Annotated in this window: 99 protein-coding genes and 5 tRNA genes (2 of these 104 cut by a window edge); 50 read left to right on the forward strand and 54 right to left on the reverse strand. The window is 68.2% G+C overall.

What is annotated here, in order from left to right; translation table 11 throughout:
* The 5 genes from def to smc form a co-directional block, all read right to left on the reverse strand.
* Positions 1-51, reverse strand: the start of a protein-coding gene (def, locus tag AC3A6G_RS11145) for a peptide deformylase (protein WP_487873627.1). The gene continues 489 nt to the left of window position 1, outside the view; 51 of the gene's 540 nt are visible here — the first part of the coding sequence; its start codon is at positions 49-51; its stop codon lies beyond the left edge, outside the window.
* Between the two features lie 43 nt (positions 52-94).
* The gene (locus AC3A6G_RS11150; RefSeq protein ID WP_487859015.1) at positions 95-556 is read right to left on the reverse strand and encodes a hypothetical protein; all 462 of its coding nucleotides are present in this window, start codon (positions 554-556) and stop codon (positions 95-97) included.
* 101 nt (positions 557-657) lie between these two features.
* On the reverse strand, positions 658-2,751 hold the full coding sequence (ligA, locus tag AC3A6G_RS11155; RefSeq protein ID WP_487863828.1) for an NAD-dependent DNA ligase LigA: 2,094 nt from the start codon (positions 2,749-2,751) through the stop codon (positions 658-660).
* A gap of 17 nt (positions 2,752-2,768) precedes the next feature.
* On the reverse strand, positions 2,769-3,875 hold the full coding sequence (locus AC3A6G_RS11160; RefSeq protein WP_487873628.1) for a cell division protein ZipA C-terminal FtsZ-binding domain-containing protein: 1,107 nt from the start codon (positions 3,873-3,875) through the stop codon (positions 2,769-2,771).
* Positions 3,876-3,887: 12 nt separating this feature from the next.
* Positions 3,888-7,409, reverse strand: a complete 3,522-nt coding sequence (smc, locus tag AC3A6G_RS11165; RefSeq protein WP_487859012.1) for a chromosome segregation protein SMC — start codon at positions 7,407-7,409, stop codon at positions 3,888-3,890.
* A 114-nt stretch (positions 7,410-7,523) separates the two neighbouring features.
* On the opposite strand from smc, the gene AC3A6G_RS11170 reads away from it, so the two are divergent.
* From AC3A6G_RS11170 to AC3A6G_RS11180, 3 genes are read left to right on the forward strand one after another with little or no spacing between them, the layout of a single operon-like run.
* On the forward strand, positions 7,524-8,288 hold the full coding sequence (locus AC3A6G_RS11170; protein WP_487873629.1) for a hypothetical protein: 765 nt from the start codon (positions 7,524-7,526) through the stop codon (positions 8,286-8,288).
* A gap of 52 nt (positions 8,289-8,340) precedes the next feature.
* Entirely contained in the window at positions 8,341-8,664 is a 324-nt protein-coding gene (locus AC3A6G_RS11175; RefSeq protein WP_487873630.1) for a helix-turn-helix domain-containing protein, read from the forward strand.
* Positions 8,661-9,950, forward strand: a complete 1,290-nt coding sequence (locus AC3A6G_RS11180; RefSeq protein WP_487863824.1) for a type II toxin-antitoxin system HipA family toxin — start codon at positions 8,661-8,663, stop codon at positions 9,948-9,950. Before AC3A6G_RS11175 ends, AC3A6G_RS11180 begins: the two co-directional genes overlap by 4 nt.
* 35 nt (positions 9,951-9,985) lie before the next feature.
* Here the strand turns inward: AC3A6G_RS11180 and AC3A6G_RS11185 are convergent, their stop codons facing one another.
* The 6 genes from AC3A6G_RS11185 to AC3A6G_RS11210 form a co-directional block, all read right to left on the reverse strand.
* Positions 9,986-11,521 (reverse strand): malonate--CoA ligase, encoded by a 1,536-nt coding sequence (locus AC3A6G_RS11185; protein WP_487873631.1) that lies wholly within the window; start codon positions 11,519-11,521, stop codon positions 9,986-9,988.
* A 76-nt stretch (positions 11,522-11,597) separates the two neighbouring features.
* Positions 11,598-12,590, reverse strand: coding sequence for a Bug family tripartite tricarboxylate transporter substrate binding protein (locus AC3A6G_RS11190; protein WP_487863823.1), 993 nt, complete (start codon positions 12,588-12,590; stop codon positions 11,598-11,600).
* Positions 12,591-12,669: 79 nt separating this feature from the next.
* The gene (locus tag AC3A6G_RS11195) at positions 12,670-14,145 is read right to left on the reverse strand and encodes a malonyl-CoA decarboxylase (RefSeq protein ID WP_487863822.1); all 1,476 of its coding nucleotides are present in this window, start codon (positions 14,143-14,145) and stop codon (positions 12,670-12,672) included.
* 55 nt (positions 14,146-14,200) lie between these two features.
* A complete protein-coding gene (locus AC3A6G_RS11200; RefSeq protein ID WP_487859005.1) occupies positions 14,201-14,869 on the reverse strand; it encodes a GntR family transcriptional regulator in 669 nt (222 codons plus the stop codon).
* Positions 14,870-15,021: 152 nt separating this feature from the next.
* The gene (gene lgt, locus AC3A6G_RS11205; protein WP_487859004.1) at positions 15,022-15,843 is read right to left on the reverse strand and encodes a prolipoprotein diacylglyceryl transferase; all 822 of its coding nucleotides are present in this window, start codon (positions 15,841-15,843) and stop codon (positions 15,022-15,024) included.
* Between the two features lie 49 nt (positions 15,844-15,892).
* Positions 15,893-16,843 carry a LysR family transcriptional regulator gene (locus AC3A6G_RS11210; RefSeq protein ID WP_487873632.1) on the reverse strand — a complete coding sequence of 317 codons (951 nt, stop codon included), beginning with the start codon at positions 16,841-16,843 and terminating at the stop codon, positions 15,893-15,895.
* 120 nt (positions 16,844-16,963) lie between these two features.
* Here AC3A6G_RS11210 and ilvD point away from each other — a divergent pair, with 120 nt between their 5' ends.
* Entirely contained in the window at positions 16,964-18,658 is a 1,695-nt protein-coding gene (ilvD, locus tag AC3A6G_RS11215; protein WP_487873633.1) for a dihydroxy-acid dehydratase, read from the forward strand.
* A gap of 51 nt (positions 18,659-18,709) precedes the next feature.
* On the opposite strand, the gene AC3A6G_RS11220 is transcribed toward ilvD, so the two are convergent.
* A complete protein-coding gene (locus tag AC3A6G_RS11220; RefSeq protein WP_487863819.1) occupies positions 18,710-18,967 on the reverse strand; it encodes a TIGR04438 family Trp-rich protein in 258 nt (85 codons plus the stop codon).
* Between the two features lie 102 nt (positions 18,968-19,069).
* Here AC3A6G_RS11220 and AC3A6G_RS11225 point away from each other — a divergent pair, with 102 nt between their 5' ends.
* Positions 19,070-19,375: a c-type cytochrome gene (locus AC3A6G_RS11225; protein ID WP_487873634.1), complete on the forward strand. Its 306-nt coding sequence runs from the start codon at positions 19,070-19,072 to the stop codon at positions 19,373-19,375.
* Positions 19,376-19,421: 46 nt separating this feature from the next.
* Here AC3A6G_RS11225 and AC3A6G_RS11230 read toward each other — a convergent pair whose 3' ends face one another.
* Together AC3A6G_RS11230 and acs are read right to left on the reverse strand one after the other, a co-directional pair.
* Positions 19,422-19,922, reverse strand: coding sequence for a LapA family protein (locus tag AC3A6G_RS11230; protein ID WP_487873635.1), 501 nt, complete (start codon positions 19,920-19,922; stop codon positions 19,422-19,424).
* 144 nt (positions 19,923-20,066) lie between these two features.
* Entirely contained in the window at positions 20,067-22,073 is a 2,007-nt protein-coding gene (acs, locus tag AC3A6G_RS11235) for an acetate--CoA ligase (RefSeq protein WP_487873636.1), read from the reverse strand.
* 154 nt (positions 22,074-22,227) lie between these two features.
* Here acs and AC3A6G_RS11240 point away from each other — a divergent pair, with 154 nt between their 5' ends.
* Positions 22,228-22,860 (forward strand): YqhA family protein, encoded by a 633-nt coding sequence (locus tag AC3A6G_RS11240; protein WP_487858997.1) that lies wholly within the window; start codon positions 22,228-22,230, stop codon positions 22,858-22,860.
* 21 nt (positions 22,861-22,881) lie between these two features.
* Here the strand turns inward: AC3A6G_RS11240 and AC3A6G_RS11245 are convergent, their stop codons facing one another.
* On the reverse strand, positions 22,882-23,799 hold the full coding sequence (locus AC3A6G_RS11245; protein WP_487863817.1) for a LysR family transcriptional regulator: 918 nt from the start codon (positions 23,797-23,799) through the stop codon (positions 22,882-22,884).
* A 101-nt stretch (positions 23,800-23,900) separates the two neighbouring features.
* Here AC3A6G_RS11245 and AC3A6G_RS11250 point away from each other — a divergent pair, with 101 nt between their 5' ends.
* On the forward strand, positions 23,901-24,518 hold the full coding sequence (locus AC3A6G_RS11250) for an NAD(P)-dependent oxidoreductase (protein WP_487873637.1): 618 nt from the start codon (positions 23,901-23,903) through the stop codon (positions 24,516-24,518).
* Between the two features lie 53 nt (positions 24,519-24,571).
* Here the strand turns inward: AC3A6G_RS11250 and fumC are convergent, their stop codons facing one another.
* On the reverse strand, positions 24,572-25,969 hold the full coding sequence (fumC, locus tag AC3A6G_RS11255) for a class II fumarate hydratase (RefSeq protein WP_487873638.1): 1,398 nt from the start codon (positions 25,967-25,969) through the stop codon (positions 24,572-24,574).
* Positions 25,970-26,402: 433 nt separating this feature from the next.
* Here fumC and proV point away from each other — a divergent pair, with 433 nt between their 5' ends.
* The 7 genes from proV (at position 26,403) to AC3A6G_RS11290 (ending at position 35,369) form a co-directional block, all read left to right on the forward strand.
* Positions 26,403-27,656, forward strand: coding sequence for a glycine betaine/L-proline ABC transporter ATP-binding protein ProV (gene proV / locus AC3A6G_RS11260; RefSeq protein WP_487858993.1), 1,254 nt, complete (start codon positions 26,403-26,405; stop codon positions 27,654-27,656).
* Positions 27,657-27,684: 28 nt separating this feature from the next.
* Entirely contained in the window at positions 27,685-28,821 is a 1,137-nt protein-coding gene (gene proW / locus AC3A6G_RS11265; RefSeq protein WP_487858992.1) for a glycine betaine/L-proline ABC transporter permease ProW, read from the forward strand.
* A gap of 20 nt (positions 28,822-28,841) precedes the next feature.
* The gene (gene proX / locus AC3A6G_RS11270; RefSeq protein ID WP_487873639.1) at positions 28,842-29,882 is read left to right on the forward strand and encodes a glycine betaine/L-proline ABC transporter substrate-binding protein ProX; all 1,041 of its coding nucleotides are present in this window, start codon (positions 28,842-28,844) and stop codon (positions 29,880-29,882) included.
* A 43-nt stretch (positions 29,883-29,925) separates the two neighbouring features.
* Complete coding sequence (locus tag AC3A6G_RS11275) at positions 29,926-31,479, forward strand: fumarate hydratase (protein ID WP_487873640.1); 1,554 nt, start codon at positions 29,926-29,928, stop codon at positions 31,477-31,479.
* Between the two features lie 2 nt (positions 31,480-31,481).
* A complete protein-coding gene (gene murI / locus AC3A6G_RS11280; protein ID WP_487873641.1) occupies positions 31,482-32,273 on the forward strand; it encodes a glutamate racemase in 792 nt (263 codons plus the stop codon).
* A 10-nt stretch (positions 32,274-32,283) separates the two neighbouring features.
* Positions 32,284-33,075 carry a PA3715 family protein gene (locus AC3A6G_RS11285; protein ID WP_487873642.1) on the forward strand — a complete coding sequence of 264 codons (792 nt, stop codon included), beginning with the start codon at positions 32,284-32,286 and terminating at the stop codon, positions 33,073-33,075.
* A gap of 89 nt (positions 33,076-33,164) precedes the next feature.
* On the forward strand, positions 33,165-35,369 hold the full coding sequence (locus AC3A6G_RS11290) for an Ig-like domain-containing domain (protein ID WP_487873643.1): 2,205 nt from the start codon (positions 33,165-33,167) through the stop codon (positions 35,367-35,369).
* A gap of 3 nt (positions 35,370-35,372) precedes the next feature.
* Here AC3A6G_RS11290 and AC3A6G_RS11295 read toward each other — a convergent pair whose 3' ends face one another.
* The 12 genes from AC3A6G_RS11295 to AC3A6G_RS11350 form a co-directional block, all read right to left on the reverse strand.
* Complete coding sequence (locus AC3A6G_RS11295) at positions 35,373-36,692, reverse strand: MFS transporter (protein ID WP_487873644.1); 1,320 nt, start codon at positions 36,690-36,692, stop codon at positions 35,373-35,375.
* A 227-nt stretch (positions 36,693-36,919) separates the two neighbouring features.
* Positions 36,920-37,552 carry a DUF6806 family protein gene (locus AC3A6G_RS11300; RefSeq protein WP_487863808.1) on the reverse strand — a complete coding sequence of 211 codons (633 nt, stop codon included), beginning with the start codon at positions 37,550-37,552 and terminating at the stop codon, positions 36,920-36,922.
* A 22-nt stretch (positions 37,553-37,574) separates the two neighbouring features.
* Positions 37,575-37,666 (reverse strand) — tRNA-Leu (locus AC3A6G_RS11305).
* A 101-nt stretch (positions 37,667-37,767) separates the two neighbouring features.
* Positions 37,768-37,841 (reverse strand) — tRNA-Cys (locus AC3A6G_RS11310).
* A 61-nt stretch (positions 37,842-37,902) separates the two neighbouring features.
* A tRNA-Gly gene (locus tag AC3A6G_RS11315) sits at positions 37,903-37,978 on the reverse strand.
* Between the two features lie 54 nt (positions 37,979-38,032).
* Positions 38,033-40,471: an endopeptidase La gene (lon, locus tag AC3A6G_RS11320; RefSeq protein ID WP_487858984.1), complete on the reverse strand. Its 2,439-nt coding sequence runs from the start codon at positions 40,469-40,471 to the stop codon at positions 38,033-38,035.
* A 122-nt stretch (positions 40,472-40,593) separates the two neighbouring features.
* Positions 40,594-41,859, reverse strand: coding sequence for an ATP-dependent Clp protease ATP-binding subunit ClpX (gene clpX / locus AC3A6G_RS11325; RefSeq protein ID WP_487858983.1), 1,266 nt, complete (start codon positions 41,857-41,859; stop codon positions 40,594-40,596).
* Positions 41,860-41,971: 112 nt separating this feature from the next.
* Positions 41,972-42,580 carry an ATP-dependent Clp endopeptidase proteolytic subunit ClpP gene (gene clpP / locus AC3A6G_RS11330; protein WP_487858982.1) on the reverse strand — a complete coding sequence of 203 codons (609 nt, stop codon included), beginning with the start codon at positions 42,578-42,580 and terminating at the stop codon, positions 41,972-41,974.
* Between the two features lie 119 nt (positions 42,581-42,699).
* The gene (tig, locus tag AC3A6G_RS11335; RefSeq protein WP_487858981.1) at positions 42,700-44,013 is read right to left on the reverse strand and encodes a trigger factor; all 1,314 of its coding nucleotides are present in this window, start codon (positions 44,011-44,013) and stop codon (positions 42,700-42,702) included.
* 25 nt (positions 44,014-44,038) lie between these two features.
* Positions 44,039-44,125: transfer RNA gene (locus AC3A6G_RS11340), tRNA-Leu, on the reverse strand.
* Between the two features lie 99 nt (positions 44,126-44,224).
* On the reverse strand, positions 44,225-47,386 hold the full coding sequence (locus AC3A6G_RS11345) for an efflux RND transporter permease subunit (protein WP_487873645.1): 3,162 nt from the start codon (positions 47,384-47,386) through the stop codon (positions 44,225-44,227).
* The gene (locus AC3A6G_RS11350; protein WP_487873646.1) at positions 47,383-48,579 is read right to left on the reverse strand and encodes an efflux RND transporter periplasmic adaptor subunit; all 1,197 of its coding nucleotides are present in this window, start codon (positions 48,577-48,579) and stop codon (positions 47,383-47,385) included. The genes AC3A6G_RS11345 and AC3A6G_RS11350 overlap by 4 nt, the downstream gene beginning before the upstream one ends.
* A 109-nt stretch (positions 48,580-48,688) precedes the next feature.
* Between AC3A6G_RS11350 and hpnC the strand changes: the two genes are divergently transcribed.
* Genes hpnC through AC3A6G_RS11375 form a run of 5 tightly spaced genes read left to right on the forward strand, consistent with a single transcriptional unit; the run spans position 48,689 to position 52,375 of the window.
* The gene (gene hpnC / locus AC3A6G_RS11355) at positions 48,689-49,630 is read left to right on the forward strand and encodes a squalene synthase HpnC (protein WP_487873647.1); all 942 of its coding nucleotides are present in this window, start codon (positions 48,689-48,691) and stop codon (positions 49,628-49,630) included.
* Positions 49,627-50,466 carry a presqualene diphosphate synthase HpnD gene (gene hpnD / locus AC3A6G_RS11360; protein ID WP_487858977.1) on the forward strand — a complete coding sequence of 280 codons (840 nt, stop codon included), beginning with the start codon at positions 49,627-49,629 and terminating at the stop codon, positions 50,464-50,466. The genes hpnC and hpnD overlap by 4 nt, the downstream gene beginning before the upstream one ends.
* A 7-nt stretch (positions 50,467-50,473) precedes the next feature.
* The gene (hpnE, locus tag AC3A6G_RS11365; RefSeq protein ID WP_487873648.1) at positions 50,474-51,733 is read left to right on the forward strand and encodes a hydroxysqualene dehydroxylase HpnE; all 1,260 of its coding nucleotides are present in this window, start codon (positions 50,474-50,476) and stop codon (positions 51,731-51,733) included.
* A gap of 4 nt (positions 51,734-51,737) precedes the next feature.
* Positions 51,738-52,040, forward strand: coding sequence for a hypothetical protein (locus AC3A6G_RS11370; RefSeq protein ID WP_487873649.1), 303 nt, complete (start codon positions 51,738-51,740; stop codon positions 52,038-52,040).
* 29 nt (positions 52,041-52,069) lie between these two features.
* Complete coding sequence (locus AC3A6G_RS11375) at positions 52,070-52,375, forward strand: NIPSNAP family protein (RefSeq protein ID WP_487873650.1); 306 nt, start codon at positions 52,070-52,072, stop codon at positions 52,373-52,375.
* On the opposite strand, the gene AC3A6G_RS11380 is transcribed toward AC3A6G_RS11375, so the two are convergent.
* Complete coding sequence (locus AC3A6G_RS11380; protein WP_487873651.1) at positions 52,372-53,103, reverse strand: HAD family hydrolase; 732 nt, start codon at positions 53,101-53,103, stop codon at positions 52,372-52,374. The two genes, AC3A6G_RS11375 and AC3A6G_RS11380, sit on opposite strands and share 4 nt — an antisense overlap.
* A 15-nt stretch (positions 53,104-53,118) precedes the next feature.
* Here AC3A6G_RS11380 and hemH point away from each other — a divergent pair, with 15 nt between their 5' ends.
* Positions 53,119-54,168 (forward strand): ferrochelatase, encoded by a 1,050-nt coding sequence (hemH, locus tag AC3A6G_RS11385; protein ID WP_487873652.1) that lies wholly within the window; start codon positions 53,119-53,121, stop codon positions 54,166-54,168.
* Here the strand turns inward: hemH and AC3A6G_RS11390 are convergent.
* The 8 genes from AC3A6G_RS11390 to AC3A6G_RS11425 all read right to left on the reverse strand — a co-directional run bounded on the left by AC3A6G_RS11390 (position 54,150) and on the right by AC3A6G_RS11425 (position 62,194).
* Positions 54,150-54,656 carry a DUF1993 domain-containing protein gene (locus AC3A6G_RS11390; protein WP_487873653.1) on the reverse strand — a complete coding sequence of 169 codons (507 nt, stop codon included), beginning with the start codon at positions 54,654-54,656 and terminating at the stop codon, positions 54,150-54,152. The two genes, hemH and AC3A6G_RS11390, sit on opposite strands and share 19 nt — an antisense overlap.
* Positions 54,657-54,710: 54 nt before the next feature.
* On the reverse strand, positions 54,711-55,583 hold the full coding sequence (locus AC3A6G_RS11395; RefSeq protein WP_487859345.1) for an alpha/beta fold hydrolase: 873 nt from the start codon (positions 55,581-55,583) through the stop codon (positions 54,711-54,713).
* The gene (locus tag AC3A6G_RS11400; RefSeq protein ID WP_487858970.1) at positions 55,583-56,650 is read right to left on the reverse strand and encodes a branched-chain amino acid ABC transporter permease; all 1,068 of its coding nucleotides are present in this window, start codon (positions 56,648-56,650) and stop codon (positions 55,583-55,585) included. The genes AC3A6G_RS11395 and AC3A6G_RS11400 overlap by 1 nt, the downstream gene beginning before the upstream one ends.
* Before the next feature lie 31 nt (positions 56,651-56,681).
* The gene (locus AC3A6G_RS11405) at positions 56,682-57,662 is read right to left on the reverse strand and encodes a branched-chain amino acid ABC transporter permease (RefSeq protein ID WP_487873654.1); all 981 of its coding nucleotides are present in this window, start codon (positions 57,660-57,662) and stop codon (positions 56,682-56,684) included.
* Positions 57,659-58,387, reverse strand: a complete 729-nt coding sequence (locus tag AC3A6G_RS11410) for an ABC transporter ATP-binding protein (RefSeq protein ID WP_487873655.1) — start codon at positions 58,385-58,387, stop codon at positions 57,659-57,661. Before AC3A6G_RS11410 ends, AC3A6G_RS11405 begins: the two co-directional genes overlap by 4 nt.
* A 136-nt stretch (positions 58,388-58,523) precedes the next feature.
* The gene (locus tag AC3A6G_RS11415; protein WP_487858967.1) at positions 58,524-59,291 is read right to left on the reverse strand and encodes an ABC transporter ATP-binding protein; all 768 of its coding nucleotides are present in this window, start codon (positions 59,289-59,291) and stop codon (positions 58,524-58,526) included.
* A 3-nt stretch (positions 59,292-59,294) separates the two neighbouring features.
* Positions 59,295-60,485 carry a substrate-binding domain-containing protein gene (locus tag AC3A6G_RS11420; protein ID WP_487873656.1) on the reverse strand — a complete coding sequence of 397 codons (1,191 nt, stop codon included), beginning with the start codon at positions 60,483-60,485 and terminating at the stop codon, positions 59,295-59,297.
* Between the two features lie 182 nt (positions 60,486-60,667).
* Complete coding sequence (locus AC3A6G_RS11425; protein ID WP_487873657.1) at positions 60,668-62,194, reverse strand: sigma-54 interaction domain-containing protein; 1,527 nt, start codon at positions 62,192-62,194, stop codon at positions 60,668-60,670.
* An 81-nt stretch (positions 62,195-62,275) separates the two neighbouring features.
* On the opposite strand from AC3A6G_RS11425, the gene AC3A6G_RS11430 reads away from it, so the two are divergent.
* The 11 genes from AC3A6G_RS11430 to AC3A6G_RS11480 all read left to right on the forward strand — a co-directional run bounded on the left by AC3A6G_RS11430 (position 62,276) and on the right by AC3A6G_RS11480 (position 75,704).
* Positions 62,276-62,986, forward strand: a complete 711-nt coding sequence (locus AC3A6G_RS11430) for a CerR family C-terminal domain-containing protein (RefSeq protein ID WP_487858964.1) — start codon at positions 62,276-62,278, stop codon at positions 62,984-62,986.
* Positions 62,983-64,494, forward strand: coding sequence for an efflux transporter outer membrane subunit (locus tag AC3A6G_RS11435; protein WP_487873658.1), 1,512 nt, complete (start codon positions 62,983-62,985; stop codon positions 64,492-64,494). The genes AC3A6G_RS11430 and AC3A6G_RS11435 overlap by 4 nt, the downstream gene beginning before the upstream one ends.
* The gene (locus AC3A6G_RS11440) at positions 64,491-65,675 is read left to right on the forward strand and encodes an efflux RND transporter periplasmic adaptor subunit (protein ID WP_487858962.1); all 1,185 of its coding nucleotides are present in this window, start codon (positions 64,491-64,493) and stop codon (positions 65,673-65,675) included. The genes AC3A6G_RS11435 and AC3A6G_RS11440 overlap by 4 nt, the downstream gene beginning before the upstream one ends.
* Positions 65,672-68,785 carry an efflux RND transporter permease subunit gene (locus tag AC3A6G_RS11445; RefSeq protein WP_487873659.1) on the forward strand — a complete coding sequence of 1,038 codons (3,114 nt, stop codon included), beginning with the start codon at positions 65,672-65,674 and terminating at the stop codon, positions 68,783-68,785. The genes AC3A6G_RS11440 and AC3A6G_RS11445 overlap by 4 nt, the downstream gene beginning before the upstream one ends.
* 407 nt (positions 68,786-69,192) lie before the next feature.
* Positions 69,193-70,971: a nitrite/sulfite reductase gene (locus AC3A6G_RS11450; protein ID WP_487858960.1), complete on the forward strand. Its 1,779-nt coding sequence runs from the start codon at positions 69,193-69,195 to the stop codon at positions 70,969-70,971.
* Positions 70,968-71,372 carry a DUF934 domain-containing protein gene (locus AC3A6G_RS11455; protein WP_487858959.1) on the forward strand — a complete coding sequence of 135 codons (405 nt, stop codon included), beginning with the start codon at positions 70,968-70,970 and terminating at the stop codon, positions 71,370-71,372. The genes AC3A6G_RS11450 and AC3A6G_RS11455 overlap by 4 nt, the downstream gene beginning before the upstream one ends.
* Positions 71,369-71,998, forward strand: a complete 630-nt coding sequence (locus tag AC3A6G_RS11460; RefSeq protein WP_487858958.1) for a phosphoadenosine phosphosulfate reductase domain-containing protein — start codon at positions 71,369-71,371, stop codon at positions 71,996-71,998. Before AC3A6G_RS11455 ends, AC3A6G_RS11460 begins: the two co-directional genes overlap by 4 nt.
* A gap of 15 nt (positions 71,999-72,013) precedes the next feature.
* Positions 72,014-72,955 carry a sulfate adenylyltransferase subunit CysD gene (gene cysD / locus AC3A6G_RS11465; protein ID WP_487873660.1) on the forward strand — a complete coding sequence of 314 codons (942 nt, stop codon included), beginning with the start codon at positions 72,014-72,016 and terminating at the stop codon, positions 72,953-72,955.
* The gene (locus AC3A6G_RS11470) at positions 72,955-74,283 is read left to right on the forward strand and encodes a sulfate adenylyltransferase subunit 1 (protein ID WP_487873661.1); all 1,329 of its coding nucleotides are present in this window, start codon (positions 72,955-72,957) and stop codon (positions 74,281-74,283) included. The genes cysD and AC3A6G_RS11470 overlap by 1 nt, the downstream gene beginning before the upstream one ends.
* A gap of 41 nt (positions 74,284-74,324) precedes the next feature.
* Positions 74,325-74,654, forward strand: a complete 330-nt coding sequence (gene fdxA, locus AC3A6G_RS11475) for a ferredoxin FdxA (RefSeq protein WP_126746444.1) — start codon at positions 74,325-74,327, stop codon at positions 74,652-74,654.
* Positions 74,655-74,684: 30 nt separating this feature from the next.
* Entirely contained in the window at positions 74,685-75,704 is a 1,020-nt protein-coding gene (locus AC3A6G_RS11480; RefSeq protein WP_487858955.1) for an NAD(P)/FAD-dependent oxidoreductase, read from the forward strand.
* 12 nt (positions 75,705-75,716) lie between these two features.
* Here the strand turns inward: AC3A6G_RS11480 and AC3A6G_RS11485 are convergent, their stop codons facing one another.
* Positions 75,717-77,024: an aspartate aminotransferase family protein gene (locus tag AC3A6G_RS11485; RefSeq protein WP_487873662.1), complete on the reverse strand. Its 1,308-nt coding sequence runs from the start codon at positions 77,022-77,024 to the stop codon at positions 75,717-75,719.
* Positions 77,021-77,968: a LysR family transcriptional regulator gene (locus AC3A6G_RS11490; RefSeq protein WP_487873663.1), complete on the reverse strand. Its 948-nt coding sequence runs from the start codon at positions 77,966-77,968 to the stop codon at positions 77,021-77,023. The genes AC3A6G_RS11485 and AC3A6G_RS11490 overlap by 4 nt, the downstream gene beginning before the upstream one ends.
* A gap of 86 nt (positions 77,969-78,054) precedes the next feature.
* Between AC3A6G_RS11490 and AC3A6G_RS11495 the strand changes: the two genes are divergently transcribed.
* The 3 genes from AC3A6G_RS11495 to AC3A6G_RS11505 are packed head-to-tail and all read left to right on the forward strand — an operon-like array spanning position 78,055 to position 81,319.
* A complete protein-coding gene (locus AC3A6G_RS11495; protein ID WP_487858952.1) occupies positions 78,055-79,074 on the forward strand; it encodes a Bug family tripartite tricarboxylate transporter substrate binding protein in 1,020 nt (339 codons plus the stop codon).
* An 8-nt stretch (positions 79,075-79,082) separates the two neighbouring features.
* Complete coding sequence (locus AC3A6G_RS11500) at positions 79,083-80,360, forward strand: Rieske 2Fe-2S domain-containing protein (RefSeq protein ID WP_487873664.1); 1,278 nt, start codon at positions 79,083-79,085, stop codon at positions 80,358-80,360.
* Between the two features lie 14 nt (positions 80,361-80,374).
* On the forward strand, positions 80,375-81,319 hold the full coding sequence (locus tag AC3A6G_RS11505) for a PDR/VanB family oxidoreductase (protein WP_487873768.1): 945 nt from the start codon (positions 80,375-80,377) through the stop codon (positions 81,317-81,319).
* Here the strand turns inward: AC3A6G_RS11505 and AC3A6G_RS11510 are convergent.
* Entirely contained in the window at positions 81,293-83,218 is a 1,926-nt protein-coding gene (locus AC3A6G_RS11510) for an adenylate/guanylate cyclase domain-containing protein (protein WP_487873665.1), read from the reverse strand. The genes AC3A6G_RS11505 and AC3A6G_RS11510 overlap by 27 nt on opposite strands.
* A gap of 358 nt (positions 83,219-83,576) precedes the next feature.
* On the opposite strand from AC3A6G_RS11510, the gene AC3A6G_RS11515 reads away from it, so the two are divergent.
* Positions 83,577-84,947 (forward strand): purine-cytosine permease family protein, encoded by a 1,371-nt coding sequence (locus AC3A6G_RS11515; protein ID WP_487863790.1) that lies wholly within the window; start codon positions 83,577-83,579, stop codon positions 84,945-84,947.
* Here AC3A6G_RS11515 and thiD read toward each other — a convergent pair.
* Positions 84,880-85,761, reverse strand: a complete 882-nt coding sequence (thiD, locus tag AC3A6G_RS11520; protein WP_487873666.1) for a bifunctional hydroxymethylpyrimidine kinase/phosphomethylpyrimidine kinase — start codon at positions 85,759-85,761, stop codon at positions 84,880-84,882. The two genes, AC3A6G_RS11515 and thiD, sit on opposite strands and share 68 nt — an antisense overlap.
* 35 nt (positions 85,762-85,796) lie before the next feature.
* On the opposite strand from thiD, the gene AC3A6G_RS11525 reads away from it, so the two are divergent.
* From AC3A6G_RS11525 to AC3A6G_RS11570, 10 genes are all read left to right on the forward strand, one after another.
* Positions 85,797-86,900 (forward strand): FAD-dependent oxidoreductase, encoded by a 1,104-nt coding sequence (locus AC3A6G_RS11525; RefSeq protein WP_487873667.1) that lies wholly within the window; start codon positions 85,797-85,799, stop codon positions 86,898-86,900.
* 5 nt (positions 86,901-86,905) lie between these two features.
* A complete protein-coding gene (thiS, locus tag AC3A6G_RS11530; RefSeq protein ID WP_487858942.1) occupies positions 86,906-87,109 on the forward strand; it encodes a sulfur carrier protein ThiS in 204 nt (67 codons plus the stop codon).
* Positions 87,110-87,124: 15 nt separating this feature from the next.
* Positions 87,125-87,934 carry a thiazole synthase gene (locus AC3A6G_RS11535; RefSeq protein ID WP_487858941.1) on the forward strand — a complete coding sequence of 270 codons (810 nt, stop codon included), beginning with the start codon at positions 87,125-87,127 and terminating at the stop codon, positions 87,932-87,934.
* A complete protein-coding gene (thiE, locus tag AC3A6G_RS11540) occupies positions 87,931-88,872 on the forward strand; it encodes a thiamine phosphate synthase (protein ID WP_487873668.1) in 942 nt (313 codons plus the stop codon). The genes AC3A6G_RS11535 and thiE overlap by 4 nt, the downstream gene beginning before the upstream one ends.
* Positions 88,869-90,995, forward strand: coding sequence for a TonB-dependent siderophore receptor (locus AC3A6G_RS11545; protein ID WP_487873669.1), 2,127 nt, complete (start codon positions 88,869-88,871; stop codon positions 90,993-90,995). The genes thiE and AC3A6G_RS11545 overlap by 4 nt, the downstream gene beginning before the upstream one ends.
* Before the next feature lie 92 nt (positions 90,996-91,087).
* A tRNA-Asn gene (locus tag AC3A6G_RS11550) sits at positions 91,088-91,163 on the forward strand.
* A 118-nt stretch (positions 91,164-91,281) separates the two neighbouring features.
* A complete protein-coding gene (locus AC3A6G_RS11555) occupies positions 91,282-91,662 on the forward strand; it encodes a hypothetical protein (protein WP_487858938.1) in 381 nt (126 codons plus the stop codon).
* Positions 91,663-91,758: 96 nt separating this feature from the next.
* Positions 91,759-92,184: a DUF6766 family protein gene (locus tag AC3A6G_RS11560; protein ID WP_487873670.1), complete on the forward strand. Its 426-nt coding sequence runs from the start codon at positions 91,759-91,761 to the stop codon at positions 92,182-92,184.
* 101 nt (positions 92,185-92,285) lie between these two features.
* Positions 92,286-92,534 carry a hypothetical protein gene (locus tag AC3A6G_RS11565; protein WP_487873671.1) on the forward strand — a complete coding sequence of 83 codons (249 nt, stop codon included), beginning with the start codon at positions 92,286-92,288 and terminating at the stop codon, positions 92,532-92,534.
* Positions 92,535-92,642: 108 nt separating this feature from the next.
* The gene (locus tag AC3A6G_RS11570; RefSeq protein ID WP_487873672.1) at positions 92,643-92,855 is read left to right on the forward strand and encodes a hypothetical protein; all 213 of its coding nucleotides are present in this window, start codon (positions 92,643-92,645) and stop codon (positions 92,853-92,855) included.
* Positions 92,856-92,865: 10 nt separating this feature from the next.
* Here the strand turns inward: AC3A6G_RS11570 and AC3A6G_RS11575 are convergent, their stop codons facing one another.
* Positions 92,866-93,270 carry a GFA family protein gene (locus AC3A6G_RS11575; RefSeq protein ID WP_487858934.1) on the reverse strand — a complete coding sequence of 135 codons (405 nt, stop codon included), beginning with the start codon at positions 93,268-93,270 and terminating at the stop codon, positions 92,866-92,868.
* Between the two features lie 87 nt (positions 93,271-93,357).
* Here AC3A6G_RS11575 and AC3A6G_RS11580 point away from each other — a divergent pair, with 87 nt between their 5' ends.
* Entirely contained in the window at positions 93,358-94,344 is a 987-nt protein-coding gene (locus tag AC3A6G_RS11580) for a helix-turn-helix transcriptional regulator (protein ID WP_487873673.1), read from the forward strand.
* Here AC3A6G_RS11580 and AC3A6G_RS11585 read toward each other — a convergent pair.
* The 4 genes from AC3A6G_RS11585 to AC3A6G_RS11600 form a co-directional block, all read right to left on the reverse strand.
* Complete coding sequence (locus tag AC3A6G_RS11585; RefSeq protein WP_487873674.1) at positions 94,341-95,813, reverse strand: DegQ family serine endoprotease; 1,473 nt, start codon at positions 95,811-95,813, stop codon at positions 94,341-94,343. The genes AC3A6G_RS11580 and AC3A6G_RS11585 overlap by 4 nt on opposite strands.
* 73 nt (positions 95,814-95,886) lie before the next feature.
* On the reverse strand, positions 95,887-97,236 hold the full coding sequence (locus tag AC3A6G_RS11590) for an ATP-binding protein (RefSeq protein ID WP_487863902.1): 1,350 nt from the start codon (positions 97,234-97,236) through the stop codon (positions 95,887-95,889).
* Between the two features lie 151 nt (positions 97,237-97,387).
* A complete protein-coding gene (locus tag AC3A6G_RS11595) occupies positions 97,388-98,047 on the reverse strand; it encodes a response regulator (RefSeq protein ID WP_487858931.1) in 660 nt (219 codons plus the stop codon).
* Between the two features lie 63 nt (positions 98,048-98,110).
* On the reverse strand, positions 98,111-98,881 hold the full coding sequence (locus AC3A6G_RS11600; protein ID WP_487858930.1) for an IclR family transcriptional regulator domain-containing protein: 771 nt from the start codon (positions 98,879-98,881) through the stop codon (positions 98,111-98,113).
* A 129-nt stretch (positions 98,882-99,010) separates the two neighbouring features.
* Between AC3A6G_RS11600 and pobA the strand changes: the two genes are divergently transcribed.
* Complete coding sequence (pobA, locus tag AC3A6G_RS11605) at positions 99,011-100,192, forward strand: 4-hydroxybenzoate 3-monooxygenase (protein WP_487858929.1); 1,182 nt, start codon at positions 99,011-99,013, stop codon at positions 100,190-100,192.
* Here the strand turns inward: pobA and AC3A6G_RS11610 are convergent.
* Genes AC3A6G_RS11610 through AC3A6G_RS11620 form a run of 3 tightly spaced genes read right to left on the reverse strand, consistent with a single transcriptional unit; the run spans position 100,189 to position 103,962 of the window.
* On the reverse strand, positions 100,189-100,608 hold the full coding sequence (locus AC3A6G_RS11610) for an SRPBCC family protein (protein ID WP_487863778.1): 420 nt from the start codon (positions 100,606-100,608) through the stop codon (positions 100,189-100,191). The genes pobA and AC3A6G_RS11610 overlap by 4 nt on opposite strands.
* 56 nt (positions 100,609-100,664) lie before the next feature.
* Positions 100,665-101,594 carry a helix-turn-helix transcriptional regulator gene (locus tag AC3A6G_RS11615; protein ID WP_487858927.1) on the reverse strand — a complete coding sequence of 310 codons (930 nt, stop codon included), beginning with the start codon at positions 101,592-101,594 and terminating at the stop codon, positions 100,665-100,667.
* 37 nt (positions 101,595-101,631) lie between these two features.
* Positions 101,632-103,962, reverse strand: coding sequence for a xanthine dehydrogenase family protein molybdopterin-binding subunit (locus tag AC3A6G_RS11620; RefSeq protein ID WP_487873675.1), 2,331 nt, complete (start codon positions 103,960-103,962; stop codon positions 101,632-101,634).
* Between the two features lie 216 nt (positions 103,963-104,178).
* Here AC3A6G_RS11620 and aat point away from each other — a divergent pair, with 216 nt between their 5' ends.
* The 3 genes from aat to AC3A6G_RS11635 are packed head-to-tail and all read left to right on the forward strand — an operon-like array spanning position 104,179 to position 106,556.
* On the forward strand, positions 104,179-104,934 hold the full coding sequence (gene aat, locus AC3A6G_RS11625) for a leucyl/phenylalanyl-tRNA--protein transferase (RefSeq protein WP_487873676.1): 756 nt from the start codon (positions 104,179-104,181) through the stop codon (positions 104,932-104,934).
* Positions 104,931-105,692: an arginyltransferase gene (locus tag AC3A6G_RS11630; RefSeq protein WP_487858924.1), complete on the forward strand. Its 762-nt coding sequence runs from the start codon at positions 104,931-104,933 to the stop codon at positions 105,690-105,692. Before aat ends, AC3A6G_RS11630 begins: the two co-directional genes overlap by 4 nt.
* 30 nt (positions 105,693-105,722) lie before the next feature.
* Positions 105,723-106,556 (forward strand): IclR family transcriptional regulator, encoded by an 834-nt coding sequence (locus tag AC3A6G_RS11635; protein WP_487858923.1) that lies wholly within the window; start codon positions 105,723-105,725, stop codon positions 106,554-106,556.
* 43 nt (positions 106,557-106,599) lie between these two features.
* Here AC3A6G_RS11635 and AC3A6G_RS11640 read toward each other — a convergent pair whose 3' ends face one another.
* The 5 genes from AC3A6G_RS11640 to ilvC all read right to left on the reverse strand — a co-directional run.
* Positions 106,600-107,772 carry a serine hydrolase gene (locus AC3A6G_RS11640; RefSeq protein WP_487858922.1) on the reverse strand — a complete coding sequence of 391 codons (1,173 nt, stop codon included), beginning with the start codon at positions 107,770-107,772 and terminating at the stop codon, positions 106,600-106,602.
* A 115-nt stretch (positions 107,773-107,887) separates the two neighbouring features.
* Positions 107,888-109,426 carry a 2-isopropylmalate synthase gene (locus tag AC3A6G_RS11645; RefSeq protein WP_487858921.1) on the reverse strand — a complete coding sequence of 513 codons (1,539 nt, stop codon included), beginning with the start codon at positions 109,424-109,426 and terminating at the stop codon, positions 107,888-107,890.
* A gap of 53 nt (positions 109,427-109,479) precedes the next feature.
* A complete protein-coding gene (gene leuA / locus AC3A6G_RS11650; RefSeq protein WP_487873677.1) occupies positions 109,480-111,177 on the reverse strand; it encodes a 2-isopropylmalate synthase in 1,698 nt (565 codons plus the stop codon).
* A 186-nt stretch (positions 111,178-111,363) separates the two neighbouring features.
* Positions 111,364-112,188: a CDP-diacylglycerol--serine O-phosphatidyltransferase gene (pssA, locus tag AC3A6G_RS11655; protein ID WP_487858919.1), complete on the reverse strand. Its 825-nt coding sequence runs from the start codon at positions 112,186-112,188 to the stop codon at positions 111,364-111,366.
* Positions 112,189-112,323: 135 nt separating this feature from the next.
* Positions 112,324-113,261: the 3' portion of a ketol-acid reductoisomerase gene (ilvC, locus tag AC3A6G_RS11660; RefSeq protein WP_487858918.1), read on the reverse strand. It continues 79 nt past the right edge of the window; the window shows 938 of its 1,017 coding nt (coding positions 80-1,017); the start codon falls outside the window, past its right edge; its stop codon occupies positions 112,324-112,326.

Consider the following 113,261-nt stretch of genomic DNA (forward strand, 5'->3'; position numbering starts at 1 on the left):
GATGCGCAGCAGCCGCGGGTCGCCCATTTTGAGGATGTCGCGAATGGCCATGGCGCGATTATCGTGCCGGCTTTCGCAACGCCCGCGCCGCCGTTCAGGGAGGCGTCTGCTGGCCTGGGGCTTTGCTGTCGGGCGAGGTGTACAGCCGCGAACGGCCGGTGGGCGGCGGCGTACGGTAGGCCGGCACCGGCGACACGCCTGGCCGACCACCGCCGCTGCCCACGACCGGCGGCGGCGGACGACCACCACCACCGCCCCAGCCCGGACGCCCGCCACCCTGGTAGCCCGGACGGACACCAGGGTACCCAGGACGAACGCCGGGGTAGTGCGGACGGTCGTACTGGCGGCGGTCGTAGTAGCGGCGGCCGCCGTCGTAATAGCCGCCGCCCTGGATGTAGACCGGCGCCGGCACCACGACCGGATCGCCGTAGTAGGGCCCATCGGAGTAGTAGCCGCCGCCCGAGTAGTACGGGTCGCCCGGCACCGCCGCGCAGCCACCCAGCAGCGCAATGCCGCCGAGAACGATGGCAATGCCGAAAGCACGATTTCTTTGCATAGTGGCTCCTTAGTCAGCCTTTGGTGTTCAACGCCACCTTGTAGTTCCTGATGACTGCGCAGGTATGAAGTGGCGTAACCGGCGGTAACCCGCCTCGCGGGCTACGCGCCGGCGGCCGGCACGCCGTTGGCGAGGAACCCCAGCATACGCGCCTCGTCGATCACTTCGACGCCGATCTCGCGCGCCTTGTCGAGCTTGCTGCCGGCCTCTTCGCCCGCTACGAGGTAGCTTGTCTTCTTGCTGACCGAACCGGCCACCTTCGCACCTGCCGCTTCCAGCTTGTCCTTCGCTTCGTCACGGCTGAGCGTAGGAAGGGTGCCGGTGATGACGAAGGTCAGGCCCGCAAGCGGCTTCGGGGCGCGCGCGGCGGGCTCGCCCTCTTCCCAGGTCAGGCCGCAGGCGCGAAGCTGCTCGACCACCTCGCGGTTGTGGGGCTGATCGAAGAAGGTGCGCAGGCTCTGCGCAACGACCGGGCCGACGTCGTTGACCTCGAGCAGCTGTTCTTCGCTCGCGTCCATGATCGCATCGAGCTTGCCGAAGTGCTTGGCCAGGTCCTTCGCGGTGCTTTCGCCCACGTGGCGGATGCCCAGCCCGAACAGGAAACGCGGCAGCGTGGTCTTCTTCGATGCTTCGAGCGCAGCGACGAGGTTGGCGGCCGATTTCTCGGCCATGCGGTCGAGGCCCGCGAGCGTGGTGAAGCCGAGCCGGTAGAGGTCGGGCAAGGTGCGGATCAGGTTGGCGTCCACCAACTGCTCGACCAGCTTGTCGCCGAGCCCGTCGACGTCGACGGCGCGGCGCGCCGCGAAGTGCAGGATGGCCTCCTTGCGCTGCGCGGCGCAGAAGAGCCCGCCGGTGCAGCGGTAGTCGACCTCGCCCTCCTCGCGCAGCGCCTCCGATCCGCAGACGGGGCACTGGTGCGGCATGGTGAAGAGCGGCCCGCGCTCGCCCTCGGGCTTGGCGAGGCTCTCGGGCACCACGCCGACCACCTCGGGAATCACGTCGCCGGCGCGGCGCACGATGACCTTGTCGCCCACGCGCACGTCCTTGCGGCGGGCCTCGTCCTCGTTGTGCAACGTGGCATTGGTCACGGTCACGCCGCCGACGAACACCGGCGCGAGCTTGGCCACGGGCGTGAGCTTGCCGGTGCGCCCCACCTGCACCTCGATGCCAAGCACCTCGGTCATCTGCTCCTGCGCCGGGTACTTGTGCGCCACCGCCCAGCGGGGTTCGCGCGAGACGAACCCGAGCTGTCGCTGCAGCGCGATGCTGTCGACCTTGTAGACGACGCCGTCGATGTCGTAGGGCAAGGCATCGCGCTGGCGGCCGATGTTCTCGTGGAAGGCGATGAGTTCGATCGCACCGCGCGCGCGCGCCGTCTGCGCCGCCACCGGGAAGCCCCAGGCGTGGAACTGCTGCAGCCAGTCGAACTGGGTCTCGAATTGGGGCCCGCCCTCGCCGGCCGGCGTGACTTCGCCGAGGCCATAGGCAAAAAAGCTCAGCGGCCGGGCCGCCGCGATGGCCGGATCGAGTTGGCGCACCGCACCGGCCGCGGCATTGCGCGGATTGACGAACACCTTCTCGTTCTTCTGGCCGGCCGCGATCTTCTCGCGCTGGCGCTCGTTGAGCGCCTCGAAGTCGGCGCGCTTCATGTAGACCTCGCCGCGCACCTCGACCACCGGCGGAGCTTCGCCCTGCAGGCGCAGCGGGATCTCGCGCACGGTGCGGATGTTCTGGGTGACCTCTTCGCCGACTTCGCCGTCGCCGCGGGTCGCGGCCTGCACCAGCACGCCGTTTTCGTAGCGCAGGTTCATGGCGAGCCCGTCGAACTTGAGTTCGCAAACGTACTCGACCTGCGGCGCATCTTCCGCCAGGCCCAGTTCGCGGCGCACGCGCGCATCGAACGCGCTCGCGCCGCCGGGGCTGATGTCGGTCTCGGTGCGGATCGAGAGCATCGGCACCTTGTGGCGCACCTTGGCAAAGCCCTCGAGCACGCCACCGCCGACGCGCTGGGTGGGCGAATCGGGCGTGCGCAGATCGGGAAACTCGGCCTCGATGGCCTGCAACCGCTGGAACATGCGGTCGTATTCGGCGTCGGGCAGCTCGGGCGCGTCGAGCACGTAGTAGAGATGGGCGTGGCGGTGGAGCTGCTCGCTCAGTGCGGCGGCTTCGCGTGCCGCTTCGTCGCGCGTCGTCATGGGATGCCTTCCGGGAATCAGCTGAAGAGCCGCCGCGCCAGCGGCGAGCCGGCGGCGAGATCGCGCGACTCCAGCGTGTCGTAGAGCTGCTCGAGGTCGGCGCCGATCACGTCCATGGTTTCTTCGCGCAGCAACTGGCCGTCGCTGTCGGTCACCACGCCGTCCATTTCGCGGGCGAGCGTGGCGGCGGCATCGCGCATGCGCTGGAACGGCTGCTCGGCGCGGTCGACCTGCGGCACGTCCAGGCTCAGGCTGAGCTCGCGGATCGCCGATTGCGCGGGGTCGTCGGCCAGCGCGGCCTGGGTGTCGAACGAAAGCCCGAGGATCGGCGGCAGCCCGGCCTCGCTCGTGGGCAGCACCATGCGGCCCGGGATGATGCCGGCCACGAAGCCCAGCCGCGCCGCGTTCTGCTGCACGTAGCCGGGGCTCCAGGCCGCATGCAGCGCGCGCAGCACGAAGCCGAGTTGCGCGTCGTGCGCGCTGGCGAACTGGTCGAGCTCGCGCGCGCGCGCCACCTCGTCGAGCATCTCGGGGATCTCGAGCGCCCCGTTCACCGCATCGGCAAAGGCCTGCGCCTTGACGACGAATTCGGAGTATTCGATCTCGTTGAGCGCCCCGATACGGTTGGCCAGCTGCACGCCGACCTGGAACGCGCTGTAGCGCTGGCCCGCCACGGGGGGCTCCCATTGGCCCGTGTGCTCGTTCTGGCCCTCGATGGCCACGGGCTTGCTGCCCGCGCGGCGCGTCGGCGGCATGGCGGCAATCGCCGCATCGCCCGAGGCCAGACCTTCGAGCGACACCGAGGCGATCACGTCGATGAGCGGATCGAGCCCGCCGCGGCGCTCGGCCGCGGGCAGCTGGTTGGGCGCCGGCGCGGGCAGGTCCGGATCGAACAGCGGCTCGTGGCGCTCGTGGCTCGGTGCCGCGTGCGGATCGGTGCGGAGCACCGGCTCCATCCCGTCGGCCGAGGATGCGCGCCGTTGTTCCGCGTCGGACGGGTCACCGCCGCCGGCCGCGTCGGGCTGGCGCGGCGCCTGGCGGCGCGAGGTGAGTGTGTTGTAGGCCACAACGGCCGCGAGGACGAGGCCACCGAGGATGGCCAGGGCGAGAGTGAGATTGCTCATGCGCTGCCCGGCTCAAGCAGCCTCGACCATCGACACGGCCGATTCCATGTCGACCGCGACGATGCGCGAGACGCCCTGCTCCTGCATCGTCACGCCGATCAGCTGTTCGGCCATTTCCATGGCGATCTTGTTGTGGCTGATGAAGAGGAACTGGGTTTCGCGGCTCATGGCGGTCACGAGTTTGGCATAGCGCTCGGTGTTCGCGTCGTCGAGCGGCGCGTCGACCTCGTCGAGCAGGCAGAACGGCGCCGGGTTTAGCTGGAAGATCGCGAACACCAGCGCAATCGCGGTGAGCGCCTTCTCGCCGCCCGAGAGCAAATGGATGGTCTGGTTCTTCTTGCCGGGAGGCTGCGCGAGCACCTGCACGCCGGCATCGAGGATCTCGTCGCCCGTCATCACGAGCCGCGCGTTGCCGCCGCCGAAGAGCTCGGGGAACATGCGGCTGAAGTGCTCGTTCACGATCTTGAAGGTGCCGCCGAGCAGGTCACGCGTCTCGGCGTCGATCTTGCGAATGGCGTCTTCGAGCGTGCCGATGGCTTCGTTCAGGTCGGCCGACTGCGCATCGAGGAAGGTCTTGCGCTCGCGCGCCACGGTGAGCTCGTCGAGCGCCGCGAGGTTGACCGCGCCGAGCGCCGCGACTTCGCGGTTCAGGCGATCGATCTCGCCCTGCAGCCCCGTGAGGCGAACCTTGTCGACCTCGATCGACTGCGCCACGGCCTCGAGGTCGGCGCCGGCATCGTCGAGCAGTTGCTGGTACTGCTCGACGCCCAGGCGTGCGGCCTGTTCCTTGAGCTGGAATTCGGTGATGCGCTGGCGCAGCGGATCGAGCTCGCGCTCGAGTTGCAGCCGGCGCTCGTCGCTCGCGCGCAGCTTCATCGTGAGGTCGTCGTACTGGCTGCGCGCTGCCCCCAGCGAGGCCTCGCGCTCCAGCTTGAGCGCCAGCGCATCCTGCAGGCCGGCCTGGGCGGCTGCGTCGGACAGGCGACCGAGTTCGGCCCGCGCGCGCTCGTCCTCGTCGGTGAGCGCGACGACCTGCTGCGCGGCAGTCTCGATCGCGCGGTTAAGTTCGCCGCGGCGTGCTTCGAGCGTGCGCTGCGAGAAGGTGGCCTCCTGCGCCTTGCGTTCGAGGCTGCGGTGCTGCTCGCGGCTGGCAGTCAGCGCGCGGCCGGCTTCGATCACGCGCTCGTCGAGTTGGGCATGGCGCTCCTGCGCATCGGCGAGCTGCATGTCGAGCTCTTCGAAGCGGCCTTCGGCCGCGATGCGCTTTTCCTGCAGTTCCTCGAGCTGCGCGTCGACCTCGGCCAGGTCGGTGGCGAGCTGCTCGCTGCGGGCGCGCGTCTGCTCGGCCAGCTGCGTCATGCGCAGCGTCTCGACCTGCAGCCCGTGCGCGCGCGATTGCGTCTCGGCCGCTTCGCGGCGCGCACTCACGAGGCGCTGGGCCGCGTCGGCATAGGCGGCTTCGGCACGGACCAGCGCGGTGCGCGCCTCTTCGTTGATGAGCGTCTGCGCGCGCAGCTGGCGCTCGAGGTTCTCCATTTCCTGCTGACGCGCGAGCAGGCCGGCCTGCTCGGAATCGGGCGCATAGAGGTTCACGCTGTGCGAGTACACGGCATGGCCGCTTTGCACGTAGATGACCTCGCCGGGCTGCAGCGCGCCGCGCTGCGCGAGCGCCTCTTCGAAGCTCTGGGCGGTGTAGCAGCCGCGCAGCCAGTCGGTCATGAGGGCCTGCAACCCCGCATCGTTGAGCCGCAGCAGGCTCGACAGGCGCGTCAGCGCGCTGCCGCCCGCGTCCGGCGGCGCACCGGCGGGTGGCGGGCTGTAGAACGCCAGCTTGGCCGGCGGCGCATCGTTGCCGAAGGCGCGCACCATGTCGAGCCGGCTGACTTCGAGCGCGCCCAGCCGTTCGCGCAGCGCGGCCTCGAGCGCGTTCTCCCAGCCCTGCTCGATATGGATGCGGCTCCAGAGGCCCTGCATGCCTTCGAGGCCATGCTTGGCAAGCCAGGGTGCGAGCTTGCCGTCGGTCTTGACGCGCTCCTGCAGCGCGCGCAGTGCCTCGAGCCGTGCCGACAGCTCGGCATGGCGTGCGCCTTCGGTATTGACGGCCTGCTGCTTCGCGCGGCGGTCGTCGTCGAGCTGGGGCACCGATTCCTGCAGTTCGTGCAGCCGGGCCTCGGCCTCGCTCGCCGCTTCCTGTGCGGCCGCATGGTCTTCCTGCATCGCCTGCAGGCGGGCTTCGTCGGGTGCGGCCAGCGCATTCTGGTCGGCACGCAGGCGCTCGCCGCGCAGCGTGAGCTGCCGTGTCTGGTCCTCGATGTTGCGCTGGTCGGCGGCCAGCACCTGGATCTGCTGCTGCACCTGCACCACGGCGGCGCGCTGCGCATTGGCCTCGTCCTGCGCGCGCTGCTGCGCTTCCTCGAGCTCAGGCATGCGGGCGTCGTGCTCCTCGAGCTGGGCAGCCAGCAGCACGGCCTGTTCCTCGGCGTCCACGCCCTGGCCAGCCAGCGTCTCGATCTCGGCTTCGGCATCGGTGCGGCGGGTGTCCCACTGGCCGATCTGTTCGCGCAGCTGGACCAGCCGCTGCTCCACGCGCTGGCGCCCCTCGACCACGAAGCGGATCTCGCCCTCGAGGCGCCCGACCTCGGCGCTCGCCTCGTAGAGCTTGCCCTGGGCCTGGTTGACCTGGTCGCCGGCCGCGTAATGGGCCTGGCGCACCGTCTCGAGCTCGGATTCGACGCGGCGCAGGTCGGCCGTGCGCGATTCGAGGTCGTTGATCGCCTTTTCCGCGTCGACCTTGATCTTGGCCTGGTCGGCGTCGCTCTCGCTGCGCTTGAGGAACCACAGCTGGTGCTGCTTCTTGGTGGCGTCGCCCTGCAGCGTGTTGTAGCGCGCCGCCACCTCGGCCTGCTTCTCGAGCTTTTCGAGGTTCGCATTGAGTTCACGCAGGATGTCTTCGACCCGCGTAAGGTTCTCGCGCGTGTCGCCGAGCCGGTTCTCGGTTTCGCGCCGGCGCTCCTTGTACTTGGAGACGCCCGCGGCTTCTTCGAGGAACAGCCGCAGTTCTTCGGGCTTGGATTCGATGATCCGGCTGATTGTGCCCTGCCCGATGATCGCGTAGGCGCGCGGCCCGAGGCCCGTGCCCAGGAACACGTCCTGCACGTCGCGTCGGCGCACCGGCTGGTTGTTGATGAAGTAGCTGCTGGTGCCGTCGCGCGTGAGCACGCGCCGCACCGCGATTTCGCTGAACTGGTTCCACTGGCCGCCCGCGCGGTGGTCGGCGTTGTCGAACACCAGCTCCACGCTCGAGCGGCTTGCCTGCTTGCGCGTGGTCGTGCCGTTGAAGATCACGTCCTGCATCGACTCGCCGCGCAGCTCCGACGCGCGCGATTCGCCGAGCACCCAGCGCACCGCATCCATGATGTTCGACTTGCCGCAGCCATTGGGCCCGACCACGCCTACCAGTTGACCCGGCAGCAGGAAGTTGGTGGGTTCGGCGAACGACTTGAAGCCCGAGAGCTTGATGGAATTGAGACGCACGACTTGTCGGCCTGGCTTGGCAAAGCGCCAAGGTGTTGATTTGTAAGGAAATTTGCACGGGCCTGCCGCTCGAGGCAGGCCGCCGCGCAAGCCGTGGATGATAACGTCAGGGGCATGAGCGATTCCTCGTTGTTTCCCCCCTCTGCCGGGCGCCGCGCCTGCCTGCTCGCGGGTGCGGCGTCCCTGTTGGGCCTCGGCGGCTGCGCCGCCGTTCGTTCGACCGAGCGAGCCCAGCCCTATGGCAACCAGGAATGGCTGCAGTCGAGCGCCAACCGCATTGCCAACCTCTCGCTGCGCGACAACCTGCAGTCGATACGGCGCGTGCAGATCACGCTGTACCGCCGCAATCCGCGCGAATGGCGCAAATCGGGCGCCAGCATGGAAGCGGCCATCCAGCGCGCCTGGGATGCGGTGGGCACCAGCGAGGCCGCGTTGCCCGAACTGCGCGGCGCCACCGGCATCGACGCCATCCGCATGGCCTTCGACACCGGCCCGCAGGGTTACCAGGGCGACCGGGTGGCGGCACTGGTAGTCGGCTGGGCCACCATGCTCAAGCAGGCCAACGGCGACACCTGGGAGCAGACCATGCTCGACGGTGTCAACGCCGAGAACAGCTACCGGGCTGCGCGCAACTTCGAGATATCGCTCTGGCTGATCGCCTCGAAGACCGGCCCCGACGGCCAGCCGCTGCTGCTGGCCACCGAGATCAGCGAACGCGGACGCAACCTCGTGGCCGACCGCGAACTCTCGAAGGTGGTGGCCCGGCTCGACCTGCTGGCCGCACAAGCCGACGAGAAGTACCGGCGGGCGGCGCTCGATTTCGGGCAGAACTGGGTCATGGGCGTGGTCATGCCGTTCTTCACGCTGGTGCCGCGCTAGGCAGACAACGGAAATATGTTTCCGAAATGGCGTTTTGCGGTAATATCTTTCCGTGACCAAACAAGAGTTCATCGCCGCCCTCGCCGCCCGCCGCGACGCCACGGGCCTGACCCATGCGCAGATCGCGCAGCGCTCGGGTCTGACCGAGCGGTCGGTCCGCAATGCACTGAGTCTTGCGGGAAACCCGCAGATGTCGTCCTTGCTGGCGCTGGTCGATGCCTTGGGGCTCGAACTGCAGCTCGCGCCGAAGGGTTTTGGCGGGCAGGCCGAAGCCGACGCCGGCTATCGACCGGTGCCCACGCGTATCGGCCACGCGGTGGGGGGGGCGGTTGCGCCGCCCACATCCTCCAAGCCGGCAGGGAAGCGCTCGCCGTGAATGTCAAGATCCTGGAGATCTCACTGGGCGCCCGCCGTTTCGGCAAGCTGTTCCAGTACGCCGACCTGTGCCGCTTCGTGGCCGAGCCCGAACTCGTCGCCGACCCGCCGGCCGAAGTGCTGTCGCTGTCGATGGTGGCCAGCGATCCCTCGGCGCAGGCCGCGCTGTGGAGCGACGTGAAGAACCCGCTGTTCAATGCCCAAGGCGGGCCGTTGCCGCCCTTCTTCCAGAACCTGCTGCCCGAAGGCGTGCTGCGCAGCCACATCGCGCAATTGCGCGGCTGCCGCGAAAACGACCATTTCGAGCTTCTGGCTGCCTGCGGCGGCGACCTGCCCGGCGCCGTGAGCGCCCGGCCCGTGGCGGTCGACCGCGGCACGCTGCAGCGGCTCATCACGCAGGACCAGGACGCGCTCGAGATGTCGGTGGTCGAACTGCCTTTGCCGCAGGGCATCTCGGTCTCGGGCGTGCAGCCCAAGCTCGGACTGCGGCGCCAGGGCGGGCGCTACGTGGCACGTACCCGGGCGGGCGCCAGCACGCGCGTGATCGCCAAGCTGCCCATGGCCGGGCGGCCGCACATGCCGCAGCTCGAGATGCTCTCTCTGCAGCTGGCGGGCGCCGCGGGTGTCGAGGTCTGCCATGCCGAGCTCGCGCCGTTGTCGGCCATTTCGGCCGAGCACAGCTACGCGCTGCCCGATGAGCCCGAATTCCTCGCGGTGACCCGCTTCGACCGCGAGGGCGCGCGCCGCATCCATTTCGAGGATTTCGCGCAGGTTCTCGCGATCGATCCGATGCACAAGTACAGCGCCAGCTACCTCGACATGGCGCTCGCGATGCGCGCCTTTCCGTCGATGGGTGAAGACGCCGTGCTCGAACTGCTGCGCCGCCTGGCGGTGAACGACCTGCTCGGCAATCCCGACGCCCACCTGAAGAATTTCGGCGTGCTGTACCCCGACGGCGCGGCGCCCCGGCTGGCGCCGGCCTACGACATCGTCGCCTACGCGGCGCTGCAGGGCGTCGAAGGCCACGCACTGCCGCTGCTGCCCGATGCCCGCACGCCGCGGCGCACGGCGCTGTTCACGCCAGCGAACATCCGCGCGTTCTGCGGCTCGGCCGGCGTGCACGAGCCGTTGGCGCGGCGGGTGGTCGCGGAAACCGCGCGCCGCGCGCGCAGCGCCTGGCCCGAAATGATCGAGGCGTCGACCTTGCCTGCGGCGTGGAAGAAGCGGCTGCAGCAGCGGCTGCAGGGGCATGCGCTGCTGCAGGGGATGGCGAAGCGGGGCAAGTAGTCGAGCGGCGGCGTCATGCCGCGGCCAACCGCCTCTTAGGCGAACAACCCCTTGTGCTGCTCCCGCAGCAATGCCTTCTGCACTTTTCCCATCGCATTGCGCGGCAATTCGCCCACGACGAAGCAGCGTTTCGGAATCTTGAAGTTCGCGAGCTTTGCCTTGAGCTCTGCCACGATCGCATCGGCGTCGAGCACCGCTCCCGGCTTGGCAATGACGATCGCTACGCCGACTTCGCCGAAGTCGGGGTGCGGCACGCCGACCACCGCGCTCTCGGCCACGCCCGGCAGCTCGTTGATGTAGCCCTCGATCTCGGCCGGATAGACGTTGTAGCCGCCGCTGATGATCAGGTCCTTGCTGCGCCCGACGATCGTGATGTAGCCGCGGCCGTCGATCTTGCCGACGTCGCCGGTCTTGAAGAAGCCGTCGGCGGTGAACTCTTCCCTGGTTTTCTCCGGCATGCGCCAGTAGCCCGCGAACACGTTCGGGCCGCTGACCTCGATGTTGCCGATCTCGTCGGTGGTGCAGTCGCGCCCGGCATCGTCGCGCACGCGCAACTGCACACCGGGCAGCGCGAACCCGACAGTCCCGCCGCGGCGTTCGCCCTGCGCCGGGTTGTAGGGGTTGGACGCGAGCATGATCGTCTCGCTCATGCCGTAGCGCTCGAGGATCGTGTGGCCCGTGCGCTCGCGCCATTCGTCGAAGGTCTCGATCAGGAGCGGTGCCGAGCCGGCCACGAAGAGCCGCATGTTGCGCACCGCCTCGCGCGTGAGCCCGGGTTCGGCGAGCAGCCGCACGTAGAGCGTGGGCACGCCCATGAACACCGTGGCCTCAGGCAGCTTCTCGACCACGCGCTTCGGATCGAACTTTGCCAGCCAGATCATCTTGCTGCCATTGAGCAGCGCGCCGTGCAGCGCGACGAAGAGACCATGCACATGGAAGATCGGCAGCGCGTGGATCAGCACGTCGCCGCGGGTCCAGCCCCAATAGTCCTTGAGCACTTCGGCGTTCGACAGCAGGTTGCCGTGCGTGAGCATGGCGCCCTTGCTGCGGCCGGTGGTCCCGCTGGTGTAGAGGATCGCAGCCAGGTCGTCCGCCTTCCTGTGCGCGGCGGTGTGCTGGTCGCTGCACTGGGCAGCGACCTCGAGCAGCGTGCCGGTCCGGTCGTCGTCGAGCGTGAACACATGATGCGTGCCGGCGGCATTGGCGATCGGCCCGACCCAGGCGGCGTTGCGGCTGGTGCACACCACCACGGCGGGCTCGGCATTGCCGATGAAGTATTCGATCTCGGCGCTCTGGTACGCGGTGTTGAGCGGCAGGAACACATAGCCCGCGCGCAGCGTGGCGAGGTACAGGATCATGGCCTCGACAGACTTCTCGACCTGCACCGCGATGCGGGCGCCCTCCTCCAGGCCGAGTGCGTCGAGCAGGTTGGCGATCATCGCGCTCGCGCGGTCGAGGTCGCGCCACGAATAGAACAGCCCGTTGTCGGTTTCGACGGCAATGGCGTCGAGGTCGGCGGGAAAGGCCGCGCGCAGGGCGGCGAACAGGTTGGGGTTGGCTTTCGTCTTCATGGTGCAGGTACGTCGTCGAAAATTCGGTGAATGCCGGGCGACGAAAGCGCCGATGCCTTCGTCGCCCGGCGGGTCGTCACTCGAGCTTGGCGCCCGACGCCTTCACCACGGTGGCCCAGCGCTTGATCTCGGAGTTCACGAAGCCACCGTAGGACGCCATCGTCAGGTTGGGGATCTCGGCGCCGTTCTGGGTCCAGATCGCCTTCAGCTCGTCGGTTGCGAGCGCCTTCTTCATGTCGTCGACGATGCGCGCCTGCACGTCGGCCGGTGTGCCCTTGGGCGCCCAGAGCCCGTACCAGGTGGTCACGGTGTAGTCGGGCAGCCCGACCTCGGCCGCGCAGGGCACGTCGGGGAACGCGGGGTTGCGCTTGGCGCCCGCGACCATCAGCGCCTTGATGCGGCCACCCTTGATGTGCTGGGCCGACGAACCGAGGCCGTCGAACATCAGGTCGACATTGCCGGCGATCAGGTCCGACAGCGCCGGGCCCGCGCCGCGGTACGGGATGTGGGTGATGAAGGTGCCGGTCTGCAGCTTGAACAGCTCGCCCGCGAGGTGGTGCGAGGTGCCCGCGCCTGCCGATCCGTAGTTGAGCTTGCCCGGATTGCGCTTGACAGCCGCCACGAACTCCTGGAGCGTGTTGGCCGTCACGCGGCGCGGATTGACCACCACCACCTGCGGCACGTTGGCCAGCAGCATCAGCGGCACGAAGTCCTTCTCGAGGTCGTAGTCGAGCCGCGGGTAGATCGAGGGTGCGATGGCATGGTGCACCGCGCCCATGAAGAGCGTGTAGCCATCGCCCTGCGCCTTGGCCGCGATGCTGGCCCCGACCGTGCCGCCGGCACCGCCGCGGTTGTCGACGACCAGCGTCTGCCCGGCCACCTTAGCGAACTGGGCCGAAAGCGGCCGTGCGAACGCGTCGGTGCCGCCGCCGGCCGGGAACGGCACGACCATGTTCACCGGCCTGTTGGGCCAGCCTCCGGCCTGCGCCCGCGCGCCGGTGCCGCACAGCACGGCAGCACCGGCCGCAGCCAGCCGCAGCACGTCGCGTCGTTGAAAACTCTGAGTCATCTGTCATCTCCTGTCGTTGTGGATTGCCGCGCCATGCGGCCGCCGGCGCCTCACGCGCCGGACTTTCTTCTTTCAGAACTCAGCCTTTTTTGAAGAACAGGCTTTCAACGTCTCCCGAAACCGCCACCTTGCCGTCGGCCAGCCAAGCACGGTGCTTGTCGATCCGCTTGAGATCGTAGAGGTAATTGACCATCAGGCCATAGGACTGTTTCAGCCCCTTGGGCGACGGGTCTCCGGCCCAGTTGAGCCGCTCGACCCGTGCGCCGTTGCCGAGATGGAAGCGCGCCACCGGATCGACCGGAGTGCCGTCGAACAGCGTGTGGCCGAGGTATTCGGCCGCGGCCTGCAGCAGCCATTGGCGCAGCGGCGACTTGGCGTCCAGCTCCGGATTGGCGGCATCCACCGCGGCCAGCAGCCGCTCGGCGGTCGGGGGCAGCGATCCCACCAGACGGCCGAGCTCGGCCTCCCGCTTCTCGTCGAGGCGCGGCAGCAGGGTCGATGCGTTCTTTGCAAGCCAGGCCCGGAAACCCGGAATCGGCGACAGCGTGGCAAAGGTCTTCAGGCGCGGAAGCTCTTCCTGCAGCGTCTCGACCACGCGCTTGATCAGCGAATCGCCGAAGCTCACGCCGCGCAAGCCGGTCTGGGTGTTGCTGATCGAATAGAAGATCGCGGTCGTGGCCTTCGCCGGCTGGGTCGGCACCGCGGTCTCGTCGAGCAGCGGCGTGATGCCGTCGCTGATGCGGTCGACCAGCGCCACCTCGACGAAGATCAACGGCTCGTTGGGCAGCCGCGGGTGGAAGAAGCCATAGCAGCGGCGATCGCTGTCGTCGAGCCGGTTCTTCACGTCGGTCCAGCTCTTGATGTCGTGCACCGCCTCGTAGCGGATCAGCTTCTCGATGAGCGAAGCCGGGGAGTTCCAGTCGATACGGCGCAGCTCGAGAAAGGCCACGTCGAACCAGGTCGAGAACAGGTGCTCCATCTCGGCATCGAGCGCCAGCAGCCGCTTGTCCGACTTGAGGAACGGCAGCAGCTCGGCGCGCAGGTCGACCAGGAAGCGCATGCCCTCGGGCTCGGCCGCGAAGCGCTGCAACAGGCGCATGCGCGGCGACACCAACGCCCGGCGCAGCCGGAGTTCGGCCTGACCCTCGTCGGGCGTGCCCACCGCGGCCTGGTGCTGGTCGCGCGCGGCCTTGAGCTTCTGCGGATCTGCCGCGAAATGCTCGCTCATGAGCGCCCAGTAGTCGCGCCGCTCCTCGGGCGTGGCGGCGGCATATTCGCGCGCAATCGCATGCGCCCGGCGGCCGCCCTCGACCTCGCTCACGCGCGGATCGATCACCGCCTGCAGCGCCGCCAGCACGCGGCGCAGCGTTCGCGGCGACAGCGCCTCGTCGGCCTTGCGCAGCGTGGCCTGCAGGCGCTCGGCCGTGGTGCGCTCGCTCGGCTTCGCCGCCGTCTTGGGCGCGTTGCGCGTTGCGCCCTCGGGTGCCACCGGCACCTTGCTGCCGGACTTCTCGCCAGCGCGCAGCCGCGCCTGGAACCATTCGGTCGCACTCATCGACAAACTCCAATGCTGCTGGGGGCTGCGGGTATGGCCCGGCCCGCGTCGTTCTTCATGACATCACCCTGGATTTCTGTTGCCGCGCCACCTCGCGCAAGGCCTCGCGCTGCCGCGTCAGGTGCGTGCGCATGGCTGCGTCGGCGCCTTCGCTGTCGCGCGCCTTCAGCGCCGCGAACACAGCCAAGTGCTCCGACAGGCTCTGCTCGAGCCGGCCCGGCGCATGCAGTTGCTGGAGCCGCGCGAGCTTGAGGATCTTGCGCAGGTCGCCGATCACCTGCGCGAGCCACTTGTTGTCGGCCAGCTGGATGATCGCCTCGTGGATCAGGTGGTTGGTGGCGTAGTAGTCGTTGATGCGCTTCGCCCTGGCGTGGCGCACCAGCCGCTCGTGCAGCGCATCGAGCTCGCTCAGCTCCGCATCGCTCGCATTGCGCGCGGCCTCGTAGGCGCAGCGGCCTTCGAGCAGCGCGATGACGGGGAAGATCTCGTCGAGGTCGCGCTCGGTGACCTCGCGCACGAAGCAGCCGCGCCGCGGCTCGTGGCGCAGCAGCCCTTCGGCCGTGAGCACCTTGAGCGCCTCGCGCAGCGGCGTGCGCGAGATCGAGAGCTTCTCGCACAGCGCGGCCTCGTCGAGGAAGCTTCCGGGCGCCAGTGCGCCGGCGAAGATCTGCTCGCGCAGCGTGGCGGCGACTTCGTCGTGCAGGGAGTTGGGAACCAGGCGCATGGGTTGGGTGCTTTGCGTCGCGTTGCCGCCGCGTTACGTGTAATTTCTCATAATTACGCGTAATTGTGGGCCGCCGTCTCATGAGGCGCAAGCACCGCGCGCGGTTTTGGCGCCCGGGCTTACCCTTGCCTAAGCTGGCTGCGTCGCGCGCCTCAAGCCCGTGCGGGTTGGGGCCGCCGCGCGGCCCAGAGCCACAGGCCGATGCCGAAGAGCACCATCGGCACGCTGAGCCACTGCCCCTGGCTCAGATCGAGCGCGCGCAGGCCGAGAAAATCGTCGGGCTCGCGGAAGTACTCGGCAATGAAGCGGAATACGCCATACCCGATCATGAACACCGCCGCCACCTGCCCCTGCTTGCGCTCCTTGCGCGCATAGAGCCACATGACGATGAACAGCAGCAGCCCTTCGAGCAGGAACTGGTAGACCTGCGAAGGATGGCGCGGCAGCATCGAGCCGCTCTGCGGAAACACCATGCCCCACGGCAGGTCGGGGCTGCTGAAGCGGCCCCAGAGTTCGCCGTTGATGAAGTTGCCCACGCGTCCCGCGGCCAAGCCGGTCGGCACGCAGGGCGCGACGAAATCCATCACCTGCCAGAACGGCCGGCCGCGCGAGTGCGCGAACCACAACATGGCGCCGATCACGCCCAGCAAGCCGCCATGGAAGGCCATGCCGCCCTGCCACACGTAGAGGATCTCGAGCGGATTCGAAAGATAGAACCCCGGCTTGTAGAACAGGCAGTAGCCGAGCCGCCCACCGACGATGACGCCCATCACGCCGAGGAAAAGAATGTCTTCGACGTCCTTTCGCTGCCAGGCTGCCGTGCCGGCCAGCGAGCGGTACGGCTCATGCCGCAGGCGCCGCGTGCCGAGAAAGTAGAACAGCGCGAAGGCCGCCAGGTAGGTCAGGCCGTACCAGTGGATGGCGATCGGCCCGAGTTGCAGGGCGACGGGGTTGATCTGTGGATACATGAGCATGCGCGGATTGTGCCCGCTGAACCCGGCCGCCCTGCTCCGCTTCGGCAGGTCAGCCGGCCATCGACGTGCGTTCTTGCGTGCGCTCGCGCACGAAAGCGATGAAGCGCTCGAGCGCGGGGTGCGCCGCCCGCGCGGGCCAGGCCAGGCTGGTCTCGCAGGCGGGCAGCGCCAGACGCGCGCGGCCCGCGGCCTTGAACTCGTGCGCCTGACGGTAGACGACGCCCGCGCGGCGGAACTGCATGACGCTGTGCGGCACCCAGGCCATGCCGATGCCGCCCGAAACCAGGTTGACGATGGTCTGCATCTGGATCGCCTCCTGGGCGACCTGCGGCGCGAGGCCTGCCGCGTGATAGAGGCCCAGGATCGCGTCGTGCAGCGAAGGCACGATCCGGCGCGGAAAGATCACCAGCGGCTCGGCCAGCACCTCGGCCAGCGGCACGGGTTTCGCGCGCGCCAGCCGGTGCTGGGCCGGCATGGCCAGCACCAGCGATTCCTCCTCCACCGCGAGCCTTTCCAGCCCGGGCGGCGCCGCGCCCGGCGAGTGCAGCATCAGCCCGGCGTCGATCTCGCCACGCGCCAGCGCCTCGCGCTGCACGTCGCCGGTGGCCTCGACGAGTTCGAGCGCCACTTCGGGGCACAGCACGTGGAACTCGCGCACCCAGCCCGGCAGCTTCTCGAAGCCGATCGTCGAGACGAACGCAATGCGCACCCGCCCCACCTGCCCGGCCGCCGCTGCCCGCGCACGGGCGGGCAGCGCCTGCGCGCGCGCCAGCAGTTCGCGCACGTCGGGCAGCAGCGCCTCGCCCGCCGGCGTGAGCGCCACGCGCCGCCGCGTGCGGTCGAAGAGCACGACCCCGAGCGTCTTTTCGAGCTGGGCGATGGCCTGCGTGACGGGCGGCTGCGTCATGTGCAGGCGCTCGGCCGCGCGTCCGAAATGCAGTTCTTCGGCCACGGCGACGAACTGGCGCCAGGCACGCAGGTCGATCAGGTGCTCTTTCATATGCCGAGCATATCAATGCGGGCTCGAAATTGGATTGGAAGCAATCAGTGAGAAGTCGGATACTTGAGCCTTCCCCTGCGCTCCCCACGCGCTTTCCCCACGACAGAAGAGACACGCACCATGGACACCAAGCCGATCCAGATCAACCGCCGCAGCGCCAACATCGTCGAAGGCAAGAGCCGGGCACCCAACCGCTCGATGTTCTACGCCATGGGCTATGAAGAGGCCGACTTCAAGAAGCCGATGGTCGGCGTCGCGAACGGCCACAGCACCATCACGCCGTGCAACTCGGGCCTGCAGAAGCTGGCCGACGCCGCCATCGCCGGCATCGAGGAAGCGGGCGGCAACGCACAGGTGTTCGGCACGCCTACCATCTCCGACGGCATGGCCATGGGCACCGAAGGCATGAAGTACTCGCTGGTCAGCCGCGAAGTCATCTCCGACTGCATCGAGACCTGCGTCGGCGGCCAGTGGATGGACGGCGTGCTCGTGGTCGGAGGCTGCGACAAGAACATGCCCGGCGGCATGATGGGCATGCTGCGCGCCAACGTGCCCGCCATCTACGTCTACGGCGGCACCATCCTGCCGGGCCGCTACAAGGGCCAGGACCTCAACATCGTCAGCGTGTTCGAGGCCGTGGGCCAGAACGCCGCGGGCAACATGAGCGACGAGGACCTGAACGAAATCGAGAAGCGCGCCATTCCCGGCACCGGCTCGTGCGGCGGCATGTACACCGCCAACACCATGTCGAGCGCCTTCGAGGCGCTGGGCTTGTCGCTGCCCTACTCGTCCACCATGGCCAATCCGCACGACGAAAAGCAGAACTCGGCCAAGGAATCGGCCACGGTGCTGATCGAGGCGATCAAGAAGGACCTGAAGCCGCGCGACATCGTGACCAAGAAGGCCATCGAGAACGCCGTGGCCGTGATCATGGCCACCGGCGGCTCGACCAACGCGGTGCTGCACTTCCTGGCGATCGCGCACGCGGCCGAAGTCGACTGGACGATCGACGACTTCGAGCGCATGCGCAAGAAGGTGCCGGTCATCTGCGACCTGAAGCCCAGCGGCAAGTACCTCGCGGTCGACCTGCACCAGGCCGGCGGCATTCCGCAGGTGATGAAGGTGCTGCTCAACGCCGGCCTGCTGCATGGCGACTGCATGACGATCACCGGCAAGACCATCGCCGAGGTGCTGCAGGACGTGCCCGACCAGCCGCGCGCCGACCAGGACGTGATCCGCCCGATCGACAAGCCGATGTACGCCGAAGGCCACCTCGCGATCCTCAAGGGCAACCTCTCGCCCGAAGGTGCGGTCGCCAAGATCACCGGCCTCAAGAACCCGGTCATCACCGGCCCGGCGCGCGTGTTCGACGACGAGCAGTCGGCGCTGCAGGCCATCCTCGACGGAAAGATCAAGGCCGGCGACGTCATGGTGCTGCGCTACCTCGGCCCCAAGGGCGGCCCGGGCATGCCCGAGATGCTCGCACCCACGGGCGCGCTGATCGGTGCCGGCCTCGGCGAAAGCGTGGGCCTGATCACCGACGGCCGCTTCTCGGGCGGCACCTGGGGCATGGTCGTGGGCCACGTGGCGCCCGAAGCGGCGGCCGGCGGCACCATCGCGTTCGTGAACGAGGGCGACTCGATCACCATCGATGCGCATGAACTGAAGCTCGAACTCAACGTGCCCGAAGCCGAACTGGCCAAGCGCCGCGAAGGCTGGAAGCCGCCGGCACCGCGCTACACGCGCGGCGTGCAGGCCAAGTTTGCGTTCAACGCCTCGAGTGCGAGCTCGGGTGCGGTGCTCGACAAGTTCTGAGGGTCTCAGGGCGCAGGCAGGGCCTGCGCCATCCGCCGCGCCGCGTGCGCTTCAGCGCCGCGGCCGCTGGCCCGCCTTGCTGCTCGGCAGCCCCATGTTGCTGCGCTGCCGGTCGATGCGCGTCTGCTTGCGCTTTTCTTCGCGCTCGACGACCTTGCGCTTGGTGTAGCCCGACCAATCAGCCCAGGCCCACCACGCCGCGGCCATGGCAAAGGGCAACAGCACGAGCCACCAGCTCCACTCGGCCACCATGCCGATCTCGAAATACTTGAGGGCCACGCCTGCGAGCCCCAGCACCAAAAACCACATGGCGAACCCCTTCGGTTGTAGTCAACGCTTCCGGTCGCCGGTGCACGGCGCTACCTACAATCGCGTTGTATCGAATGTACCCCAGCCATTAACAATTACCCCATGAAAAGACTCCTGTCCTTCGCGCTCCTGGGCCTGGGCCTGGCCGCGCCGGCCTTCGCAGACCTTGCGCTGGCCACGTCCAAGAACTGCATGAGCTGCCATGCCGTCGAGCGCAAGGTGCTCGGCCCTTCCTTCAAGGATATTGCGGCCAAGTACAAGGGCAATGCGGGTGCGGTCGACATGCTGGCCACGAAGATCATCAAGGGTGGTTCCGGCGTCTGGGGACCGGTGCCGATGCCGGCCAACAACCAGGTCAGCGAAGCCGACGCCAAGAAGCTGGCCGCCTGGGTGCTGGCGACGAAGTAGCACCACCCCGAAGTGCCGCTGGCGCGCAGCGAGGCGGTCGCGGCGCTCAGGCCCGCGGATTGATGTCGGTCGGGAGCGGCCGGCGCTCGATGCGGTCTTCGAGCTGGCCGATGTGCGCGGCCACGGCGTTCTCGGACTGCTCCGAACGCTGGCGGATCACGGTTTCGACCTGGCCCAGGCGCGCGAGCAGCGCGGCATGGTTCTCGGCGTTCTGTGCCATGTGCTTGTTTTCCTGCGCCGCGAGGAAGTTGCGCAGCTCGGTGAAACGCGAGCCCTCGGCCTTGTCGGCAAGGTCGCGCTGCGCCTGCATTTCACGGTTGTGGCGCTTGGCGTCCATCAGCACCGAGCTGTGCAGGTAAAGCACGTAGACGAGGCAAAACACGCCCAGTGCGGCCGTGAGTCCCAGCATGATGAGCCCGAGCGGCGCGGACACCGTCATGAAGCCGAGCGACATCTCGACGGGTGCCGCCAAGGTGTACCAGTTGAGCGCGGCCAGCGCCGCGATCAAGAGCACGATGACGAAAAGAAAAGCAGATCGAACGCCCATTTGGCGCCTCCTTGGTATGGATCAAACACGATGAAAACGATCCCGCGCCGATGGTGGCGCAAGACGACCCGCCGGTTGTACCTCAGCCCAAGGGCCGCGATCGGCCCCGCCCCCCACTAAAGCCTACGTCCTACAAGCAGAAAATCAGTTGATCTGTGACAACTGTTCCAGAATCGCCGGATTTTCGAGCGTGGACGTGTCCTGCGTGATCGCCTCGCCCTTGGCGATGCTGCGCAGCAGGCGCCGCATGATCTTGCCGCTGCGCGTCTTCGGCAGGTTCTCGCCGAAACGGATGTCCTTCGGCTTGGCGATCGGCCCGATCTCCTTGGCCACCCAGTTGCGCAGTTCGTTGGCGATCTGCTTGGCCTCTTCGCCGGTCGGACGCGGGCGCTTGAGCACCACGAAGGCGCAGACCGCTTCGCCGGTCACGTCGTCGGGCCGGCCGACCACGGCGGCTTCGGCTACGAGGTCGGTCTTGGACACCAGCGCCGACTCGATCTCCATCGTGCCCAGGCGGTGGCCCGAAACGTTGAGCACGTCGTCGATGCGCCCGGTGATGCGGAAATAGCCACGGTCGGCGCTGCGCACCGCGCCGTCGCCCGCAAGGTAGATCGTGCCGCCCATCTCCTCGGGGAAATAGCTCTTCTTGAAGCGCTCGGGATCGTTCCAGATGGTGCGGATCATCGACGGCCATGGTCGCTTGATGACCAGCATGCCGCCTGCGCCGTTCGGCAGGTCCTTGCCGGTCTCGTCGACGATCGCGGCCATGATGCCCGGCAGCGGCAAGGTGCACGAGCCCGGCACCAGCGGCGTGGCGCCGGGCAGCGGCGTGATCACGTGGCCGCCGGTTTCGGTCTGCCAGAAGGTGTCGACGATCGGGCAACGCTCGCGGCCGATATGGCGGTGGTACCACATCCAGGCCTCGGGATTGATGGGCTCCCCCACCGATCCGAGCATGCGCAGGCTCGACAGGTCCCAGTTCTTCGGGTGCACCTTCTCGTCGCTTTCGGCGGCCTTGATGAGCGAGCGGATCGCGGTGGGCGCGGTGTAGAAGATCGACACCTGGTGCTTCTCGATCATCTGCCAGAAGCGGCCCGCATGCGGGAAGGTGGGAACGCCCTCGAACACCACCTGGGTGGCACCGGCGGCGAGCGGGCCGTAGGCCACGTAGGTGTGGCCGGTGATCCAGCCGATGTCGGCGGTGCACCAGAAGACGTCTTCGGGACGGATGTCGAAGGTCCACTCCATCGTCATCTTCGCCCACAGCAGGTAGCCTCCGGTGGCATGCTGCACGCCCTTGGGCTTTCCGGTCGAGCCCGAGGTGTAGAGGATGAAGAGCGGATGCTCGGCATTCACCGGCACCGGTGCGCATTCGGTGCTCTGACCCTGCAGCGCTTCGGCGAAGGTCTTGTCGCGGCCTTCGACGCGGTTCCATGCGCTCGGCGTGCGCTCATACACGAAGACGTTCTTGATCGATTCGCAGCCGCCGAGCGCGATGCCGTCGTCGACGATGGCCTTGAGCGGCAGCTCCTTGCCGCCGCGCAGCTGGTAGTTGGCGGTGATCACGGCGACCGCGCCGGCGTCGATGATGCGCTCCTGCAGCGCCTTGGCCGAGAAGCCGCCGAACACCACGCTGTGCGTGGCGCCGATGCGTGCGCAGGCCTGCATCGCGATCACGCCCTCGACGGTCATCGGCATGTAGATGATGACGCGGTCGCCCTTCTGAATGCCGGCGGTCTTCAGCGCATTGGCGAACTGGCTCACGCGCGCGAGCAGTTCCTTGTAGCTGACGCGGGTCACGCTGCCGTCGTCGGCCTCGAAGACGATCGCGGTCTTGTTCTCGACCGGCGTGCCCATGTGCCTGTCGAGGCAGTTCGCACTGGCATTGAGTTCGCCGTCGCCGAACCACTGGTAGAACGGCGCGTTCGATTCGTCGAGCGTGCGGGTGAAGGGCTTGCTCCAGTTCAGGTGGCTCTCGGCCTGGCGGCGCCAGAAGCCGTCGAAGTCCTGCTCGGCTTCCTTGCACAGCGCCTCGTAGGCGGCCATGCCGGCCACGCGGGCGCCGTCGGTGGCGCGGGCGTCGGGCGGGAATACACGGTTTTCCACCAGAACGGACTCGATGTTCTTCGATGCATTGCTGCTGCTGCTCATTGTCTTGTCTCCTGAATGGGTGCGGCCGTAATGTCGACGGAACCACTTACGGGTCACTGACGGGTCGGCCAGGTCCGATGTTAGTTCTCAGGGTTAATACGAGTCGGCCACCCGGACACCCTAGAATCCGCGATCGTTCCCTTCCGGCCTTCCGATGTCCGCACCCGAATCCTTCGATCCCCCGACCACGCCGCGCCGGAGCTCGCCACTGCGGCCCCTGCCCAAGCTGATCTTCGCGAGCCGATGGCTCCAGCTGCCGCTTTACCTGGGGCTGATCATCGCGCAGGCCGTCTACGTGGTGCACTTCCTCGTCGAGCTGCTGCATCTGGTGGAAGCCGCCTTCGGAAGCAAGGACGCGCTGCAGGCGCTGATCACGAGCATCGGCTACAAGACCACAGCGCCTGTCACCTCGCTCAACGAAACCGTGATCATGCTGGTGGTGCTCGCATTGATCGACGTGGTGATGATCTCGAACCTGCTGATCATGGTGATCGTCGGCGGCTACGAGACCTTCGTGAGCCGCATGGACCTCGAGGGCCATCGCGACCAGCCCGAGTGGCTGAGCCATGTGAATGCCTCGGTGCTCAAGGTCAAGCTGGCGACCGCCATCATCGGCATCAGCTCGATCCACCTGCTGAAGACCTTCATCAATGCCGACAACTACACCGACCGCGTGCTGATCGCGCAAACCGTGATCCACATCGCGTTCCTGCTCTCGGCCATGGCCATTGCCTACACCGACCGCTTGATGGGCCCGGCACCGCACAGCAGCGGCAATCGCCACTGATCGCTACCTCCCCTTCTTCGATCAGCCCGCGTTCGGCAAATCCCACGCGGGCACTTCGGTAAAGCGACCGGCCAGGAAGTCGAGCATGGTGCGCAGGGTGGCCGGCATGTGCTTGCGCGAGGCATAGACGGCATACATGCCCACCACCTGCGGCTCGAAGTCGTCGAACAGCCGCACGAGGTCTCCGCGCCGCAGCAGCGGCGCGGCCAGGTAGGTCGGCAGCATCGCGATGCCCGCGCCCGCACGCGCGAGGCACATCAGGCTGGCCGCATCGTTGGCCGAGACGTTGCCCGCGACCGCAACAGACGCCGGCTCGCCGCTGCCCTTGCGCGTGAAATTCCAGAGGCTGCGCCCGAAATACGAGTGCGTGAGGCAGTTGCGCTGCGCCAGTTCTTCCACCGCCAGCGGCCGACCCTTGGCCGCCAGGTATGCGGGCGAGGCGCAGACCGCCGAGCGGCAGTCGGTGAGGCGGCGTGCGATCAGGTTCGGGTCGATCTCGGCGGCCACGCGGATCGCCAGGTCGATGCGTTCGTCGACCAGGTTCACTGCCCGGTCGAGCAGCACCAGGTCGACCGCCACGCCCGGATGGAGCCGCACGTAGTCGGCCACCGCGTCGGCCAGCTGCGCCTGCGCGAACGAGGTGCTGGTCGTGATGCGCAGCTGCCCGCGTGGCGCTTCGGCCGGGTGGCGTACGGCGGCCTGCATGTCGCCCGCGAGTTCGAGCATCTGGCGGCAGCGCGGCAGCAGCTCCTCGCCGGCCGCGGTCAGGCTCAGGCGGCGCGTGGTCCGGTGCAGCAGCCGTGCACCGGTCCATTGCTCAAGCTCCGCCACATAGCGCGTAACCACCGGGCGCGAAAACCCGAGCTTCTCTGCCGCGGCCGAGAGGCTGCCCGAATCCACCACCGCCACGAACACCCGCATCGCGCTCAATCGGTCCATTCGTACGATTTTAGAAACAAACAAGCGCGAATTTCGGAGTATTTCTTTCGAAAACAGAAACCTAAGATGCGGTGGGTCCCATCCACATCCAGGAGTCATCCATGAGCCACATTGCCACCATCGGCGCCACCGGACGCGCTGGCGGCCGCCTTCTCGACGAAGCGCTCCGCCGCGGCCACACCGTGACGGCCATCGCGCGCCACGCCAGCGCCAAACTCGCGGACCGCGCGAACGTCAAGCCGATCGACCTCGACGTGCTCGATGGCGTGGCACTCGAAAAAGCCGTGGCCGGCCACGACGCCGTGTTCAGCGCGGCCCACTTCGCCACCGTGCCGCCGGCCACGATCATCGCGCCGGTCAAGCGCGCGGGCGTGAAGCGGCTGCTCGTCGTCGGTGGAGCCGGCAGCCTGTTCGCGGCCCCGGGCCTGAAGGTGATCGACACGCCGGACTTCCCCGACGCCTACCGCGCCGAGGCCTCGGCTGGCGGCGTGTTCCTCGAGGCGCTGCGCAATGAAAGCGAGCTCGACTGGACCTTCCTGTCGCCCTCGGCCGAGTTCGTCGAAGGCGAGCGCACCGGCAAGTTCCGCCTGGGCAAGGACGACCTGCTCGTGGGCGCCGAAGGCCGCAGCTGGATCAGCTTCGAGGACTACGCGATCGCGTTCATCGACGAGCTCGAGAAGCCGGCGCATTCGCGCCAGCGCTACACGGTCGGGTATTGAAAGAAAAAAGGACCCGCAAGGTTCCTTTTTTCATGCTGCCGGCGCTGGATTGCTCAACGCCCCGTCATGTTCTCCGGCACCACCCACTGGTCGAACTGCTCGGCCGTCAGGTGCCCCGAGGCGATGGCCGCCTCGCGCAGGCTGCTGCCCTCCTTGTGCGCCTTCTTCGCGATGAAGGCGGCCTTGTCGTAGCCGATGTGCGTGTTGAGCGCGGTCACGAGCATCAGCGAACGCTGCACCAGCTCGATGATGCGCTCGCGGTTCGGCTCGATGCCCACGGCGCAATGGTCGTTGAAGCTCACCATGCCGTCGGCCAGGAGGCGCACGCTCTGCAGGAAGTTGTGCGCCACCATCGGGCGGAACACGTTGAGTTCGAAGTTGCCCGAGGCGCCGCCGATGTTGATGGCGACGTCGTTGCCGAACACCTGGGCCGCGAGCATCGTCACGGCCTCGCTCTGGGTCGGGTTCACCTTGCCGGGCATGATCGACGAGCCGGGCTCGTTCTCGGGAATGCTCAGTTCGCCGATGCCGCTGCGCGGGCCGCTCGCGAGCCAGCGCACATCGTTGGCGATCTTGGTCATGCTCGCGGCCAGCGTCTTGAGCGCGCCGTGCGCGTGCACCAGCGCGTCGACGCTGGCCATGGCCTCGAACTTGTTCGGCGCCGTGACGAACGGCAGCCCGGTGAGCTTCGCGAGTTGGGCCGCCACCTGTTCAGCGTAGCCCTTGGGCGCATTGAGGCCGGTGCCCACGGCCGTGCCGCCGAGCGCCAGTTCGCACAGGTGCGGCAGCGCAGCGCGCACATGCGCTTCGCCGTGCGCAAGCTGCGCCACGTAGCCAGAGAACTCCTGGCCGAGCGTGAGCGGCGTCGCGTCCTGCAGGTGGGTGCGGCCGATCTTCACGATGTCGGCGAAATCCCTCGATTTCTGCTCGAGCGTGCCGCGCAGCTTGGCGATCGCCGGCAGCAGCCGCTGCGTGATCGCCTCGACCGCCGCCACGTGCATCGCGGTGGGAAACACGTCGTTGCTCGACTGGCTGCGGTTCACGTCGTCGTTCGGATGCACCAGGCGCCCTTCGCCGCGCTCGCCGCCGAGCAGTTCGCTCGCGCGGTTGGCCAGCACCTCGTTGACGTTCATGTTGGTCTGCGTGCCCGAACCGGTCTGCCACACCACGAGCGGAAACTCGTCGGCGTGCCCGCCAGCGATGACTTCGTCGGCCGCCGCCACGATGGCCCCGGTCTTCTTCTCGTCCTGCAGGCCGAGCGCATGGTTGACCACCGCCGAGGCGCGCTTCACCTGGGCCAGCGCCTTGATGATCTCGCGCGGCTGCCGCTCGCCCGAGATATCGAAGTTCTGCAGCGAGCGCTGCGTCTGCGCGCCCCACAGCTTGTCGGCCGGCACGTCGATCGGGCCGAAGGTATCGCGCTCGGCACGGGTCTTGGGGGGTGTGGTCATGAAGGAAGCTCCGCAGTCGTGAAGAAAAGGCGCCGCTCGCCGGGCGCGGTGCCGAGTATCGGCGAATAGGAATAGCTCGCATTTGCCTGGGCCTTTCCCGGCCGTGAACTGCTTCACGATAGGGGCCCTGGGTTGACCCGCCTCATACGCAAAAGTTATAATCTTGCGCTTCAGTCGACCAACAAGTCATGTTGGTCGCCCTTGCACTACTCGCGGAACCCGCTTCCCGTCGCGGTGCATGGATCTCTCGCCGGGCCCGCCCGGCGAACCGGCCGGGCTTCGCTCCGGCCCCGATGCCACGTCCTGCACTTGCGGCCGATGGCGCGCCTCTTCGCGTTGCCATTGGTTTGCCCAGTCCTCCCCGGCTGAACGGCGTGGCGCTGCCGCCTGCGGGCGGCACTGTGTCCAACCTTCGCACAAGGAGCTCCGGCGTATGGCCAAGGGAATTCTCATCGACCATGTCTTCAAGGTTTTCGGGGACGCCCCCGAAGACGCGCTCGAACTGGTCCGCCAAGGGCTGAGCAAGAAAGAGATCCTCGCCCGCACGGGCCAGTCGATCGGCGTGTTCGACGCCACCTTCGAGATCCAAGCCGGCGAGATCTTCGTGATCATGGGCCTGTCGGGCTCGGGCAAGTCGACGCTGGTACGGCTGCTGAACCGGCTGATCGAGCCGACCGCGGGACGCATCGTGATCGACGGCGCCGACATCAACGAGCACTCCGACGCCAGGCTGCGCGCATTGCGCCGCAAGGACATCAGCATGGTGTTCCAGTCCTTCGCGCTGATGCCGCACATGACGGTGCGCGAGAACACCGCGTTCGGCCTCGAACTCTCCGGCACCAGCAAGAAAGAACGCCTCGCGCAGGCCGACCAGGCGCTCGCCCAGGTGGGCCTCGCGGGCTGGGGCGACAGCTACCCCGACGAGCTCTCGGGCGGCATGCAGCAACGCGTCGGCCTGGCGCGTGCACTGGCATCGGACCCGTCGATCCTGCTGATGGACGAGGCCTTCTCGGCGCTCGACCCGATCATCCGCACCGAGATGCAATCGGAGCTGCTGCGGCTGCAGCAGGAAAAGCGCCGCACCATCGTCTTCATCTCGCACGACCTCGACGAGGCGATGCGCATCGGCGACCGCATCGCGATCATGAAGGACGGCCACGTGATCCAGGTCGGCACGCCCGACGAGATCCTGCGCAGCCCCGCCGACGATTACGTGCGCAGCTTCGTGCGCGGCGTGGATGCCGCGGCGGTCTTCAAGGCGGCCGACATCGCGCGCAAGTCGCTCACGGTGGTGAGCGAGCACCCGGAGCGCGGTGCGCGCGCGGCGCTGCAGCTGCTCGAAGACCAGGACCGCGACTTCGCCTACGTGGTGAACCCGGGCAGGCGCTTCCTCGGCGTGGTCTCGGCCGACACGCTGCGCACTGCACTCGACGGGCGTGCGGGTCCGCTCGGCCTGCAGCATGCTTTTCTCGAGGGCTTGCCGACGATCGATGCCGAGGCGCCGGTGGCCGGGCTCATCGGCCTGCTTGCGCAGGCGCCATGCGCGTTGCCGGTGGTGGCGGGCGACGGCCGCTTCTGCGGCGCGATCAGCAAGACCACGCTGCTGAGATTCCTCGACCGCGACACGCCGCCGATCGAACCCGCCGCGCCCCACGCCGCCCCTGCGCTGGCCGCCGAGCCGCACTGATTTCGAACTTCCGGAGAAAACCGAACCGATGAACGACAACACGATGTCATCCGCCCCGGCCGACACCGCCGCTGCGCCCGCCTACATCGACCCGTGGGAGGCGCTTTCCGCCGCGCCCGACGCGTCGGCCACGAGCGCTTGGCTCGATGCCCCCGCAGCCCAGGCCGCGACCGCGGTCGACCCGGCCGCCGGCGGCTTCGCGCTGCACCGGCTGTGGGACGGCTCGCTGCCCGTCGAAGCCTGGATCAACCAGGGCCTGGGCTGGGTGGTCACGCATTTCCGGCCCTTCTTCCAGACCGTGCGGCTGCCGATCGACAGCACGCTCGACGGCGTGCAGGGCCTGCTGAACGGGCTGCCGCCGCTCGCGATGATCGCGCTCGTCGGCCTGCTCGCCTGGCAGTTCGCGGGCCGCGCGATCGCCATCGGCACGGCCGTGTCGCTGCTGCTGGTGGCCATGCTCGGCATCTGGCCGGAGGCCATGGTGACCCTGTCGCTGGTGCTGACCTCGCTGGTTTTCTGCATGCTGGTCGGGCTGCCGCTCGGCGTGCTGCTGGCGAGCAGCGACCGCGCGCAGCGCGTGATGCGCCCGGTGCTCGACGCGATGCAGACCACGCCCGCCTTCGTGTACCTGGTACCGGTGGTCATGTTGTTCGGCATCGGCAACGTGCCGGGCGTGATCGTGACGATCGTCTTCGCCCTCGCGCCGCTCGTGCGCCTGACCAACCTGGGCCTGCGCCAGGTGCGGCCCGACCTGATCGAGGCGGCGCGCGCCTACGGCGCCTCGCCCTGGCAGATGCTCGTGAAGGTGCAGCTGCCACTGGCCATGCCGTCGATCATGGCCGGCATCAACCAGGCGCTGATGCTGTCGCTGTCGATGGTGGTGATCGCCTCGATGATCGCGGTCGGTGGGCTGGGCCAGATGGTGCTGCGCGGCATCGGTCGGCTCGACATGGGCCTGGCGACCGTCGGCGGGCTGGGCATCGTGCTGCTGGCCATCTCGCTCGACCGGCTGACCCAGGCCATGGGCCAGTCGCGCCGCGCCGCAGGCCGCCGCTGGTGGCACACGGGGCCGGCAGGCCTCGCGCTGCGCCTGCTGCAGCGCGCCGTGGCCCCGGGCCGCCCGGCGGCCGAACCGGCGCCGGCACTTTCGGCGCAGGCGCAATGACGAAGAAGGAAACAACACGCATGAAGAACCACCACGACAAGCCACGCACCGCCGGTTTCGTTGCACGCGGTCTGCTGGCCCTTGCCTTCGCGTTCTCGGGACTGGCCGCACAGGCCAGCGCCGACCTGCCCGGCGCCGGCGTGACCGTGCAGCCGCTCAAGAGCTCGCTCGCCGAAGAGGCTTTCCAGACCCTGCTCGTGATGCGCGGGCTCGAGCGGCTCGGCTACACCGTCGAGCCGATGCGCGACCTCGAACCCGCCACCGAGCACCTCGCCATCGCCAATGGCGATGCCACCTTCATGGCCCACCACTGGAGCCTGCTGCATGCCGACTTCTACGAGAACAGCGGCGGCGACGCCAAGCTCTGGCGCAAGGGCGTGTATTCGGAGGGCGCGGTTCAGGGCTACCTGATCGACCGCAAGACGGCTGAACAGTACGGCATCAACGACATCGGCCAGCTCAAGGACCCGGCGATCGCGAAGCTGTTCGACGCGGACGGCGACGGCAAGGCCGACCTCACCGGCTGCAACCCCGGCTGGGGCTGCGAACTCGCCATCGAAAACCACCTGACGGCCTACCAGCTGCGCGACACCGTCACGCACAAGCAGGGCAGCTATGCGGCGCTGATGGCCGACACCATCGCGCGGTTCAAGCAGGACAAGCCGATCCTCTACTACACCTGGACGCCCTACTGGGTGAGTGCCGTGCTGCGCCCGGGTTCGGACGTGGTGTGGCTGCAGGTACCCTCCTCCTCCTCGCCCGGCGGCGACGGCGGCGACACCCGGCAGCCGAACGGCAAGAACTACGGCTTCCTGGCGAACGAGGAGCGCATCGTCGCCAATCGCGAATTCGCCGAAAAGAACCCGGCCGCCGCCCGGCTGTTCGAGATCATGAAGCTGCCGATCGGCGACATCAACGCCCAGAACCTGCGCATGAGCCAGGGCGCCAACACGGCCGAGGACGTGGAGCGCCACGCCGACGGCTGGATCCGGGCGCACCAGCAATTGTTCGACGGCTGGATCGCCGAGGCGCGCGCGGCGGCCGGCGGCGGCGGCGGCTGAGATAATCGGGGGGCGTTTCCACATCCAAAAAAGACCCCCCACCATGACGACCACGATCCAGCAGGCCGACCTGATCGAATCGATCAGCGCCGCGCTGCAGTACATCAGCTATTACCACCCCGCCGACTACATCGCCCACCTGGCCAAGGCCTACGAGCGCGAGCAGAGCCCCGCCGCCAAGGACGCGATCGCGCAGATCCTCACCAACAGCAAGATGAGCGCGGTCGGCCATCGCCCGATCTGCCAGGACACCGGCATCGTCAACGTGTTCCTCAAGGTGGGCATGGACGTGCGCTGGGGCGGCTTCACCGGCTCGCTAGAGGACGCGGTCAACGAAGGCGTGCGCCGCGGCTACAACCATCCCGACAACACGCTGCGCGCTTCGGTGGTGGCCGACCCGCAGTTCGACCGCAAGAACACCAAGGACAACACGCCCGCGGTGATCTTCACCGAGATCGTGCCCGGCAACACGGTCGAGGTCACCGTCGCGGCCAAGGGCGGCGGCAGCGAGAACAAGAGCAAGCTCGTGATGCTGAACCCCGGCGACAGCGTGGTCGACTGGGTGCTCAAGACGGTGCCGACCATGGGCGCCGGCTGGTGCCCGCCCGGCATGCTCGGCATCGGCATCGGCGGCACGGCCGAGAAGGCCGCGCTGATGGCCAAGGAAAGCCTGATGGACGACCTCGACATGCACGAACTGCAGGCCAAGGCCGCGCGCAAGGAGCCGCTCTCGAAGGTCGAGGAACTGCGCCTCGAGCTGTACGAGAAGGTCAATGCGCTCGGCATCGGCGCGCAGGGCCTGGGCGGCCTGGCCACCGTGCTCGACATCAAGATCAAGATGTACCCGACGCACGCCGCGAGCAAGCCCGTCGCGATGATCCCCAACTGCGCGGCCACACGGCATGCGCACTTCGTGATGGACGGCAGTGGCGCGGTCTACCTCGATCCGCCCTCGCTCGACCTCTGGCCCGACGTGAACTGGGCGCCCGACGAGAAGAAGAGCAAGCGCGTCGACCTCGACCGCCTCACGCCCGCCGAAGTGGCGAGCTGGAAGCCCGGCGACACGCTGCTGCTCAACGGCAAGATGCTCACCGGCCGCGACGCCGCGCACAAGCGCATCCAGGGCATGCTCGCCAAGGGCGAGAAGCTGCCCGTCGATTTCACGAACCGCGTCATCTACTACGTCGGCCCGGTCGATCCCGTCGGTGACGAAGCGGTCGGCCCCGCCGGCCCGACCACCGCCACCCGCATGGACGGCTTCACCGAGATGATGCTGGCCCAGACCGGCCTGATCGCGATGATCGGCAAGGCCGAGCGCGGCCCGGTCGCGATCGAGGCCATCAAGAAGCACAAGAGCGCCTACCTCATGGCCGTGGGCGGCGCCGCCTACCTCGTGAGCAAGGCGATCAAGACCGCCAAGGTGGTCGGCTTCGAAGACCTCGGCATGGAAGCGATCTACGAATTCGACGTGGTCGACATGCCCGTGACGGTGGCGGTCGACGCCGGCGGCACCAGCGCGCACATCACCGGCCCGGCCGAGTGGCAGAAGCGCATCGCCAGCGGCGAGTTCAAGACCATCATGATGGAAGAAGCCTGAGCTTGAGCGCGGTCGGCGTCTTCGACAGCGGTGTCGGCGGGCTCAGCGTGCTCGCCGCGCTGCGCGCCGAACTGCCGCACGAGCGCTTCGTCTATTTCTCGGACGCGGCCTACGCCCCCTATGGCGAGCGCGGCGATGCCTACGTGATCGAGCGCTCGCGCGCGGTGGCCGGGCAATTGGTGCGCGAACACGGCATCAAGGCGCTGGTGGTGGCCTGCAACACGGCCACCACCGCGGCCATCCACCTGCTGCGCGCCGAACATCCGGCACTGCCGATCGTGGGCCTGGAGCCCGCGCTCAAGCCCGCGGTGGCCGCGAGCCGAACGGGCCGCATCTCGGTGTTGGCCACACGCGGGACGCTCGCAAGCAGCAGGTACGCGGCGCTGTGCGACACCTTTGCGGCCGGGGCGACGGTCCGCGCGGTGCCCTGCGACGGGCTCGTGAAGGCCATCGAGGGCTTCGATGGTGCAGCCATCGCGGCGCTCTGCGCACGCTATATGGCCGAGGCCGGCCCGTTCGGCGATGCGCCCGGCGAGACCGACGCCGTGGTGCTCGGCTGCACCCATTACCCGCTCGTGCGGCACGAACTGCAGCGCCATGCGCCGCCGTCGCTGCGCTTCATCGACACCGGGGCCCCCGTGGCGCAGCAGACGCGCCGCGTGCTCGCCTCGCTCGGTCGGCTGGCCGAGGGCGGCGAAGGCGCGCTGGTGCTCGCGGGCAGCGGCAACCTGGCCGCGCTCGAAGCGGCCGCCATGCATTGGTTGCCGCTGCCGCCGGTGGCGGCGGCCGCCTGAAGCCGCGCAGATGATGCTGCGTTCCGGCCTGCGCCGCGCCCTGTTGCTGCTGCTGGGTCTCGTGGCCGCCGGCGCCACGCATGCGGCGTGCGAAAGTGGGCTGGCCGAGCGCATGCATGCCAAGCTCTACCCCGACCGATCGCTCGACGAGCGCCTCGCGGCCTGCAAGCCGTGGCCGGCATTTCCGGGACGCAGCATCGTGGTGCTGCCGGTGCCGCAAGAGGTCAGCAGCTCGGGCGCGAAGGTCTTCGATCTCGAACTGCTGCTGATCCAGCGCCCCGACAACGGCAACACCGATCGCGACACCGTGGTCGCGCGCATCCGCCAGTCCGAGGCACTCGACGAGGACAACGCCACCGCGATCCAGGACATCCGCATCGACACCTCGCGCTACGTGCTCTCGAGCGACACGCGCGCCTTCGGCCTGCGTGTGCGCTACCGCGGCATCGCGCCGGGCAATTCGACCGCGATCGAGACGCTGCGCCTCTACGTGCAGCAGGGCAGCAAGCTGCGCCAGGTGCTGCCCGAGATCGAACTCGACCACGACAGCGGCGAGTGGGACCAGAGCTGCAGCGGTCGCTTCGAGAAGCTGCGCACCATGCTCTCGGTCGCTCCGTCGACAAGCAACGGCTGGCACGACCTGCAGCTCTCGCGCACGCGAACCCGCAGTCGCGCGCTGTGGCGCGACGATGACCAGAACTGCGCCCTGGTGTCCCTGCCCGCGCGCTTCGACACGCTGACGCTGCGCTACGACGGCGAGCGCTACCGCGTGCCCAAGTCTCTGCGCGACCCGGTGCCCTGAGCGGCGCGCAGCAGCGGCCGTCTGCTTCACGGCGCTGTCATACGAAAGCAGCACGATCCGCGGTTTGCTTGCTTGCCACACCGCGCGCCATGAACAATCCCAAAAAGCCACACGCTGCCGCCATTCCCTTCAAACCCCTGCTGCTCGCCAGCGCCCTCGGCCTCCTGCTCGCCGCGTGCGGTGGCGGCAACGATGGCGGCGCTGCGTTCTTTCCGCCGATCGTGCCGCCCGTGGCCACCACGCCACCTGCGACCGAACCACCGCCTGCGGCGCCCGAGCCGCAACTGGTCTCCGAGGCCCGGTTCACGCCGACCGCCGGCACGACCGAAGGCTCGTCCGATGCCTCCACTGCCATCGCATTGCCCGACGGCTACATGCTCGTGGCCGACGACGAGGCCAATGTGCTGCGGGTCTATCCGCGAGCGGGTGGCGCCGCGGTGAAGGAGTGGAGCTATGAAACCGATGGCCCCCAGCTCACGAAGGAACTCGACCTCGAGGCTGGCACGCGCGTCGGCGACACGCTGTACTTCACGGGCTCGAACAGCAACAAGAAGGACGGCGACGACGCACCCGACCGTTCGCACCTCTTCGCAGTGAAGCTCGGCGGCAGCGGCGCCGGCACCACCTTCAGCTACGTCGGCGAGTTCTCGCAACTCGAGAGCCAGCTAGTGGCCTGGGATGCCGGCAACGTGCATGGCCTGGACGCCGATCGATTCGGCTTCGCGGCCTCGGCGGCGGCGGGCGTCGTTCCCGAGCAGGCCAACGGCTTCTCCATTGAGGGCATGGCCGCCGCGCCGGGCGACGGTGCGCTGTGGCTGGGCTTTCGCGCGCCGCAGACTGGCGCCTCGCTGCGCACCCATGCGTTGATCGTGCCGCTTGAGAATTACGCCGCGCTGGTGGCCCGCACCGCAACGCAGGCAAGCTTCGGCGCGCCGATCGAGATCGACCTCGGCGGCCGCGGCATCCGTTCGATCGACAAGGGCAGTGACGGCCGCTACCTGATCGTCGCCGGCCCCGCAGGCCCGGCGAGCGCACTCGTCGACCGCAACTTCGCGCTGTTTGCCTGGAGCGGCCGCGCGGGCGAAGCCCCCGTGGAGCTGTCGAACGACCTCGACACCCTGCGCAAGGCGACGGGCGGCAGCTTCGAATCGATCGTCGAGGTGCCCGGCCCTGTGGCCGCCGGCACCGAAGTGCAACTGCTGCTCGACAACGGCGACACGGTGTGGGCGGACCAGACCGAGGTATCGAAGGACCTTGCGCCCGCCGACCAGAAATTCGACGGCTTCGTCGTGCGCCTGGGCCAGCCCTGGGTCGACACCGCCGCGCCGGTGCTCAAGAGCGCCTCGCCCAAGGCCGACGATGGCAGCGTGGGCGTGAACGCGACGATCACGCTGAACTTCAACGAGGGCGTGCGCCTCGGTGCGGGCAACATCGTTCTGCACAAGGCCGACGGCAGCGTGGTCGAGACCTTCTCTGCCGCGAGCCCGACTGCGCGTGTCCGGCGCGCCTTCAACGTGCTGACGTTCACGCCCACCGAGCCACTGAGCGCGTCCACCGGCTACTACATGACGGTGGATGCCAACGCGATCGTCGATGCCAAAGGCAACGCATTCGCGGGCATCGCCGACACGAGCACCATCGCCTTCACCACCAGCGCACCGCCCCCGTTCGGTGCCGGCGACATCCTGTTCCTGGGCCTGAATGCCGACAAGACCGACGCTTTCGCCTTCGTGCTGCTCAAGCCGATGGATGCCGGCACACGCATCGTGTTCACCGATCGCGATCGCACCGCCGACGATGAGTTCGACGGCCTGACCAACGAAAGCGCCTATGTCTGGACCACGGACCGCAACCTCGCGGTGGGCAGCATCGTGACCATCCAGCCTGACATCAAGAACACCAATCCGATCGCCGACGTCGGCACCACGCAGGGCGCGGGCGGTGGCCTCAGCGGCACCAACGAGACGGTCTACGCCTTCGTCGGCGGCACGGTCGCGAACCTGGGCGACGGCGCGGCCGGTGCGATCAGTGGCGTGGGCGCCTACCTGGCCAGCATCACGGTGGGCCCGGCCACCGGCGCTGGCAGCATTCCCGCGGCGTTGAGCAGCACGGGCGCCGCGATCCACTTTGCGGACAAGTTCGACGTGCTCTACGACGGTCCGATGCTCCCTGCCTCCCCAACGCCGGGGGACATCGCGACCTTTGCGACGAGCGTGAAGAACACAGCGAACTGGAAGTCGCAGGCCGGCACCGGCTGGCCGCTGACCAACGGCAGCCTGTTCGGCGGCTCCTGAAGCCTATGTCCGACCTCGCAGCGCGGCCTCGCGGCCGCGCCGCATGTCGATCGGCCACAGCAGCAGCAGGCCCGCGACGAACAGCACGGCGGTCGACAGGATCGCAACTCGCTGGTTGCCGCCCGTGGCCCAGGTGATTGCACCGAACATCAGCGGACCGACGATGCTCGCGAGCCGCGTGGCAAAGGACCAGAGCCCGAAGAACTCGGCCAGTTGCGCCGGCGGCGCCAAATAGCCCGTCATGGCGCGCCCGGCCGACTGGCTCGACCCCATCGCCAGCCCCGCAATGGCCGCGGCCCACCAGAAGGCCCCCTTGCTGCCGGCCGCTGCAGCGATCACGCAGACCACGATCCATGCCACCAGCGTGCCGGCCAGTGCGAACTTGTGGCCGATGCGGTCCTGAACGTAGCCGAAGCCGAAGGCACCCACTGCGGCCGCCAGGTTGAGCACGAAGATCAGCACCATCGTCTCGCTCGCCACGAAACCGATCACCTGCTCGGCATAGATCGCGGCCAGTGTGATGGCCACGGCCACGCCGCCCTGGTAGCAGACGGTGCAGGCCAGCAGCGTCATGAAGTCGCGGTAGGCGCGCGCCTCGCGGAAGGTCGCACGAAGTTGCTGCCAGGCATTGGACTGCGCCGCGGCCTGCGGACGTGGCCTTGCGCGTTCGGGCAGCAGCACAAAGGTGACACAGGCCGCCGCGCCATAGATGGCCGCGGTGATGAGCATCGTCACCGGCACGAAGTGCGCCGCGGGGAGCCCTCGGGCCTGCGCCGAGAGCACGTAGGCCAGGCACAGGCCAAGCACCAGCATGCCGCCGATGTAGCCGAAGGCCCAGCCCCATCCGCTGACCTTGCCCATGCCCTCGGCCGTGGCGAGCTCGGGCAGGAACGCGCCCGTGAGCGACTCGCCATACGAGTAAAAGGTGTTCGACACGATGACCAGCGCCATGGCCACGGCAACCCCCGTGGCACCCGAGAAGCGTGGCGACAGCGCCAGCGCCGCCGTTGCGATCACGCAGCCCGTGGTGGCCATCGCCAGCAGCCGCTTCTTGGCCCCATGCAGGTCGGCCCAGGCGCCGATCGCGGGCATGGTGAGCATCACGATCGCATACGAGATGCTGAGCGCCACGGTCCAGGCGAACGGCGCCCATGGTGCGCCCTTCGCGATACCGCCGACGAAGTAGGCCGCGAACACGGCCGTGATCACGACGGTCGTGTAGCCCGAGTTCGCAAAGTCGTACATCGCCCAGCCGAAAACCTCGCGCTTGCGCACGCCAGCGTTGAGGGCGCTGGAAGGAAAGAGCTTGGGGGAAGCGGCCATGCGGCGATCATCGTGCGCGCGCCGCATGGCAGGCGTGTTGCGCCCGGGCTGCGGACGCTCGCATGTCAGAAGCTGTGAATGAACTGGACGTGTCCGAGCAGGTCGTCCAGGCGCGTCCGATCGAGGCGCAAAGCGCAGTCGTAGCTTGCGCTACGGCGAGCATTTGCAACGACGAGCGGGCGGGTCTGGGCGGGCTGAGCGGGCATGGCCGGTTCGTTCGCAGCTTCTCAGTGCAGGTGACGTGGGCGGCGGCCGCCGCCATGGCCGCCACCGCTGCCGCTGCCGCCGGTGCCCCGCGGGCGCTTGCCGATCTCGAGCGAGTTGACGAGCGCGTCGAAGCGGTCGCTGAACAGGCGGTCGATCTCGGCCACCACGCCGCCGAGTTCGGCCCCGTCGAAATGCCGCTCCATGAGGTTGACCACGTCTTCGACCAGCAGGTCGCGCTGCACCTGCATGATCGCCGCCGGGTTCGGGCCGACGAACAGCATCAGGAAGTCGTCGCGCGACTCTTCGTCGGGGTCGCCCTCTTCCTCGTCGAAGTCAGTGTCGTAGAACGTGACCTCGATCGCGGCACCGCGCTCGGACAGTTCGTTCAGCGCCATGCACATCTCATCGAGCGACTGGCGGAAGTCTTCGTCGCCGGTCACGGTCCAGCACATCTGGAGCATGTGCTCCTTCTGCTCGAAGCGGATGCCGGGCTCCTCTTCATAACTGCTCGTGGCGCCGTCCGCCAGCGACTTGGCGCCGGCATAGACCCACAGCGGCTTCAGCGCTTCCTGGATCTGGTCGAAGCCGACGTCGGCCCTGAGCGGCACGTCGCCGTGAACATGGATTTCGAATGGAGCGTTGTAACGAGGCATTGTGTGCTCCCTTGTCTAGATATGGTGCCCGGAACGGGGGTCGAACCCGTATGCCCCGATTAAGGAAGCGGCGGATTTTAAGTCCGATGTGTCTACCAATTTCACCATCCGGGCCTCGGGTTGGACATCGACGATAACCCAAACGAAACGAGCCCCGGCAACGCAGGTTGGCGGGGCGATTTTCTGTGCGGGTGGATCAAACTGACCAGAGAGGATGGAGGCGCGACCCGGAGTCGAACCGGGCTACACGGATTTGCAATCCGTTGCATAACCGCTTTGCTATCGCGCCACGCTGAAAACGAAATCGAACTTGCGAAAAAAAGGGAAGCAGTGCTTCCCTTTTTCAAAACTGGAGCGGGAAAAGAGTCTCGAACTCTCGACCTCAACCTTGGCAAGGTTGCGCTCTACCAACTGAGCTATTCCCGCGTTTCGAGCCTCGAATTATAGAACACTTTTTCGGGGCTAGGCAAGCTCGACCGCTCAATGTTTGACCGAGCCCTCGGACGCCCGCCCTTCGCGCTGCTTGGCAAGCTCGGCCACGGCGGCGGCCGAGGCCGCGACTTCCTCGTCGGACAGCGGCTCGGGCATCTTCTCGAGCGCGATCTCGAGCACCTTGTCGATCCACTTCACCGGCACGATCTCGAGGCCGTTCTTCACGTTCTCGGGAATGTCCTGCAGGTCCTTGGCGTTCTCCTCGGGGATCAGCACGGTCTTGATGCCGCCGCGCAGTGCGGCCAGCAGCTTTTCCTTGAGGCCGCCGATGGCCGTGACCTCGCCGCGCAGCGTGATCTCACCGGTCATCGCGACGTCGCTGCGCACCGGGATGCCCGTGAGCGCCGACACGAAGGCCGTCGTCATCGCCGCACCGGCGCTCGGGCCGTCCTTGGGCGTGGCGCCGTCGGGCACGTGGATGTGGATGTCGCGCTTCTCGAACATCTCGTCCTTGATGCCCAGGCGGCGCGAGCGGCTGCGCACCACGGTGCGCGCGGCCTCGACCGACTCCTTCATCACGTCGCCGAGCGAGCCCGTGCGGCTGATCACGCCCTTGCCGGGCATCGTGACCGCCTCGATCGTGAGCAGGTCGCCGCCGACCTCGGTCCAGGCAAGGCCGACCACCTGGCCGACCTGGCTCTGCTTCTCGGCCAGGCCGAAGCTGTACTTGCGCACGCCGAGAAAGTCATTGAGGTTGGTGCCGTCGACCACGACCTTGGGCGTGAGCTGCTTGAGCAACAGGCTCTTGACCACCTTGCGGCAGATCTTCGACAGCTCGCGCTCGAGCGAGCGCACGCCCGCCTCGCGGGTGTAGTAGCGCACGATGTCGCGCACGGCCTCTTCGGTGACGAGCAGTTCCTCTTCCTTCACGCCGTTGTTCGTCATCTGCTTGGGCAGCAGGTACTTGAGCGCGATGTTGGTCTTCTCGTCCTCGGTGTAGCCCGAGAGGCGGATGACTTCCATCCGGTCGAGCAGCGCCGGCGGGATGTTCATCGAATTCGACGTGGCGACGAACATCACATCGGAGAGGTCGAAGTCGACCTCGACGTAGTGGTCGCCGAAGGTGTGGTTCTGCTCGGGGTCGAGCACCTCGAGCAGCGCGCTCGACGGGTCGCCGCGGAAGTCGGTGCCGAGCTTGTCGATCTCGTCGAGCAGGAACAGCGGATTGCGCGTGCCGATCTTGCCCAGGCCCTGCAGCACCTTGCCCGGCAGCGCGCCGATGTAGGTGCGGCGATGGCCGCGGATCTCGGCCTCGTCGCGCATGCCGCCGAGCGCCATGCGGGTGTACTTGCGGCCCGTGGCCTTGGCGATCGACTGCCCGAGCGAGGTCTTGCCCACGCCCGGCGGCCCCACGAGGCACAGGATCGGCGCCTTGACCTTGTCCACGCGCTGCTGCACCGCGAGATACTCGAGGATGCGGTCCTTGACCTTCTCGAGGCCGTAGTGGTCGGCGTTGAGCACCGCCTCGGCATTGGCGAGGTCGTGCTTGATCTTGGTCCGCTTGCTCCACGGCAGGCTGACCAGCACGTCGATGTAGTTGCGCACCACCGTGGCCTCGGCCGACATGGGCGACATCAGCTTGAGCTTCTTGAGCTCGCCCTCGGCCTTCTTGAGCGCTTCCTTGGGCATCTTGGCGAGCTTGATCTTCTTCTCGATCTCCTCGATGTCCGCGCCCTCCTCGCCTTCGCCGAGCTCCTTCTGGATCGCCTTGACCTGTTCGTTGAGGTAGAAGTCGCGCTGGTTCTTCTCCATCTGGCGCTTCACGCGGCCGCGGATCTTCTTGTCGACGTTGAGGATGTCGACCTCGCGCTCGAGCTGGCCGAACAGGTTCTCGAGCCGCGCCTTCACGTCGTCCAGGTCGAGCACGGCCTGCTTGTTGTCGAGCTTGAGCGGCAGGTGCGCGGCAATGGTGTCGGCCAGGCGGCCCGGATCGTCGATGCTGGAGATCGAGGTCAGGATCTCGGGCGGGATCTTCTTGTTGAGCTTCACGTACTGGTCGAACTGCTGCATCACCGCGCGGCGCAGCGCCTCGACCTCCGTGCCCTTCTCGCCGCCCTCGGTCGCCGCCAGGGGCGTCACGTTGGCCGTGAAGTGAGTCTCGCCGTCGTCGATGCGGTTCACGCTCGCGCGCTGCTGGCCTTCGACCAGCACCTTCACGGTGCCGTCGGGCAGCTTCAGCATCTGCAGGATGGTCGAGACGCAGCCCACCTCGAACATGTCCTCGACCGAGGGCTCGTCCTTGGCGGCGGCCTTCTGGGCCACCAGCATGATGCGACGTTCGGCTTCCATCGCCAGCTCGAGCGCCTTGATGCTCTTCGGGCGTCCCACGAACAGCGGGATCACCATGTGGGGGAACACGACGACGTCGCGCAGCGGCAGCAGCGGCAGGTCGATCGCTTCGGCTGGCAGGGGTGTATGACCGGACATGAAAATCCTTTGTTTGATCAGGCAAAGATGGATGGGTGTGCGGGCATTTCAACCCTGCGCGCCCGGTCTTTGTCGAAGGCGCCGGCAGCCTTGCCGAAAGGAAGGGCCGGCGCTGCGCTCACTCAGGCCTTCTTGGCCGCCTCGCGGTACACGAGCAGCGGCGGCTTGTTTTCATCGATTGTGGATTCTTCGACCACAACCTTGTCGACGTTGGTGGCATTCGGCAGTTCGAACATCGTGTCGATCAGCGACTGTTCCAGGATCGAACGCAGCCCGCGCGCACCGGTCTTGCGGGCCAGCGCCTTGCGCGCGATGGCCTTGAGCGCCGCCGGGCGGATCTCGAGGTCGACGCCCTCCATCTGCAGCAGCTTGGTGAACTGCTTGACGACGGCATTCTTCGGCTCGGTCAGGATCTGCACCAGGGCGTCTTCGCTGAGTTCGGCCAGCGAGGCCACCACGGGCATGCGGCCCACGAGCTCGGGGATCAGGCCGAACTTGATCAGGTCCTCGGGCTCGACCTCGCGGAACACCTCGGTGACGCTGCGCTGGGCCTTGCTCTTGACCGAGGCGCCAAAACCAATGCCCGAGGCTTCGGTGCGTGCTTCGATGACCTTCTCGAGGCCGGCGAAGGCGCCGCCGCAGATGAACAGGATGTTGGTCGTGTCGATCTGCAGGAAGTCCTGGTTCGGATGCTTGCGCCCGCCCTGCGGCGGCACGCTCGCCATGGTGCCTTCGATGAGCTTCAGCAGCGCCTGCTGCACGCCCTCGCCCGACACGTCGCGCGTGATCGACGGGTTGTCGGACTTGCGCGAGATCTTGTCGATCTCGTCGATGTAGACGATGCCGCGCTGGGCGCGCTCGACTTCGTAGTTGCAGCTCTGCAGCAGCTTCTGGATGATGTTCTCGACGTCTTCGCCCACGTAGCCGGCTTCGGTCAGCGTGGTGGCGTCGGCCATGACGAACGGCACGTCGAGCATGCGCGCGAGCGTCTGCGCGAGCAGCGTCTTGCCTGAACCGGTCGGGCCGATCAGGAGGATGTTGCTCTTGCTGAGTTCGACGTCCTCGCCCTTGGCCTTTTCCTTGTGGCGCAGGCGCTTGTAGTGGTTGTAGACGGCCACCGACAGCATGCGCTTGGCCGGCTCCTGGCCGATCACGTAGTTGTCGAGGTTGGTCTTGATCTCGAGCGGCGTCGGCAGGTCGCTGCGCCCCTCGCGCGATTCCTCGCCGGCGGGGAGTTCGTCGCGGATGATCTCGTTGCAGAGATCGATGCACTCGTCGCAAATGAAGACCGAAGGGCCCGCGATCAGCTTCTTGACCTCATGCTGGCTCTTGCCGCAGAACGAGCAGTAAAGCGTTTTTTCGCTGGAAGAGCCTTTTTTCTCGGCCATGGACAGATGCCTCGTTAACGGGGGTGGGACAATGATAACTAAACAAAAACGGCGTTTCCCGTGGGGAAAACGCCGTTTTTGCCTTTTGGCGCATGCGGCGCCGCGGCCGGAGTCAACCGCGCTTTGCAATGACCTGGTCGACCAGCCCGTAATCCTTGGCCTCGTCGGCCGTGAGGAAATAGTCGCGCTCGGTGTCGGTCTTGACTTTTTCGAGCGGCTGGCCCGTGCGCTCGGCCAGGATGCGGTTCATCTGGTCCTTGGTGCGCAGGATATCGCGGGCGTGGATCTCGATGTCGGTCGCCTGGCCGCGCGCGCCGCCGAGCACCTGGTGGATCATGACCTTCGAATTCGGCAGCGAGAAGCGCTTGCCCTTCTCGCCGGCTGCGAGCAGGAAGGCGCCCATGCTGGCCGCGAAGCCGATGCACATGGTGGAAACGTCAGGCTTGATGAACTGCATGGTGTCGTAGATCGCCATGCCGGCGCTCACACTGCCGCCGGGTGAGTTGATGTAGAACGAAATGTCCTTGTCCGGGTTCTCGCTCTCGAGGAACAGCAGCTGCGCCACCACGAGGTTGGCGGTCTGGTCGTTCACCTCGCCGACCAGGAAGACGATGCGCTCCTTGAGGAGGCGCGAATAGATGTCGTACGACCGCTCGCCGCGGCCCGACTGCTCGACGACCATCGGGATCATGCCGAGATTCTGGATGCCCTGTGCGCTCATGAATATGCTCCGGGAAAAAGGGTTCGTTCGCTGTTCGAATGTGACTGTACGCTTGAGTGAAATGGGGCTCGTGCCGCAAAGCACAAGCCCCATTCGCCATCATGCGTGCGGTGCCGGGATCAGCCCTGCTGCGCCATCAGCTCGTCGAACGTCACCGACTTTTCCGTGACCTTGGCCTTGCCGAGCACGAAGTCGGTCACGTTGTTCTCGATCACGACCGCCTCGACCTCGGCCAGGCGGTTGTTGTCGCTGAAGTACCAGCGCACGACGTCGGCCGGCTTCTCGTAGCTCGCGGCCAGTTCGTCGACGTGAGCCTTGATCTGCTCGGGCTTGGCCTGCAGGTCGTTGGCACGCACCAGCTCAGCCACCACCAGGCCCAGGCGCACGCGGCGCTCGGCCTGCGGACGGAACACTTCCTCGGGAATCGGGGCCTTGTCGGCGTCCTTGATGCCGCGCTGCTTGAGCTCGGCGCGGGCGCCTTCGATCATGCGGTTCACTTCCGACTGCACGCTGGCGTTCGGCAGGTCGAGTTCGGCATTGGCAACCAGCGCGTCCATCACCGCGTTCTTGTTGCGTGCCAGCAGGCGGAACTTCACTTCGCGCTCGAGGTTCTTCTTGATGTCGGCGCGCAGGCCCTCGACCGTGGCCTCGGGAATGCCGAGCGACTTGGCAAGCTGCTCGTTGACTTCGGGCAGGTGCGAAGCTTCGATCTTCTTCACGGTGACCATGAAGTCAGCCTGCTTGCCGGCCACGTCCTTACCGTGGTAGTCGGCCGGGAACGAGAGCGGGAAGGTGCGGCTGTCGCCCGACTTCATGCCGCGCACCGCTTCTTCGAATTCCTTCAGCATCTGGCCTTCGCCGACGATGAACTGGAAATCTTCGGCCTTGCCGCCCTGGAACGGCTCGCCGTCGATCTTGCCCTCGAAGTCGACCGTCACGCGGTCGTTGTCCTCGGCCACGGCATCCTGGGCGCGCTGCGCGAAGGTGCGGCGCTGCTTGCGCAGGATCTCGAGCGTCTTGTCGATGGCATCGTCGCCCACTTCGGCCGAGAGCTTCTCGACTTCGGCGTTCGCCAGGTCGTTGATCTTGACTTCGGGGAACACCTCGAACACCGCGTCGAAGGCCAGCTGGCCCTCGGGCGCCTCTTCCTTCTCGGTGATGCGGGGCTGGCCGGCCACGCGCAGCTTGGCTTCGTTGGCGGCCTGCGAGAAGGCTTCACCGACCTTGTCGTTCATGACCTCGTAGTGCACCGAGTAGCCGTAACGCTGGGCCACGACGTTCATCGGCACCTTGCCGGGACGGAAACCGTCCATCTTGACGGTGCGCGCGAGCTTCTTGAGGCGCGAATCGACTTCCGACTGGATGGTGCCGACCGGAAGGGTCAGCGTGATCTTGCGTTCGAGCTTCTCGAGAGTTTCAACGGTCACGGTCATGGTGTCTTCCTTGTGAGGGTGTGGCTGGTGCGCGGGGCCGGACTCGAACCGGCACGTTCTTGCGAACGTCAGGACCTAAACCTGGTGCGTCTACCAATTTCGCCACCCGCGCTTGCCAAATTTTTCAGGTGAATGCAAAGGCGGACGGCCCTGGTGCCCCGGCATGCCGAGACCCAAAGACCGTCCGCCTGAAATCGGTCAACCGCGCATTTTAAACGCTAATCGGACCCTGTTCTGGCGCCCGCTTGACGCGGAATGCGGCGGCGTACATTGCCGGCAGCGCCAGCAGGGTCAATACGGTGCCCACGATCAGGCCGCCCATGATCGCCACCGCCATCGGGCCCCAGAACACGCTGCGCGAGAGCGGGATCATCGCCAGCACCGCCGCCGCCGCGGTCAGCACGATCGGCCGCAGGCGCCGCACGGCCGATTCGACGATCGCGTTCCACGCCGGCACGCCGGCCGCGCGGTCATGCTCGATCTGGTCGATCAGGATCACCGCGTTGCGCTGGATCATGCCCATCAGCGCGATCACGCCCAGCAGCGCCACGAAACCGAACGGACGGTTCAGCAGCAGCAGCGCACCGGCCACGCCCGCGATGCCCATCGGGCCGGTGATGAACACCAGCAGCGAACGGCTGAAGCTGTGCAGCTGCAGCATCAGCAGCGTGAACACCAGAAACAGCATGATCGGCACGCCCACCACGATCGAGTCCGAGCCCTTGCTGCTTTCCTCGACCGCGCCCGCCACCTCGATGCGGTAGCTACCGAGTCCGGCGGCATGCCAGCCGGCCTCGATGCGGCGCAGCTCGGGCAGCAGCTGCTCGGTCACGGTGGCGCCCTGCAGGCCCTCGACCACGTCGCCCTGCACGGTGATCGCGTAGTTGCGGTTCTCGCGCCACATCACGCCGGGCTCCCAGGTGAACACCGGCCGCGCGATCTGCGTGAGCGGGATCGAACGCCCCGAGGACGTGGGCAGGTAGGCATTGCCTATATCCGAGATCGCTTGGCGCTCGTCGGCCGCCTGGCGCAGCACGATGTCGATCAGCAGGTCGTTCTCGCGGTACTGGCCCACCGTGGTGCCCGAGAACATGACCCGCGACGCCTGGGCGATGGCCTGGCTGGTCACCCCGAGTGCACGCGCCTTGGCCTGGTCGATCTCGAGGCGGATCACCTTGACCGATTCGTTCCAGTTGTCGTTCACGCCGCGCATGTTGGCATTCGCCTGCAACACGGTCTTGACCTCGTCGGCGCGCGCACGCAGCTCGGCGGGGTCGTTGCCGATCACGCGGAACTGCACCGGGTACGCCACCGGCGGGCCGTTGGGCAGCAGCTTGACGCGCCCACGCACCTCGGGAAACTCCTGCGCCAGCATCGTCGGCAGCGACATGCGCAGGCGCTCGCGCACCTTCAGGTCGCTGGCCAGCACGATGAACTGCGACACGTTGCTCTGCGGAAAGACCTGGTCCAGCGGCAGGTAGAAGCGCGGCACGCCCGACCCGACCCAGGTGCTGACCGTCTTCACGCCCTCTTCCTTCATCATGCGCTGTTCGACGCGCTTGGCGACCTCCTCGTTGGCGGCGAACGAAGTGCCTTCGGGAAACCAGATGTCGACCAGGATCTCGGGACGGCTCGAATCGGGGAAGAACTGCTGCTGCACCCGGCCCATGCCCACGATGCCGAGCGCGAAGATCAGCACCGTCGCGCCGATGGTCAGCCAGCGGTGCTGCACGCACCAGTCCACGGCGCGCCGGAAGCGGTTGTAGAACGGCGTGTCGAACAACTCGTGGGGTGGCGCATTCGGATCGTGCGGCTTCACCTTGAGCAGCAGCGTGCCCAGGTACGGCACGAAGTACACCGAGACGATCCACGAGAGCACAAGCGCGATCACCGTCACCGCGAAGATCGCGAAGGTGTATTCGCCCGTCACCGACTTCGCCAGGCCGATCGGCAGAAAGCCCGCGGCTGTGATCAGCGTGCCGGTCAGCATCGGCTTGGCGGTGATGTCGTAGGCGAAAGTCGCGGCGCGCACCTTGTCGTAGCCCTCCTCCATCTTCCGCACCATCATCTCGACCGCGATGATCGCATCGTCCACCAGGAGCCCGAGCGCGATGATCAGCGAGCCCAGCGATATCTTGTGCAGCCCGATGCCGAAGTAGTCCATGGCCAGGAAGGTCACGGCCAGCACGAGCGGGATCGTGATCGCCACCACCAGCCCCGGGCGCATGTCGATGTACCAGCCGAAGCGCCCGCCCTTGTGCAGGCCGAGCGCGATGATGCTCACCGCAAGCACGATGGCCACGGCCTCGATCAGCACGCCGACGAATTCGTTGACCGAGTTGGCCACCGCCACCGGCTGGTCCTGGACCTGCGCGAGCTTGACGCCGGCCGGCAGTTGCCGGTCGATCTGCACGGCGGTGGCGCGCAGCGCGTCGCCGAGCGCGATGATGTCGCCGCCCTTGGCCATCGAGACGCCGAGCGCGATGACTTCCTTGCCCTGGTGGCGCACCTTGACAGCCGGCGGATCGACGTAGCCGCGGCGAATCTCGGCGATGTCGCCGAGCCGCAGCTGGTTGCCCGAGCTCCCGCGGATCGGCATCTCGCGCAACTGCTCGACGCTGGTGAATTGCCCGCCCACGCGCACCTGCACCACGTCGAGCGGCGACTGGATCGCGCCCGCGCTCTCGACCGCATTCTGCGAGCCGAGCTGCTGCAGCACCACGTTGAAGTCGAGCCCGAGCTGCGCCAGCCGCTTCTGCGAGACCTCGATGTAGACCTTCTCGTCCTGCACGCCGAACTGCTCGACCTTGGCCACGTCCGGCACGCGCAGCAGTTGCTGGCGCACGTCGTCGGCCATGGTCTTGAGTTCGGCGTAGCTGAAGCCTTCGCTCTCGAGCGCGTAGATCACGCCATAGACGTCGCCGAATTCGTCATTGAAGAACGGCCCCTGCACGCCCGGCGGCAGCGTCGCGCGCATGTCGCCGATCTTCTTGCGCACCGTGTACCAGACGTTCGCGACCTCGGAGGCCTCCGACGAATCCTTGATCTGGAAGATGATCTGCGACTCGCCCGGCTTCGAGTAGCTGCGGATCTTGTCGGCGTACGGCGCCTCCTGCAGCGTGCGCTCGAGCTTGTCGGTCACCTGCTCGGCCACCTGCTGCGCCGTTGCGCCAGGCCAGTAGGTGCGCACCACCATGGCGCGGAAGGTGAACGGCGGGTCCTCGTCCTGGCCGAGCTGGAAGTACGCAAAGGCGCCCAGCACCATCAGCACCACCATCAGGTAGCGCGTGAGCGGCGCATGGTCGAGCGCCCATTTCGAAAGATTGAAGCCGGCGGGCTTGTGGGCGTCGGGGGTGGCCGCGGGCTGCGTCATTTGGCGACACCCGCTGCGGCTTCCTTCTTCGTCGCCGCGACAGGCACCGGCGGCTGTGGCGCCGTCGCGTTGGCGTTGGCGACCGCGGCAGCCTCTTCCTTCGACTGGTAGATCGTGACCTTCTGCCCGGGCGAGAGCACATGCACGCCCGCGGCCACCACCGTCATGCCCGGCGTCAGCCCGCCGCCGATCACGGCCTCGTTGCCGTCGGCCGTGGCCACCTGCACCGGCTGCGAGCGCACGGTCATGGTCTGCCGGTCGAGCACCCACACCGCACTGCCCTTGCCCTCCTGGCGCAGCGCGCTGGTCGGCAGCTTGATGACCGGCGTGCCCGTGCGCGCCAGCGCCTGCGGACGCGCATAGACCGTGGCGCCGAGCGGCGGCGACGCGGCCGCGTCGATCGCCACCTTGACCGCGTACGTGCGCGTGACCGCGTCGGCACTGGCCGCCACCTCGCGCACCTCGCCCGCGAGCTCGCTGCCGCCCGACCAGCCGCGCACCGTCACCGGCGAGCCCGGCTTGATCAGCCCGGCGCGGTCTTCGGGTACCGCGAACACCACGTCGCGCGCGCCGTCCTGCGCGATGCGCACCACGGGCGTGCCGGCCTGTACCACCTGCCCGGGCTCGGCCTCGATGGCCGTCACCACGCCGGCCACGTCGGCCACCAGCGTGGTGTAGCTGGCCTGGTTGCCTTGCGATGCGAGCTGGGCCTGCGCCTGCTCGAACTGCGCCTGCGCGGACTTCCAGGTCGATTCGCGGCGCTCGAGCTCGGCACCGCTGATGAAGTTCTGCGCGCGCAATTCACGGTAGCGCTTGAGATCGGCCGCGGCGAGATCGCGGTTCGTCTGCGCCGCTGCCAGTTGCGCACGGGCCCCGTCGGCCGCGAGCCGGTAGTCCTGCGGATCGAGCTGGGCCAGTGCCTGGCCCGCCTGCACGTGCTGACCGAGCTCGGCCTGGCGCCGCGTGATCTTGCCCGCCACGCGGAAGCCGAGGCGCGATTCGACGCGGGCGCGCACCTCGCCCGAATACTCCGGCTGCGTCTCGAAGTCGCTGGCACCGACGGTCACCACCTTCACCGCCCGCACGGGCTCCTCGGCGGGCTCCGGCCGCGAGCAGCCGGCCAGGATCAACGCGGGAAGCAGCAGCCAGGCGGCACTGCGCACAAGAGGAGGAAGGCCGGAGGAGGCGGTCATGAGACACCCAGAAGAAGGTCGAACCGGGCCATTACTGACCCACCGGTTAGTAATCTAGGGGAATCGTCCGGCACTGTCAATCGCCACGAAGGGGTACCCGAGAACCGCCATGCGGCTCGCGGACAATCGCCGCGTGCCCGATCCTTCCGCCCTCGCCCCCCCGCCCGACCACTACGAGAATTTCCCGGTGGCTTCGTGGCTGTGTCCGCCGCATCTGCGCGCGCCGATCGCCGCGATCTACCACTTCGCGCGCACCGCCGACGACATCGCCGACGAAGGCGACGCCTCGCCCGCGGAACGGCTGGCCGACCTGCGCGCCTACCGCGAGGAACTCGCCATCGCCGCCGCGCAGCCCGCGAGCCCGCGTGCCGCTTCGCGCTGGCCCGAGGTGTTCGGCCCCCTGGCCCACAGCGTCGCGACATTCGGCCTGCCCGAGGCGCTGCTCGGCGACCTGCTGAGCGCCTTCATGCAGGACATCGAGAAGACCCGCGACGGCGGCAGCTACGCCGACCGCGCCGAGCTGCTCGACTACTGCCGCCGCTCGGCGAACCCCATCGGCCGGCTGCTGCTGCATCTGTACGGCGTGCACGACGCGGCCTCGCTCGCGCAGAGCGACGCGATCTGCAGCGCGCTGCAACTCATCAACTTCTGGCAGGACCCGAGCGTCGACCTGCCGCGCGGCCGCTTCTATTTCCCGCGCGGCGACTGCGCACGGCGCGGCCTCGCACCAGAGCAGTTCAAGGTCTTCCTGCCGCTGGCCGATGCGCCGCCGCCGCAGGAGGCGATCAACCTGGTCGCCGTCGAATGCGCCTGGGCACGCGAGCTGATGCTGCAGGGCGCCCCGCTGGTGCACCGACTGCCGGGACGCGCGGGCTGGGAACTGCGTTTCGTGGTGCAGGGCGGGCTGCGCATCCTCGACAAGATCGAGGACCTGGGCTTCGACACCTTCTCGCAGCGCCCGACGATCGGCAAGTCCGATGCCCCCGTGCTGGCATGGCGTGCGCTCCGGATGCGGAGACAATGGCCGGCCATGAAAGCGCCCCACCGATGAACCCCGAGCAGTACGTCCAGGACAAGGCCGCCGCCTCGGGCAGCAGTTTCTATTACGCCTTCCTCTTTCTTCCCAAGCCGCGCCGTGCCGCGATCACGGCCTTCTATGCCTTCTGCCGCGAGATCGACGACGTGGTCGACGAGGTCAGCGATCCCGGCGTGGCCGCCACCAAGCTGGCCTGGTGGCGCACCGAGGTGGCGCAGTCGTTCGCGGGCACGCCGCGCCATCCGGTGATGCAGGCGCTGATGCCGCATGCCGCCGCCTACGGCATCGAGGCAGCCCGGCTCAACGAGGTGATCGACGGCTGCCAGATGGACCTCGACCAGACCCGCTACCTCGACTTTCCGGGCCTCGCGCGCTACTGCCATCTCGTGGCCGGTGTGGTGGGCGAAGTCGCCGCGCGCATATTCGGCCAGAGCGATCCCGGCACCACTGCCTATGCGCACAAGCTGGGCCTCGCGCTGCAACTCACCAACATCATCCGCGACGTCGGTGAGGACGCGATGCGCGGGCGCATCTACCTGCCGGTCAACGAGCTGCAGAAGTTCGACGTCAAGGCGCACGAGATCCTGAACCGCGTGCATTCCGAACGCTTCGTGGCGCTGATGAAGTTCCAGGCCGAACGCGCGCACGCGGCGTACGACGAGGCGCTCGCGCTGCTGCCCGTGGCCGACCGCCGCGCACAGAAGCCCGGGCTCATGATGGCGAGCATCTACCGCACGCTGCTGCGCGAGATCGAGCGCGACGACTTCCAGGTGCTGCACCAGCGCGTGAGCCTCACGCCCGTGCGCAAGTTCTGGCTCGCGTGGAAGGTCCAGGCGCTGGGCCGGGTGTGACGCCCTCATGAGGATCGCCGTCGTCGGCGCGGGCTGGGCCGGCCTGGCCTGCGCGATCGAGGCCACGCGCGCGGGCCACGCGGTCACGCTGTTCGAAGCCGCGGCCATGCCGGGCGGGCGCGCGCGGCGCGTCGAGCGCCTCGATGGCATGGCGCTCGACAACGGGCAGCACATCCTGATCGGCGCCTACACCGCCACGCTCGCGCTGATGCGCGACGTGGACGTGGACCCCGGGCGCGCGCTCCTGCGCACGCCGCTGTCACTGCGCTTCGCCGACGGCGGCGGACTGGCGCTGCCAAGACTGCCGCCGCCGCTGGACCTGCTGGCGGGCATCTTCACGGCGCGCGGCTGGACCGCGCAGGACAAATCGACGCTGCTGCGCACCGCGCTGCGCTGGCGCCTCGGCGGATTTCGCTGCGCCCCGGCCACGACGGCCGCCGCTCTCTGCAGCGGCCTCACGCCGCGCGTGATGGAAGAGTTGATCGCGCCGCTGTGCGTGTCCGCGCTCAACACCCCCGTCGACCAGTCGAGCGGCGAGGTGTTCCTGCGCGTGCTGCATGACGCACTCTTCAGCGGCCGCGGCGGTGCCGACCTGCTGCTGCCGCGCGTCGATCTCGGCGCGCTCTTTCCCGATGCGGCGCTCGGCTGGCTCGCCGCGCATGGCGCCATGCTGCGCATCGGCGCGCGCGTGCGCACCATCGCCCGCGAGGCCGGCGCATGGCGGGTCGACGACGACGCCTTCGACGAGGTCGTGCTCGCCTGCGCGCCCTGGGACGCCGCGCGGCTCGTGCGCGCCAGCGGCGAACCGGCCGCGCGCTGGTGCGACACCACCGAAGGCCTGCGCTTCGAGGCCATCGCGACGGTCTATGTGCGCGACGCTTCGCCGCTCGCGGCGCCGATGCTCGCGCTGCGCAGCGATCCGGCCACGGCGCCCGCGCAGTTCGTGTTCGACCGCGGCCAGCTCGGCGGACCCGCCGGCGTGCTGGCCTTCGTCGTGAGCGCCAACGAAGCATCGCGCGACGTGCTCGAGCCGCAGGTGCTCGCGCAGGCGGCCGTGCAGCTCGGCCAGCCGGGGCTTTCAATCGTGCAGACCGTGGTCGAGAAGCGCGCCACCTTCGCCTGCACCCCCGCGCTCGCGCGGCCGCCGATGCGCATCGCACCGGGCCTGCAGGCCTGCGGCGACTACACCGAAGGCCCCTACCCTGCTACGCTCGAAGGCGCAGTCCGCAGCGGGCTGGCCGCCGCCAAGGCACTTGAAAAGCTGTGAACCCATGACGCCACTGCGCTACCTCGATTTCGACTACAGCGAAGACACCGAAGGCCACGGCACCTTCGACGCCATGGCCACCACAGCGCCCGACAAGAACGCCGAAGTGCTCGCCGAGGTGGCGCAGGTGCTGGCCTGGGCGGATGAAACGTTTCCCGATGCGCGCGGCGCACTGGACGACGGCGCAGCCTGGGATTTCGACCTGCAGCAGACCCGCGAAGCACCCGGGCTCGACACGGTGACCTTCTCCCTCGGCGGTACGCAAGCGTTCTGCGACGCGCTGCGCGCGCACTTCAGCCTCGACTGACCCCACCTCTCTCCACCACGCAAACCACCATGGTCACCTGCTACCTGCGCTACATCGTCGATCCCTACAAGCTCAAGGAATTCGAGTACTACGGCAAGCTGTGGATCCCGCTGGTCGAGAAATTCGGCGGCCGCCACCATGGCTACTTCCTGCCATCGGAAGGCGCGAACAACGTGGCGCTCGCGATGTTCAGCTTTCCGAGCCTGGCCCGGTACGAGCAGTACCGCGCCGATTCGATGCAGGACGCCGAATGCCAGGCCGCCTTCCGGTACGCCGAGGAGACGCGCTGCTTCCTGAGCTACGAGCGCAGCTTCTTCAGGCCGGTCTTCAGTTAGGCGCCGAGCGCCACGCAGAGCGCGTGCAGGTTCGGCACGATCAGCTGCGGCCGGGCGCCATGCACCCAGGGGCGCTCGTCGCGCACCAGCCACGCCGCCTGCATGCCGGCGTTGAGCGCGCCCACCACGTCGAGTTCGGCATCGTCCCCCACGTGCAGCACGTCCTTCGGCAGCAGCCCCACCGAGGCCGCCGCGGCATGGAAGATCGGCGCATGCGGCTTGCCGCTGCCAAAGGCGCGGGCGTTGAACGCGGTGCGGAACCAGCGGCCCACGCCGGTCTGGTGGATGTCGGCATTGCCATTCGAGATCGCCACCAGCGGATAGCGCTCGCTGAGCCACCGCAGCGCCGGCAGCGCATCGTCGTAAAGCGTCACGCGCTGGCGTTCGGCAAAGAAGGCATCGAAAGCCGGATCGGCCAGCGCCGGGTCTTCGCCGGCCTGCCTCAGCGCGGCGCGGATCGATTCGCGCCGCAGCGCGCTGAGGTCGTGCGCGAGGTCCGAGCGCTCCTTGGCGGTGGCTTCGCGCAGTTCGCGCAGCACGCCCGGCGTCAGCAGCAGCGAGGCCGTCTTGGGCGCCTCGCGCAGCAACCATTCATGCAGCACCGCCTCGGCGCGCTCGATGGTCGGCCAGATCGGCCAGAGGGTGTCGTCGAGATCGAGCGAGATGGCGGAAATGCGCTGGAGGTCGAGGGGTTCGACGCTCGCGAGCGCCTTGGAGGCGGTGGTCATGCCCGAGAATATCGCATGCCTCAAGACCCTGGGAACCCCGCCTCCATCCCTTCGCGCACCGCCGTGCTCTGGTGCAACCTGGGCTCGCCCGATGCCCCCACCGCGGCCGCCGTGCGGCCCTACCTGGCGGAGTTTCTCGGCGACCCGCGCGTGGTCGAGATTCCGCGGCTGCTGTGGGCGCCGATCCTGCACGGCATCATCCTGCGCGTGCGGCCCGCCAAATCGGCCGCCAAGTACGCGAGCATCTGGATGCCCGAAGGCTCGCCGCTGAAGGTGTGGACGCACAGGCAGGCCGCGCTGCTCGCGGGGCGGCTCGGCGACCAGGGCCACCACGTGGCCGTGCACGACGCCATGCGCTATGCGAGCCCGTCGATCGCGTCGAGGCTCGATGCGCTGCAGGCCGCAGGCGTGGCGCGCGTGCTGGTGCTGCAGGCCTATCCGCAGTATTCGGCCACCACCACCGCGAGCGTGCTCGATGCCGTGGCCGACTGGAGCCGCAGGCAGCGCCGCATTCCCGAGTTCCGCTTCGTCAATGCGTACCACGACGACCCCGCCTACATCGAGGCGCTCGCGCTCGGCATCGAGGAGCACTGGCTGGCCGAGGGCCGCGGCGAGGTGCTGCTCATGAGCTTCCACGGCATCCCGGCGCGCAACATCGCGCTCGGCGATCCCTACCAGTCGCACTGCCTGGCGACCGCGCGCCTGCTGGCCGCGCGGCTCGGCCTTCCGGAGGGACGCTACCGCGTGACCTTCCAGTCGCGCTTCGGCCGCGCCAAATGGCTCGAGCCCTACACCGAGCCGACGCTGCGCGAACTCGGCGCCAGCGGCGTGAAGCGCGTCGACGTGGTGTGCCCCGGCTTTCCAGCCGACTGCCTCGAAACACTCGAAGAAATCGCCATGGAGGGTCGCGAGGCCTTCCTGCATGCGGGCGGCGAATCGTTCAGCTACATCCCCTGCCTCAACGACAGCCCCGCGTGGATCGAAGCGCTCGCGGGCATCGCCGAGCGCAACCTTGCAGGCTGGCCCACACGGTCCGCGGCCGAGGGTCAGAACCTGCCGAGATAGTCCATCTTGCCGATCGGCATGCCCTGATGGCGCAGCACGCCGTAGGCCGTGGTCAGGTGGAAGAAGAAGTTGGGCAGCGCGAACTGCAGCAGGTAGCGCTCGGCCGTGAAATGCGCCTCGCCCTCACGCGTCTTGATGGTCACGGGCCGGTCCTCGTGACCGTCGATCAGCGCGCGGTCCACGGTGGCCAGAAACTCCTGCGTCTTCGCGATGCGTGCCAGCAGTTCGTCGTACGTTGTCTCCTCGTCGGCAAAGCTCGGCGCCGTGATGCCGGCGATGCGCGCCACGCCGAGCTTCGAGGCATCGCTCGCGCGCTGCACCTGGCCCGCGAGCGTGAGCATGTCGGGCGCGAGCCGGGCATCGACGAGCGTTTGCGGGTCGATGTCGTGGGCCCGGGCGTGGCCCAGGCCCTTGTCGAGCAGGTGGGTGAGCTGGCCGAGCCCGCGCGAAAAAACCGGAACGGACAGGTCGTACATCGAAAGCGCCATGGTGTGCAGTCCTCGTGGGTTGTGATCGGCGGCGATTCTCCGGCCGGCACAGACTCAACGGGTCGCGGCGCGGATAAACCCTTCGACGAGCCCCAGTTGTTCGGGCACGTTGAGCGCGGGCGCGTGGCCGCACCCCTTTATTTCAACCACCTTCAACAGCCCCAGCGCACCGGGACCGCGACGCTGCATGCGCTCGGTCACCTCGGGCAGCACCAGGTCCGACTCGGCGCCGCGCAGGCACAGCACCGGCACGTCGATCGCGTCGTAGTGCGGCCAGATCAGGTAGTCGTCGGCCTCGGCGCTGAACTGGCGGACCATTGCCGGGTCGTAGTGCGGCGTCACGCGGCCATCGGGCAGGCGGCGCGTGGAGCTCTCGGTCAGTCGGCGCCACTGCGCATCGCTGAGCCAGCCGTACGGCTTGTAGACAGTGCGGAAGAAGGCCTCGAGCTCGGCCACGGTATCGAACGCCGGCGGCTGGCCCGCATAGGCGCGGATGCGCTCGATCGCCGCTTGCGCGAGCTCGGGCGCGTTGTCGTTGAGCGTGAGGCTCGCGATGCGCGCCTTCATGCGCGGATCGAACAGGCCCGACGCGCAGACCGTGCCGATCGCGCCGCCCATCGAAGTGCCTACCCAGTGCACACGTTCCAGGCCCAGCGCGTCGCACAGCGCATGGGCGATGCGGGCATAGAACGAGAGCTTGTATTCCTCGTCGGGCCGAGTGCTCCACTGGCTCAGGCCGCGGCCGATCGTGTCGGGGCAGATCACGCGGAAGCCGCGCGCTGCAAAGTGCTGCGCCAGTTCGTCCATGTCGCGGCAGGTGCGCGCGAGGCCGTGCCAGGCGATGACCGCGGGCGCATCGACCTCGCCCCATTCGAGCCAGTGCACCTCGAGGCCCGCGAGCTGCGCATAGTGCGACCGTGCATTCATCATCGCGCAGCCCTCGCCCGGAGCTTGCCGACGATGCCGGTCGGAAAGTAGTACACCGACAGCACGAACAGCACGCCGAGCCACAGCAGCCAGCGGTCGGGCGACAGCAGCGCGGCCAGCCACGGTAGACCGCTCGCGGCCTCGCTGCCGATGCGCAGCAGGTCCTGCAGGTAGCTTTGCGCCACCACGAACAGCACCGCGCCGATCGCCGCGCCATACATGGTGCCCATGCCGCCGATCACCACGATCAGCAGCACGTCGATCATGATCTCGAAGCTCAGCGAGGTGTCGGGCCCGTTGTAGCGCAGCCAGATCGCGAGCATCGCGCCCGCGAGCGTGGCGAAGAGCGCCGACAGCACCGCGGCCGTGGTGCGGTACACCACCACGCGGTAGCCGATGGCCTCGGCGCGGAACTCGTTCTCGCGGATCGCCTGCAGCACGCGGCCGAACGGCGAGTTGACGATGCGCAGCAGCGCGAGCACCAGCACCACGGCGGCGACGAACAGCAGGTAGTAACACAGCAGCCGGCCGTCGAGCGAAACGCCGAGGAAAGGTTCTTCCGCGAACTCGAAGCTCGGCGAGAGCAGCTCGGGCAGCCTGAACGTGAGCCCGTCCTCGCCGCCCGTGAACTCGGAGAGCTGCGACGCCAGCGTCTGGAAGGCCGAGGCCACGGCGAGCGTGATCATCGCGAAGAAGATCGCGCGCACCCGCAGCGAGAACAGACCGATCGCCAGCGAGAGCACCAGCGACACCGCGAGCGCCGCGCCGATGCCCGTGAGCATCGCGCCCCAGGTCGACCCGAGCCGCGAGGCCGAGATCGCGATGCCGTAGGCGCCGATGCCGAAGAACATGGTGTGCGCGAAGCTCACGATGCCGGTGTAGCCCAGCAGCAGGTCGAAGCTCGCCACCAGCACCACGAACACCAGAATCTTGGCCGCGACGCTGAGCGCCTTCACGCCCGGGAAGATGAACGGCGCGAACGCCAGCGCGACGAACAACGCCACCAGCAGCAGCGCCAGCAGGCGGCTTCGGGGCATGTCGTTGGAAAGGAGTCGTTTCAGGAACATGTCGGTCTCGTTGTTGTTCTTCTTTTTTTTCTCAACGGTTCACCACCGGGTACACGCCCTGCGGACGCCACAGCAGCACCGCCACCATCAGGAAGATGCTCGCGAACTGCGTCAGCGTCGGCAGCAGGAAACCGACGTAGTTGGTCATGAGCCCGACGAGCAAGGCGCCGAGCAGCGCGCCGCCGGTCGAGCCGAGCCCGCCGATGATGATCACGATGAAGATCAGCACGTTGACCTGCGCACCCATCTGCGGCACGAGGTTCTGCTGGAACAACCCCCACATCACGCCGCCGAGCCCCGCGAGCGCGCTGCCCGCGACGAACACGCCCACGAAGAGCCGACCGATCCGGTAGCCGAGCGACTCGACCATCTCGCGGTCCTGCACGCCGGCGCGGATCAGGAGGCCGATCTTGGTGCGGCCGAGCGTCCAAGCCAACACGCCGAACACCACCACGCCCACCGCCACCGCGAGCAGCCGGTACTTGCTGATGGCCGCTTCGCCCACAAAGAGCGAGCCGCGCAGCGCCTCGGGCAGCGGCAGCGGCACCTGCGCCGGGCCCCAGATCACCTTGATGAGCTCCTCGCCGATGATCATGCCGCCCATCGTGATGAGGATCTGCTTGAGGTGCTGGCCGTACACGGGGCGAACGATGAAGCGCTCGAACGCCAGTCCCACCACGCCAGCGGCCGCCATGGCCACGAGCATGGCCGGAAACACCGCCACGAGGTTGCGCCAGAGTTCCTGCGAGCCGGTCCAGTCGCCCATCAGGCCGAGCACGCTGCTCGCCACGAAGGCACCGAGCGCGATGAACACGCCATGGCCGAAGTTGAGCACGTCCATCAGCCCGAACACCAGCGTGAGGCCCGAGGCGATGATGAAGATGATCATGCCCATCGCGAGGCCCGCCACCGTGAGCGTGAGCCAGGTCGAGAACGAGCCCGTGAGCGGCAGCGCCACCAGCGCCAGCATGGGTGCGAGAAGCAGCGGCTTCCAGTCGAGTTCGAGTTTCATAGCGCAAGGCCCAGGAGAGATTGCTGCAGCTGGGCATCGGCGGAGAAGTCGGCCATCGCGCCGCTGTGCACCACGCGGCCGTTGTCCATCACCGCGACGGTGTCGCCCAGGCGCTGCGCAAAGTGGATGTTCTGTTCCACCAGCAGGATCGTGACGCCGCTTCGCTTGAGCTCGCCGAAGGCATCGATCATGTTGTTGATGATGGCCGGCGCCAGGCCCTTGCTCGGTTCGTCGACGATCAGCAGCTCGCGCGGCTCGACGATGGCGCGTGCCACCGCGAGCATCTGCTTCTGCCCGCCCGAGAGCTTGCCGGCCGGATGGTTCCAGAACTTTTCCACCGCGGGAAAGAGCTTGAAGATCCACTGCAGCCGCGTGTCGTCCATCTGCTGCGCGTTCTTCGCGCTGCGTGCGGCGAGCAGCATGTTCTCCTTCACCGTAAGGTCGGAGAAGATGCCCATGGTCTCGGGCACGTAGGCAATGCCGAGCTCGGCGATCTGCGGCGTGCGCATCGCGCCGATGTCGCGCTCACCGAAGCGCACCCTGCCCTCCGACGCCTGCCACAGGCCCATGATGGTCCGCAGCGTGGTGGTCTTGCCCGCGCCGTTGCGGCCCAGCAGCATCGTGAGCTGCCCGCGCGGCACGGCAAGGTCGACGCCGTGCAGGATGTGGTACGCCCCGATGTGCGTGTGCACGCCTTCGAGGCTGAGAAGATTTTCGGTGGTCATCGGTCTTGCGCCTTCCCCTTCCGAGGGAAGGTTGGGATGGGGGCATGCGGCGCTTGAAAGGCCGCGGCGGTGTGAAGGCCGCCTGCCCCCACCCCTGCCCTCCCCCAGAGGGGGAGGGAGAAAAACATGGAAGTCTTCATGCGGCAACCGCCTTCGCGACGCCGAGGTACGCCTCCTGCACGATCGGCGAAGCGATCACCTCGGCCGGTTCGCCATCGGCCACCAGCGTGCCGTTGTGCAGCACGATGATCCGGTCGGCCAGTTCGCGCACCACGTCCATCTTGTGCTCGACCAGCAGAATGGTCTTGGTCCGATCCTGCTTGAGCTTGCGGATCAGGTCGAGGATGACCGGCGCCTCGGCGGCGTTCATGCCGGCCGTGGGCTCGTCGAACATGAACACCTTGGGTTCGAGCGCGATCAGGAGCGCCACCTCGAGCTTGCGCTGGTCGCCGTGGGGCAGGCTCGCCACCGTGTCCTGCGCGCGCGGCGCCAGCGCCACGTCGGCCAGGATCTGCTCGGCGCGGTCGGTCAGCGCGCGGTGGTCGCTCCAGATGCTCCAGAGATTCAGGCCGCGCCGGTGCGCGCCGTCGCGCGTGGCCTGCACCGCGAGGCGCACGTTCTCGCGCACCGTGAGGTTCGGAAACAGGTTGGTGAGCTGGAACGCGCGCCCCAGCCCGGCGCGCGTGCGCGCCGACGGCGACAGGCCTGCGAGGGCCTGGCCGTCGAGCGACACCGTGCCCGCGCTCGCCTTGAGCTGGCCCGAGATCAGGTTGAAGTACGTGGTCTTGCCCGCGCCGTTCGGGCCGACGATGGCCGTCAGCGTGCCGGGCGCAAAGCTGCAGCTCACGCCGTTCACGGCCACGTGCCCGCCGAAGCGGATGGTCAGGTCGCGCGTCTCGAGCATCGCTCAGCGCTTGTTCTTGATCGGGATTTCCATCTCTTCAGGCTTGATCTCGCGCACCAGCTCGGGCACGCCCCAGGCGAACGCCGGATCGGCCTTGATCTTGAAGTGGTACATCGACTGCATTGCCTGGTGGTCTTCCTTGCGGAAGGTCATCTTGCCCTTGGGCGTATCGAAGCTCATGCCTTCCATGGCGTTGATGAGCTTGTTGGTGCCGGTGTCGCCGCCGGTCTTCTTGAGCGCCGTGACCACCGCCATCGCGGCCGAGAAGCCGCCGGCCGTGAAGAAGTCGGGCGGCGCCTTGAATTCCTTGTAATGGGCCGACACCAGCGCCTCGTTGACCGGGTTCTTCGGAATGCCGAAGTAGTAGTACGCCGCGCCTTCCATGCCCGGCAGGTTCTTGTAGGCCGCCATCGCCGGCAGGATGTTGCCGCCGGTGGCGATCTCGATGTTGTAGCGCTTCAGGTCGAGGTCGACGATCTTGAACGGGTTGCCCGCACCGGCCCAGACGATCCAAATGATCTTGCGGCCCGGCTGGTCCTTGAGCTTGTCGATCAGGCGCTGCGCGCCGGCCGTGAAGTCGGTGGTCGCGGGCGGCAGGTACTCCTCGTGCACCAGCTTCGCCTTCTTGAGCGCGGCGCCGAACGCCTTCACGCCGTCGCGGCCGAAGGCGTTGTCCTGCGCGAGCGTGGCGACGGTGACACCGGCCTTGTCCACGGCCACGGCGTTGGAGATCGCGTCCTGGCTCGAATTGCGGCCGGTGCGGAAGATGTACTTGTTCCACTTGTCGCCGGTGATCGAATCGGCCACCGCGGGCTCGACGATCAGGATCTTCTTGTATTCCTCGGCCACGGGCAGCATCGCGAGCGCCACGCCCGAGGCGGTCGGCCCCACGGCCAGCGCGGCCTTGTCGTCCGCATAGGCGGCCGCCAGCAGCGACTTGCCGAGGTCGGGCTTGCCCTGGTCGTCCTTCTCGAGCACCACGAGCTTCTTGCCGTTGACCGCCATGGTGCCGCCGGTGGCGTAGTCCAGGCCCATCATGAAACCGGTCTGGGTCTGCTTGCCGTAGGCCTCCAGCGGCCCGGTCTTGCTGTAGATGTGGGCGATGCGGATCTCGTTGGACTGGGCCCACGAGGGCGCGGCGGCGGTGCAGGCGGCCAGGGTGGCCAGGGCGATGAGGTGGTGGCGGCGGTTCATTCTTGTCTCCTTGAAAGGTGACTGAATATTGCACAGTTCGTGCCAACCGCTAAGTCGTTGATCTGCAATGTCGCCCCAGCGCGAAGAGGCAGATTCGACTGATTTCAAGACACTTGACATGCCTGATATTCAGACAGTTGTCTGCGCACCAGTCAGGGTTTTTGCGGAGGATCGCGCCCGCTTCAGGGCGGGTTCGTCATGCGCTCGTACAAGGTCGCGCGCGAAATGCCGAGCAGCCGCGAGGTAGCGAGCTTGTTGCCCCCGGTCGACGCCAACGCGGCCGCGATCGCCTTGCGTTCGAGTTCGGCCACCTGCTGCGCCAGCGGCCTCAGCAGCGCCGCCTGTTCGTCGACGTGGTGCGCGCTCTGCAGCGTGGCCGGCGATGCGATCTGCTCCAGCCCCGCCTCGCGCAGGATGCGTTCGAGCTGCGCGGCATCGATGCGCTGCGAGTCGCTGCGCATCGTCACCTGCTCGAGCACGTTGCGCAGCTCGCGGATGTTGCCGCGCCAGTGCTGGCCCGCGAGCAGCGCGAGCGCCTCGGGCGTGAGCTCGGGCGGCGCCTCGCCGCTGCGCAGCGCCATGTCTTCGCCAAGCGCCTCGACCAGCGCGGGAATGTCGCTGCGCCGCTCGCGCAGCGGTGGCACGCGCAGCGGCAGCACGTTGAGGCGGTAGTACAAGTCTTCGCGGAACTGCCCGCGCCGCACGAGTTCAGGCAGGTCGCGCGAGGTGGCGGCGATCACGCGCGCGTCGAAGGGCACGAGCTTGTTCGAACCCAGCGGCTCGATCTCGCCCTCCTGCAGCGCGCGCAGCAGCTTGGCCTGCAGGCCGAGCGGCATGTCGCCGATCTCGTCGAGGAACAGGCTGCCGCCGTCGGCGAGCTTGAACTTGCCCTCCCGGCCGCGCTTGTCCGCACCGGTGAAGGCGCCGGGCGCCACGCCGAAGAACTCGGCTTCGAGCAGCGTGTCGGGCACGGCCGCGATGTTGAGGCTGACGAAGGGACCCTTGGCGCGCGACGACGCCGCATGAACCGCATGCGCGAGCAGTTCCTTGCCGGTGCCGGTCTCGCCCAGCAGCAGCACCGGGCTCGCCGACTGCGCCGCGCGGCGCGCATGGCGCTTGACCTCGACCGCGGCCGGGCTGCTGCCGATGAAGCTGGCGAAGGTGTGCTTGGAGCGCCGCTGCCCGTCGGCCGCGTGTTGGTAGAGCGGGTTGTTGCGTTGGCTCGCGAGCTCGCGCCGCGCGTCGTCGAGGTCGCGCTGCAGCAACGCGAACTTGCTGATGAGCGGCTGCAGCGTGGTTTCGGGCTGGTCGAACAGCACGATGCCGATGGCACCGATGACCTCACCCGCGCCGCCCCCGTTTTCTTCGCGCAGCGGGATGCGGCTCACAACGAAGGTGCCCGCCTTGTTGGTGAGCAGGTCCACGAGGATCGGCTCGCCGGTCTCGAGCACGCGCCGCATCTGCGTGTTGGGAATCACGTCCTCGACCATGTGGCCAAGGAACTGGTCGATCGACGAAAAGCCCAGCGCGGGCAGGAAGCGCCGATAGCCTTCATTGACCCAGACGATGCGCCCGCTCCGGTCGACCAGGAACATGCCCTGGCTGATGCTCGAAAACAGATGAAACATCGAGCGCGCGGCCAGCGCGAGAATGCCCTCGGCATCGAGCGGCAAGGCGGGAGGTGCGGCAACGGGCGGAGCGGCGGACATGGGCGGCATGGTAGCGACAAAGCGCTCTACATTCCTTAAGTAAATCAAACGTTTGATTTTCTTCGTGGTTTAATTCGGCGTATGAGCGCCACCGCCCTTCAGGTCATTTCCTCCGCACGCGCGCCGCGCAGCGACGGCGTCGACGCACGGCAACGCCTGCTCTACGCCGCCCTCGCGCTGTTCGCGGCCAAGGGCTATGCCAAGACCTCCACGCGCGAGATCGCACGCTCGGCGGGCGTCAACATCTCGGCCATCAGCTACTACTTCGGCGACAAAGCCGGCCTCTACGCCGCCACCTTCGGCGAACCGATGGGCGGCAACGCCGGCGACTTCGTGTCGCTGTATGCGGAGCCCGGCCTGCCGATCGACGAGGCACTGCGCATTTTCTTCACGCGCATGATCGAGCCGCTCAAGCAGGGCGAGATCGTGCGCCAGTGCATCCAGCTGCACCTGCGCGAAATGCTCGAGCCCACGAGCCAGTGGGCCAAGGAAATGGAGCGCGACATCAAGGCGCCGCACCAGGCGATCGCGGGCGTGCTGTGCCGCCATCTCGGCCTTGCGCGGCCCGACGACGACGTGCACCGCCTCACCTTCGCGATCACCGGCCTGGCGATGCAGTTGTTCGTGAGCCAGGACCTGGTCGACGCGATCCGCCCGTCGCTGCTCAACACGCCGCGCAGCGTCGACACGTGGGCCGAGCGCCTCACGGGCTACGCGATCGCGCTCGTCGATGCCGAAGCCGCACGCCGCGAGCGCGCCACCACCGTTCGATCCGGGAGAAAGAAGACATGAGACGATTTCGATTGATTGCCGCAGCCCTCAGCCTGCCGCTGTTGCTGGCGGGATGCGGCTTCGCGCGCCCGCCCGCCGCGGTCGAGGCGCCGCTGCCGGCGCAATGGCATGCGCCGCTGCCGCACGGCGGCTCGCTCGCATCGCTGGCCGAGTGGTGGCGCCAGCTCGACGACCCGCTGCTCGACGAACTCATCGCAGCGGCCGAGGCCGCGAGCCCGAACGTGGCGAGCGCGGCGGCGCGCGTGGCCGAGGCGCGCTCGACGCGCGTGGCGGCCGGCGCGGCGCTACTTCCCAACCTCGATGGTTCGCTGTCGGCGAGCCGCGGCGTCTCGGGCTCGTCGCTCGGCTCCGGCGGCGCGGGCGCCGCATCGGGCAGCGCGGCGGGCGCTTCCGGGGCCGGTGCCGCGGCCATGGCACCGCTCACCACGCTGCAGGCGGGCCTCCAGTCGCAATGGGAGATCGACCTGTTCGGCCGGCTGCGCGCCGACCGCGACGCCGCCCAGCGGCGCCAGGAAAGCGCCGATGCCAAATGGCACGAAGCGCGCGTGGCCGTGGCCGCCGAAACCGCCAACGCCTATTTCGCCGAGCGTGCGTGCCAGCAGCAGCTGCGCGTGGCCGAATCCGACGCCCAATCGCGCGGCGAGACGGCACGGCTCACCGACCTGTCGGCGCGCGCGGGCTTCACCGCACCGGCCGATGCCGCGCTGGCGCGTGCCAGCGCCTCCGACGCATCGGGCCGGCTCACGCAGCAGCGTGCACTGTGCGCAGTGCAGCGCAAGGCGCTGGTTGCGCTCAGCGGGATCGACGAGCCCACGCTAGCGCAGAAGCTCGTCGCCGCACCGTCGCAGCGTCCGCTGCCGGCCGTGGGCAGCGTCGCGAGCGTGCCGGCCGAGGCGCTGTCGCAGCGCCCCGACGTCTATGCCGCCGAACTCGGCGTGGCCGCCGCGAGCGCCGACGTGGGCTCGGCCGAGGCCGCGCGCTATCCGCGGCTGTCGCTCACGGGGTCGATCGGGCGCCTGCAGATCCGCACCAGCGGATTCCGCGAATCGCTCGACACCTGGACCATCGGGCCGGTGGCGCTTACCGTGCCGCTGTTCGACGGCGGCACGCGCCGGGCCAACGCCGATGCCGCGAAGGCGCGCTACACCGAAGCCGTGGCGCTCTACCGCGCCAATGTGCGGCAGGCCGTGCGCGAGGTCGAGGAGGCGCTCGTCAACCTCGACAGCACCGACGCCCGCGCGACCGATGCCGATGCCGCGGTACAGAACTACCAGGCCTCGTTCAATGCCACGCAGGCGCGCTACCAGAGCGGCCTGGCGAGCCTGTTCGAACTCGAGGATTCGCGCCGCACGCTGTTTGCCGCCCAGACGGCGCGCGTGTCGCTGCAACGCGAGCGCACCGAAGCCTGGGTGTCGCTCTACCGCTCGATGGGCGGCGGCTGGCGCCGCCCCGAGGCACCTTCATCACTGACTTCCAACCCGGCCGGCAAGGTCGCGACGTCGCCATGAAAAGAATCAAGCGTTCCACCCTCGCCATCGCACTGCTGGCGCTCCTGATCCTCGTTGCCGCGGCCGTGTGGCTCACGCGCAAACCGGCCGACGAAGCCGGCAAGGCCGAGGATGGCGCCGTGGCGCCGGCGGCCCGGCCGACGCTGACGGTCACCGTCACCAAGCCCGAGCCCACCGAACTCGCGCTCACGCTCTCGGCCAACGGCAACGTGGCCGCCTGGCAGGAGGCGCTGGTCGGCTCCGAATCGAACGGCCTGCGGCTGGCCGAGGTGCGCGTGAACGTGGGTGACCTGGTCAAGAAGGGCCAGGTGCTTGCGGTCTTCTCGCCCGAGACGGTGCAGGCCGACATCGCGCAGGCGCGTGCCTCGCTGGCCGAGGCGAAGGCCACGGCCGCCGATGCCGCCGGCAATGCCGCCCGCGCCCGCACGCTGCAGGCCACCGGCGCGCTGAGCCAACAGCAGATCAACCAATACCAGACCAGCGCCCAGACCGCCAGTGCGCGCGTCGAGGCCGCCGAGGCCGTGCTCAAGGCGCAGCAGGTGCGTGGCCGCAATACGCAGGTGCTGGCGCCCGACGACGGCGTGATCTCGTCGCGCTCCGCCACCGTGGGCAGCGTGGTGGCCGCCGGCACCGAACTGTTCCGGCTGATCCGCCAGGGCCGGCTCGAATGGCGTGCCGAGGTCACCTCGGCCGAGCTGAGCCGCATCGCCGTGGGCATGCCGGTGTTCGTGGTCGGTGCGAGCGGCGCCCAGGTGCGCGGCAAGGTGCGCAGCATCGCGCCCACGGTCGATCCGCAGACCCGCGCGGCGCTGGTCTACGTCGATCTGCCGAACGTGCAGCAGAACACCGGCATCAAGGCCGGCATGTTCGCCCGCGGCGAATTCGAGCTCGGGCGCAGCACCGCACCAACCGTGCCGCAGTCCGCCATCGTGCCGCGCGACGGCTTCAACAACCTGTTCGTCCTTCAGCCCGACAACCGCGTGAGGCAACTCAAGGTGCAGACCGGCCGGCGCGTCGGCGAGCGCGTGGAGATCACGAACGCGCTGCCCGAAGGGGCCCAGGTCGTGGTGCAGGGCGCCGGCTTCCTGAACGACGGCGACCTCGTGCGCGTCGTCGACGCCGCGGCGCCGCCCTCGGCCGCGGCCTCTGCCCCGGCCAACACCACCAAGGCACGCCCATGAACGTTTCCGCATGGTCCATCCGCAACCCGATTCCGGCGGTGATGCTGTTCGTGCTGCTCACCTTCGGTGGGCTGCTGTCGTTCAATGCGATGAAGGTGCAGAACTTTCCGGACATCGACCTGCCGACCGTCACGGTGTCGGCGGCGCTGCCCGGTGCGGCGCCTTCGCAGCTCGAGAACGACGTCGCGCGCAAGCTCGAGAATTCCATCGCCACCATCCAGGGCCTGAAGCACATCACCACCAAGGTGCAGGACGGCGCCGTCACGCTGATCATCGAATTTCGCCTCGAGAAGCCGGTGCAGGAAGCAGTGGACGACGTGCGCTCGGCGGTGCAGAAGGTGCGCTCCGACCTGCCGGCCGACGTGCGCGACCCGGTCGTCACCAAGCTCGACTTCGCGGCCCAGCCGGTGCTGGCCTTCACCATCGCCTCGTCGCGCATGGACCTCGAGGCACTGAGCTGGTTCGTCGACAACGACATCACCAAGAAGCTGCTTGCGCAGCCCGGCGTGGGCGCGGTCAACCGCGTGGGCGGCGTCACGCGGCAGGTGCACGTCGACCTCGATCCCGCCAAGCTCCAGGCGCTCGGCGCGACGGCGGCCGACATCTCGCGCCAGCTGCGGCAGGTGCAGACCGAAAGCGCGGGCGGGCGCATCGACCTGGGCGGAAGCGAGCAACCGGTGCGCACCTTGGCCACGGTGGACTCGGCCGACCAGCTCGCCGACATGCAGATCGCGCTGTCGGACGGCCGCCGCGTCCGGCTCGACCAGGTGGCGCGCATCAGCGACACCATCGCCGAGCCGCGCGCGGCAGCGTTGCTCAACGGCAAGCCGGTGGTCGGCTTCGAAGTGGCCCGCAGCCGCGGGGCGAGCGAGGTCGAGGTCGGCCGCGCGGTCCAGCAGGCGTTGGCCGAAATGCGCGCGCAGCGCCCCGACCTCGAGCTGACCGAAGCCTTCAACTTCGTCGACCCGGTCGAGGAAGAGTACGACGGCTCGCTGCACCTGCTGTACGAGGGCGCGATCCTCGCGGTGGTGGTGGTGTGGCTGTTCCTGCGCGACTGGCGCGCCACCTTCGTGTCTGCCGTGGCACTGCCGATGTCGGTGATCCCGGCCTTCATCGGCATGCACCTGCTGGGCTTCTCGGTCAACGTGATCTCGCTGCTCGCGCTCTCGCTGGTGGTGGGCATATTGGTGGACGATGCGATCGTCGAGGTGGAGAACATCGTGCGACACCTGCGCATGGGCAAGTCGCCTTACGAGGCGGCCATGGAGGCGGCCGACGAGATCGGCCTCGCGGTGATCGCCACCACCTTCACGCTCATCGCGGTGTTCCTGCCCACGGCCTTCATGAGCGGGGTGGCGGGCAAGTTCTTCAAGCAGTTCGGCTGGACCGCATCGCTCGCGGTGTTCGCGTCGCTCGTGGTCGCGCGCGTGCTCACGCCGATGATGGCGGCCTACATCCTCAAGCCGATCGTCGGCGAGGAGAAGGAGCCGGGCTGGCTCAAGGCCTACATGCGCGCGGTGGAATGGAGCACGCACCACCGCTTCAAGACCATGGTCTTCGCGACGCTGTTCTTCTTCGGCTCGCTCGCGATGATCCCGCTGTTGAAGACCGGCTTCATCCCGCCCGACGACAACTCGCAGACGCAGGTCTACCTGTCGCTTGCACCCGGCTCGACGCTGGCGCAGACCTCGGCCGCGGCCGAGGAAACGCGCCGTCGCGTGATGCAGATCCCGCACGTGAAGAGCGTCTACACCACGGTGGCGGGCGGCAGTGCGGGCGGCGACCCGTTCGCAGGCTTCGGCACGCCAGAGACGCGCAAGGCCACGCTCACGATCAAGCTGGACGACCGCGGCGAGCGCCCGCGCAAGCAGGTGATCGAAAACCAGATCCGCGAAGCGCTGCAGACCCTGCCGGGCGTGCGCAGCACCGTGGGCCTCGGCGGCTCGGGCGAGAAGTACATCCTTGCGCTCACCGGCGAAGACCCCGCCGCGCTGGCCACCGCCGCCAGTGCGGTCGAGAAGGAACTGCGCACCGTGCCGGGCCTCGGCAACATCACCTCGACCGCGAGCCTGATCCGGCCCGAGATCGCCGTGCGCCCCGATTTCGCGCGCGCCGCCGACCTCGGCGTCACGAGCTCGGCCATCGCCGAGACCCTGCGCGTGGCCACGCTCGGCGATTACGACCAGGCGCTCGCCAAGCTCAACCTCGCGCAGCGGCAGGTGCCGATCGTCGTCAAGCTCGAGGACTCGGCGCGCCAGGACCTGGACCTGATCGGCCGCCTCACGGTGCCCGGCACGCACGGCCCCGTCATGCTGAGCCAGGTGGCTTCGCTCACGATGGAGGGCGGCCCGGCGGTCATCGACCGCTACGACCGCTCGCGCAACGTCAACTTCGAGATCGAGCTCTCGGGCGTCGGCCTCGGCGATGCGAAGACCGCCGTCACCTCCCTGCCCTCGATCCAGAAGCTGCCCCCCGGCGTGCGCGTGACCGAGATCGGCGACGCCGAGGTGATGACCGAACTGTTCGCGAGCTTCGGCCTCGCGATGCTCACCGGCGTGCTGTGCATCTACATCGTGCTGGTGCTGCTGTTCAAGGACTTCCTGCACCCGGTGACCATCCTGTGCGCGCTGCCGCTCGCGCTGGGCGGCGCCTTCGTCGGCCTGCTGATCGGGCAGAAGGCGCTGTCGATGCCGTCGCTGATCGGCCTGATCATGCTCATGGGCATTGCGACGAAGAACTCGATCCTGCTGGTGGAATACGCCATCGTGGCGCGCCGCGACCATGGCATGAGCCGCTGGGACGCGCTGCGCGATGCCTGCCACAAGCGCGCGCGGCCGATCATCATGACCACGCTCGCGATGGGCGCGGGGATGCTGCCGATCGCGCTGGGGCTGAGCGCGGCCGATTCGAGCTTCCGCTCGCCGATGGCGATGGCGGTGATCGGCGGGTTGATCACGTCGACGGTGCTGAGCCTGCTGGTGGTGCCGGCTGTGTTCACTTATGTGGACGACATCGAGCAGTGGATTCGGCGGACGGTGCGCAAGCTGCGTGGCCTGCCGGCGGATCCGCATGGCGATGAGGATCTGGTGGATCGGCCGGCTTCGTCCTGATTTGTTGTCCGGGGCCGGGTCTCGCCCCGGCGGGCGAGCTGTCTGCGACCCCTTCGCTGCTGGGCCTTCCTTTTCCCTCTCCCTCCGGGAGAGGGTCAGGGTGAGGGCCGGCGGCCTTGGCAGAAGCGCGCCATATCCACCGCCGTTGCCCTCACCCCCGCCCTCTCCCGGAGGGAGAGGGAGCAAGACAACCGGGTCGCCTTGTCTTTGGCTGCCCGCCGGGGCGAGACCCGGCCTCCGCCCTTATCCAGAACAACCCAAAAATCCCCCGCAAACCCGCATGAACACTGGCGAATAAGCTTATCTGCATAAGAGTCGAACCAAAAAGTAGTTTGGATCCATAAGCCCTGCTTTCAGAATCCTGCCTTTCTTGCTGCCAGGCGCCGCGCTTCTTCAAGAACCACACGATGTACCAATACACAGACTTCGACCGCCAGTTCGTCCGCCAACGGGCTGCCCAATTCCGTGACCAGCTCGAACGCTGGCAAAAAGGCAAGCTCAGCGAAGACGAGTTCAAGCCGCTGCGCCTGCAGAACGGCTGGTACGTCCAGCGCTACGCGCCGATGCTGCGCGTGGCCGTGCCCTACGGCGAACTCTCGAGCCGCCAGTTGCGCGTGCTCGCGAAGATCGCTCGCGAATACGACGAGCCCGAAGCCGAGGTCTACCGCCAGGCGCTCGAGATCCAGGGCAAGCTCGGCAGCCACAAGCTGCCGACCCACTACGCCCACTTCTCGACGCGCCAGAACGTGCAGTACAACTGGATCCCGCTCGCCAAGTCGGCCGACGTGATGGACCTGCTGGCCTCGGTGGACATGCACGGCATCCAGACCAGCGGCAACTGCATCCGCAACATCACGAGCGACGAGCGCGCGGGCGTCGCAATCGACGAAGTGGCCGACCCGCGGCCGTACGCCGAAATCATGCGCCAGTGGAGCACGCTGCATCCCGAGTTCGCGTTCCTGCCGCGCAAGTTCAAGATTGCGATCACCGGCGCCACTGAAGACCGCGCCGCCACCGGCTGGCACGACGTGGGGCTGAAGCTCGTGAAGAACGCGGCCGGGGAGATCGGCTTTCGCGTGCAGGTGGGCGGCGGCATGGGCCGCACCCCGATCGTCGGCACCGTGCTGCGCGAGTTCCTGCCGTGGCAGCAGATCATGAACTACCTCGAGGCGGTGATCCGGGTCTACAACCGCTACGGCCGACGCGACAACATCTACAAGGCGCGCATCAAGATCCTCGTGAAGGCCGAAGGCCAGCGCTACATCGACGACGTCGAGGCCGAGTACAAGCAGATCATCGAACACGACGGCGCGCCGCACACGATCACGCAGGCCGAGTTCGACCGCGTGGCCGCTTCCTTCGTGCCGCCGACGCTCGCCACGCGCGTGCTGCAGAGCGCCGAGAAGACCGACGCCGAGCTGCGCGCCCATGCCGCCGACGACGTGCAGTTCGCGCGCTGGCTCGCGCGCAACGTGGCGCCGCACAAGAACCCCGCGCTGCGCGCCGTGACGCTGTCGTTCAAGCGCCTGAAGCAGGCCCCCGGCGATGCCTCTGCCGACCAGCTCGACACGCTGGCGGTGCTGGCCGATCGCTTCTCGGCCGGCGAAGCCCGCGTGACGCACGACCAGAACATCGTGCTGCCGTGGGTGCATGCCGAAGACCTGCATGCGCTGTGGCTCGCCGCGCGCGCGGCCGGTTTCGCCAGCGCCAACGTGCACCTGCTGACCGACATGATCGCCTGCCCGGGCGGCGACTTCTGCTCGCTGGCCAACGCGCGCTCGATCCCGATCGCCGAAGCGATCACCGAGCGCTACCAGGATCTCGACGAACTCGACGACATCGGCGAGATCGACCTGCACATCAGCGGCTGCATCAACTCGTGCGGCCACCACCACAGCGGCCACATCGGCATCCTCGGCGTCGACAAGGACGGCAAGGAGTGGTACCAGGTGACGCTCGGCGGCGGCGACGGCTCCGAGCTCGGCGGGCCTGCGCAGGCCGGCAAGGTGGTCGGCCCCTCGTTCTCGGCGGCCGAGGTGCCGGCGGTCATCGAAGCCGTGCTCACGGCCTACCGCGACAGCCGCGAGGGCGGCGAGAACTTCATCGACACGCTGCGCCGCGTGGGCCACGACCCGTTCAAGGCCGCGGCCAACGGTGCGCGCTTCAAGGTGGAGGAAGCGGCATGAACCGTCGACTCAACATCCTTGCGGCCGAGGAACACGTGGACGACGGCGACCCGAAGGTGCTGCAGCTCGCGAACGACGCCGACCCGCTCGCCATCGAGGTGTGCCTCGAAGACATCGAGCGCATCGACCTGCACTTTCCCAAGTTCACCGACGGCCGCGCCTACAGCCAGGCCTTCCTGCTGCGCCGTCGCCTCGGCTTCAAGGGCGACATCCGCGCGACCGGCGACGTGCTGATCGACCAGCTGGTGCAGATGGAGCGCATGGGCTTCTCGAGCGCGGTGCTCAAGGAAGGCGTGGACGCCACCGACGCGCAGCGCCAGTTCGACCGCTTCGCCAATTTCTACCAGGGCGACGCGGTTACCCCCGCGCCCCTCTTCAAGCGCGAAGGCGCAAGCGCATGAGCAACCTCGAGCTCGAACTGGCACGCATCAACACCGAGCTCGGGCGCAACGCCGAGGGCCTGGTGGACTGGGCGATCAGCCTCGGCCAGAGCGCGATCGTCACGACCAATTTCCGGCCCTTCGAGGCGGTGATCCTGCACATGGTCACGCGCGCCAGGCGCGACGTGCCCGTGGTCTGGATGGACAACGGCTACAACACCGAAGCCACCTACCGCTTTGCCGACGAAGTAACGAAGCAATTGGGCCTCGACCTGCACATCTATCTGCCGCGCCGCTCGCGCGCGCACCGCGAGGCGGTCGATGGCCCGACGCCCGCGCTCGACGATCCGCGCCATGCCGCGTTCACCGAGGAGGTCAAGCTCGAGCCGTTCGCGCGCGCGCTGCGCGAGACGGCGCCGAAGGTGTGGTTCACCGCGCTGCGCGCCACCGACACGGCCGTGCGCGCGCAGATGGACCCGGTCAGCGTCAACCCCGACGGGCTGATCAAGGTCGCACCGCTCCTGCACTGGTCGTCGAAGGAGCTCTACGCCTACTGCGAAGCGCACGGCCTGCCGAACAACTTCGACTACGTGGACCCCACCAAGGGCGAAGACAACCGCGAGTGCGGACTGCATCTCGCACACTGACCGAGCACCCATTTGATGAACGCCCGCACCGAATCCGAACTGCTGCTGCCACCGACGCACCTGTCGAACACGCACCTCGATGCGCTCGAGGAAGAGACCATCTTCATCCTGCGCGAAGTGGCGGCCGCCTTCGAGCGCCCCGCCCTGCTGTTCTCGGGCGGCAAGGACTCGCTGGTGCTGCTGAAGTGCGCCGAAAAGGCCTTCGGCGCCGGGCGCATTCCGTATCCGCTGCTGATGATCGACACGGGCCACAACTTTCCCGAGGTGACGGATTACCGCGACCTGCGCGCGAAGGAGCTGGGCGCCGAGCTGATCGTGCGCAGCGTGGAAGATTCGATGGCGCGTGGCACGGTGCGCCTGGCGCACCCCGGCGAATCGCGCAATGCGCACCAGTCGGTGACGCTGCTCGAAGCCATTGAAGAATTCCGCTTCGACGCGCTGATCGGCGGCGCCCGCCGCGACGAGGAAAAGGCGCGCGCCAAGGAGCGCATCTTCTCGCACCGCGACGCCTTCGGCCAATGGCAGCCCAAGGACCAGCGGCCTGAGCTCTGGACGCTGTTCAACACGCGCCTCGCCCCGGGCGAGCATTTCCGCGTGTTCCCGATCTCGAACTGGACCGAACTCGACGTGTGGCAGTACATCGAGCGCGAGCAGGTCGGCCTGCCGTCGATCTACTACACGCACAAGCGCGAAGTGGTCGAACGCCGCGGCCTGCTGGTGCCGGTGACGCCGCTGACCCCGCCGCGCGACGGCGAGACGGTGCAGACGCGCGACGTGCGCTTTCGCACCGTGGGCGACATCACGACCACCTGCCCGGTCGAAAGCCTGGCCGCCGACGCCGGCGATGTGGTGCTGGAGACGCTGTCGGTCGACGTCAGCGAGCGCGGCGCGACCCGCATGGACGACATGACGTCCGAAGCTTCGATGGAAAAGCGCAAGAAGGACGGATATTTCTGATGACCACGACGACTGCATCCCCTGCCATCGCCGCCGACACCGGCACCGCCCTGCGCTTCATCACCTGCGGCTCGGTCGACGACGGCAAGAGCACGCTGATCGGCCGCCTGCTGGTCGACAGCAAGACGGTGCTGCAAGACCAGCTGGCCGGCGTGCAGCGCGGCGGCGAGACCGACCTGGCGCTGCTGACCGACGGCCTCTCGGCCGAGCGCGAACAGGGCATCACGATCGACGTGGCCTACCGCTACTTCTCGACCGCCAAGCGCAAGTTCATCATCGGCGATGCGCCGGGCCACGAGCAGTACACCCGCAACATGGTCACGGCCGCCTCGGCCGCTGACGCCGCGGTGGTGCTGGTCGATGCCACCAAGCTGGCCTGGGCCGCCGAAGTCGAGGACGGCACCGTGGTCAAGCGCGAGCTGCTGCCGCAGACGCGCCGCCACACGCTGCTCACGCACCTGCTGCGCGTGCAGTCGATCGTGTTCGCGGTGAACAAGCTCGACGCCATCGGCGACGCCGCGCTGGCCTTCGAACGCATCTCGACGGCGCTGAACGCGTTTGCGGAAGCCGCGGGCGTGAAGGTCGCGGGGATCGTGCCGATCTCGGCGCTCAAGGGCTGGAACGTGGCCACGCGGCATGCCGACTGGGTCGGCTACGAGGGCCCGAGTCTGCTCGAGCTGCTCGAGGCGCTGCCGGTCACCGTACAGGACGAGGCCGTGCCGTTCGCCTTTCCGGTGCAATGGGTGGAAAAGTTCTCTTCCTCGTCCGACACCTCCCAAGGCCGCCGCGTGTTCTGGGGCCGCGTGGCCTCGGGCCATGTCGAGCCCGGCCAGCGTGTGACCGTGCTGCCGAGCGGCCAGACCGCAACGGTCGCCCAGGTACTGAGCCACACGCGCGCGCCGAAGGCGGTGCACGCGGGCCACAGCGCGGGCATCGTGCTCGACCGCGAGGTCGACGTGTCGCGCGGCGACTGGCTGCTGGCGCCCGGCGCCTTCGAGCCGGTGCGCGAGATCACCGCGACCGTGGCCTGGCTCGACGACGAGCCCCTGGTGGCGGGCCGGATCTACTGGGCGCTGCAGGGCCACCGCTGGGTCAAGGCCAAGGTGGCGCGCATCGTCGATCGCGTCAACATCACCACGCTCGAATCCGAACCTACAGCGCAGCTCGAAGCCAATTCCATCGGCGACGTGGTGCTGGCGCTGCAGCAGCCGCTGGCGGTGCTGCCGTTCACGCAATCGCGTGCGCTGGGCTCGCTGGTGCTGGTCGATACCGCCACCCACAAGACCGCCGCGGCCGTGCTCGTGCAGCCGGCAGCGGTAAACGCCTAAAATCACGGGTTTTCCCCGACCACTGCCGTTAGAAAAAGCCCATGACCCACGTCGTCTCCGAAGCCTGCATCCGCTGCAAATACACCGACTGCGTGGACGTTTGCCCCGTGGATTGCTTCCGCGAAGGCCCCAACATGCTGGTGATCGATCCGGACGAGTGCATCGATTGCGCCGTGTGCATTCCCGAATGCCCGGTCAATGCGATCTATGCCGAGGAAGACCTTCCGGCCAACCAGATCGCGTTCATCAAGCTCAATGCCGAACTCGCCCTGGCCGACGGCTGGAAGAGCATCACCAAGCGCAAGCCCGCGCTGCCGGACGCCGAAGAGTGGAAAGACAAGACCGACAAGGTCGGAGAACTGGTCCGCTGAGACCCCACTGAGACCAGGGACCTGCGCCGCATGCCGAACCCGACAGAGACCGACGCGCTGATCATCGGCGCCGGCCCGGTCGGGCTGTTCCAGGCCTTCCAGCTCGGCCTGCTCGAGATCCCCTGCCACATCGTCGATGCGCAGCCCGCCGCGGGCGGCCAGTGCGTGGCGCTGTACGGCGGCAAGCCGATCTACGACATCCCCGGCACGCCCGTGACCACCGGGCGCGGCCTCGCGGACGCGCTGCTCGCGCAGGTGGCGCCCTTCAAGCCGCAGTTCCACTTCGGCGAGCAGGTTGCCACGCTCGAACGCCAGGCCGACGGCCGGCTGCTGCTGGCCACCACGGCCGGCACGGCCTTTCTTGCAAAAACGGTGTTCATCGCGGCCGGCGTGGGCGCCTTCGTGCCCAAGCGCATCGCGCTCGATAACATTGCCAGGTTCGAGGGCACCGCCCTCTTCTATCACCCCGATTCGCTGGAGCGCTTCGCGGGCCAGGCCGTGGTGGTCAATGGCGGCGACGACACCGCACTCGAAGCGGCCATGGCGCTCGCGGGCATTGCGCGCCAGGTCACGCTGGTGCACCGGCGGGACGGCTTCCAGGCCGACGAGGCCACGGTCGCCGCACTGCGCGCGCAGGTGGCCGAAGGCCGGCTGGCCTTCGCGGTGGGCCAGCCGAGTGCGTTCGACGGGCGCACGCTCCAGATCACCACGCCCGACGGCGCCGCGGTCGACCTGCCGCTCGACGCGCTGGTCGCCTTTCTGGGGATTTCGCCGCGGCTCGGGCCGATCGCCGACTGGGGTTTCGAGCTCGAACGCAAGCAGGTGCCGGTCGACACCGAGAAGTACCAGACCCGCGAGCACGGCGTGTTCGCGGTGGGCGACATCAACACCTACCCGGGCAAGAAGAAGCTGATCGTCTGCGGCTTCCACGAAGCCACGCTGGCCGCCTGGGCCGCCGCGGCGATCGTGTTCCCGGGCAAGGCGATTCCGCTGCAGTACACGACCACCAGCACCCGCCTGCACGAACTGCTCGGCGTCGCCGGACACTGAGGCAGCAACCGCTCAGCGCCCCGCGGGCAGCAGCAGCAGCGCGCGGTACCGCGCGATGAAGCGGCCGATGGCGGCGGCGTAGCGATCGATGTCCGCATCGGCGAGCGGCAGCGACAGCACGACGAAACCCCGCGGCGAGGTGTAGATGCCCTCTTCGAGCAGGTGGAAGAACAGCAGCTGGCGAAGCCGGGCGTCGACGCCCGCGAGATCGGTCACGCGCCGCACCTCGCCGCGCACGAAATGCGCATTCATCAGCGAGCCGATGCCCGTGAACTGCATCGCCACGCCCGCCTCCGCGCAGAGCGCATCGAGGCGCGCGCGCATCGCCTCGCCGCGCGCGCTCAGCGCAGTGGCCGCTTCGGGCGTGAAGAGCTTCGTGAGCCCCGCATGGCCGGCGGCCATCGTCATGACGTTGTTGTTGAAGGTGCCCGAATGCGCGAGCGCGCCGCTGCGCGGGTCGAATTGCGCCATCACGTCGGCGCGACCGCCGAAGGCCCCGAAGGACATGCCGCCGCCGATGTACTTGCCGAGCGTCGTGAGGTCGGCACGGATGCCCAGTTGCGCGGCGAGGCCCTGCGGCCCGAGCCGCGAAGTCATGACCTCGTCGAAGACCAGCAGCGCACCCGCTTCGCTCGCCGCCGTGCGCAGGGCGTGCAGAAAGTCGGGCTGCCCCGGGATGCAGCCGGCCGCGCCCTGCATGGGCTCGACCAGGACCGCGGCAATCTCGGACGCATGCCGCGCGATCTGCGCCTGGGCGAGCGCGGTGTCGTTGTAGGGCAGCACGAGAAAGTCGAAGGGCACGGTGGTGGGCAAGGGCTTGTCGCCGAAGCCCAGCACGCCGCCGTGGTAGCCGCCCGAGAACACCACGATCTTGCGCCGTCCCGTGAAATGCAGCGCGGCCGTGAGCGCCATCAGGTTCGCCTCGGTGCCCGAGTTGGTGAAGCGCAGCTGTTCGATCTGCGGAAAGCGCTCGCAGATCAGCTGCGCGAGGCGCCCTTCGAGCAGGTTGTGGCCCGTGAGGTTGATGCCGCTGCGCATGGCCTCGATCACCGCGTCGCGGATCTCGGGCGCCGAGTGGCCGTAGACGCCGGCCGTGTACTCGGCGATGAAGTCGGCATAGCGGTGGCCGTCGGCGTCCCACAGCGTCGCGCCCTCGCCTTTCGCGATGGTGAGCGGGAACGGCGCGTAGAACAGCACCGAGCGGGTGTTGGCGCCGGGCAGGTAGCGCACCTGTGCGTCGAACTGGGCCCGGCTTGCGGGGTTGGCCTCGGCGAAGCGGCGGTGCGCGTCGGCGAGGGCCTGGTCGATGTCGTGTGTCATGTGGCTTCACCTTGGAGCGAGGCGGGTTCGGCCGGTGCGGCGCGCCCGATGCGCAGCAGCGCGTCCTTGAGCCACAGCACGCCGGCATCGGAATTGGAGCGCCGGTTCCAGCACACCACCGAACGGTAGCCCTGCAGTTCGAAGGGCAGCGGATGCACCGCGAGCAGGTGGCGAAAGCGGTCGGCCACGCGCAGCGGCATCACCGCCACGTGGTCGGTCTGGGCGAGCAGGTCGACGATCTGGCCGAAGCTGGTCATCGCCACGCTCATGGTGCGCGTGCGTCCGAGCCGCGCCAGCACCTGGTCGATGAGGTCGTCGAGCGCCGAACTCCCGTAGCCCAGGAACACGTGCGGCCAGGCGCAGAAGGCATCGAGCGTAGCCTCTTGCGCCATGGCCGGGTGCCCGCGTCGCACCGCCACCACGTAGCGGTCTTCGTACAGCAGTGCCGACTCGCAATCGCTCGGCGGTGCCAGGCGCGGCAGCACCGCGATGTCGAAGTCGCCCTTGCGCAGCCGTTCGGTCAGGGTAAGGAAAGAGCTGGTTTCCCAGTAGATGCGCACGCGCGAGCCGCATGCCACGAGCTCGTTTGCGAGCCGCGGCAGCAGCAGGTGGCTCGCGTAGTCGCCGCCCGAGATGCGGAAGATGCGCTGCGACGCCGCGGGATCGAAGCCCTCGCCGGGCTCGAGCATCGCCGAGAGATCGGCCAGCACGCGCTCGACCTGCCCGGCCAGCGCCTGTGCGCGTGCGGTGGGCGCCACGCCGTGCGCGGTGCGCGTGAACAGCGGATCGCCGAAGGTGTCGCGCAGCCGGTTGAGCGATGCGCTCACCGCGGGCTGGCTCAAGAACAGGCGGGTCGCCGCGCGCGACACGCTGCGCTCGCGCATCAGCGCATCGAAGGTCCGCAGCATGCCGACGTCGAGGCTGCGGATATCACGTTGGGCCATATCTCATATCCAAAGCTTCGAATTGCCCGTGGGGCGGGCTGTCCGTATCGTCGAGCGCACAAGTACATCATGACTGGAGACCTGCGATGAATCGGTTCAGACCCTCGCCGCGTGCGCGGCACGCCACGCGGCGCCGCGCGCTCGGCATTCTTGGCGCGGGCTTCGCGGCACTGGCCGCCGGCCCCGCCTTCGCGCAGCAGCAGCCCGCGCAGTTTCCCGCGCGTGTCGTGCGCATCGTTCCCTTCGGCACGGCGGGCGGGCCGATCGACACCATCGCGCGCATCTATGCCGAGAAGCTCAAGGCGCGCTGGAACCAGCCGGTGATCGTCGAGGCCCGGCCGGGCGCGAGCGGCACCATCGCGGCGGATGCCGTGGCCAAGGCCGCGCCCGACGGCTACACGGTGCTTCTCACGCTGCCGCTCACGCACATCAACAACGTGGTGCTGCAGCCGCGCCTTCCCTACGACCCGGTGAAGGACTTCGAGCCGCTCTCGCAGATCGCCACGGGCGGGCCGATGCTGATCGCGCGTGCCGCCGCGCCGTTCTCTAACGTGCGCGAGTTCGTGGCCTACGCCAAGGCCCATCCGGGCCTGAGCTACGGCACCTGGGGCAACGGCTCGAACGCGCACCTGTTCGGCGAACTGCTGGCGCGCCAGGCCGGCATCGAGCTCGTTCATGTGCCCTACAAGGCCGAGGCCGCGGCGCACAACGACATGTTCGGCGAGTCGCTCGGCGTGGCCTTTGCCAATCCGTCGACCGCGCGCGGCCTTGCGCAGGCCGGCCGCATCAAGGTGCTCGGCATCACCGGCCGCCAGCGCGTGCGCTCGATGCCCGACGTGCCCACCTTCACCGAGCAGGGCTTCCAGGGCTTCGACCTCGACAGCTGGATCGGCGCGTATGCGCCCGCGAAGACGCCGCAGCCCGTGCTCGACGAGTGGTCGGCCGCGCTGCGCGAGATCACGAAGATGCCCGACGTGCAGGAGCGCCTGGCCGGCTTCGGCTTCGAGCCGCTGGGCAGCACGCCGGCCGAGTTCCGCGCCAGCTACAAAGCCGATTTCCCCCGCGTCGCGGCCCTCATCAAGGCCGCAGGCGTCACGCCCGAATGAGAAATTCCATGCCCTCTTCCGCCACCTCTTCCGCCACCTCTTCTGCCACCTCGCCTTCCGCTTCGCCCACCCTCCCCGCCGCCACCTCCGACCCCGGCTGGCAGCCGATCTCGTTCGACACCGGCACCGCCTACGGCCGGAAGCCACCGCACCACAAGCCGGAGCTCACCGAGGTCGGCGCCGGCACGCCCATGGGCGAGCTGCTGCGCCGCTACTGGCACCCCGTCGGCCTGGCCGCGGACGCGAGCGACACGCCGCGCAAGGTGCGCGTGCTCGGTGAAGACCTGATCCTCTTTCGCGACAGGAAGGGACGCCCGGGCCTGGTGCACTGGCGCTGTGCGCACCGCGGTGCCTCCCTCTACTACGGGCGCGTCGAGGAGGAAGGCATCCGCTGCTGCTACCACGGCTGGATGTTCGACGTCGAGGGCCATTGCGTCGACCAGCCCTGCGAGCCCGAGGGCGGCGCACGCAGCCGCGGGCGCGTGCGCCAGCCCTGGTACCCGGTGCAGGAGCAATACGGCCTGGTCTGGGCCTATCTCGGCCCGTCCGAGAAGAAGCCCGTGCTGCCGCGGTACGACTGCCTCGAAACCCTCGGCGAGGGCGAGACGCTGGAGGCCGACGGCAACAGCATCGGTGGCGGCGGGCCGCAGATCATTCCGTGCAACTGGCTGCAGCACTACGAGAACGTGGCCGATCCGTTCCATGTGCCGGTGCTGCACGGCAGCTTCAGCGGCACGCAGTTCGTGGCGTTGATGGGCCAGATGCCCGAAGTGCAATTCGAGAGCACCGAGACCGGCGTGCTGATCACCTCGGTCCGCCGGCTCGAGGACGGCAGCGTCTTCCGCCGCGTGGCCGGCCCGGTACTGCCCACGCTGCGGGTGGTGCCGAATCCGCGCGTGGCGGAATTCGGGCGCGTCGAGTCCATCGGCTGGGTGCTGCCGATCGACGACCACAGCTTCCGGATCTACACCGTGGGTCGGGTGAAGACCCCCGGTGACCTCGCCCGTGTGCGCTCGCGCCTGAACGGCAAGCTGTGGGAGGAACTGACCGAAGCCGAGCACCGCGCTTTTCCGGGCGACTACGAGGCGCAGGTGAGCCAGGGCGCGATCACGGCGCATTCCGAGGAACACCTGGCTTCCTCGGACCGCGGCATCGTCATGCTGCGCCGGCTGCTGCTGCGCCAGCTCGACGCGCTGCGCGAGGGCGGCGACCCGGCCGGCGTGAGCTTCGATCCCGCAGCACCCCCGGTGCAGTTCGAGGCCGGCAACTTCCTCGTGCACCAGTGAACCCCACGATCCCGATGCGGGTGGCGCAAAAGACGGTGGAAGCCGAAGGCGTGGCCGGCTTCCGGCTGGTCGCTGCCGACGGCCGGCCGCTGCCGGCCTTCGCGCCGGGCGCGCACATCGACGTGGCGCTGCCCGGCGGCCTGGTGCGGCAATACTCGCTGTGCAACCTGCCCGCGCAGGACGCGCACTACGAGATCGGCGTGCTGCGCGATGCGGCTTCGCGCGGCGGTTCGCGCGCGCTCCACGACGCGGTAAACGAGGGCGCGCTGTTGCAGATCGGCACGCCGCGCAACCATTTCCCGCTCGCCGAGGACGCCACCCACAGCCTGCTGCTCGCCGGCGGCATCGGCGTGACGCCGCTGCTGTCGATGGCGCAGCGGCTGGCCGCGCTGGATGCGGATTTCGCGCTGCACTGCTGCAACCGGACGGCCGCGCGCACGGCCTACCGGCGGCGGCTGGAAGACAGCGCCTTCGCAGGCAAGGTGTTCTTCCACCACGACGACGGACCGCCCGAACAGCGCCTCGACCTCGCGGCCACCCTCGCGCATCCGGGACCCGGCAGGCATCTCTACGTCTGCGGGCCGCAGGGCTTCCTCGACGCGGTGCGCGCCACCGCGCGCGCGCTCCAATGGCCGGACGCGCAGGTGCACTTCGAGTACTTTGCGGGCGCCGCCTCGGTCGGCGACGACGCAGGCAGCTTCGAAGTCGCGCTGCGCAGCAGCGGCCGGGTGATCCGCGTGCCCGCCACGCTCAGCGTGGCCGACGCGCTCGCGGCCGAGGGCATCGAGATCCCGCTGTCCTGCGCCCAGGGCGTGTGCGGCACCTGCCTCACGCGGGTGCTGGCCGGCGAGATCGAGCACCGCGACCTCTATCTCACGCCCGCCGAACAGGCGGCAAACGACCGGTTCCTGCCCTGCTGCTCGCGGGCCCGCTCAGCCCGGCTGCTGCTCGACCTCTAGCAACTCGTACAGCACCATCGGCATCTGCCTCCCGCGCAACTCGACCTGGCCCTCGATCCGGCGCGTAGGCAACCGGTCGCCGAGGCCCGCACGGGTGGCTTCCGACACCAGCGTGCGCGTGCCCAGGTGCTTGTTGGCGCCCTCGATGCGGCTTGCGACGTTGATCACGTCGCCGAGCGCGGTGTAGGCAAGGCGGTCGCTCGAGCCCAGCACGCCGGCGATCACCATGCCCGTGTGAATGCCCACGCGGGTGCGGAAGGCCTGCAGGCCCTCGGCCTGCCATCGGCGATTGAGCGGGGTCATCTCGGCATGCAGTTCGAGCGCCGCGATGCAAGCACGGTATTCCGCGTCGGGCAGGTCGAGCGGCGCGCCCCAGAGCACCATGATCCCGTCGCCCATGTACTTGTCGACGACCCCGCCGTGGCGCGTGAACACGCGCTGCGCGAGGTTGAAGTACTCGGTCAGTTGCGCCACCAGCACATCGGCCGGCAGCGACTCGGAGATGCCCGCGAAGCCTTCGACGTCGGTGAACATCGCGGTCACCCGGCGCGGCGAGCCGTTGGGCGCGAGCGCATGGCCCTGGGCGATGAGCTGGCGGATCACGCCCACGGGCACGAACTTGCTGAAGGCCTTGAGGCTGCGCGCCGAGTCGTCGAGCGCCTGGTTCAGGTGCTGGATCTCGAGCACTCGGCTGTGCTCCTGCGGCAGATCGTCGAGTTCGAGCCGGCCGATGCGGCGCGCGGTGTGCGAGAGCTTCTCGATCGGCGTGGTCACGAGCTTGGACAGCCGCAGCGAGATGAGCAGCGCGAGCACCAGGAACACCAGCGTGAGCACCAGGCCCCAGCGCAGCAGGCGCCTCAGGTCGCCGAGCAGCGCGTCCTCGGGCTCCCAGCTGATGAGCTCCCAGCCGGTCGCGCCGATGTGCGAGGCCTCCACACGGTAGCGCCGCCCCTCGTACGCGAGGGAGAAGCTCTCGTCCTCCACGTTGTACGAAATGCCGTGGGCCGTCATGTAGGCGTCCACCGCTCCGAGAATGCCGCCCTCGGGCGCCTTCAGCATGCGCACGGGATCGGTGTGGTCGCTGCGCGCGAGCACATGGTGGTCGTCGCTCAGCAGCACGCTGTCGCCGGGGCCGCGGCTGCCGAAGGCGCGCACCAACCGCGACAGGTGCCCGAGCGAGAGGTGCGCCACCACCACCAGCCGCTGGACGTTCCCCTCGTCGTCGGTGCGCTGCGCAGGCTGCACGTAGCTCACGCCGAGCTCCTCGTCCTCGGCCAGGTGGAACGGCGGCGTCCACACCGGGAGCGGCGCCTCCAGCGCGCGCTTGTACCAGTCGCGCTCGGTCACGTCGTGGTCGCTGCGGAAGGCTTCAATGCGCCGGGTGGCGAAGCGCTCGCGTGCGCTGCCGCCTTCGGCGTCGGGCGAGGGCTTGAACTCCCAGGTCTCGGTGCTGAAGCCGCTGTCGCGCACCACCTTGCGGATCGCGGTTTCGGGGTAGCGCTCGGCCATGAGCAGGTGGCCGTCGTCGCTCGCCACGCCGATGCTGTCGAGCTCGGTGGCCTCCTCCAGCATGGTCCAGAGCAGCTCGGCGCTGCGCTCGCCGTCCTCGCCGAGCGGATGCAGGCTCGGCGAATCGCCGATCGCATGCACCACGGCCTGGGTCTTGGCCAGGAATGCGAGCAGGTTGTCCTCGACGCGGTCGTGGCTCACCTTGTGCGCCGAAGCGCCGACACGCGACACCAGCCGCTGCGCGCCCCAATAGCCGAGCGCCACCAGCAGCAGCGACTGCACCAGCGCGACCAGGCAGATGATGGTGCCGACGTCGACCCTGAAGCGTCGCAGGCGCACGGGGGCGGCCTCGGTGGTCTCTGGCGCGGGATGGCTGGATCGGTCTGGCATGCGGGGCGGTGCTCGTCGGGACGGATTGTCTCCCGCCCGGCGTCCCCGGGGAAATACCGGCCTGCGTCACGCTCGGCGGCCGGCACGGCCCGTCGACAGCGGCTAAACTCCGCCCTGCGTCGCGGCTTGCCGTGGCGCGCTTGCTAGGGGTGCTGGGCGGCTTGCCGTCCGGCTGAGAAAGTCCCTTTGAACCTGTCCGGTGTTTCACCGGGGGCCCGCACCGTCGACCGACGGGCGAGCCCGAGGCAATCCTCGCGCAGGGAAGCTGGTCTGGCGGCCACTCGCGTTCTTTCTTCGCGCGGGGCCCGCGCCGCCCGGACACCGCCCACCTGCCAAACCTTTTGCATGGAGCAAACGGATGGCACGCATCGACGACGACAACAACACCGGACACACGGGAACCGGTCCCGTGCCCAACGAGGCGCTCACGCCGCTGCCGCTTTCGCAGCGCGTCTTCGGCTGGCACGACCATGCAGCGCTGTGGTTCAGCCTCGGTGTCGGGCTGCTGGTGATGCAGGTCGGTGCCTACCTGGTGCCGGCCGTGGGCACGCGCGATGCCGCGCTCGCCATCGTGGTGGGCTCGGGCATCGGCGCCGCACTGCTGGCCTGGACCGCACGCCTCGGCTGCGAGAGCGGGCTCGCCAGCGCAGGGCTGATGCACGCCACCTACGGCAGCGCCTTCGCGCGGCTGCCGGTGCTGCTGAACATCGTGCAGCTCGTCGGCTGGACCACCTTCGAACTGGTGATCATGCGCGAGGGCACGCAGGCGATCGCCGGCAAGGCCTTCGGGCTGCCGCTCGACGGCGCCCTGGGCGGCGCGCTCGCCACGCTGCTCTGGGGCGCGGTGCTGCTTGCGCTGCTCGCGGGCTCGATGGTGAAGCTGGTGCGCCGCTTCGTCAGCCGCTTCGGGCTGCCGCTGGTGGTGCTGTCACTGCTGTGGCTCACGTGGCAGTTCGCGGCCGAACTCCAGGCTCGGGGCTTCGACGTCTTCTGGTCTCGTCCCGGCAACGGCGGCATGGGGCTCTTCGGCGCGATCGACCTGGTGATCGCGATGCCGGTCTCCTGGCTGCCGCTGGTGGCCGACTATGCGCGCCACGGCAAGCGCAGGCTGAACGGGCGCGGCCTGGGCGGCGCCTTCGGCGGCACTTGGCTGGGCTATGCGCTCGCCAACATCTGGTGCTATGCGCTCGGCGTGATGGTGGTGAGCGTGGCCGAGCCCGGCACCGGCCTCGTGACCGCGCTGCTGCTGGCGCAGGGCGGGCTGGTGGCGCTCGGCCTCATCCTGGTCGACGAGCTCGACAACGCCTATGGCGACGTGTACTCGGGCTCGGTCTCGACCCACAGCCTGCTGCCGCGCTGGAGCGTTCGGCGCTGGGGCCTGCTGCTGGCCGTGCTGTGCACGGGCCTTGCGCTGGTGCTGCCGATGCACTCGCTCGAGCCCTTCCTGCTGATGCTGAGCTCGGTGTTCGTGCCGCTCTACGGCGTGATCCTGGGCCGGCTCGGCACGGGACAGACGGTGGCTTCGTCGCTGCGCCGGGTGGACCTGGGTGCGGCGGTGATCTGGATCGGCGGCATCGCGGCGTACCACGCATGCGCCAAATGGGCGCCGCAGTTCGGCTCGGCACTGCCGACGCTGGCGGCCACTTTCTTGATGGCGTGGATCAGCCGGCCGAAGCCGGTGCCGGGCACGGCAGGCGGTGCATCGGCACTGGCGCAAAACCGTGGTTGAGCGGCCCATGCCCGGCACCGGTCTTCACCTGCACGCCCGCGGCCATCGCGCCGAGGATGTAGGCGCGCGCACGTTCGACCGCATCGGGCAGCGCGAGGCCGAGCGCCAGATGCGCCGCGATCGCGGACGACAGCGTGCAGCCGGTGCCGTGCAGGTTGCGGCTCGCGATGCGCTGCGACGCGAGCCGGCGGCGCGCGCCGCCGGACTGCAGCAGAACGTCGACCACCTCCTCGCCCGGCAGGTGCCCGCCCTTGAGCAGCACCGCCTGCGCACCGAGGGCCAGCAGTTCGTCGGCCGCGCCGTCGAGCGCATCGATGCCGCCGATGGCGTGGCCGACCAGCAGCGCAGCTTCGTCGAGGTTGGGCGTGACCACCACGGCACGCGGGAACAGCTCGCGCACCAGCACCTGCACCGTCTCGGCCGCGATCAGGCGGTCGCCGCTGGTGGCCACCATCACCGGATCGAGCACCACGTTCGGCAACCGGTAGTGGTCGATGGCCCAGGCTACAACCTCGACCACCTCGGGCGCGTGCAGCATGCCGAGCTTGACGGCGTCGACGCCGATGTCTTCCACCACGGCCTGGATCTGCGCCTTCAGAAAAACGGGCGGAACGGCATGGATGCCCGAGACGCCGAGCGTGTTCTGCGCGGTGAGCGCGGTGATGGCCGTCATGCCGTAGCAGCCGAGCGCGGCGAAGGTCTTGAGGTCGGCCTGGATGCCGGCACCGCCGCCGCTGTCGGAGCCGGCGATCGAGAGCACGCGTGCATAGCGCAGGGGCGCTTGCGGCGCGTCGGTGGGTGCTTGGTGGGTCATGCCGAAAATTATCGGCGACGCGGAAGGGCTCGGCCATGGTGAACCCCCTGCCAACGGCCGAACTGCCGTTCCGCTCGGTCGCCATCCTCGGCGCGGGCCTGATGGGCCGGCTGCTCGCCGTCACGCTCGCGCGCGCCGGCTGCCAGGTCGCGCTGCACGAAGCCGGCGGCCCGCAAGCCGAAGGTTCGGCCGCGCGCGTGGCCGCGGCCATGCTCGCGCCCCTGGCCGAATCGGCCGTGGCGCCGGTGCCGCTCGTGCGCATGGGCCACTACGCGCTCACGCGTTGGCCCGAGCTGCTGGCGCCGCTGGCCGAACCGGTGTTCTTCCAACGTGAAGGCACGCTGGTGCTCTGGCACCGGCAGGACGCTGCCGAGGCGGCGCGGCTTTCGCGCGTGCTGGCGCGCACCGGCGAAGACGTGCCGGCGCTCGCACCGATGCAGGCGCTCGACGGCGCAGGCATCGCTGCACTCGAACCGTCGCTGGGCCAGCGCTTTGCACGCGGCCTGTTCCTTCCGGGCGAAGGCCAGCTCGACAACCGTGCGCTGCTGGCGGCGCTGCTCGCCACGCTCCAGGCGTGCCCCGCCGTCGAACTGCACTGGCAGTCGCCGCGCGCGCCCGAGGATTTTTCGCCGGGCGCAGCCGGCCAGCCCGAGCAAGTGATCGACTGCCGCGGCCTCGGTGCGCGGCCGCAGTGGCGCGAACTGCGCGGCGTGCGCGGCGAAGTCATCCGCGTGCATGCGCCTGAGGTGGCGCTCAAGCGCCCCACGCGGCTGGTGCATCCGCGCTATCCGCTCTACATCGCGCCCAAGCCCGGCAGCGTGTTCGTGATCGGCGCGACCGAGATCGAGTCGGACGACATGTCGAGCGCGAGCGTGCGCTCCACGCTCGAGCTGCTGAGTGCCGCCTATGCGGTGCACAGCGGCTTCGCAGAAGCGCGCATCCTCGAGATCGCCGCGCAATGCCGCCCCACCTTGCCCGACAACCTGCCCGCGATCCGCCGGCCGCATCCGCGCATGCTGCAGATCAACGGGCTCTACCGCCACGGATTCATGATCGCGCCGGCGATGCTCGACTGTGCGATGGAACTGCTCGTGCACGGGCACTCTGCACTCGCGCGCGAGTTCGGCCTGGAGACCTGACCACCATGAAGATCGACGTCCTGATCAACGACAAGCCCTTTGCACTGCCCGAGTGCGCCACGCTGGTGGACGCCGTTGCGGCGATCGAAGCCGTGCCGCCCTTCGCCGTGGCGGTGAACCGCGAATTCGTGCCGCGCTCCGGCTACGCGGCGCGCGCGCTGCAAGCCGGCGACCGCATTGAAGTGATCCGCCCCGTCACGGGCGGTTGAATGGAGACAACAGAAATGACCACGAACGACCCGCTGGTGCTCTACGGCCAGACCTTCCAGAGCCGGCTGCTGCTCGGCACCGCGCGCTACCCGTCGCCCGACCTGCTCGAAGCCGCCGTGCAGCGCGCGAAGCCGGCCATGCTCACCGCCTCGCTGCGCCGCCAGACGGCCAACCAGGGCTCTGGCAACAGCGAGCTCGGCAACGGCTTCTGGGAGCTGCTGCGCCGGCTCGCGGTGCCGGTGCTGCCCAACACGGCGGGCTGCCACAGCGTGCAGGAAGTGATCGCCACCGCGCAGATGGCGCGCGAGCTGTTCGACACGCCGTGGATCAAGCTCGAGCTGATCGGCGACGACTACACGCTGCAGCCCGACACGCTGAACCTGGTCGATGCCGCCTCGCAGCTGATCCGCGACGGCTTCCAGGTGCTGCCCTACTGCACCGAAGACCTGGTGCTGTGCCAGCGCCTGGTCGACGTCGGCTGCCAGGCCGTGATGCCGTGGGCCGCGCCCATCGGCACCGGCCGCGGGCCGGTCAACCCCTACGCGCTGCAGCTGCTGCGCGAGCGGCTGGACGTGCCGATGCTGGTCGATGCGGGCCTGGGCCTGCCCTCGCATGCCTGCCAGGTCATGGAGTGGGGGTACGACGGCGTGCTGCTCAACACTGCGGTGGCACTGGCGCAGGACCCGGTCGCCATGGCCGGCGCCTTTGCCGACGCGGTGCAGGCCGGCCGCGCCGCCCACCGCGCGGGCGCGATGGCGGCGCAGGACGCCGCCCAGCCGAGCACACCGGTGCTCGGCACCCCTTTCTGGCACCACGCAACATGACCACCACCACTCACACCCCGGACGCGCGCAGCGTCGCCCATGCGATCGTCGCGGCCCACGGCCTGCGCTTCGGCGCCGCCACGGCCGCGCCCGTCTCGGCGAGCCATTTCTCGTCCGACGCGCCGGTGTACCGCGGCGCCAAGCAGGCCTGCACCGCACTCGGCTTCATCGAGGTCGACGCCGAATGCCTGGCGCGCGCCTGGCAGGCGCAGACCCTGCGAACAAGCGCCTTCGATGCCGACCATTGGCCCTGCGCGCCGGCCGACTTCGGGCTGCGCCCCTTTCCACCCGCGGCGCGCGACGACGCCTTCGCGCCCTGCCCCGACAGGCTCGGACTCTATGCCGTGCTGCCCGACGCGCAATGGGTGGGTCGCATGACGCGTGCCGGTGTGCCGACGGTGCAGTTGCGCTTCAAGTCGGACGACGCCGCGGCGGTCGAGCGCGAAGTGCAGGCCGCCGTCGACGCGGCACGCGACACGGCCGCCCTGCTCTTCATCAACGACCACTGGCAGGCCGCCATCGCGGCGGGTGCCTACGGCGTGCACCTGGGGCAGGAAGACCTCGATGCGCTCGCGCCCGAGCAGGTGCGGCAGATCCGCGACTCGGGCCTGCGGCTCGGCGTGAGCACGCACGGCTACGCCGAGATGGTGCGCGCCGACGCGGTCAGCCCGAGCTACATCGCGATGGGTGCGGTGTACCCGACCACGCTCAAGAAGATGGCGACCGCGCCCCAGGGCGTGGCGCGCCTTGAGGCCTATGCGCGGCTGATGCGCGGCTACCCGCAGGTGGCGATCGGCGGCATCGACGCGCTGCGGCTGCCCGAAGTGCTGGCCACGGGCGTCGGCTCGGTGGCCGTGGTGCGCGCGCTGGTCGCGGCCGAGGACCCCGAGGCAATTGCGACGCAATGGATGGCAGCCCTCGGCAGCGCCGCGGCATGAAGACCGCCACCGTTTCAGCGTTGTGGCTGCTGGCCGGCACCTGCGGCGCACAGGCACAGCAAGCCGCCACCGAACTGCCCGCGATCACCGTCGTCGAAGGCGCCGCCGCGCCGCAGGCCGAGGTCAGCGGCTTCGGTGACGTGCCGCTGCGCGAGCTTCCGCTTTCCGCCACCGTGATCGACAGCACGCAACTGCGTGCGAGCGGCGCGCGCCGCCTGTCGGACCTGGCGCAGTTCGATGCCTCGGTTACCGACGCCTACAACTCTGCCGGCTACTGGGACTACCTGACCGTGCGCGGCTTCGTGCTCGACAACCGCTACAACTACCGGCGCGAGGGCCTGCCGATCAGCGCCGAGACGACGATCGCGCTCGACAACAAGGAGCGCATCGAGATCCTGCGCGGCACGAGTGGCATCCAGGCCGGCACCAGCGCGCCGGGCGGGCTGGTCAACTACGTGGTCAAGCGCCCGACCGAGCAGGACCTGCGCAACGTGCGCATCGAGACCACGAGCCGCGGCAGCGTGCTCGGCGCGCTCGACCTGAGCGGGCGCTTCGGCACGCGGCGCGAGTTCGGCTGGCGGCTCAATGTCGCGGGCGAGAACCTCAAGCCGCTCGCGCACAGCCTCGACGGCCACCGCAACCTCTTCGCGCTCGCGGGCGACTGGCGCATCACGCGCGATTCGGTGCTCGAGTTCGAGATCGAGCGCAGCCACAAGACCCAGCCGAGCCAGAACGGCTTCAGCCTGCTCGGCCACACGCTGCCGCCACCGGTCGACCCGAAGATCAACCTGAACAACCAGCCCTGGTCGCAGCCCTCGCAATTCGACGCGCTGACCGGCAGCGTGCGCTTCAGCCAGGCACTCAATGCCGACTGGCGCTGGAGCGCGCAGCTCGGCCAGCAGCGCCTCAAGACCGACGACCGGTTGGCCTATGCCTTCGGCTGCGGTGCCGAAGGCAACTACGACCGCTACTGCAGCGACGGCAGCTTCGACTTCTACGACTTCCGCAGCGAGAACGAACGACGCACCCAGACCGCGGGCAGCCTGAACCTCAAGGGCAACCTCACCACCGGCAGCGTGCGGCACGAACTCGGCTTCGGCCTGCTCGCAAGCCGCGTGCGCAACCGCTTCCAGGACCAGGCCTACAACTACGTCGGCACCGGCAACATCCTGGCCACCGCCGTGGTGCCGCCGGACCCGACGCTGACGGATGCCAACACGAACCGCGACGAGCGTTCGACCGAGCTCTCGGTGCAGGATGCGATCCGCTGGAACAGCCGCTTCACCACCTGGCTCGGCGTGCGCCACACGCGGCTCGACCGCGACAGCGTCCGCACCGATGGCACGCGGTCCACGGGCTACCGGGACGGCATCACCACGCCCTGGGTCGCCGCCAGCTACGCCATCCAGCCCGGCCTCCTGGCCTATGCCAGCTGGGGCAAGGGCGTGGAGTCGCAGGTGGTGCCGAACAAGGGATCGCAGTACGCCAATGCAGGCGAAGCGTTGCCCGCGCTGGCCTCGCGCCAATGGGAGCTCGGGCTCAAGGGCGGCACCGATACGTTCAACTGGCAGCTCGCCTGGTTCGACATCCGCCGGCCGATGACGAACCTCGACGCCTGCAACCGGCTCGGCACCACGCCCTGCGAAGGCCGCTACGACGGCAGCGCGGTGCACCGCGGGCTCGAGGCCGGCGCGCAGTGGTCAGCCGGGCCCTGGCGGCTCGGCGGCAGCGTCACGCTGATCGACGCCAAGCGCCATGGAAGCATCGACGAGCCCGCCACCAACGGACAACGCCCCACCAACGTGCCCAAGCAGGTGCTGCGCGCGCAGGCCGCCTACCGCGTGGCTGCGGTGCCGGGCCTCGAACTACTGGGGCAACTCTCGCACGAAGGCCGGCGCAACGTGCTGCCCGACGGATCGATCGTGCTGCCGTCATGGACCCGCGTCGATGCCGCGCTGCGCTACGAAACCCGGGTACGCGGCGTGCAGACAAGCTGGAGCATCGCCATCGACAACCTGTTCGACCGGCGCTACTGGAAGGAGTCGCCCTACCAGTTCGGCCACGTCTATCTGTTCCCCGGGGCGCCGCGCACGCTGCGGCTCGGGCTCAGCGTGTCGCTCTGACCGCGGGCCCCGAAAAAATTTCTAAGAAATTTATGCGGCCACATTCGCCTGCTCGAAACCTCAAAAAAACCACGCTATAATCTGAGGCTTGTTCCTCGATAGCTCAGTTGGTAGAGCGCCGGACTGTTAATCCGTAGGTCCCTGGTTCGAGCCCAGGTCGAGGAGCCAAAACAAACCCTCGCGGTTCCTGGATGCCCTGCTACCCCAAAGGTGGCGGGGCATTTTCATTTGGGCGGCTCATCCATCGTCAGGCGTCGCCGCCTCGCTGGCAATTTACAGTGCGGGCATGGTCCTCGATTACTGCATCCTTCTCGGCCTGGCCGCACCCCTGCTGTTGAGCGGCGTGCTGTTCCTGATCGTGCAGATGGCCGTCGCCCGGCGGCGCATCGGGCCGATGGCTGCCACCCTCTTCTACGGCCTGTGCGTCACGGCGCTGCCGCTGCCCGTGTGGTGGGGCGTCATCGCGCTGGCCGAGTTCTACATGGTTGGCGACGACACCTCGATCTGGGCATCCATATTGAAGGTTGGCCTGGCCTTTCTCATGTACGCGTACCTCGGCGTGTCGTGGGCCTTGAGCCTCGTTGCCGCTGGCCTCGCCGCATGGCGGTTCGAGGTCTGCGCGCGCCGAGCGGTTGGCGACACCGCCCCAGCGCCTCGCGGGCCGTAGGAAATCCCGGCGCACAACTTCAGGTTGTTTCCTCCAACCCGCGCTCGACGCGGCGAGAGACTGGCGGTGTTCAGCAACATCGCAAGGACAACAACAATGAAGAACCGATCGATCTGGAAGCTCTACGGCTACGGCTGGGTGACCCTCGGCTTCTTCCTCATTTCGCTGGTGGGCCACTGGATCTTCGGCTGGTTCTCCTATGTGGACGAGCAGAAGCAGTTCGGCCACGCAATCGAGTTCAGCGGCTATGCCCTCCAGATGGGGCGCGACACGCTGGAGAACTGGCAGTCGGAGTTCCTGCAGCTGATCTGGCAGATCGGAGGCCTGGCCTTCCTGCTGTGGGTCGGCTCGCCGCAATCCAAGGAGGGCGATGACCGGATCGAAGCGAAGATCGATGCCATCCTTGCGGCCGTCGATCCCAAGAACGCCGACCAGGTCATCGACGAGATCGACAAGGAATACGAAGGCAGGCACACCGACCACCGCTGGATGCGGATGGCGGAAGACGGGGTCAGGAGATGAGGCGGCCGGCAGGTTCCCGCCGACATCTGTAGGGCCGGCCGCACAAGGGCCATCGGACAACACCTGGGCCCGTACCAAATCGCTCTGATCACTATTTGCACATGGGCGCAGCAACACCGATCGAATACCTGCTCGAGATCGAGCGGGCCAGCTTCCCGCTCCATGTGCGCGATCGCGGGGTGATCCAAGCCATTGCCGTGCTCCAGGCGGCGGGCTGTGTGGAAGCGGAAATCTCGCCGCCGCTCGACCTGCGCGGCGCCTTCGAGGACTACGAGTCTGCAGTGGTCAAGCGCATAACACCCGAAGGACGGAGCGAGCTCTCACACGAATACGACAGCGAGAACCGTTAGCGCAGTTGGAGAAATTGCCGAAAAGAGGGTATGTCCCAGCAGCCCCGGCCGGGCCACAAACAGTAACGCCGCGTACATTACCGCCTACGTACTACCGGCCCGGTCTCCATGCAACTGAAATCATTTCTCATCATCGCGCTGCTGCTCATCGCAGGCGGGCTGTTCTGGTGGTGGGCGCTCGACGGCGGCATCGTGGCCGTGATTGCAATCCTTGTTCTCGGTGTCGCCCTCTTCCTCGCGTTGCGCGGCAACCGCTCGATCAAGGACGAACTCGACGCGCAGAAGGCGTCCGACGACGGCACGGGCGACAAGCCCTCCTGAGCCGCGCGCTTCAGAGGTGCCGGGTTTCGGCCGGCGCTTCGAACCAGTTGTCGTGGCGACCGTCCATGTACATCACCGGCGCCTCGGCCAACTCCACCGGGGTGGCATCGTCGAGGCAGGCGACATTGACGCTCACGTAGGCGCCGCCGATCTCGGGCACGTTGCCGCGCCCGAACGGGCGGATGCCGCAATGGCGGCAAAAAAGATGCTCGGCGCTGTGCGTAGCGAACTGATAGACCGACAGTTCCTGTTCGCCCGCGAGCAGCCGGAAGGCGCCGGGCTTGACGATCGCGCCCCAGCCGCGTGCCTTGGTGCAGATCGAGCAGTTGCACTTGCCGGTGCCCGCGGCCAGGTCGATGTCGGCCTGGAATTGCACTTGGCCGCAGTGGCAGCTTCCGTTATAGGTCTTCTTCATGGCGTGTCCTCGTGTGAAAGAGAGAAGCACGGAGGCTACGGCCTATTGCGGACACTTTCTGTCCTCGATCGCAGGCATGATCGGGCCATGCTGTCCGCTTCTGCACGCCTGTTGCGCCTTCTGTCGCTGTTCCAGGCGCAACGTTCATGGGCCGGTGCCGAGTTGGCCGGCCGGCTCGACATCACTGAGCGCACGCTGCGGCGAGACGTCGACCGGCTTCGCAGCCTCGGCTACACCGTCGACTCCACGTCCGGCGTGGCCGGCGGCTACCGCCTGGGCGCGGGGGCCTCGCTGCCGCCTCTGCAGCTCGAGGACGAAGAAGCCATCGCCGTAGCGCTCGGCCTCGGCAATCCGGGCGGTGGCGCGCGCGGCGACATCGAGACCGCCGCACTGCGCGCGCTGGCCAAGCTCGAGCAGCTCATGCCGCCGCGGCTGCAGAAACGGCTCGACAGCGTGCGTGGCGCGGTGGTGCCGGTCATGCGAAGCCGGTCGCGGGTGCGCATGACAGCGCTCTCGCTGTTCGCCGAAGCCTGCACCGACCAGCAGGAATTGCGCTTCGCGTACCGCGACCACCAGGGCGCCGCGAGTGCCCGCACGGCCGAGCCGCACCGCGTGGTCCAGACCGGGCAGCACTGGTACCTGCTGGCCTGGGACACGGCGCGCGCCGACTGGCGCACCTTTCGGCTCGACCGCATCGTCGATCCGGCGCCGACCGGCGCCCGCTTCACGGCACGCAGGCTGCCCCATGGCGACATCGAGGCGTACATGCAGCATGCGCTCACCGTGGCGCCGTTCCTGCACCATGCACGGGTGCTGGTGCATGCACCGCTCGCCGTACTGGCGCCGCAGCTGTCGTGGGTCGGGGGCGTGCCCGAGGCGGTGGGGCCGCACCACACGCGCATCGAGACGGCAGGCAATTCGCTCGATGCATTGGCGGTCTGGCTCGCTTGCCTCGGCCACGCGTTCGAGATCGAGTCGCCGCCCGAACTCGTCGCGCACCTGGCGCAGGTCGCGGCGCGGCTGCAGCGCGCGGCGGATGCCGCAGCCGCAACACCAGCAGCAACCCCGCCTTAGCCGAGCCGCACCGGCACAAAGATCTTGTCGTCGCCGCGCTGGATCAGGAGCGCCACCGATCGGTCGGCCTTCGTGACCGCCTCGCGCACCTGGTCCACGCTCTTGGCGGGCGTGCCGTTGATCGCGAGCAGCACGTCGCCGGCCTGCACGCCCGCCGCCGCGGAGGGGCCGGTCACGTCCTCGACCAGCAGGCCGCCGTCGACGGCGGCGCTGCGCCTTTCCTCCGGTGCGAGCGGCCGCAGCGCAAGGCCCAGCTTGCCCTGGCCGGCGGCGCTGTCGTTGGCGGCGACCTTCGTCTGCTTGTCGCTTGCATCGCCGAGCGTGGCGCTGAGCGCCTTGGGTTCGCCCTGGCGCCACACGTCGAGCGTGACCTTCGTACCCGGCGCCCGCTGTCCGATCGCAGCCGGCAGATCGCCCGACGCGACGATGGGATGCCCATCGACCTTTCGGATAACGTCGCCCGCCTTCAGGCCCGCCTTGTCGCCGGGGCCGCCCTTCTCGATGTTCGAGACCAATGCGCCTTCGGGCTTGTCGAGCTTGAACGAATCGGCGAAAGCCTGGTTCACCTCTTGCACGGCCACGCCGAGGCGTCCGTGCGTGGCCCGGCCGGTGGCGACGATCTGATCCTTCACCTGCACCGCCACGTCGATCGGAATCGCAAACGACAGGCCCTGGTAGCCGCCGCTGCGGCTGTAGATCTGCGAGTTGATGCCGACCACCTCGCCGCGCGTGTTGAGCAGCGGGCCGCCCGAGTTGCCGGGGTTCACCGCCACGTCGGTCTGGATGAACGGCACGTAGCCGTCGTCGGGCAGCGTGCGGCCCTTGGCGCTGACCACGCCCGCCGTGACCGTGCTCTCGAAGCCGAACGGCGACCCGATGGCCAGCACCCATTCGCCGACCTTCAGGTCCTTGGTGCTGCCGAGCGCGAGCGTCGGCAGGTTCTTCGCGTCGATCTTGAGCACCGCGATGTCGGTCTTCTCGTCGGTGCCGAGCACCTTGGCGCGGTATTCGCGCCGGTCGGTGAGCTTGACGGTGACTTCCTTCGCGTCCTTCACCACGTGCGCGTTGGTCATGATGATGCCGTCGGCGCTCACGATGAAGCCCGAGCCCTGGCCGCGCACCGGCACGTCGCGCGGGGCACTGCGCGGGCCCGGCTGGCCCTGGAAGTGGCGGAAGAACTGGAACATCGGATCGTCGGGATCGATGCCCTGCATCCCGGCCGCCGCTTCGGCGTCGGAGGCCTTCGCGCTGCCGGTCACGCTGATGTTGACCACCGCGGGACCGTCACGCGAGGTGATGGTGGAAAAATCCGGCAGCGTGACCATGGCCGCGGGTGCGGCGGCATTGGTGGCGGTGGCGGCGTTCAGGGCGCTCGCGCTGCTGTAGGCGCCGGCGCCCACGGCGCCGATCACGCCCGCGGTGGCCAGGGCGAGCACCAGGGCACGGGGCGAAGTCAGTCGGGTGTTCATGGATCGGTTCCTTTCATTGCGTCGAGACGCTGATGCGATGAAAGGAATGTCGTTGCGCTGGCTTAAGCGCCGCTTAAACGCGGGCGGCGCCCTCTTTGGCAAAGCGCACCACCACGCGCAGACCGCCCAGGCTCGGCGACGTGTCGAGCGCCACCTGCGCCCCGTGCAGCTCGGCGATCGACCTGACGATCGAAAGCCCGAGGCCGCTGCCGGGCGCCTGCGGCTCGCCCGCGCGGTAGAAGCGGTCGAGCACGCGCGCGCGCTCGGCGAGCGGCAGGCCCGGGCCGCTGTCGTCCACGCTGAGTTCAACGGCGGCATCGCCGCGCTGCGTCACCGCCACGTCGACCCTGCCCTCTTCGGGCGTGTACTTGACGGCGTTCTCGACCAGGTTGCGCAACAGCATGCGCAGCGCCTCGGGCTGGCCGGGCACCACGGCCGCGTCGGCATGGGAAATGCCGACGTCGATGCGCCTGGCCTGTGCGGCCGCAATCGCATCGGAGATGGCGAGCCGCGCGACCTCGGCCAGGTCGACCGGTTCGGGCTTCGCGCCTGCGGCCATACTCGCCTCGTGGCGCGCCAACGCTAGCATCTGCTCGACGAGCCGCGTCGCGCGGTCGATGCCGGCCACCAGCCGACTCACTGCGAGTTCGCGCGTGGCTGCGTCGGGCGCACGCTGCAGGCCCTGCACCTGCAGCTTGAGTGCGGCAAGCGGCGAGCGAAGCTCGTGCGCGGCATCGGCGACGAAGTGCTTCTGCGCATCGAAGGCATGGCGCACGCGGCCGAACAAGAGATTGAGCTCCTGCACCAGCGGGCGCACCTCGTCGGGCAGCCCTTCCTCGCTCACCGGCGAAAGATCGTCGGCCTGGCGCGAGGCCACCTGCCCGCGCACGCGTGCCACCGGTGCGAGCGACCGGCTCACGACCCACCAGACGACCAGCATCAGGAGCGGCGCCATCAGCGCCACCGGCGCAATGGTGCGCAGCGCCAGCGCGCCCGCCATGCTGCGGCGCGCGGCCATGTCCTGCGCCACCTGGATCACGAGGCCGCGGGTCTGCATCGAGAACACGCGGTAGGTATTGCCGCGCGCGCGCACCTCGGCAAAGCCCAGCACCGCGAGCTGCGGCAGCGCCGCCTGCTCGGCCGACTCGAAGATGCGCACGCCGTCCGCAGTCCACACCTGCACCACGAACTCGAAGTTCTGCTCGCCGCTGCCGATGCCGCCCACGGCCGCGCTCGGCGGCAGCCCGGCGCGCAGCGACAGCGCCATCTGCTGCATGTGGTAGTCGAAGATCTCGTCGGCCTCGCGCAGCACCGTGCGGTACGCCGCCAGCGCCTGCACCCCCGCCGCGAGCACGATCGCCGCGAGCAAAAACCACAGCAGGCGTGCACGCAGGGAGCCAAAAAACCGATGCACGCTCATCATCGCTGCGCCAAGCAGATCCACGAGCGCGCGGTTCGAAACAGCCGAGGCCCAGGCCAGGAACACCGCGGAGCCGGCTTCGCCGGGCCGCTGGTGTTGCCCCCGGCGAGGGGGAAGGAGAAGCGACACGAAGTGCGCGAAGCCTGGGGGAGAGTCATAGTCTCGGCACCATGTAGCCGACGCCGCGCACGTTGCGGATGAATTCGGCACCGAGCTTCTTGCGCAGGCCGTGCACGTAGACCTCGACCGCATTGCTGCTGATCTCGTCCTTCCAGCTGTAGAGCTTTTCTTCGAGCTGGGCGCGCGAGAGCACCATGCCGGGCCGCGCGATCAGCGGCTCGAGCACCGCCCACTCGCGCGCAGAGAGCACCACCGGCTGGCCGCCGATGGAGACCTCGCGCGTGGCCGGGTTGATGCTCACGCCCATGTGCTCGTACACCGGTTCGGCCCGGCCCGCAGCGCGGCGCAGCAAGGCGCGGATGCGCGCCAGCAGCTCGTCGAGGTCGTAGGGCTTGAGCACGTAGTCGTCGGCGCCGGCATCGAGCCCTTCGATGCGCTGCTGCACCGAATCGCGCGCCGTGGCGATCAGCACCGGCATGCGCTCCTTGCGCGCGCGCAGATTGCGCAGCACCTCGAGTCCGTCGCGCCGCGGCACGCCGAGGTCGAGCAGCACCAGGTCGTAGTGCTGGGTGCGCAGTGCCGTCTCGGCCGCATCGCCGTCTTTCACCCAATCGACGGCGTACTGCTCGGCGCGCAGCAGGTCGAGCACGGCCTCGCCGATCATCACGTCGTCTTCGAGGAGCAGGAGTCGCATGGTGAGGTCCGGTTGTCGCGATTCGAGGCGAGGCCCGCGCGGAAGTTCATCGGCGCACCGTGATCAGAGCAACGCCCTGACCTCGCGCGCCGCCTCGAAGAGCAGCGGCAGCATCTCGCGCCGCAGCGCCTCTTCCTGGTAGCGCGTGCCGGACAGCACCACGTTGAGCGCGGCCACCGTGTGGCCCTGCATGTCGCGCAGCGGCACCGCGAGCGCCTGCACGCCGAGCTCGTGCTCCTCGCTCGCAAAGCAGCAGTCGTCCTTGCGCACCTGCGAGACCAGTTGGCGCAGGCTGCGCGCCTGGGTGGTGGTGTGCGGGGTCAACCGCGCGAGGAGCCGCCCCTTGAGCCACTGCGTGAACTGCGCTGACGGCATGGCCGCGAGCAGCACACGGCCGGTGGACGTGGCATGGGCCGGCAGCCGGGCGCCCAGGTGCAGGCCGTAGGCGAGCACGCGGGTCGGCGAGCCATAGCTGCCGCTGCGCGCAATGATGACCACTTCTTCGCCGTCGAGCACCACGGCCGAGAACGACTCGCCGGTCTGCGACGCAAGCCGGTTCAGCGTGGGCTGCAGCGCGCGCGGCAACCGCGACGAAGCCAGGTAGCTGCCCGAGAAGCGCAGCACCTTGGGTGCCATCCAGAAGTAGCTGCCATCGGTCTCGAGATAGCCGAGGTGCGCGAGCGTGAGCAGGTGCCGCCGCGCGGCCGCGCGCGTGAGGCCGGCGCGCTCGGCGGCCAGCGTGGCGTTGAGGCGCTGGCGCTCGGTGTCGAAGCTCTCCAGCACGGCCATGCCCTTGGCGATGCCCTCGATGAAGTCGGCTTTGGCGATGGTCATCAGTGGTTTCTTCGAAGTGTTGCGCGATGATCGCGCAGCCGGTCGCATGATCGCACAGAGCCTCGCGCGGCGCACGCACGCCTGCCGGTGGACGCCCTACGCTCCTGGCATTCCACTGGAGACACGTACATGCGCACACAGGTCGCGATCATCGGCGCGGGCCCGGCTGGCCTGCTTCTCGGGCAGCTGCTGTTCAAGGCCGGCATCGACAACATCATCGTCGAGCGCCAGAGCGGCGACTACGTGCTCGGCCGCATCCGGGCCGGCGTGCTCGAACAGGTCACGATGGACCTGCTGGCACGGGCCGGGGTCGACGCGCGCGCCCACGCCGAAGGGCTGCCGCACGAAGGCATCGAGCTGTTGTTCAAGGGTGCGCGGCATCGCATCGACATGCACGGGCTCACGGGCGGCAAGCAGGTTACGGTGTACGGCCAGACCGAGGTCACGCGCGACCTGATGGCCGCCCGCGAGGCCGAAGGCCTGACCACCGTGTACAGCGCGGCCAACGTCAGCCTGCACGACTTCGACGCGGGCCAGCCGCGCGTTCGCTACGAAAAAGACGGCCAGCAGTACGAGATCGCCTGCGACTTCATTGCGGGCTGCGACGGCTACCACGGCGTGAGCCGCGCGAGCGTGCCGGCGGGCGCGATCCAGACCTACGAGAAGATCTACCCCTTCGGCTGGCTCGGCGTGCTCGCCGACGTGCCGCCGGTGTCGCACGAACTGATCTACGCCAACACCGAACGCGGCTTCGCGCTGTGCAGCATGCGCAGTGCCACGCGCTCGCGCTACTACGTGCAGGTGCCGACCGAGGAGCGGGTGGAGAACTGGAGCGACGAGGCGTTCTGGAACGAGCTGCGTGCGCGGCTCGATCCCGAAGCACGCGAGCGGCTGGTGACCGGCCCTTCGCTCGAGAAGAGCATCGCGCCGCTGCGCAGCTTCGTCGCCGAGCCGATGCGCTTCGGCAAGCTGTTCCTCGCCGGCGATGCGGCGCACATCGTGCCGCCGACCGGTGCCAAGGGGCTGAACCTCGCGACCGCGGACGTGGGCTACCTGTCGCGCGCCTTCGAGATCTTCTACGGCGAGAAATCGGCCTCGGCACTCGACCGCTATTCCGACCTCTGCCTGCGCCGCGTCTGGAAGGCCGAGCGCTTCTCGTGGTGGTTCACCTCGCTGATGCACCGCTTTCCCGAGACCGGCGCCTTCGGCCAGAAGATCCAGGAGGCCGAGCTCGACTACCTGGTGCATTCGCAGGCGGCCTCCACCGCGCTGGCGGAAAACTACGTCGGGCTGCCGCTCGAGGACTTCTAGGCGGGCGGGACGGCGGCGGTGCGCCCTTCGAGCGCAGCTTTCATGGCTGTGCAGCCGTCGACCATCATCGGCTCGATGTAGGCCACCATGGCATCGGGCAGCACGTCGGTGATCCAGACGAAGCGCGAACGACCCAGCCCTGCCTCGAACACCTGCGCCGACGCATGGTGGTGCGCGGCCTTCGTGCCGGTCACGGTGTAGGCCAGCCGGCGCTGCGCATCGTCGAGCCCGACCGGCACCTCGCGCGCGACGAGGCCGTTGGCAAAGCCGAGAATGCGCGCGCCCTCTGCATCGATGGTGCAGGCGGTGAGAAAACCCGGCGCGAGCCGCGTGTGCACCGCCTCGAAGTCGCGCAGCGCGTCCCAAACCTGGGCCGCATCGGCTTCGACGGTGAATTCCTTGTAGATCGTGGCCATGGTGCGGCTCGCTTCAGAGCCGCGCAAGGCGCGCGTTGTGGCCGCTCGTGGCGTGGTCAGCGGGCTTCAGTCGGATGGCGTGGTACATGAGATGGCTTCCTGTTCGATGGGTGGATCAGGCGGTCATCGTCGAGCAGTGCAGCGATCCGGTCTTGGAGAATCTTGCGGTCGCCGCGCGCGGCCTTGCGGAATCCGCTTGGCGACACACCCGCAGCACGGTGGAAGGTGCGCACGAAATTGCTCAGGTCGGCAAAGCCGACATCGAGCGCCACCTCGGTGATCGTGCGGTCTTCGCTATCGGCCAGCAGTCGCGCGGCATGGCGCAGTCGCGCACGCACGAGGTACTGGTGCGGCGTGACCCCAAGCACGCGCGAGAACAGCCGCAGGAAATGAAAGGCGCTCAGGCCCGCTTCGGCCGCGGCGCTGTCGAGCCCGATGTCACGGTGCGCGTGGGCATCGATCCACACCGCCGCGTCGACGGCGCGCCGGCGGTCCCGCGGTGCGGCGCTCTCGTCTCTGGCAACCTTCCTGCCGCCGCCAGAGACGACTTCGACGAAGCGGCGTGCGAACCAGATGCCGAGCTCGTCGAGCGCGGCGTCGACCTGTCCGTCGGCCGCAGCCTGCGCGAGCTCGCCGAGCACCATGAGTTCGGCCACCGGCGGCAAGCCGGCGGTGCGCCAGACGGTCCGGTCGCCACCGATCAGGTCGACGAAGCCGGGCGAGAAATGGAAAGCAAGGCACTCGTCGCCGCACGCATGGTGGTCGTGCGTGCAGACGTATTCGTCACCCGGGCAGCCCACCAGCACCGAGCCCGCGACGAGCTCGTAGGCCTGGCCGTGCGCGCGGTAGCCGAAGCTGCCGCGCCGCACATACGACACGGAATGGCCGGTGTGCATTTCAGCGAAGGCCTTGGCGCCCGGCCCCGCATCGCAGCTGTAGCGCGAGACGCGGATGCTGGCGGTCTGCAGCTCGTTGGTGACGCGCATGGTTCGGGACGCCGCCGGCTGCCGTGTGGGACGGCTGTCAGTCCACCGTGTGCATCGCCTGCCACACACGCGCCGGGCTCAGCGGCATGTGCAGGCGCGGCGCGCTAGATGCGAAGCCGTTGCGCGCGAACGCATCGGCCACCGCATTGACGATGGCGGGCGTGGCACCGATGGTGCCGAGCTCGCCCACGCCCTTCACGCCGAGCGGGTTGTTCGCGCATGGCGTCGATTCGTCCATTTCCATCTGGAACATCGCGCCGACGATGTCCGCGCGCGGGGCGGCGTAGTCCATCAGGCTGCCGGTGAGCGGCTGGCCGGTTTCCTCGTCGTACACCACCTGCTCGTACAGCGCCTGGCCGATACCCTGCACCGCGCCGCCTTCGAGCTGGCCGCGTACGATCATCGGGTTGATGACGCGGCCGACGTCATTGACCGAGCTGTAGGCCACGACGCTGATCTCACCCGTGGGTGGATCGATCTCGATCTCGCAGATGTGGCAGCCGTTGGGCCAGGTCGGGCCGGCGACGCTGCTGGTCGAATCGACGAAGATCTCGCGCCCGGGTTGCCGGCCCGCGAGCGTGAACAGGTCGAGCGAGAGATCGGTACCGGCCACGCTGAAGGCACCGCGGCTGTAGGTGACGTCGTCGATGGCGGCTTCGAATTCCTGCGCCGCGAGTTCGCGCGCGCGGTCGATGGTGCGTTCGGCGCCGATGCGCACCGCCGAGCCGCCCGTGAAGAGCGAGCGCGATCCGGCGCTGCCGAAGCCGTCGCCGCGGTCGGTGTCGCCGAGCACCACGCGCACCTTCTCGATCGGCACGCCGAAGGCATCGACCGCAAGCTGCGCCAGCGAGGTCGCGATGCCCTGGCCCATCGCGTTAACGGCAGAGAACACCTCGATCACGCCGTCGGCCTGCACCGATACGGTGACGCGCTCCTCGAACACGTTGCCGCCAGTCCATTCGAGAAAGGTGGCGATGCCGAGGCCGCGGTGCATGCCGCGCCGCGCCGATTCGACCGCCCGATCCTCGAAGCCGCTCCAGTCGGCCAGCGCCAGCGCCTGGTCCATCACCGATTCGAACTTGCCGGTGTCGTAGGTCTGCGCCATCGGATTCCTGTAAGGCATCTGCTCGGGGCGGATGAAGTTGCGCCGGCGCAGCGCGATGCGGTCGATGCCGGTCTGGCGCGCGGCCTCGTCCATCAGCCGCTCGATCGTGAAGATCGCCTCGGGGCGGCCGGCACCGCGGTAAGCCCCCGTCGGGGCGGTGTTCGTCAGCACCGCCTTGAAGTGGAAATCGATGGTCTGGATGTCGTAGACGCTGGTCTGCACCCAGGGACCGATCAGTAGCTGGATCGCGACGCCGGTGCCGGTGGCATAGGCGCCGACGTTGGCCAGCGTGCGGATGCGCAGCGCGAGGATGCGGCCTTCGGTGTCGAGCGCGAGTTCGGCCCGGGCCTGGATGTCGCGCCCGTGCGCGCTCGAAAGAAACTCCTCGCTGCGGTCGGCGACCCACTTCACGGGGCGGCCGGTCTGGAGCGCGGCGAACGCGACCGCGACGTCTTCGGGGTAGGCGCCGGTCTTCATGCCGAAGCCGCCGCCGACGTCGCCGACCACCACGCGCACCTTCTCCTTGGCAAGGCCGAGGGCGCCGCAGATCGTGTCACGCACCCCCGAGGGCATCTGGGTGCTCATGCGAACCGTCAGCCGGCCGGTCTGGGCGTCGGGCGCGGCGAGCACGGATCGCGGTTCGATGGTGAGCGCGACCACGCGCTGGTTGACCACGTCGAGACCCACCACGTGCGCCGCCTCGGCGAAAGCGGCCGCGGCGGCATCGCTGCTGCCATGGCGCATTTCCGCGGCAACGTTACCGGTGGCCTCCTCGCACAGCAGCGGCGCGCCCTCGGCGCTGGCGCTGGCAAGATCGACCACCATCGGCAGCGGCTCGTAGTCGACCACGACCGCTTCTGCCGCATCGCGCGCCTCGCGCAACGACTCTGCCACCACCGCCGCCACGGCCTCGCCGACGAAGCGGGCCCGTTCATGCGCCATGGCCCGGCGCGGTGGGCTGGCGCAGTCGCTGCCGTCGGCGCGCTTGAAGCCCGCGGCGCCCGGCATCGGCTGGACGCCGGCCTCGGCGAGTTCGGCCCCGGTGAACACGCGCAGAACGCCCGGCATGGCTGCGGCAGCGGCCGTGTCGATCGACACGATGCGCGCATGTGGATAGGGCGAGCGAAGGAACACGAGGTGCGACTGGCCGGGCAGCGTGACGTCGTCCGTGTAGCGGCCGGCACCGGCCAACAGGCTTTCGTCTTCTAGGCGGCGGACCGCGTGGCCGCTGCCGAAGCGCGTGGGATGGGATTCAGTGGTCAACGTGGTCCTCTTGGCTGCCGCGCAGGTCTGGGCGGTTGGCTGGCATCTGGGTGCAGTGGAGGCTGCACTATATGGGCTTCGGATAGTCGCGCACGATTGGGTGGACAACCTAGAACGAACGTAGAACGATGGCCGCAATCGTTTGCTGCCTGCCTCGAAGGCGGCATTTTCCCCTCTGCGCCTGAAACCCGTGCGAAGCCGTGTATATCTACGGGCATGCAACAACTGCCATGGCTCGAACCCGGCGATGCACTGCCCGATCCCGCATCGGCCTGGGGTGCGACCGACCCCGTCCCCGGCTTGCTCGCCGCCGGCGGCGCGCTCGACGTCGACACGCTGGTGCAGGCGTACGGCCGCTGCGTGTTCCCCTGGTTCAGCGACGACCAGCCGATCCTCTGGTGGAGCCCCGACCCGCGCATGGTGCTGCAGGTGGCCGACTTCAAGCTGCACCGGTCGCTGCGCAAGACGCTGGCGCGGTTCGCGCAGACGCCCGGCTGCGAGATCCGCATCGACCACGATTTCGCGGCCGTGATCCAGGCCTGCTCACAGGCGCCGCGCGTGGGCCAGTCGGGCACCTGGATCGTTCCCGACATGGTGCAGGCCTACATCGGGCTGCACCGGGCCGGGCACGCGCACAGTGTGGAAACCTGGATCGACGGCGAGCTCGCGGGCGGCCTCTACTGCGTGGCGCTCGGGCGTGCGGTGTTCGGCGAATCGATGTTCACGCGCCGCCCCGATGCGTCGAAGATCGCGCTCGCGGCGCTGGTGAGCCTGTGCCGCCGCTTCGAAGTCCAGATGATCGACTGCCAGCAGAATACGTCGCACCTCGCGAGCCTGGGTGCGCGCGAAATGACCCGCCAGCGCTTCGTGGCGCACGTGGCACGGGCACGTCAACAGCAGGGCCCACGATGGCTTTTCGAGCCCGTATACTGGGCAGAACTCCTTTCCGCACGACCCTCCGGAACGCCGTGACGCACCTCAAGGATCTCCCGCTTCACACGCTGCAGTTCTACGCGACGGCGCCCTACCCCTGCAGCTACCTGCCCGACCGGCAGGCCCGCTCGCAGGTGGCCACGCCCAGCCACCTGATCCACAACGACGCCTACTCCGACTTGGTGCTGAGCGGCTTCCGGCGCAGCGGCATGTTCACCTATCGGCCATATTGCGACGGATGCAGGGCCTGCATCCCGCTGCGCGTGCGGGTCGACGACTTCCGCGCGAGCCGCAGCCAGCGGCGCGCCGTCAAGCAGCACCAGAACCTGCAGGCGCGGGTGCTCAAGCTGTGCTTCGTGCCCGAGCACTACCAGCTCTACCTTCGCTACCAGAACGGCCGCCACGCCGGCGGCGGCATGGACCACGACAGCATCGACCAGTACACCCAGTTCCTGCTGCAGAGCCGCGTCAATTCGAGGCTTGTCGAATTCCGCGAGCTGTCGCCCGACGGCAGCGTGGGTGCGCTCCGGATGGTGTCGATCCTCGATGTGCTGAACGACGGCATCTCCGCGGTCTACACCTTCTACGAACCCGAGAACCGCGCCGCCCGGTCCACCGCCTACGGCACCTTCAGCGTGATGTGGCAGATCGAGCAGGCACGTAAGTTGGGCCTGCCCCACGTCTATCTCGGCTACTGGATCGAGGGCAGCGCCAAGATGAACTACAAGGCGCGCTTCGCACCGCACGAGCTGCTGATCGACGGACAGTGGCAAGCGCCTTCTGATTTCACAAGGTAAAATGGCGCCCGGTCCACACCGCATCGCGCCATGAGAAAAAACCAAACCGACGCTCCTGCCGTTCCAGTCATCCAGGTGATCGAGCGCATGTTCGCGCTGATCGACGTGCTCGCCTCGCGCGAGGAGGCCATTTCGCTGAAGGAAATCAGCGAAAAAACGGGCCTGCACCCCTCCACCACGCACCGGATCCTCAACGACCTCGCGGTCGGCCGCTTCGTCGACCGCCCCGAGGCAGGCAGCTACCGCCTCGGCATGCGGCTGCTCGAGCTCGGCAACCTCGTCAAAGGCCGGCTCAACGTGCGCGACGCGGCACTCGGCCCGATGCGCGAGCTGCACAAGATCACCCAGCAGCCGGTGAACCTCAGCATGCGCCAGGGCGACGAGATCGTCTACATCGAGCGCTCGTACAGCGAACGCTCGGGCATGCAGGTGGTCCGCGCCATCGGTGGGCGGGCAGCCTTGCATCTCACCTCGACCGGCAAGCTGTTTCTTGCAGCCGACGATCCGCAGCGCGTGCGCAGCTACGCCACGCGCACCGGCCTGTCGGGCCACACGCGCAACAGCATCACGCAGCTGCCCGCGCTCGAACGCGAGCTGTCGAAGGCGCGCCAGTACGGCATCGCGCGCGACAACGAAGAATTGGAACTGGGCGTGCGCTGCATGGCCGCCGGCATCTACGACGACCAGGGCAAGCTGGTCGCGGGGCTGTCGATTTCCGCCCCCGCCGACCGGCTCGACGAGGGATGGCTGCCCAAGCTGCAGGCCACCGCGCACGAGATCTCGGAAGCACTGGGCTACAAGAGCACCGACGCGGCCAACGGACCTTCGATCGGCGGCGGCACCGGCTCTTCAGCCGTCGCCTGAGCCTCCGCGCGCGGCCGCAGCCGCGCCGGGACGCCGGCAACGATCAGCCGGCGGCCTGGAGGATGTGCGCGTTGCGCGAAGCAGCGGGCGTGCTCGAGGCTTGCGTGGCCTCGACCCAGCGGCGCACGCGCTCGGCATCGGAGATGCGGCTGAACTTGCCGGCCGAATCCAGGAACACCATGATCAGCTTGCGCCCCGCCACCTTGGCCTGCATCACGAGGCACTGGCCGGCCTCGGAGATGTAGCCCGTCTTCTGCAGGCCAATGTCCCAGTCGGGGCTCTTCACCAGGCGATTGGTGGTGTTGTACTGCAGCACGCGGTTGCCGACCTCGACCTGGTACTCGGGCGAAGTCGAGAGCGCGCGCACCGTCGCATCGGCGTAGGCGGCGCTGACGAGCAGCGCCAGGTCCTGGGCGCTCGCCTGGTTGCGGCTCGACAGGCCCGTGGGCTCGACGTAGCGCGTGTCCTTCATGCCGAGCATCTTCGCCTTGGCGTTCATCACGCTAACGAAGGTCGCGAGGCCGCCCGGGTAGGTTCGGCCCAGGGCGTGCGCCGCCCGGTTCTCGCTCGACATCAGCGCCAGATGAAGCAGTTCGCCGCGCGTGAGCGTGGTGCCGACGGTAAGGCGCGAGCGGCTCCACTTTTCGGTATCGACGTCGTCCTGGGTGATGGTGATCAGTTCGTCGTTCGGCAGATGGGCTTCGCTGATCAGCAGGCCGGTCATGAGCTTCGTGAGCGACGCGATCGGGAGCACGGCATGGTCGTTCTTGCTGAACAGCACTTCATGGGTGTCCTGGTCGATCACGAGCGCCACGCTCGACTTCAGGTCGAGCGCGTCCTCGACGCTGTGCAGGCCGGCCAGCTGGCCGAAGGACTGGCGTGCGGGCGTTTCGACACGGACCAGCGAGCGGCGCTGCACGGCCACCACGGTCTTGCCGTTCTTCTTGCGGATGCTGGCGACCACGTTGCGGCCGCCACGAACGACTTTCTCGCTGCGGCTCTTGGCGCCACGCGACGCCTTGGCAGACTTGACTTGTGCCGGTGCCGCGCCGCGGGCCTTCTTGGCCACGGCGGTCTTGGCGGCAACCGTTTTTTCCTTCTTGGCGGCCTGCGCACCGGACAGCAAAAACGCCGTGGCGCAGAACGCGACGGCGAGGGCTTTGACGGCGGGCAGGAACCGCTGGCTGGAAACTCGGCGGAGACGGGCTTCAGGCATTGGGAATATCTCCAGCGGCGAAATGAGAACCGCAGTGTATCGAAATCAAAAAAGACACGCAATATCAGTTACTTGCATCCTTTTCTTCATTCGACATCAAGGACGACCCGTAAACCTAGCCCTGCGCAGACACTTTCTCAGCTTGGCTCTGTAACTTGTTGAGCGCGCTCAAATAAGCTTTGGCAGATGCGACGACGATGTCGGGGTCTGCCCCAACGCCATTCACCACTCGGCCCGCATTTTGTAACCGAACTGTAACTTCTCCTTGGCTTTCTGTCGAGCCACTGATCGCATTGACCGAGTAAAGCACCATCTCCGCGCCACTGCGGACATGCGATTCGATCGCCTTGAGCGATGCATCGACCGGGCCGTTGCCATCGGATTCGCCGGTGACTTCCTTGCCCTGGACCGTGAAGACGACCCTTGCGTGCGGACGTTCGCCGGTCTCGGAGTGCTGCGCGAGCGAGACGAAAGCAAACTGCTCGCCAACGTTCGACAGTTCCTCCGCGCTGACGAGCGCGAGGATGTCTTCATCGAAGATCTCGGACTTGCGGTCGGCCAGCTCCTTGAAGCGCAGGAAGGCGGCGTTGATGTCGGCCTCGCTCTGCATCGTCACGCCGAGGTCCTGCAGGCGCTGCTTGAAGGCGTTGCGCCCGCTGAGCTTGCCCAGCACGATCTTGTTGGCGGTCCAGCCCACGTCTTCCGCCCGCATGATCTCGTAGGTGTCGCGTGCCTTGAGCACGCCGTCTTGGTGGATGCCCGAGGCGTGCGCGAAGGCGTTGGCGCCCACCACGGCCTTGTTGGGCTGCACCACGAAGCCGGTGGTCTGGCTCACCATGCGGCTCGCGGCCACGATGTGCTGGGTGTCGATGTTGAGCGAAAGACCAAAGTAGTCCTTGCGCGTCTTCACGGCCATCACGATCTCCTCGAGCGAGCAGTTGCCTGCGCGTTCGCCGAGGCCGTTGATCGTGCATTCGACCTGCCGCGCACCGCCGATCTTCACGCCGGCCAGCGAGTTGGCCACCGCCATGCCGAGATCGTTGTGGCAATGCACCGACCAGATCGCCTTGTCGCTGTTGGGAACGCGCTCGCGCAGCATCTTGATGAAGTTGCCGTAGAGCTCGGGAATCGCGTAGCCGACGGTGTCGGGCACGTTGATGGTGGTGGCACCTTCGTTGATCACGGTCTCGAGCACGCGGCAGAGAAAATCGGGATCGCTGCGGTAGCCGTCCTCAGGGCTGAACTCGACGTCGGCCACCTGGTTGCGCGCGAACCGCACCGCGAGACGCGCCTGCTCGTGCACCTCGTCGGGCGACATGCGCAGCTTCTTTTCCATGTGCAGCGCCGAGGTCGCAATGAAGGTGTGGATGCGGCCGCGCGCCGCGCCCTTCAGCGCCTCGGCCGCACGCGCGATGTCACGGTCATTGGCGCGCGACAGGCCGCACACGGTGGCGTCCTTGATCGCATTGGCAATCGCCTTCACGGCTTCGAAATCGCCGTTCGAGCTGGCCGGGAATCCGGCCTCGATCACGTCGACCTTGAGCCGCTCGAGCTGCTTGGCGATGCGCATCTTCTCGTCGCGCGTCATCGAGGCGCCGGGAGACTGCTCGCCGTCGCGCAAGGTGGTGTCGAAAATAATGAGCTGGTCGGTCATCGTGGATCTCCTTCTTCGTTCATTGGCACCTTGCGCGGACGGCGGTGGTCGCGTCAGGCGAGCTCAACCGCCGATTGTGCGCTGTGCGCGCCGCGCCCGCGTGCCCGCCGCACGCCCGAGACGATGGCCTTGAGCGAGGCCGAAATCACGTTGGCGTCGATGCCCACGCCGAACAGCGTCTGCGACTCGTCCACGCGCAGTTCGAGGTAGGCCACCGACTTGGCATCGGCACCCGCACCGATCGCATGCTGGTGGTAATCCATCACGCGCACCGTGTGGCCGGTGGCCTGGCTCAGCGCCTGCGTGAAGGCGTCGATCGGACCGTTGCCCCGCCCTTCGATCGCAAGGGTCTCGCCGTCCCACGGCAAGTCGCCGCGCAAGACGACCGAGGCGCCCTCGCCTTCCTCCTCGATCACGCGGTGCTGCAGCGAGCGTGCCGTCTCGATGCCGTATTCGCGCACGAACAGCTGCCAGAGGTCGGCCGCCGTGAGTTCCTTGCCCCCGACGTCCATCGCGCGCTGCACCACCTGCATGAACTCCATCTGCAGGCGGCGGGGCATCTCGAGCCCGTACTCGCTCTCGAGCAAATAGGCCATGCCGCCCTTGCCCGACTGGCTGTTCACGCGGATCACCGCCTCGTAGCTGCGGCCTACGTCCTTGGGATCGATGGGCAGGTAGGGCATGTCCCAGATGTCGCCCTCCTTGCGCGCGGCGAAGGCCTTCTTGATCGCGTCCTGGTGCGAGCCCGAGAACGAGGTGTAGACCAGGTCGCCCACATACGGATGGCGCGGATGCACCGGGATCTGGTTGCAGTGCTCGACCGTCGCGCGGATCTCGTCGATGTTCGAGAAGTCGAGGTTCGGCGACACGCCCTGCGTGTAGAGGTTGAGCGCCACGTTCACGAGGTCGAGGTTGCCGGTGCGCTCGCCGTTGCCGAACAGGCAGCCTTCGATGCGCTCGGCACCCGCCATCAGCGCCAGTTCGCCGGCGGCCGTGCCGGTGCCGCGGTCGTTGTGCGGATGCACGCACAGCACGATGGAGTCGCGGCGCGCGAGGTGGCGGTGCATCCACTCGATCATGTCGGCAAAGATGTTCGGCGTGGAATGCTCGACCGTGGTGGGCAGGTTGACGATGCATTTGCGCTCGGGCGTCGGCGCCCAGACCTCGGTCACCGCATCGACCACGCGCTTGGAGAACACCACGTCGGTGCCCGAGAACATCTCGGGCGAGTACTGGAAGGTCCACTGCGTGCCCGGCTGCATCGCGGCAAAGTCGTTGAACATGCGCGCATGGCTGCTCGCGAGCTCGACGATCTGGTCTTCGTCCATGCCGAGCACCACGCGGCGCATCACGGGCGCCACGGCGTTGTAGAGGTGGACGATCGCGCGCGGCGCGCCCTTGAGCGATTCGAAGGTGCGCTCAATGAGGTGGTCGCGCGCCTGCGTGAGCACCTGGACCGTGACGTCGTCGGGGATCCGGTCTTCCTCGATCAGCTTGCGGACGAAGTCGAACTCGACCTGCGAGGCGGAGGGAAAGCCGACTTCGATTTCCTTGAAGCCGATTGCCACGAGCGTCTCGAACATGCGCATCTTGCGCGCGATGTCCATTGGCTCGACCAACGCCTGGTTGCCATCGCGCAGGTCGGTCGACAGCCAGATCGGGGCCTTGGTCAGCACGGCATCGGGCCAGGTGCGGTCCTTGAGGCCGATCGGGGCGAATGCGCGGTATTTGGCTTGAGGTTGCTTGAGCATGTCGATTTCTCTGTGATGGTTGGCGATCAACCAGCAACCCCAAATGACGAACGGCCCGTTGCTGGTGCGAACGGGCCGTGGTGAGGGATTTGCGCGTGCGCTACCGTCTCCGCCCGTGAGGGAGGGCTAGTAGGGCCAGCAGCGAAATCTTGGTCATGAGGATTGTGAATGTAGCACAAGCCTGCATCAGTTATGCAAGCCGCGCTCGTCGGGCTCTTCGGTCGACGTGCTGATGACGCTCGCCGGCTGCCCCTTGGCCTTGCGCCACGCATAGACCGCGTAGCCGCTCAGGCCGTAGGCCACGAACAGCCCGAACAGCACCGTCGGCGGGTGGATGTTGATGACGGCAATGCCGAGCGCGATGAGGACGATCACCGCGAAGGGCACGCTCTTCTTCATCTGGATGTCCTTGAAGCTGTAGAACGGCGCGTTGGTCACCATCGACAGGCCGGCATAGAGCGTGAAGGCAAAGGTGATCCAGGTGATCTGGGTCCACGAGAGGTACAGCACCTCGCCGCCGCGCTTGCCCCATTCGGTCATGAGCCAGATGAAGCCGGCCACCAGCGCGGCCGCCGCAGGCGACGGAAGCCCCTGGAACCACCGCTTGTCGACCACGCCGGTGTTGACGTTGAATCGCGCGAGCCGCAGCGCCGCGCAGGCGCAATACACGAAGGCCGCGATCCAGCCCCAGCGGCCCAGCCCCTTGAGCGACCACTCGTACGCGATCAGCGCAGGCGCCGCGCCGAACGACACCATGTCGGAGAGCGAATCCATCTGCTCGCCGAACGCGCTCTGCGTGTTGGTCATGCGCGCCACGCGGCCATCGAGGCTGTCGAGGATCATCGCGGCAAACACGCCGAGCGCCGCGAGGTCGAATCGCGCGTTCATCGCCATCACAACCGAATAGAAACCCCCGAACAACGCTGCGAGCGTGAACAGGTTCGGCAGGATGTAGATGCCTTTGCGCCGCTTCTTCGGCTCGATGGGCATCAGGGGCGTGTCGTCATGCATGGGGGCAAAGTGTAGTTCAGCGTTACCGGGCACTCCGTCCCCCAAAAAGAAAAAGGCCATCGAGAAAACTCGACAGCCTTTGTGCCCCCTCGAGGGGGTGGCGGACCTGCGAAGCAGGATACCCTGGGGGTGGGCTTAATTCCGGGTCTGGTCCACGAGCTTGTTCTTCTTGATCCAGGGCATCATGGCGCGCAGCTTCTCGCCGACCACCTCGATCTGGTGCTCGGCATTCAGGCGGCGGCGGCTGATCAGCGCAGGCTGGCCGGCGGCGGCTTCGAGCACGAAGCTCTTGGCGTACTCGCCGGTCTGGATGTCCTTCAGCACCTGCTTCATGACCTTCTTGGTCTCGTCGGTCACGATGCGCGGGCCCGTGACGTACTCGCCGTACTCGGCATTGTTCGAGATCGAGTAGTTCATGTTGGCGATGCCGCCTTCGTAGATCAGGTCCACGATGAGCTTGAGCTCGTGCAGGCATTCGAAGTACGCCATCTCGGGCGCGTAGCCGGCTTCCACCAGCGTCTCGAAACCCGCCTTGATCAGTTCGACCGTGCCGCCGCACAGCACGGCCTGCTCGCCGAACAGGTCGGTTTCGGTCTCTTCGCGGAAGTTGGTCTCGATGATGCCGGCCTTGCCGCCGCCGTTGGCCGTGGCGTAGCTCAGTGCGAGGTCGCGGGCCTTGCCGCTCTTGTCCTGGTGCACGGCCACGAGGTGGGGCACGCCGCCACCCTGGGTGTAGGTGCTGCGCACGGTGTGGCCCGGCGCCTTGGGAGCGACCATCCACACGTCGAGGTCGGCGCGCGGCTGCACGAAGCCGTAGTGCACGTTGAAGCCGTGCGCGAAGACCAGCGAAGCGCCTTCCTTGATGTGCGGGGCCACATCGTTCTTGTAGACGTTGGCGATCTGCTCGTCGGGCAGCAGGATCATGACCACGTCTGCCGACTTCACCGCATCGGCGACTTCGGCAACCTGCAGGCCGGCCTTGCCGACCTTGTCCCACGACGCGCCTCCCTTGCGCAGGCCGACCACGACCTTCACGCCGCTGTCGTTCAGGTTCTGCGCGTGCGCGTGGCCCT

It is taken from the genome of Variovorax sp. Soil_C_26, assembly GCF_057657075.1.

Coding starts and splice junctions, on each gene's coding strand:
- AC3A6G_RS11380 (WP_487873651.1), bottom strand. CDS start 53,103: ATGACCACCGCCTCCAAGGCGCTCGCGAGCGTCGAACCCCTCGACCTC.
- AC3A6G_RS11645 (WP_487858921.1), bottom strand. CDS start 109,426: ATGACCGACCAGCTCATTATTTTCGACACCACCTTGCGCGACGGCGAG.
- AC3A6G_RS11300 (WP_487863808.1), bottom strand. CDS start 37,552: ATGCCTCGTTACAACGCTCCATTCGAAATCCATGTTCACGGCGACGTG.
- AC3A6G_RS11610 (WP_487863778.1), bottom strand. CDS start 100,608: ATGGCCACGATCTACAAGGAATTCACCGTCGAAGCCGATGCGGCCCAG.
- AC3A6G_RS11545 (WP_487873669.1), top strand. CDS start 88,869: ATGAAGACCGCCACCGTTTCAGCGTTGTGGCTGCTGGCCGGCACCTGC.
- AC3A6G_RS11375 (WP_487873650.1), top strand. CDS start 52,070: ATGGTCACCTGCTACCTGCGCTACATCGTCGATCCCTACAAGCTCAAG.
- AC3A6G_RS11505 (WP_487873768.1), top strand. CDS start 80,375: ATGCGGGTGGCGCAAAAGACGGTGGAAGCCGAAGGCGTGGCCGGCTTC.
- AC3A6G_RS11615 (WP_487858927.1), bottom strand. CDS start 101,594: ATGCGCGTCACCAACGAGCTGCAGACCGCCAGCATCCGCGTCTCGCGC.
- ligA (WP_487863828.1), bottom strand. CDS start 2,751: ATGACGACGCGCGACGAAGCGGCACGCGAAGCCGCCGCACTGAGCGAG.
- ilvD (WP_487873633.1), top strand. CDS start 16,964: ATGGACACCAAGCCGATCCAGATCAACCGCCGCAGCGCCAACATCGTC.
- leuA (WP_487873677.1), bottom strand. CDS start 111,177: ATGCTCAAGCAACCTCAAGCCAAATACCGCGCATTCGCCCCGATCGGC.
- AC3A6G_RS11185 (WP_487873631.1), bottom strand. CDS start 11,521: ATGAAGACGAAAGCCAACCCCAACCTGTTCGCCGCCCTGCGCGCGGCC.
- AC3A6G_RS11490 (WP_487873663.1), bottom strand. CDS start 77,968: ATGGCCCAACGTGATATCCGCAGCCTCGACGTCGGCATGCTGCGGACC.
- AC3A6G_RS11250 (WP_487873637.1), top strand. CDS start 23,901: ATGAGCCACATTGCCACCATCGGCGCCACCGGACGCGCTGGCGGCCGC.
- AC3A6G_RS11600 (WP_487858930.1), bottom strand. CDS start 98,881: ATGACCATCGCCAAAGCCGACTTCATCGAGGGCATCGCCAAGGGCATG.
- AC3A6G_RS11220 (WP_487863819.1), bottom strand. CDS start 18,967: ATGTGGTTTTTGGTGCTGGGGCTCGCAGGCGTGGCCCTCAAGTATTTC.
- AC3A6G_RS11275 (WP_487873640.1), top strand. CDS start 29,926: ATGACGACCACGATCCAGCAGGCCGACCTGATCGAATCGATCAGCGCC.
- AC3A6G_RS11425 (WP_487873657.1), bottom strand. CDS start 62,194: ATGTCCGCCGCTCCGCCCGTTGCCGCACCTCCCGCCTTGCCGCTCGAT.
- acs (WP_487873636.1), bottom strand. CDS start 22,073: ATGAGCAGCAGCAGCAATGCATCGAAGAACATCGAGTCCGTTCTGGTG.
- AC3A6G_RS11230 (WP_487873635.1), bottom strand. CDS start 19,922: ATGGGCGTTCGATCTGCTTTTCTTTTCGTCATCGTGCTCTTGATCGCG.
- AC3A6G_RS11460 (WP_487858958.1), top strand. CDS start 71,369: ATGAGCAACCTCGAGCTCGAACTGGCACGCATCAACACCGAGCTCGGG.
- AC3A6G_RS11480 (WP_487858955.1), top strand. CDS start 74,685: ATGCCGAACCCGACAGAGACCGACGCGCTGATCATCGGCGCCGGCCCG.
- lgt (WP_487859004.1), bottom strand. CDS start 15,843: ATGCTCATGTATCCACAGATCAACCCCGTCGCCCTGCAACTCGGGCCG.
- clpX (WP_487858983.1), bottom strand. CDS start 41,859: ATGGCCGAGAAAAAAGGCTCTTCCAGCGAAAAAACGCTTTACTGCTCG.
- cysD (WP_487873660.1), top strand. CDS start 72,014: ATGAACGCCCGCACCGAATCCGAACTGCTGCTGCCACCGACGCACCTG.
- AC3A6G_RS11150 (WP_487859015.1), bottom strand. CDS start 556: ATGCAAAGAAATCGTGCTTTCGGCATTGCCATCGTTCTCGGCGGCATT.
- AC3A6G_RS11570 (WP_487873672.1), top strand. CDS start 92,643: ATGCAACTGAAATCATTTCTCATCATCGCGCTGCTGCTCATCGCAGGC.
- proV (WP_487858993.1), top strand. CDS start 26,403: ATGGCCAAGGGAATTCTCATCGACCATGTCTTCAAGGTTTTCGGGGAC.
- AC3A6G_RS11190 (WP_487863823.1), bottom strand. CDS start 12,590: ATGACTCAGAGTTTTCAACGACGCGACGTGCTGCGGCTGGCTGCGGCC.
- AC3A6G_RS11200 (WP_487859005.1), bottom strand. CDS start 14,869: ATGCGCCTGGTTCCCAACTCCCTGCACGACGAAGTCGCCGCCACGCTG.
- pssA (WP_487858919.1), bottom strand. CDS start 112,188: ATGCATGACGACACGCCCCTGATGCCCATCGAGCCGAAGAAGCGGCGC.
- AC3A6G_RS11400 (WP_487858970.1), bottom strand. CDS start 56,650: ATGTTCCTGAAACGACTCCTTTCCAACGACATGCCCCGAAGCCGCCTG.
- AC3A6G_RS11410 (WP_487873655.1), bottom strand. CDS start 58,387: ATGACCACCGAAAATCTTCTCAGCCTCGAAGGCGTGCACACGCACATC.
- AC3A6G_RS11415 (WP_487858967.1), bottom strand. CDS start 59,291: ATGCTCGAGACGCGCGACCTGACCATCCGCTTCGGCGGGCACGTGGCC.
- AC3A6G_RS11345 (WP_487873645.1), bottom strand. CDS start 47,386: ATGACGCAGCCCGCGGCCACCCCCGACGCCCACAAGCCCGCCGGCTTC.
- AC3A6G_RS11195 (WP_487863822.1), bottom strand. CDS start 14,145: ATGAGTGCGACCGAATGGTTCCAGGCGCGGCTGCGCGCTGGCGAGAAG.
- AC3A6G_RS11495 (WP_487858952.1), top strand. CDS start 78,055: ATGAATCGGTTCAGACCCTCGCCGCGTGCGCGGCACGCCACGCGGCGC.
- thiE (WP_487873668.1), top strand. CDS start 87,931: ATGACCACCACCACTCACACCCCGGACGCGCGCAGCGTCGCCCATGCG.
- aat (WP_487873676.1), top strand. CDS start 104,179: ATGCAACAACTGCCATGGCTCGAACCCGGCGATGCACTGCCCGATCCC.
- AC3A6G_RS11500 (WP_487873664.1), top strand. CDS start 79,083: ATGCCCTCTTCCGCCACCTCTTCCGCCACCTCTTCTGCCACCTCGCCT.
- AC3A6G_RS11485 (WP_487873662.1), bottom strand. CDS start 77,024: ATGACACACGACATCGACCAGGCCCTCGCCGACGCGCACCGCCGCTTC.
- AC3A6G_RS11535 (WP_487858941.1), top strand. CDS start 87,125: ATGACCACGAACGACCCGCTGGTGCTCTACGGCCAGACCTTCCAGAGC.
- AC3A6G_RS11430 (WP_487858964.1), top strand. CDS start 62,276: ATGAGCGCCACCGCCCTTCAGGTCATTTCCTCCGCACGCGCGCCGCGC.
- AC3A6G_RS11405 (WP_487873654.1), bottom strand. CDS start 57,662: ATGAAACTCGAACTCGACTGGAAGCCGCTGCTTCTCGCACCCATGCTG.
- AC3A6G_RS11440 (WP_487858962.1), top strand. CDS start 64,491: ATGAAAAGAATCAAGCGTTCCACCCTCGCCATCGCACTGCTGGCGCTC.
- AC3A6G_RS11575 (WP_487858934.1), bottom strand. CDS start 93,270: ATGAAGAAGACCTATAACGGAAGCTGCCACTGCGGCCAAGTGCAATTC.
- proX (WP_487873639.1), top strand. CDS start 28,842: ATGAAGAACCACCACGACAAGCCACGCACCGCCGGTTTCGTTGCACGC.
- tig (WP_487858981.1), bottom strand. CDS start 44,013: ATGACCGTGACCGTTGAAACTCTCGAGAAGCTCGAACGCAAGATCACG.
- AC3A6G_RS11290 (WP_487873643.1), top strand. CDS start 33,165: ATGAACAATCCCAAAAAGCCACACGCTGCCGCCATTCCCTTCAAACCC.
- AC3A6G_RS11390 (WP_487873653.1), bottom strand. CDS start 54,656: ATGGCGCTTTCGATGTACGACCTGTCCGTTCCGGTTTTTTCGCGCGGG.
- fumC (WP_487873638.1), bottom strand. CDS start 25,969: ATGACCACACCCCCCAAGACCCGTGCCGAGCGCGATACCTTCGGCCCG.
- AC3A6G_RS11560 (WP_487873670.1), top strand. CDS start 91,759: ATGAAGAACCGATCGATCTGGAAGCTCTACGGCTACGGCTGGGTGACC.
- AC3A6G_RS11640 (WP_487858922.1), bottom strand. CDS start 107,772: ATGCCTGAAGCCCGTCTCCGCCGAGTTTCCAGCCAGCGGTTCCTGCCC.
- AC3A6G_RS11160 (WP_487873628.1), bottom strand. CDS start 3,875: ATGAGCAATCTCACTCTCGCCCTGGCCATCCTCGGTGGCCTCGTCCTC.
- AC3A6G_RS11225 (WP_487873634.1), top strand. CDS start 19,070: ATGAAAAGACTCCTGTCCTTCGCGCTCCTGGGCCTGGGCCTGGCCGCG.
- AC3A6G_RS11585 (WP_487873674.1), bottom strand. CDS start 95,813: ATGAACACCCGACTGACTTCGCCCCGTGCCCTGGTGCTCGCCCTGGCC.
- AC3A6G_RS11240 (WP_487858997.1), top strand. CDS start 22,228: ATGTCCGCACCCGAATCCTTCGATCCCCCGACCACGCCGCGCCGGAGC.
- proW (WP_487858992.1), top strand. CDS start 27,685: ATGAACGACAACACGATGTCATCCGCCCCGGCCGACACCGCCGCTGCG.
- AC3A6G_RS11455 (WP_487858959.1), top strand. CDS start 70,968: ATGAACCGTCGACTCAACATCCTTGCGGCCGAGGAACACGTGGACGAC.
- clpP (WP_487858982.1), bottom strand. CDS start 42,580: ATGAGCGCACAGGGCATCCAGAATCTCGGCATGATCCCGATGGTCGTC.
- AC3A6G_RS11470 (WP_487873661.1), top strand. CDS start 72,955: ATGACCACGACGACTGCATCCCCTGCCATCGCCGCCGACACCGGCACC.
- fdxA (WP_126746444.1), top strand. CDS start 74,325: ATGACCCACGTCGTCTCCGAAGCCTGCATCCGCTGCAAATACACCGAC.
- AC3A6G_RS11170 (WP_487873629.1), top strand. CDS start 7,524: ATGAGCGATTCCTCGTTGTTTCCCCCCTCTGCCGGGCGCCGCGCCTGC.
- AC3A6G_RS11525 (WP_487873667.1), top strand. CDS start 85,797: ATGGTGAACCCCCTGCCAACGGCCGAACTGCCGTTCCGCTCGGTCGCC.
- hpnD (WP_487858977.1), top strand. CDS start 49,627: ATGAACCCCGAGCAGTACGTCCAGGACAAGGCCGCCGCCTCGGGCAGC.
- AC3A6G_RS11590 (WP_487863902.1), bottom strand. CDS start 97,236: ATGATGAGCGTGCATCGGTTTTTTGGCTCCCTGCGTGCACGCCTGCTG.
- hpnC (WP_487873647.1), top strand. CDS start 48,689: ATGCGGCTCGCGGACAATCGCCGCGTGCCCGATCCTTCCGCCCTCGCC.
- AC3A6G_RS11595 (WP_487858931.1), bottom strand. CDS start 98,047: ATGCGACTCCTGCTCCTCGAAGACGACGTGATGATCGGCGAGGCCGTG.
- pobA (WP_487858929.1), top strand. CDS start 99,011: ATGCGCACACAGGTCGCGATCATCGGCGCGGGCCCGGCTGGCCTGCTT.
- AC3A6G_RS11580 (WP_487873673.1), top strand. CDS start 93,358: ATGCTGTCCGCTTCTGCACGCCTGTTGCGCCTTCTGTCGCTGTTCCAG.
- hemH (WP_487873652.1), top strand. CDS start 53,119: ATGCCTCAAGACCCTGGGAACCCCGCCTCCATCCCTTCGCGCACCGCC.
- AC3A6G_RS11515 (WP_487863790.1), top strand. CDS start 83,577: ATGGCACGCATCGACGACGACAACAACACCGGACACACGGGAACCGGT.
- hpnE (WP_487873648.1), top strand. CDS start 50,474: ATGAGGATCGCCGTCGTCGGCGCGGGCTGGGCCGGCCTGGCCTGCGCG.
- thiS (WP_487858942.1), top strand. CDS start 86,906: ATGAAGATCGACGTCCTGATCAACGACAAGCCCTTTGCACTGCCCGAG.
- AC3A6G_RS11395 (WP_487859345.1), bottom strand. CDS start 55,583: ATGAATGCACGGTCGCACTATGCGCAGCTCGCGGGCCTCGAGGTGCAC.
- AC3A6G_RS11555 (WP_487858938.1), top strand. CDS start 91,282: ATGGTCCTCGATTACTGCATCCTTCTCGGCCTGGCCGCACCCCTGCTG.
- AC3A6G_RS11445 (WP_487873659.1), top strand. CDS start 65,672: ATGAACGTTTCCGCATGGTCCATCCGCAACCCGATTCCGGCGGTGATG.
- AC3A6G_RS11565 (WP_487873671.1), top strand. CDS start 92,286: ATGGGCGCAGCAACACCGATCGAATACCTGCTCGAGATCGAGCGGGCC.
- AC3A6G_RS11370 (WP_487873649.1), top strand. CDS start 51,738: ATGACGCCACTGCGCTACCTCGATTTCGACTACAGCGAAGACACCGAA.
- thiD (WP_487873666.1), bottom strand. CDS start 85,761: ATGACCCACCAAGCACCCACCGACGCGCCGCAAGCGCCCCTGCGCTAT.
- lon (WP_487858984.1), bottom strand. CDS start 40,471: ATGTCCGGTCATACACCCCTGCCAGCCGAAGCGATCGACCTGCCGCTG.
- AC3A6G_RS11350 (WP_487873646.1), bottom strand. CDS start 48,579: ATGACCGCCTCCTCCGGCCTTCCTCCTCTTGTGCGCAGTGCCGCCTGG.
- AC3A6G_RS11435 (WP_487873658.1), top strand. CDS start 62,983: ATGAGACGATTTCGATTGATTGCCGCAGCCCTCAGCCTGCCGCTGTTG.
- AC3A6G_RS11635 (WP_487858923.1), top strand. CDS start 105,723: ATGAGAAAAAACCAAACCGACGCTCCTGCCGTTCCAGTCATCCAGGTG.
- AC3A6G_RS11450 (WP_487858960.1), top strand. CDS start 69,193: ATGTACCAATACACAGACTTCGACCGCCAGTTCGTCCGCCAACGGGCT.
- AC3A6G_RS11295 (WP_487873644.1), bottom strand. CDS start 36,692: ATGGCCGCTTCCCCCAAGCTCTTTCCTTCCAGCGCCCTCAACGCTGGC.
- AC3A6G_RS11420 (WP_487873656.1), bottom strand. CDS start 60,485: ATGAACCGCCGCCACCACCTCATCGCCCTGGCCACCCTGGCCGCCTGC.
- AC3A6G_RS11210 (WP_487873632.1), bottom strand. CDS start 16,843: ATGAAAGAGCACCTGATCGACCTGCGTGCCTGGCGCCAGTTCGTCGCC.
- AC3A6G_RS11285 (WP_487873642.1), top strand. CDS start 32,284: ATGATGCTGCGTTCCGGCCTGCGCCGCGCCCTGTTGCTGCTGCTGGGT.
- AC3A6G_RS11510 (WP_487873665.1), bottom strand. CDS start 83,218: ATGCCAGACCGATCCAGCCATCCCGCGCCAGAGACCACCGAGGCCGCC.
- AC3A6G_RS11245 (WP_487863817.1), bottom strand. CDS start 23,799: ATGGACCGATTGAGCGCGATGCGGGTGTTCGTGGCGGTGGTGGATTCG.